We start from the raw sequence: 115,343 nt of genomic DNA on the forward strand, positions 1-115,343 counted from the left end.
ACTTGGATCTGCGTTTGGCGCAGTCGACCGAAACGACACCAAAGTGAGAGGGACCGACCGCCTCGACTCGCTGCTGAATCACCCCAGCTGGCTTGCCGATGTAACGGGCCTGATTGGATTTTGACGATTTTGACGAACGTTTCTTGGTGGCGATTGCCATATCGGAGTTCCTTGATTGAAGGGAAAGTGAATTCCTTCAATGAAAGCACTCAGAATGCGCCCCTGGTAGTTTTTTAGGCTAACTTGGGGACATACCAGGCATGGCTCTCGTATCCAATGATCGTTCAAAAATGCGTCCCTGATGAACAAACGCTCGCCAGGGACCGACAACACCATTGGCGTACCGCTTTTGCAGGGAAACGCTGGCGACCGAGAGATCCCTTGCCAAGCCAGCACCTCTGCAGAGCTCGGCTACGTTTCTCCCGGCAGTGCCAGTCTAACATTGATAATCACATCCCACAAATAAATCCTTCGATACGGGAGCCATACCTTGAAAACCTCGGGCGCTCGCTTCCGTCGGATGAGCCGAAAAAACAGGAGCTCCGACTAGTTCAACAGTCTCTCACGCGTCGGGTTACCAAGACCGCTTCGAAAACGAAAGCACGTGCCATTCGCCTAAGCAACGCACGATCAATTTCTGTCGTAGTGGACGAGGCGACGAGCTGTTGATTACCCACAAAATCGGATCCCCTGTCGGCTTGTCCGACAGGAATCCATGTTTTGTAGTTAGGAAGGCTCAAGCGTGCACCTCGCTCCCATGGCCGAGCCGACAGGGGAACGACCATCGATGCCACGGTTTTCTAATTCCAAAACGTCGCTTCCCGTGTGGCAAGCACACGGGGGAGCAAACTTGTGGGTAAAGGACAGGAGGCGACGAGTCCAAAGCCGCAGGACTCGTTGCCTCGTCCACTACTAAAACCGACACTTATTCATCGTGTGTTGCTCACGGCCCTCGGCTCACCATTGCGGGGCCAACGTCGCTAAAACGACAAACCGTGAGGTTGTCGGTGGTGACCGCTACGCTCGAACCACTGGCCAATTCCTCGCGAGGCGGCCCTGGGCCTCTTGGGGTCTGGGGCCTCTTGCGGTCGCTCAGGGCAGTTCGCGCCGGTAGCGGGGCTTGCGAGCGATCGGTAGCTCGATTTGATGCTCCTCTTGAAAACGGCGTCGCTCGACAGCGTCGGCGTAGTAGGTCAACCAGGTTTCTGTGTCGTCGACACAGCGATACTCCAGTTGGTTTCCCGTCCCATCGATCTTCTTCTCGCAACACGGCAGGATATCGCGGTAGATGAGGCGATACAGTTCACGGTCACTCAGGTGATCGGTACAGGTCAGCACGATGGACTGCGAATGCAGACGCTCAATCGTTTCGTGCAGCCTCGCTGTGAGGGAATCGTCGGCCAAGGACTCGGGGGGAGGAATGTGCAGCGGGGGGTTGAACCAATCCCGAATCGGCAGTGCTGGCGCCCGTTCCCAGGCGAGAATCGAGGACAGGTATTCGTTCTCCAGCTTCAGGGGCATGCGGGCCATCGCCGGATCGTCGATCGAATCGTCTCGATACGGTTCGAGCTCGTCGCGCAATCGAGCGTTGTCAATCATCAGATCCACTTCTTCGATCATAGGTCGACTCGCCTTACTCATATCCATCGTTTGCGTCACCTTCCCCAGTGGATCGAGCCCACTTGCGAGATGTTTTGCGTGTTCTCAGGACCAACTCAGGTTGGACGCCTACTAGGCTATCCAGACGCCGGGCATCGTCCATCGAGAATTGAGTCAAAATGGGCCGTTCGTCAAGAAAACCAGCACCCGAGCTCGGCCTGATCGTTACGAGCGGCATGCTTTTCCAACCCAGCAGCGACAATCTTTGCCTAAAACTGATCTTCGACCCATTCCCGCCAATCGTCCCATTCGTCCACGCTCGCCACCAGCTCGGGGAGAGCGGGCAAGCGAACGGTCCGCCCGAGATCAGGGCGTTCCATGTGCACCGAAAGCAGCCCGTTGATATCGATCTCGAAACCGATCTTGCGGGTAGGCGATTGCTCGCTCGGGTCGACTTCGATTCGATGTCGGCCGAGCGACTGCCATGCTTCGTCCTGGACGCCGGAGGATTCAACCAGGGCGAGGGTCAGGTGATCGTCCTTGGTCGCGCCACCGAGCTGGCGATTGGTGCGTGCCGGAGTGGGCGTCCCACGGGTGATGATGGGCAGGATTTTGCGTTTGCCCCGGGCGTCGGCGACAACAAATCCGACCGAGCGAGCCGCTCGGGACTGGGCCGGCAACACATTCTCACGGTGACCGGGCAACTCCGCCTGCAGGCACGCCACGGCGCCCTCAGCGGCGTTGGTGGCGTCGAAAAAATCGACCTGCGTCTGGTCCAACGATGAAAAGACGCGTTGCCGGATCGCGGGCAGACGCAGCAGTGGACCGTGGGCGAGACAGCGGGAGATCTCCTGGGGCTCGATGCCTGCGCGACTGCAGGCCACCGCGATGGCTTGTTGCACGGATTCCATCAGATCGCCACACGCTTCGAGCCACTGGGATCGCGACAGGGTGACCGTCTCGGTCTTGCCCTCATGGCGAATCTCAACCTTGGATTCGGGCAGCAAAAGTAGCGAGTTCATCGCTCGCTCGCCCGCCATTTGAATTTTGGTGGCATAGATTAACTGGCTGCGATTGACCGACTTGGCGGCCATCACCTGGGGCGGATTCGATAGTTGCGATTGGATTCGGTCGACCAAACGGCTCGACCAGGCCATCACGCCGCGGTGCCAGTGGCCGGACGATGCGAGTTGCTCAATGCGATTTCCTCGCCGGCGAATCACGGCAACGTCGAGGGCTTGCCCAGTCAACCCAACGTACAAAACCGTTTCATTGCTATCCTCCTCGAGGCTGTCTTCAAAGGCATGCCGAGCGATCGCAAGGCCGCGATCAATCAAACGCACCCCCGGCAGTCCCGCGAGCCGCGCAGCGGTATGGATCCCCCGCCGGTGGAGTTGGTCGTAGCAGCCAGCGACCGTGATCGCGACCGCCTCCGGCCAACTTTCGTGACGCTGCCAATTGTTGCCCAGGACACTGTCGATCGATGCGTTACGCGTCGCACCGCTTGCGCTAGAATCCTGCACGTCCGCTGGTGTTCGAACGCCGCGAAAGTTCACCAGGGTCCGGCCGACGAGATGCCGCAAACACAGAGCCGTCGTCACGACCGGTGGGCACATCCGGCCCGCGATCGGACGCAGCATGTCCTCACGGCCAAAGTACATCATCTGGCAATGCGAGACGCGATGCGGATATTTGCTTCGTAGTTCGTAGGCATCCTGCCCGAAACGCAACTCAGCGGTTTCCGAATCGCGGCGAGATTTTTCCGCCACCGCGAGGCGGAACAGGGGCTGAGGTTGATCGGGTGACCCCGCCGGCCATCCCCCGCGCACGCTCCCGCCGGGACGCCCGACCGCCGTAGCCGCATGGGTGGCACTCAAATCGATGCCGAGCACACTCAGAGCACGGGGACGGATCGGTCCGGTCGATGCGCTGAGCGCGTTGGACGTCGAACCCTCTTCGTCGATCTTTCGATGTGAGAAGTCCAGTACCCAAGCCGGTGTCGAGCGATCGTTGTCGTAGGGCGCCATGGCGCGGGCGACCTCGTCCATGGAGGCGTACCGCTCCGCAGGAGACTTGGCCAACATGCGGGCGACAATGTTCGCGAGCGTGACGTCCACATCGCGGCGATACGACATCAAGTCAGGGATCTCGCCGTGCCGATGACCATAGATCTGATCGATCATCTCGCCCGGGAAAGGCGGATGACCTACCAACAAATAAAACAGCGTCGCGCCGAGTGAATACTGGTCGCTGCGGGCATCGGCGGAGTTAGGGTCCTCCAACTGCTCGGGCGAGATGAATGCGAGGGTTCCCATCAAGGAGCGTTTCGGTGAACTCAGCAGACGCAGCGAATCGTAGGGCTCGGCGACCTCCATCGCTGCCGACGGAGCATGTGCTGAGTCACGGGACGATCCCGCCACCGGATCGTTAGGTTTCGCCTTGAGAGGCTCCGCTCCTTTTCCCTTAACAGGATCCGCCCCTTTGCGTGACTTGCTGTCCTTGGCGGGGTGCCATTGGCGGGAAAACCGAGCCAAGCCGAGGTCGAGCAGCTTGATCGTGCCCTCCCGCGAACGCATTAAATTGCTCGGTTTGACATCCCGGTGAATGATCCCGGCGGCGTGAGCATGGTGCAGGGCAAAGGCGGCTTGCCGAATGGCCGACGTCGCGTCACCGACCGACATCGGCCCCTCTTCGGCAACGATCTGCGACAGCGTTTTGCCATCGACGTATTCCATCGCGAGAAAATGAATCCCCTCGGCTTGTCCGGCATCAAACGCCGTCACGATATTCGGATGCATCAACCGCGAGGCGGCCCGGATCTCGTCATGGAAACGCTCGATCGAGCCGGTATGGTTGAGCCAACGCGAGGGCAAGACCTTTAGCGCGACGGTCCGCCCCATCGATCGATGCTCGGCGAGAAAGACTTCCCCCATCCCCCCGCGACCGAGACGCTTGCCGACCCGATAGCCGCCGACGGTTTCCGGCAAAGGAACCGAGTCGGTATCGAAAAAATCGTCCATCTCAATCGCGACCGATCCCTCACTGGACAGCAACGTGCGGGTGAACTCCTGCCGGTTCTCAGCAACCGCGAGCGGCTCGGGCTCTCTCGCAATCGTCACGTCGCTCGACGATCCGGCAGCAATCGGGGCTGCCCAATGACTGCCCCGCGAATCATCGCTGGCTCTCGAATCATCGCTGGCTCTCGAATCACCCGAATCATGTTCGCGAGGCGGCAGATCGGGATCGCGGGGGGGAACTGGCACGGTGTTTCAATCGACCCCGAATGAAGAGAAAAAAAGGATGGCATTGCATAGGATAGACTATCTCGCCATCCTTGGAACGCATCCATGGCGTCATCGTTCCCACTGTTTCGTGTGAAATCACAGGATTTCCGGGCTCCTTTCGCCGGCTGCGAGTTTCTTGGCGCCCCGCTCCTGTGACTTGGACAGGTCGTTTTCCTTCCCTGCTATATAGGTTTCTTTGCTGTGCCCAGGTCCGTTCCCCCTTCCTCCACCTCCCCCTCTGGCACTGCGGTACGGACACTGCGGATCGCGACCCGAGAGAGTCCGCTGGCGATGTGGCAGGCACGACACGTGGCGGCGGGATTGACCGCCCATGGCGTGGCCACGGAACTTGTCCCCCTCGTCAGCGGTGGCGATACGGACATGCGGCCGATCGATGGCAGTCGTCAAGTCGGTTTGTTCACCAAGCGGATCCAGCAAGCATTGGTCGACAATGAAGCCGATATCGCTGTGCACTCGCTCAAGGATCTACCCACCCAAATTGACGAGCGGTTTTCGCTCGCGGCCGTCCCGCCGCGAGAGGTCGTCACGGACTGCTTGGTTTCACCCACCGGGATCGCCCTCGCCGACCTGAGCGTCGGCGCTCGCGTCGGTACCGGCAGCACGCGGCGGATGGCGCAGCTGAAGTCGCTGCGCGATGACCTCCGCGTCGAACCGATCCGAGGAAACGTGCAAACGCGATTGTCCAAACTGGAATCCGGCGAGTTCGATGCGATCGTGCTGGCCGAAGCCGGTCTGCTGCGATTGGAAATGCACGACCTGCCTCGAACGCGTTTTTCACTCGAAGAGATGCTGCCGGCCCCCGGACAAGGGGCCCTGGGTATCGAAGTCCGTAGCGACGATGCCGAGGCCTACGCGGCCGTGAACCATCTCGACGATCAACCAACCCGATGGGCCGTCGTCGCCGAGCGAACCGTCCTGGCGGCTCTGCATGGCGGATGCTTGGCGCCAATCGCCGCGTACAGTGTCGCCCTGCCAACAGCCGATTCGCAAACGGCCCAACTCAACCTGACCGCGGTGGTGATGTCGACCGATGGGACGCAGCGTCTGGAGGAATCAGCGGTCAGCAGTTTCGAGATCGCCTCCCCACCGAGCGACGCCGCGGCCATCGAATTGGGCAGCGCTGTCGCTGAGAAACTCCGCGCCGCCGGTGCCGAAAGACTCATCCAAGCCGCCCGTTAGCATTGAAAATGCAGCCGAGTGAGGCAACGAACGATCGCAGTAGCCCGGGCGAAGCCTCGCACCTAAGAAACGAAGAAACTGGCTCACCGACTCAGCAAGAAGCTTAAAGACGCTGCGATCATGCTGCTCGCAGGTGACCGCCACGGTGCAAATTCGTTCAAACCAAGCTTGGCCATTCTCACCACAGAGCGTTTGCGTCATCCGGCGATGAATCGCAACAAACCGAATCGGTATCCGTTCACGGCCTACGGCCCTGAACGAGTGATGCCTAACGCTCTGACGCGATGTATTGTGCGCAGTCAATGGGCTGTCTTGGCAAGCTCACTGGCATCTCTAATGTGCTGGGTCTTCCCGCAGCCCTAGCAGATAGTCGAACGCATTCCTGGCACTGGTTGCTTGCCCTTCCATCCATTACCTCGGCATTTGCCCTACATGATTGGCAGTGCTCAATTCCCCGATTCAATTTTTCACCTGCCCGTCGACCACGTGGTAAATCGTCGTTGATTCCGACAGACGCATTGTTGGAGATCGGCTGAGGAACCAAGAGTTCGGTTCCGTCAGAAGTTGATCGATCGATACCACCCACCATCCGTCCTTGCCGGGGCCCTCACGTGACATGGCCCCCGTGCCGACAGTAACGTCGATCCCCAGCCGGTGGAAATCCACTTCCGAGGGAGAGTAAAGGAGGTACACGGGACGACGCTTCGGATGTTCGCGGACCCAGTGGCGAATCGCGAGCAAATCCTGGCCCCAATGAAGATTGCTATGGCTCAGATAGCGATGCCCGTTCCGCCAACCGCCAACAATCTCGCCAAAATATGCATAGCTGCGTGGGACAATCGAAACGCTACTCAGAGCGAACCAGATCAACAGTGCGACCAGCAGCTTGCGAACTTGGCTACCTGCAAACCTTATCGGATAAGCCGCCAATAGAAATACTGCCGGAAATGCGGGAAGAACATATCGTAGGTGATGGTTGAATCCAGTTTGAGAACTGACTAGTACAAAGACCGCCAGTCCCGGTAGGATCATGACAAAAATCCCGATCATTCTCCGGCGCCCCAGTCGCCTGTGCCCACAACAATTACGAATCATCAGACCGCTACCAACCGCGACGATCAACCAGAACGCAAGCGGAACTTTGACCAACCAAGCCACGGTGTAGTAGTACCACCAACCACCCTCTTTCCACTCGCCCATCAAGTAGGAACGCATTTTGCCCTCGAAGTCACGTTTTTGAACATCGATCCCGTGAGTGTATTCCGCAGGCAGCGGGACCGGAATCCAGCCTAGTAGAGTCCCGGAAAAACGATTGCCGACACGCGGATTCATTGTCGGACTTCCGTTGTCGATGCCGCTAAGTGTTTGGCTGATAAAGTCAAGGGCCCCGATCGGACGAAGCATTCCCCGGAAGTCATATACCGCGTGGACCAACAGCCAAGCAAGCAAGGCCGCTACACCAATCTGTTTCCATCGCTTCGACCAGGCGTGCCTCTTTGGAGAAACGTGGCACAATATCAAGTACATCAACAACAGTAGGGGCGGCAGCACGATCCACGTTGACTTACTTAACAACGCTGCTGCGACGCTGATCCCGAGCCACACCGCATCCCGCCCGCGACCGATCTGATACCAGCAATAGAAACTCCACGTTGCCCAAAAACCGAATACCGTCGCGCCGACGTCCGGCGTGATCGTCGCTGCGTACGCGATCACCATAGGCGAAAAGACCCACAACGTTGCGGCAAATAGACCGACGGATGGACCACCCAGTCGGCGACCGACCTTTTCAATCAGGAATGTCCCGAAAATCGCAATTGGGATCGCGCCCGTCCGCGCGATCGACATCCAATAGAAAATATCCGGTCCCTGTTGGCGAATATAAGCCAAGCCTAAAAATACCTCCGACCGAACGCCGGGCCCCTTTGGGAAAATTTCGTAATTCATACCGCCGCCGAGCAAAGCCACAGGAATGGCTGATAATAATCGAATCAGAGGTGGATTGACACGATAAGGGTGAAAGTCGCCGTACTGCAAACTAAACAACCCACTGGGTAGGTGCCCCCACTCGTCCCACCCTGGCCCCGTCCACCACGCCGTCACAAGCAGCATCGTGAGTTGAATCAACGACAAGGCGAAGAGAAAAATTCGATTCAAACGCCTACTGGGGAGCATGACATCCCTTTTGAAATGACCGATCGCAACAACATCTGAACACCGCCAATCCTAAAACCGCGAACATGGAAAGCCACACAATCCAATCACCTGCCCATGCATAAACGCTGGTCGTTCTGCAAACCGGCACCTGATAGAGCTGCATTCCACCATGACACGCTGTTGGCTCGATCCTGCACCCTCGCGGACCAAAGGCGGCCGTCAATCCGCCGAGCGAGGACCGCACGATCGACCGCCTTGCCTCGACAGCGCGTATCCGGCAGTGTGTCATTGACAAATTTTGGAAAATACCCGATTGATCGAAAGTTTCATCAAGCGAACACGTCAGGAACAGGTCGCCTTCATCGATATCGTGCAAATACGACCACGCAAAAAAAGCATCGTAGCAAACGCCGACCTTCACTCGCTGTGGTTGATGAAACCAACGCAGCAGTTCTTCTGCGAGCGCCGGTGGCGTAGCATCACGCACGGCACCTTCGGGCAGCGCGCCCAGCTGAATCAGCGACTCCGTTCCCAGCGGCTGCGACTCGACAAATGGCGCAAGACGATGCTTCGCCTCAATACCAACTATCTTGCGATCTCGTATCTCAACGACCGCATTGATCCGATCGGATCGCCTTCCCACGCTTACCCAAGCTCCCACGATGACGGCGCAGTCCTCCAGCGAGGAGGCATCCAACCAAAGTCGGTCGTTCGTTCTTGTCAAATGTAAATCCCCGTCCGCAAGCGTCAAGTGGATCATTGTCTCGGCGCCCAAAATGGTAACTTCCTCGCAATCGCCATCCTTCCGTGCCTGCACTATCAGCGACTTCAGCTCCGATTCGCTGGAACTCGACAATGGGAGCGGAACCGCTACTACGGCGGCCTGGTCTGTGACGGCATTCCGAAACGACAGCGAGTTTGACGTGACAATGGCGGTCACCACGAAGCCAATGATGCCCACGCCGATGAGCCGATCTCCTCGAGATCGCTGGCCATCTGATGCGATCACCACTCCCGTCAACAGGGAAACGCAAGCAAAGGAGAGCAACGATACTCCGCCGATGGCGGCAAGCTGAAGTCCGAATCCATCCGGCACGGTCTGGCCCAACGAACCAAACGTCAATCCACTACCGTCATAGCAGTATGCGATGGCATGTCGAAAAGTCTCGTAAAATACTATAAAGAACGGCAGAACAGTTATTACAGAACAGGATCGACCGAGCATGTGGGACATCGCGCCCATGACCCCAGCATGAAACGCGGCAAAGGCCAGTGTCAAAAGCAGCCAGATCACCCAGAGATCACCACCTTTCGATAACAGAATTCCAGCGAACAAGATGCCGTATAGAAACAGGCCTCCGAGGAATCGGCTGAGATTCGTTCCGACATGACTCCCGATAACGAAAGTGAAGTACACACCCAGTAGCGCGCCCGCAAAAAACAAAATGTCGCTACGTGACGCAATCAAACTCCAGCCCAGAAAGCCAGAACCAGCGATCACGCACAGGGCATCGAGAAAACGTCCGCCTCCACCGCGCCGCCGCGCGCTATAGATTCGATTCACCTTGATTCGTCCAAAACTGTACTTACTTTTCGGCGCGTCGGCGTTTTAGCCACTTGGACCCAAAATAGAGAAATAGCAGAAAAATGCCGCTACCGAGTAGCACCAGTCGGCGGAACCAAGGATTGCTTCTCGGCATTCCGAGTTCCCCCATCGAAAATACCTCCAACGGGGCGGGCTCGAGTTGATGCTCAAGTAAGCGACACTCAAACTCGCTTGAGTAGTCCGTATTGGATACAACCGTGTCAACCGTCTTAGTTGGAAATTCATCCTGGTTCTCGCCATAGGTTATCGACGCCTGGTTTGTTCCAGTCGTCTGACCATCTTCTGCTTGGAACTGCATTTCCCATGATTGCACCCTGTAGTCCTCCGCCGTCATAACTACATTGTATTGCTTGGTTCCATCGTCGATTCGCCGTGAGAACGAACCGATGACATGGCCAGCGTCGTCACGGTTAAACTTCAAATTACGCAATCCGGGTTGCTTATTGATCCATTGGCGAATGTATGTCTGAACTTGAACCGTGCCAATTCGATTTGCCATTGACACGAAGTATTGTCCTTTTACTTTGGCGACACCTTCATCCGGATGTCCGATGTCATAAATTGCCCCTGGATCATCGACTTTTCTCGCATTGATTTTCACAAATCCTTCCGGTCGCACAATAATACGCCTAATTTCTCCACTTGCCTCTCCATTGCTGAGGGATTGCGTATCGATACGGAAATAGCGATTGTCTCTCGCCCAGTACTCAATGAGTTTTTCCTGCGCCTCGCCGTCTATTACTTCGCGCTGACGCCAAATGAAATGGCCATTGCCGTACACTTCCTCTCGAGCGGATTGAACTTCGATAATATCGGAGTATAGACTGCGTCCGTCGGCCAGCGTGGATTGGTTCATCAGTAGCCACGAAGCTAATAGCAATGAACGAACAAGGACGCGAAGATAAGTCTCAGTATGCATCATAATAAATTAGAAAAGCGGTGCGGTGTGGCGAATCAAGGTTCCACTCCGCACCTATTGTTAAAGGCATCTATTTCCAGGGCGGATTAGGCTAACCCGCCGCCGGGCGTTGTCGCGTCACAAGGACATGCGTTCTCCTCTTTCTGAGGCGGGCAACCACATGTGTTGCCGTTGACCGTTCCAGAACAGTTCCCTGTGCATTTCCTTTCATTCAGCGTCGCTTCACGGCAACTGCCGTCGCAGCCACTGCTTCCCCACGCCCATGCGTTCGTCGTCGGCAGCAATGCCGACACTAACAACGCTAATCCCAACGTGCCTATCATTCCGGACACACGATCATTCATCTCAATCTCTCCGTCAACTTGAAAATTGCATCCACGGCGTCATGGATTCGGATGCACCAAAGCCGTCACGCCCAGCATGAGGGTGGACGTGGAATCATCAAACAGCAATTCAGCCGATTCATGCTGAATGCCCGCAGTTGGTCCAGCGACCAAATGAATTCGGATTGATTCGGTCTCTTTTGGCGCCAAGGTGAGCGGCAGATCGTCGATCGCAATGCAGCGACAAGAACCTTTTGCTCCCAACACACGAACCGATTTGTTCGATGCGTTGCGCAGTTCAAAGGCGGTCGTCGCGGTATCGCCAGGCTCGACTCGACCGGCAAACTGCTCTTGTGATTTGACCAATACAGAGCTACCGGCAAGGTAGCCGATTGCCGATCGCGGCGAGCCAAAGCCCAATACGGCCGCTGCGAGTAGAACGGGCAAGATAAACCGAGCGTAATTCGCCACCTCTCCCAACAATCCAGGCGGCATCGACGACGTTCGACTCCACCACCCACGCTGCAGAATGAGACAGACGCAAACAACGAAATCCAGCCCGATCATCGCCTGGATCGGTAGCCCAACACTCCCCAGACACTGGCATTGCGTCGCACCATGAGCCCACTGGAGCAACAGTAGCGAAGCGAATACACTGATCATGACAAGCAGCAATCGGTGAAGCGGGCCATGAGCAACGAAAGTCAGTGTTACCCACCCTAGCAAACACTCAAACACACCCCAAGCGATGACAATGCTACTCGGAGCCACCCACTGCGTTGCCAATAACATCGGTTGGCCCGCTGTCGCTTTCGCCAGTCCAGCGACCATCAGGAGGCAACCAACCGCGAGTCGTGTGATGACGTAGAACCTGCTCGCAACGGGAACGCAGTACGTCTCAGAGTGGGGCGATACAGGAGCGAACCGCCATTTTAGCAGCACGAATACGAGCCGAAAGAAGTCGGCTGACCGAATTTTCTTGCCTTCCTCAAACGAGCGAGGACGATATGAAATTTGCGACTCGACGATTGAGATTCCACGCCGAAACAACTTCGCATTCATCTCAGTGCACAGTTCGAATCCAGTGCTCGATAGATTCAGTTGCCTTAGTAGCCGTGTGGGCAACAGTTTGTAGCAGGTTAACGGATCGGAGAGCCAATACCCGTACAGTACCCACTGAACGATTGCGACCATCCGCACTGCCCAGTAGGCAACAAAGTGCCCCCCCGGCGATTTTCCCGAACTGAGGTAACGAGAACCATAGAAAACAGCATCAGGCTTTTGCCTATTATTTGATCCTAACGCGTCCGCATGAAGGGCCGCGAGATCGACCGGATCGTACTCAAGATCTGCGTCCTGGATCGCTATGAATTGCCCTGTCGCGACAGCGGTTCCATCTCGAACCGCGGTCCCTTTACCACCATTTGTGTCTCGGATAATGACACGCAAATCCAGTTCCTGGGCCAGAGATAGAACTATCGAACTTGATAGATCCGTCGAACCATCGTCGACGACGATGATTTCCGCGCCAGGCAATGATTGGCGGACCGAGACTAAAGTAGCCTTGACCGTTCCTGCTTCATTGAAGCAAGGTACGACAACTGAAAGTCCCGTTCCTGTGCGACCCCGTTCTTCATCATCTTCTGCCATGGAAACTGCGACCTCCGGCTGAGGAAAAAGCGCTAGCACCGAATAACGAAGAAGTGTAACGACAGCTAGGGGGGGGGGGGCAAGCATCAAATGGCTGTTTCGTTGTTTTTTTCTCCGCAAGGAATCGCGGGGAAACGAATCCGAGAAGAAAACGATAAAGGGTAGAGGGGCACGATGAAGTCCAAGATGCTAACGCCAAGAAGAATCCGATTGCATCACGCCCGACCAACCAACGAGCCGACCATCACACTGGCGACAGCGAGAGTGTTCTGCCAACGAGACTCTAGCCCCCGAGCAGCCTCGCGTGCAGCCGCCAATGACGCGGACCCTGCAGATGCGCCCTGACCCCCACTTCGAAAAGAACCGTCCGCTCGACCGGTGAAACCAATCCTGCGGTGAGGTGCTCGTACCCGGGGCGGCAGCGACGGGCTTCGCCAATGCGGTCGACGAGCTCGGCAATTCCCTCGCTCGGCACCGCCCAGATCACAAGGGCAGGTGAGCGACCTCCATTCTCCCGTCCATGAATTGGTTGACGAGGCAGAGAAAGGGTGTCGCGCCGGTGCAAGTGGATGCGCCAGCTTTGTGGACAATCCTCTGGCGTCGAAGCGTGAGCCTTTGGCGATCGAGCACTACGGAGCAACTCGATGAAGGACTCACGCCACGCCATCGCCTCCTCGCCGACCCACCATACTTCTCTCTCCGGGGCAGCCGCTGCGAGCGCAGGGGCAAGGGAATCGAACCGGCTCATCCGACGCCACCATCGCTGAGCTTGCGGAGCAGCCGCGAGCGACTGATCCCGAGCCGCCGCGCCGCTTCGGCCTTGTTTCCGTCGGCCGCAATCATGGCACGCTCGATCAACTTCGATTCGTACTGGCTGAGCACGTCGTCGAGTGAATCGATCTGGAAATCATGCGGCGAGACGGGCCGAGGGCCGACCGTGATTACGCCATCGCTGCTGCTGACGTGGCTGCCGGAGGATTGCGGTCGCCGGTACGAGCGAATGGCCAGAGGCAGGTGCTCGCGACCAATCCGGTCTCCCGCGACGATCTCCACAGCAAACTGGATCGCGCCCGTCAGCTCGTCCCATTCGCCGGGCCAGGGATACGACCGGAGCCAATCAATCGCCTCTCGCGATATCCGCGTCGAGCGAGCCAGCCCCGACGCGATCAGCTCGAGGTCGTCCTGACGCGCCGCCAGCGGCGGAAACTCGATCGGAAAAACCTCCATCGCGTCGGCTAGCGATTCCTCGAGCGGCACGCTCGTGTCGCCGCGGTGAGCGGTATCGCGGCGGATCCCGATCAAGCGGAGACGCTGTGGCCACGCCGCCAACCATTCGGATAATCGCGTCTGAGCGTCGACAGGCATCTCATCGAGGTGATCCAGGCACAGCGTGCCTGTCGTTTCTGCCTGTTCTCTTAGTTCCGCGATGACTGGCGCGGCGTAGACCTCGAGCAATTCCGCGTCCATCAACGACGCGTCCAGAATGACCAACGGCTCCCCCGGGGCAGAATCATGGTGGATCATCGCGGCGATCTCGGCGGCGCCGCAGCCCGGGGGCCCGATCAAACCGATGTGGCTGCGTATATTGCAGGCGAGTTCGACGCGGCCGCGGAGCCGCCGGGACGGTCGGCTCGTGCCCGCCAATAACAGATTGGCGTGCCGCTTCTGTCGCCCGCGAAACCGAGCGAGTTCCTCATCGAGCTTCGCCGACTGACGCACTCCCTGGACACCAAACCAATCCTGCCACGGGATTTCGGTATCGGCGAGGTAGTTGCCCAAGCACCCCAGGATCATGCCGGGTGGTCCGGCGGGTGGAGAATCTCCTGTCCCTTGGGCCGCCGACAGATTTTCCAACACGACGAAGTGGGCGACAGCAGTGCGAGGTTCGGCGGCTGAATTCCGGTCACCGTCGCCCGCAATTTCTAGGGGCACATGCAATCGCTGTGTCACATGACCGCGAAAAGCGTCACCCGTGCGTAGGGCTGCTCGATCGAGTATCAAGGAATCGGCGACCCTCGCTGGCAGGTCAGTCTCAATGCCCAGCCATAATCTCATGGCGGGGGAGAGATACACGATCTCTCCGGCTGAGTCGATCAACCACAGGCAAGCGGCGGTGGACTCCAATAGACGCGGCAATGTCCCCGAACGCATGCGTCGCGGGGCTCCCGCGGTCGCGGTCGGGCGAGTCGGTGAATTCAGAGCGGGGTGGCTCCTGCCAAGAGACTAGAATGTGTCGAGGATGAAGTGGTGGCCTCGATGGAAGCGGCGGTTACTGGGATAATAGTTGTGCCACTTCTTATTGTAGACCGGGATTCGCATCTCGGTGGGGTAACGGTGATACAGGCTATCACTACTCTTGAAATACTCTTGTCCCCAAAAGTTCTGGGGGTAGTACACGTAGGGGTAGTGGTAGAACCGGTTCCAGTCGACGTTGGCCGCCGAACCGCCCCACGCTCGCCCGAAGGCTTGCTGGTTGCCGTATCCGGCACCTGGACCTCCCATCGCCCCAGCTCCGCCAGCCATTCCAGGTACAGGCATCTGGGCCGACACGTTACTAGCCGTAGCAGCAGAAAAAGCGATCACGCCGCAGGCGACGGATAGTAGGATGAATCGACGAATCACGTGAAGTTTCCCGTTGAACGTTTGGAAAGTGCTCAGAAAGGAGCGACACTCCGTTTCATCGGCACATCCCCGTCGAACGGTTGAGCCCTTTCCACATGAATATCCGGCAAGACCGGATTTCCATGTGGCCATCGATCGGTCAATGGCAGAGCGAACCGGTCGCTCAACGTGATTGCGAGCGTCCTTTCTGCTTGGCTTCCTCAGCCCGCGTGCGTTTCTGAAAATACAGCTTGATCGGCACCTCGCCGAAGGGCAGGTGGTCGCGGAACCAACCCAGCAGATAGCGTTGGTAATCGTGGGTGAAGGCGTTGGGGTCGGTGCACATCAAGACGATCGTGGGCGGTTCAGTCGACACCTGCGTCGCGTAGAAGATTTTCGGTCGGCGGTTCTGATAGAGTGCCGGTGGATGCACGTCCATGGCCGCCCGCACGACCCGGTTGAGCTCGCCCGTCGATACTCGCGACTGGGCTTGCTTGTGCAACATCGCGGCATGGTTGAGCAGCGTCTTGACGTTCTTTCCCGATTGTCCGGTGATGAACGCGATCGGTGCGTACGACAACGTCGTGAACTGGTGTCGCAGGTATCGCACCCATTTTTCGGTCGGCACCTGGCCCGCATAGAGATCCCATTTGTTGACGACGAAGATGACGGGCTTGTGGTGTTCGATCACGTACCCGACGAGTTGCTTGTCGACCTTGCTCGTTTTTTCACTGGCATCAAAGAACATCAGCACCACGTCGGCGCGGCGAACGCTGCGGGCCGCCCGGTGCGAGGAGTACCACTCCAAGTCCGTGCGCACGCTCTTGCGTTTTCGCAGCCCCGGGGTATCGATGGCCGTGAAAGTTTGCCCGTCGATCTCGAAATTGACGTCGACGCTGTCGCGGGTCGTCCCGGCAACCTCGCTGACGATCATCCGGTCGGATTCCGCGAGCGTGTTGACAAACGTGCTCTTGCCCACGTTGCGGCGACCGACGATCGTCAACTTCATCGCTGATTCCGGGCGGATCGTTTCATCCTCGGGCGGTAACCGATCGACAATCACTTCCATCAAATCGTCACGACCGCGGTTCTGCAGCGTGCTGACGGGAATCAACATGCCGCGTCCGAGCGTTCGGAACTCTTCCGCATGAATCTCTTGATGGTCTTGGTCGGTCTTGTTGGCGACCAAGATCACGGGCCGCTCAACGCCCCGGAGTCGCTCGACAACCTCCGTGTCGAGCGGCATCACACCGGTCTGGACATCGACAACGAGCACGATCACGTCCGCCGACGCGATCGCCAGCTCGATCTGGCGTTTGACATCCGCCGTCAGGTCGTCGGCATCCTCCACGCCCATCCCGCCGGTGTCGACGAGTTCAAAATATCGGTCATCGGTCTCGATGAGCGTGGTCATGCGGTCGCGGGTGACGCCTTCGTAATCGTCAACAATCGCCAGGCGGCGGCGGGCCAGCCAATTGAAAAGACTGCTTTTGCCGACATTGGGTCGGCCGACGATGGCAACTTGAGGAACAGGCATTTTGAGGACCGAAAGGTCGATGTGCGGGATGCGGGCGGCGTTGGGGCGTGTCTCCCAGGCGGTCAACGTTTGGGACAATTGTTCGACACGGAACTGACATGGTAGACTCTGGCCTGCTAATTCAGAATGCCATGGCAGCACGAACATGCCGAAAACTCGATTTTGACCAACGATTTGAACGCTCCCCCCTCCACCGATGGCCCCGACCCCAGCGATTTGAGCAGCAAATTCGACTGTGCTGGCGATATTCTTGGTGCCGGAGGCGAGTTGCTCGCTCATTTGCATCGTAGCGGTCTGCGTTTTTTGCCACACGCCGGTGCCGACGCAGTGAGCCAATGGACTCAGAGGCTGGCCGCCGCTGCACCGTCCCCGGACGCCGAAACTCATGCGGATACGGCACCCTCGCCGTCCGCGGCGGCGACCGATAATCCCCCCACCTCTCCTGGGCCTGCGCCTGCGGCGACCAGCACACCTGCGGCGACCAGCACGCCTGCTCACGCCGAGCCTCCCGCCCGGCGGTTCTCGCCTGTCCCGGCTACCGTCGTCAGTTCCGCGCCCTATCCCGGTGCGCCCTTGCCTGTTGCTGAAATCGCCACCTCATTGCAAACACTCGCAACCGACGTGGCTGCCTGCACACGCTGCAAAGCACTGGCGAACTGTCGGTCGCAGACTGTCTTTGGCGAAGGCCCCCCACAACCGCGTTTCGTCTTTTTCGGCGAAGCTCCCGGAGCGGAAGAAGACAAGTCGGGACGCCCTTTTGTCGGGGCCGCCGGTCAACTGCTGACCAAAATGATCGACGCGATCCACCTCAAACGCGACGACGTTTACTTGCTCAATACCGTGAAATGCCGACCGCCGGGCAATCGGAACCCGGCTCCCGATGAGATCGCCAACTGCCGCGAATATTTCGAAACTCAACTGCAACTGCTCCGGCCGGAGTACATCGTTTGTCTCGGTGCGGTCAGCGCCCAGGCATTGTTGCAGTCGAAATTGTCGATCGGTCGATTGAGGCAAACCTTCCACCAGTACCATGACAGCAAAGTGCTGGCGATTTATCACCCCGCGTATCTCCTGCGAAATCCCGATGCCAAGCGTGCGGCCTGGGCCGATCTGCAAATGCTGATGAAGGACGCGGGGCTGAACCCTTCGTCATGAAGTTAGAGATGTTGCCCATTCGCGGTCTGAAAACTACCCTTGGGGCGTTTTCGAAATCTCTTTGACGCCCAGGTCCACGGCATGTCCGAACTGAAACGCTTATTCGCCTCGCTCGCCCAGAAAAACCGCAAGGCACTGATGCCCTTCGTCACTGCGGGTGATCCCAATATCGCCAGTACCGCGGCGGTGATCCGAGCGGCGCATCAGGCGGGTGCCGATCTCTGCGAAGTCGGCGTGCCCTACAGTGATCCGATCGCCGATGGCCCCGTGATCCAAGCCTCCTATCAACGCGCCCTCGAAGCTGGTTTTCGCCTGCAGGGTGTCTTTGATTTGGGACGTGATCTGTCAGCCGACGCGGCCATGATGCCTCGCGTCACCATGGTCAGCTATTCGATTATCTATCGTATGGGAATGGCGAAGTATGTTGAGCGGGCCAAGCAGGCCGGGTACTGCGGCGCGATCGTGCCCGACCTACTCGTCGAAGAGGCCGCACCGCTGAGTCAGGTCTGTCGGGATGCCGAGTTTGACCTCATCCAGCTCATCACCCCCACCACCACCCGCGATCGCCAACGCCGCATCGCCGACCTGACTACGGGATTCCTGTACTACGTTTCTGTAACCGGAATCACCGGGGAACGCACCGTCTTGCCGACCAACCTGGTCGACAACGTCTCCTGGCTACGCGAGCAAACCGATCTACCGGTCTGCATCGGATTCGGCATCAGCGGCCCCGAAACTGCCGCCCAGCTCGCGCCGGTCGCTGATGGCTTGATCGTGGGCTCAGCGATCGTACGCCGCATCGCCGACGCGACCCGATCTGCCCAACAAGCCGGTCAAGATCCAACCCCGGCTGCCGCCAAGATTGTCGGCGAGTTCTGCAGAGAGCTGCGCCAAGCGATCGATGAAGCAACCGTCCACGCCGCTACCTAAGCACCCCATCGTCGACCGACGAGTCCGCTGCTCGTCGCAATGAGAATAGCGGGGATTGCACCCGATAGCACCAATCGCCAACGCTCCTTCCACAGCGGCTCAGTCGCGCCGGACGTAGACGTAGTAGGCGCCGCAAATTTCACTGCCCACGTCGTCTAGGAACGTGGCCCGCATCTCGATGGGGCCAGCTGAGAGCTCGACTTGAGTTTCGAATGACTGCTGATCTGAAGCGGGTTCCAAGTCGATGACTTTCCCGGCGATCTCCAGTTTGGCCGCGGCGATGGGGAGTGACTCACCAGCGACAAAGGTACCATCGGTGACCGGGGTCTCGGGAATCTTATCGGTCAGTCGCAGGCCCGACTCCCGCGGCCAACGGCGCAGTTCGATGCGATATTGCCCGGGCTCGGCAACGCGGAGGTGCCACGTGCCATTCTTCAGGTCGCCACGACGAATCTGACGCTGCTGGTCGACAAAGACATCGAGCCATTCGCACGCCGTCAACATTGTCGGGTTCTCAGCATCGTCACCAATCACCACTCGCTGCGGTGTCATCACATCGTCCTTGACTCCGAGCCACCAGTTTTGCAAATGGGATCGCATTCGGTTGACGACCTCGGGATGCTCGGCGGCCACATTGTGATCCTGATGCGGGTCTTGATCGATGTCGTAGAGCCGGCGATTCTCGAGCAGTCGCCACTGCCGCCACAAGACCGCCGCGCCGTTTCGCTTCGGGATCGCGGGGCTGACATTGGTATACTGCACCCGAAACCCAGGCATGCGACTGTAGTTAATCACGAGCATGCGATCGTCCAATGATTCCTGCTCACCGCGAAGCACGGGCGCGAGGCTGACGCCGTCGAGTTTCTCAGGCACGTCGTTCACCCCACTAAGGTCGGCGAGCGTCGGCAAGAGATCCTGCACATGAGTCAATTCGTCGACGTCGCGTGATTGCCCCGACAGACCGCTTGGCCACCGGATGAAACACGGCACTCGGTGCCCCCCTTCCCAAAGCTGAGTCTTCTTCCCTCGCATGCCTGCGTTGAAGTAGTCTTGCCCCATCGTGCTGCCGTTGTCAGTCAGGAAGACGACAATCGTGTTCTCAAACAGATCGTGCTGCTTCAACGATGCATCCAACGCACCCACGTTGTCGTCAATGCTGGCTCCCATCGCGAGGAAGCTGACGAGCTCGGACCGTTTCTGTTCACTCAAGTGCTCGACGACTGCCGGGTTCTGCTCGATCGCTTCGCGTACCGGCCCGCGATACTTGTCCGGCACGAACCAGGGCCAGTGAGCGGCGTTGAGAGCAATATAGGTAAAGAAGGGACGATCATCTTGATCGTCGATCCACTGGGTTGCCTCTTTGAAAAAGACGTCCGTGCAGTACCCGCGATATTGCTTCCGTTCGCCATTGTGCAGATACGTGTCGGCGAAGTAGTCGTTGTCCCAGAAATCGGGGACGCTGTTGATATGCGATGAAGGAAACCACAGTGTTTCTTCAAACCCACGGTCTTGCGGACGAAACGGATAGTTGTCCCCCAGGTGCCATTTTCCAAAGATTCCTGTTCGATAGCCCGCGTCCTGGAACACGTTGGCCATCGTTTCCAAATCGTGCTTGAGCAGCGTTCGGCCGCTGCTGACGTTGATGGCGGCGTTGCGAAATGCATCCAGTCCCGTCAATAGCTGGCCCCGAGTGGGCGTGCACATCGGCGCCACATGAAAATCAGTCAACCGCACCGATTCGCTAGCGAGCCGGTCGATATTCGGCGTCTCGGTGATCGGGTTTCCATTGCAGGAAAACTCTCCGTAGCCCTGGTCATCGGTCATGATGACGATCACGTTGGGACGCTCGGGCGAGGCCGATTGCGAGGACTGCGCCGAGATCAGGACAGCGATGCTGGCAACCGCCGACGCGATTACGAGTCGAGTGAGATCGATTTGGTTCATAGCTTCACGGTTCTTAGCTTCACGGGTCATGGCTTCAGGGGGGGTTGGGAGACAAGGGCGCGCTGGATCGTCACAACTCGCGAGACGGATTTTTTGGGTAGGACGAGATAACGGTCTCTCCCGCCGGGCGCTGCTGCAAACGAGGTAAAGCCATCATCGGCAACGGTAACGCGGCCGGGTTGGCTCAGTCCAAAGTAGCCCTCATCCGGACGGACCGCATACAGGACGCTGGTCAAGTCCCAACTGGGGCGGTCGTGATCCGGCCCACAGTAGGTCAGGTAGGCTTCGGAAATCAGGTGATGTGGATGGTACTGGAAATCGCGTGCGATACTTTCGCGTGGATAGAGTGCAGCGAGGCCGATCCGAAAATCGCTCCAGACGACTGGGACGTCATCGGGCCAGTGCTGGGCGAAACGCTGCATCGCGTCGACACCGTGTTTCACATTGGCCTCAAAGTAGCGAGCGTTTCCTCGGATGGGAGCGAAGGCGCCCGCCATCACGGAGACCATCTGAACCTTTTGCGAGACGAGCTCAAGGCCCGTGAGCGGGCTGATGTCGTCGCCGGGAGTTTCGATCAAGTCCGCTAGGTTGGTCGCCAACCCGACTTGCACAATCACGACGGAATCGTCGTCGGCATCTGCCAAGACGCGTCGCAACAACTCCACGGCGTCGGGAGCGTCGTCGCTCGACATCAAGTCATGGGGGTACCGCAGCTCGCCCTCATCGCGTTTCTCAACGAGGTGCAGGTATTTGCTCTCGCGGTGCTGGGAATCGTGCGTCACTCCGATGGGGATCTCACCCCGCCCGTAGAACGTGTTGACCGCATCGACAAAGGGAGCGGTTAACGGGTTGATCTTGGAAATGGTGACAGCATCGATCACGCACTCGTGACGATCGGCCAAGGCGTGCAACATCGCTAACGCCAACGCGTCATCGACGTCGCCACTGATATCGGTATCAAAGATGATGTGGACCGGTTCGCTCGCGGAGACGGAGACGAGCGGTAGGGTGGCAAGCAGCAGTAAAATTCGCAGAGTCTTCATTTTGATTTTCCCCAATGGCTTCGGACCGCATCGAGCATAACAGCAACGACGATCACTAAGCCGGTAATGATTTGTTTGTTTGCATCGGAGACCCCGATCTGCGCAAGTCCCGTTCTGAGCACCTGAATGATCAGCACGCCAATGAAGGAGCTGATCACACTCCCACGGCCACCCATCAGACTGGTTCCCCCAATCACGCATGCCGCAATCGCTGCCAGTTCCATACCGATCGCACCGTTGGGATCCGCTGTCGACAGCCGTGATGTTTGGGCGAGACCGGCCAGACCGCACATCAAGCCGCTGATCCCGAAGACGGCGATGGAATAGGGGGCGGACCGGATACCCGACATCCGCACCGCCTCAGCGTTGGTTCCGATCGCGACGCAGTATCGGCCGAACACCGTGCGTGTCAAAACGAACTGGCCAATGATCACAGCCAACACGGCAGTCAAAAATGCGGGCGAAAGCAGGATGCCGGGCAGAGGTTGCCCGAACCATTCAACCCTGCTGCCGATGTAGACCGACTGGGAATCGGTGACCACCTTCGTCGCCCCGCGAGCCATCTCTAGCATGCCCAGAGTGACAATGAACGACGGGATGCGAAAGCCAACCGACAATGAGCCATTGATCATGCCGCCGACTCCCGATACCAACATCGCCACGCCGAGCGATGGCCAGATCGACCATCCCCGATGAGCCATCAGCACGCCCAAGACTGCCGACGAGAGCGCCAACAGGGAACCGACGGAAAGATCGATGCCGCCCACAATCAGCACCAACGTCATCCCAACGGCGAGAAACGTGAGGTCGGGGACCTGGTTGGCGATCGTTACCAGCGTCGAGGTCTGAAAGAAGTTCTCGCTACTGACGCTGAAAATAAAAATTAACAGCACCAGCACGGCGAGCAGTCCACCGTACTGGAGTAGCGATTGCGTCCAGCGGGAATTTGTCATTTCACGTACCCCGAGAAACAAGCCTGCATGATCTTTTCTTGACTCCATTGATCGCGTGGGAAGGTCGCCGCCAAACGCCCGTTGCACATCACCGCGATCGCATCACAGGTTTCGAACAGCTCTTCCAAATCACTGCTGACAATGACGGATGCCTTGCCGCTGCGAGCCAACGACTCGAGTAAACGATAGATACGTTTGCGAGCGGCAACGTCGATCCCCCGCGTCGGCTCGTCAAAGAGAAACACGTCGGCGTCGCGTACCAGCCATTTGGCGACGGCGACCTTTTGTTGGTTGCCGCCGCTGAGAGTACCAACAGCTTGATCGATGCTTTCGCAACGTGTTTCCAGATCGTCAACCCATTGCTGGGAAACGTTTTGCTCGCCGCGACGATCGATCAGCCCCCACCGTGAAAAACGTTTCCGCAGGCTGCTGAGGGTCGTATTCGTTGAGATCGGTTGCGAGAGTAGCAGTCCGTTCTGCTTGCGGTCCTCGGTGACCATCGCGATCCCGGCAGCAACCGCCTCGCTGGGGCTGCGAAATCTCCGTCCCCGTGATTCTCCCCGCAGCGCGACCTCGCCCGATGTGGCGACCTCGGCGCCGAAGATCGCCCGGAGCAGCTCAGTGCGCCCCGAGCCGACAAGTCCGGTGATTCCCAATCGCTCTCCACTACGAACATCCAACGATACCTCGCGCACCATGCCGCAATCGAGCGAACGGACGCTCAGGGCGACCTCTTCGCGTGCGTGGCTCGTGTGCGTCGACGCATCACTGCCAAGGCTCTCGCCGCTCATCCGCTCCACCATTAGATCGGTGGTCATCGATTCCGTGGCGTGCGTTGCAACGAACTTCCCATCCCGCAAAATCGTGATTCGGTCGGTCAACGCGGATACTTCATCGAGACGGTGGCTAATGTAGAGAATCCCGACCCCCGAATCACGCAGTCGTCGCAAATGTCCAAACAACTGTTCGGATTCACGCCCCGACAAGGCTGCCGTCGGTTCATCGAGAATCAACAATCGGCATTGCCGCGCCAATGCCGTGGCAATCTCGACCATCTGTTGCCGGCCCACCCCGAGAGTTTCGACGAGCGTGTGCGCCCGCACATCGTTCAAGCCGAATCGGTCGAGGACCTCGCGCGATTGCTCTTCCAACAGGCGACTGTGCAGCATTCCGGCGCGCTGGGGAAGACGCGTCAAGAAGAGGTTCTCGGCAACTGAAAGCGTGCCGATCAAGTTCAACTCTTGCTGGACGATTTCAACGCCCGCCGTTTCGGCGTGTTGTTTGGTAGGCGGGTCATAGTCGTCGCCTACCAATCGCATCGAGCCCGACGTGGGCCGGACCAATCCGCTGATGATTTTGCACAGTGTACTCTTGCCCGCTCCGTTGGCACCGAGCAAGGCATGAATCTCACCGCTGCGGACCTCGAAAGAGACATCGCGCAGCACCGTGACGCCGCCATAGCGTTTCGTGAGACCTCGAGTTTGCAACAACGGCGCAGACATCATTTCTTGGACAAACTTTCTGCCGTCACCAAATCAACAGGCGTTTCGATATCATTGCCTGCACCCTCACCATGGATCTCTTTCAACGCCGCTTCGATCCCAAAGACGGCCAATTGGTCACCATGTTGATCGGCGGTCGCCAACACCTTGCCCTCGCCAATGGCGTTCTGGATGGCCGTGATGTTATCGAAACCGACGATTTGAACGTCCCCGCTGCGCCCGGCACTCTTGACCGCAGCGATCGCCCCCAGAGCCATGGAGTCATTCGCACAAAGGATTGCGGCGATATCGGGGTGTTCGCTGAGCATCGATGAGGCGATCGTGTTTGCTTTGCTCATTTCCCATTCCGCCGACTGGCTGTCGATAATCGGGATGCCCGCCTCCTCCATGGCCGCCTCGAACCCCTTGCGTCGCTGCTGCGCATTGAATGAAGTGCGAATGCCTTCGAGGACCGCGACCTGGGGCGACGAACCGGTCAGAGATTCGGCGAGGTAGTCACCCACTTTCTTCGCACCGGCGAGATTATCCGGTCCGACGAATGGGATCGAAACCTCCTCCATCTCCAAAACGTCTTGGTCGAGTTGATTGTCGATATTGACGACCACAATGCCTGCTTGTTTGGCGCGGCGCAGGGCTGGCACGAGCGCCTTCGAATCGGCAGGCGCGATCACAATCGCATCCACTCCGCTGGCGACCATCTCTTCGACGAGCGCAACCTGGCGGCTGAGATCGCGTTCGTCCTTGATGCCATTGACGACCAATTCGTAGTCGTCGGCGTGCTCGGATTGGTGCTGTTGGGCACCTTTGGCCATTGTGGAGAAAAACTCATTGGCCAAGGACTTCATGATCAGCGCAACGCGAGGTTTCGACGACGCGGTGTCTGAATCTGCTGATGGGGAGGAGGTCGGTTTCGAACCGCAGCCGATCAGCAATGCGATCAAACAGAGACTCAAGATATTCTTCATGATTGACTTTGTAAGAGAGATTCAATGGCTTCACCGTCCGCCATACTGGCTTGGGCTCCGTGTTGAGACGCGGCCAGTGCCCCGGCAGCGTTGGCGAATCGTACGGCTTCGTACAGATCGTCTGTTTGCGACCAGCGTGTCGCCAAGGCGCCCGCGAAGGCGTCGCCCGCAGCGGTGGTGTCGACTGCGTTGACCGAAAATGCCGCGATCAAATGCGATTCGCCAGAGCGATGCAGCAGCGTGCCCTGATCGCCGAGAGTGATCGCGACGTGCTCAGCACCCATCTGTTGCAGCTGCGCGGCTGCCCGACGTGCATCGGCGACCGATTCAACGGGCTGTCCCGTTAGAACTGCAGCCTCAGATTCATTGGGGCAGAGCAAGTCAACCGCCAACAATTGAGATGGAAACTCACGCGGCGCCGGCGCCGGATCCAACACGACCCGTACCCCGGCTTTCTTGGCGATGTCTATTCCCGCCAAGACGGCGTCCATCGGGATTTCGAGTTGGACCAGAATCACATCGCTCCGCTCGATCAAGTCTTTCGACGCCATCACATCGTCGCGGGTGACCGATGCGTTGGCACCCGAAACCACCATGATGGCATTCTGGCCGCGCTGATCGACGGAGATCACTGCAAGCCCGCTGCTTTGACCCCTGCGTTGCTCGACTGCGTCACAGGAGACGTTGTGTTGGGAAAGGTTGCCGAGCAAGCGACCCGCGAACGCATCACTGCCCACCGCACCGATCATGGAAACGCTGCCACCCGCTGCTGTCGCCGCGACAGCTTGGTTGGCTCCCTTCCCACCACAGAACTCCGTGGAAGACTCCGCCAGTACCGTTTGACCGGCGATCGGCAACTCCGCGCAGCGGACGACGAGGTCCATGTTGATGGAGCCGAGAACAACGATCCGAGGCGAAGACTTCACGGGCGGAGAGGATCCTTTGCGTCAATGCAGTGAATAGCTGGCGGTAGGCTCCAGGCGAGGAGCTTCGCGCCAGATGATTTGGTAATGGACGAGCCGACGGGCTGTCGATTCGCATCGCGTGACCAATCAGCGGCGAAGTTCGCGAAAGCTTTTCGGTAGTGGACGAAGCGACGCGTCCCGAACAGCCAATCGGTCACGCAAAGCGAAAGGACTCATTGGCTCATCGACGACAATCTCACCACCGACTGCTCCTGCGCTGCTCACTCCGATACTGGAGGCTGGCTCGACAGTTGCACCAGGGCTTCTATCGCGCGGCCTTTCTGTTCTTCTCGAACAATCATATACCGATCTCGACCGTCAGCCTCTTCCGAAAACGTCGTCAGCCCATCGTCGGCAATCGTAACGCGGCCTTGCGGCGAGAGATCGAAGTAGCCACGGTCAGGACGAACCGCATACAGCACGGAGGTCAAATCCCATGTTGGACGATTGTGGGGCGGCGGGTTGTAGAGCGTATAAGCTTCAGCGAGCGGGTGATGGTCGACGTAGTTGTAGTCGTTCAAAATACTCTCGTGCGGGTACGCCAGGCTTGTTCCAATTTCATAGCCGCTCCACACGATCGGCGTCGGCCAGTCCTGACAGAGCAACTTTGCCGACGGGATGTCCTTCACGATGTTGTATTCTTTGTGATCTCGCGTGAAATCGCCTGCCATGATCGAGAGCAGACGAACCTTTTTAGAAACCAACTCGGCGCCCGACAATGGGCTGATGTCATCCGGCTTGGATTGCAACAGATTTGCGAGATTCGTCGAGAAACCGACCTGAGCGATCACCACACTGCCGTCCTTCTGGGACGCGAGTGCTTTACGCAGCACAACAACAGCATCAGGAGCGTCCTTGCCCGATTTCAGGTCGTGTGGATAGTCATGCGGCGGCGCTGCGAGCACGTTGAACTTGCCCTTGTGACTCGTCACCCCACTGCGGCAAACGCCGATGGGAATGTCGCCGCGACCGTAAAACGTGTTCACCACATCTGCGAACGGCGCCGCCAGCTCGTTGTCCTTCGTAATCGTAACGGCCAACAGATCGCATTCGCCGCGCGACTGCAGCGAGTGGATCACGCCCATCGCCAACACGTCGTCGCAATCATTGCCGAGGTCCGTATCGAAGATCAATGCAACCGGGTCTTGCGTTTCCGGTTCGGCAGCGGTTGCCGGCGAAGCCGCTAAGAAAAACAGGGTTGCCAACGAGAGAAAGAGTCGTTCTGACTTCATGATTGAACCTTCGCGATAGAGTGACGTGGAATCAGTTTGACTGGAATGGTGTGGGTGCGTTTACGAGGCTTCTTGCCGGTCCGCAGTTGCTTCAGGATGACTTCAGCCGCCGTGCGTCCCAGTCGCTCGACGTCCTGCGAGACCGTCGACAAGGGAACTCGCATGAAATCGGCGAACGGCGAATCATCGAACGTGACCACCGAGAGGTCGTCGGGCACGCTCCGGCCGAGTTCCTCCGCTGCCCGAAGTGCTCCGAAGGCGTTGGGTGTGCTGAATGCAAACAACGCCGAGATCTCGGGATGGGACGTCAATAGCTGCAGGGTGGACTCATACCCGGACTGTTCCGTGAAGTTATCACCGGCCAGCAGGGAGTCGGCAAAGGTCAACCCAGCCTCTTCCATGGTCTGACGAATGGTAGTGAGTCGTTGCTGATTGGGCAGCGTACCGGGCAGGCCCTGGAGGCAACCGATCTCGGTGTGCCCGTGATTCAAGAGCTGTTGCAGACCTCGGCGGGCCCCGCCCACGTTGTCCGACAGGACACTGGTCATCGAGGTTTCCGGAAAACACCGATCGATGACCACCAGCGGAATTCCCGCGTCATCGGCATCCATCAGATGTTGCGATTCGGTCCCGACCGGGCAGACCACCAGGGCCTCGACCCGCCGCGCCCGCAGCTCATCGACCAGTTTCGTTTCGACCGAAGTCGTTTCGCGGCTGTCCGCCAAGAGAACGGACATCCCCTGCGTCTCCGCTTGCAGCGTGACCTCGCGAGCGATCGCGGCAAAGAACGGGTTGGACACGTCCGGCACCACCACACCCATCAATCCGCTGCGCTGCGATTGCAACGAGCGAGCCAATAGGCTGGGGCGGAACCCTAATCGCTGGGCCTCTCTCTGCACATTCTCAACGGCTCGCTCGCTAATACGATACGTCTTGGCCCGTCCGTTGAGCGCCCGCGACGCTGTCGACACACTGACCCCTGCCGCTTCGGCGACTTGATGCAAGGTCACTGGCTGGTGGGACGTCAGGGTCATGAAAAACTCGGCGAAAGCAATGCACAAACGTTTGTGCAGAATATCAGGCGAGTTTCAAAATGCAACCCCCCGGGGGCCGACGGCGATCCCAAAACGGAACACCCATCACGCCGAGGTAATACTCGGCGGGCATTTCCAAAGCGACTGGCGGGGCCTCGACAGGAGCGGATGAGTCCACAACCGAACTCGCTCTCTCCGACACGCCGATCGGCCCCGTATCGCCTAGACGTCGGAATTCGTGCTCGAACCAGTCCGGGTTCGATCCCAAAAGGCGACTGCGAAGAGCACAAAAATAGCCGCCGCCATGATCGCCGGTGACAACCAAAAATCGCGCCACTGGGCCATCGTCTCGGCTAAAATCCCTGGATCAAGCGATTCGGGGAGGTGCCGCGAAAACATCTGGGTAAAGCTCTCTAAGAACGAGACCGGCTCGGGTTCCCCTCGCGCCTCAGTGAGCGCCTCGACATACTGAGGTGCCGCAGTGACCTGCTTGCCGTAGTCACCGAAGGTCAAGTTCAAGGGGATGCGTCCGAAGAGGTCACCACCCGCCATGATGCGATACCCAAAAAACATGCCCACGCCCTGAGTCAGGAACACGAGCAACCCTTGGGCCTGCCCACGAATCGCTTTCGAAGCCTTGGCATCGGTGTACATGAATCCGGTGACAAAGAAAAAGTCGTAACAGACACCGTGGATCGCCACAGCGGCCAGCAACATCCAGGTAGTCTGCTCAGCAGCTCCCCAGGCGAACAACAGATACCGCACCACCCAACAGGCCATGCCAATCAAGATCATGATCTTGACGCCGAGACGCCGAAAGAAAAACGGAATCAGCAGCATGAAGAAAATTTCCGACATCTGCCCGAGCGTCATCGTGGCTCCCGGCTCGACGAAGCCTGTCTGGTTAAGATAGGTCGCTGTCATCCCGTAGTAATACGCCAGCGGAACGCAGATCAGGGTCGAGCAGAGAGCAAAGACAAAGAAATTCCAATTGGCGAGCAATTTGAATGCATCGACCATGAACAGGCTCCGCAAATCCATTGCTTGACCTCGCAGCGGCGGCGGTGTATTCGGCAGGAAAAAACACAACACGCCCAAAGCTAACGAACTGGCTGCACCGAGCCAGAAAATATTGTACGAAGCCGACCAACCAAGCACGCCCAGGGTCAATCCGGCGACAATCCAACCGATCGTTCCCCACACACGAATCTTGGGAAATTGATCCTGGCTCGGCAAATGGGTGAAAGCAATCGTATTGCCCAGCCCGAGCGTCGGCATGTAACAGAGCAAATGCGCCAGAATCATCCACACGAGTAGCTTTCCAGCTGCATTCTCGGTCGACTGCAGCTCCAGGTAGGCCTCGGCGCTGTAGCTGCCACTGGCTCGCATTTCGGCCGCCGAATCGGCAGCGAAGGTCGACGCCGCCTCGGCAATCCCCGGAATGAATAGCATGATGACCCCGCCCAACAACATCAACGCGCCCATCACCTTTTCAGAGGCGAAGAAGCGGTCTGCCACCAAACCGAGAAAAAGAGGGGCGAAGATGGCGGCAATCGGCGCCGCCTCGTAGGCACCGCCAATGAACGCCCCGAGCAGGTGCGCATCCATCGCGGCGCTGAGCGTCGCAAACCACGACCCCCACGCAAAAAACTGCAAAAACATCATCGCCGAAAGTAAAAGCACGATCGTCGACGCCGACAGGTGCGTCAGGGGAGCATCGTCGGTAGCATCAGCATTCGGGTGAGATGTCGATGAGTCAGCCGAATCATTCGGTGATGTGGACATAGAGTGTTCACGTGGTGGGAAGGGAGAGGGGGTACCCGTCCGAAAACGACGGGGCTCGCATTGTAGCAAGTCGTCCTCGGTTGTTGGTATTCCCTCCCAGCGAACTAGGTTGAGATAGCTGCTCGGACACCACTATGCAGCTTTCTTGGCACGGATGTCGCCGTCTTCGCTTGCGGGTGAGAAGGGCAGAATTCGGATGTCTGAGTTCGACTGCTCGCTAGCTCGCTGGCGCTGGTACTCGCGCTCACGCACATACACGCGGCACACCTTCTCCATCACGCGCTGTTCGCTCGACATGTGCCTGACGACTTCGCCTGTCGCTGCGAACTCATCAATCATCGCATTGACTTTCTTCCGCTCGAGGCGGTGCTCGAGGCTGCGCAGGAGAAGGTGCCGGGGCGTCGACACCCCCGCCGAGAGCAACGGCAGCACGGCTCCGCGACGCGGCAGTGGTCGGTCACGAGCCCGTTCGGCATCTTCGGCCGTTCGTTCGAGCACCCGGGCCCATCCGGTGATGCAGAGACCGATCAATTGCGACACGCGATCGCGTGAAACGTCATCCCACGCCGCAGCCGGGTTTTTGCGAGCAGCCTTCAAATCGTAGTGCGCTAGCAGTGTGTCGCGGTATTCGTGGGCCACCCCGGAAGCAGTTAAGATGGCTTCCCCCAGCCATCCGGGCCCGTCGGAGAGCTGGAAGACCGTGCGGCTGGTGTCGGCTTGCCACTGCTTTCGCAGCGAAGCGTAGGACTTCGTCACGCTCCATTCCAGCGGTCGGTGCAGAATGCGATCGACCTTGGATTGCGAGGTATGCAGCGGCTGGATCGGGTCAGTAAAATAATGGCTGAGCACGCCGGCGGCATGGGCGGCATCGCCCCAACGATTCGTCCGCAGGTATCGCTGCAGTCGTTCGTACCATTGATGGGCCACCCGTGGGGCGCCTCCCCAATAGCCGTCATCGACATGGATGACATGATTGTGAAAATCACGAAATCGGAGATCGGGATCTTTGGCGCCCGCCAGGTACCGCGAGTGATTGCTCAGCAGATGCCTGCCCAGCCGCACGCCGGCAGCGGAGCGAATCAGGGGCAAGGCATCGAGCGCGAACCGGTGGTGCGTGCTGCGGCAATGCATCGCCCGCAGGATCGAAAGCAGCGGCGTTTGAAGTCCACGCATCCTTCTCTCACTTTCTGTATCGGCTGATCGTCAGGCGGCCCGACGGACTCTGCCGGGGCCGCGGACTCTGCCTTGCGACACGGACGACGCAACGCCATAGGCGGACGCCTGACGAGCCAAGCGTTCGCGTAGCGAGCGGCCAATACGCCCTTCGTCAAGCGAATCATAATGGGCGACCCGCTCCGTAAAGCCTTCACGGCAGAGCGGACGGAACTCACAATGCCCAGCCGGTGGCGGCACATCGCCATAGAGCGACTGCAGACGAAAGGCATGATCTTTCTCAGCAATCGCGTAGTAGAGGTCGTACATCTCGTCGGTCGAGAAGCCGGAAACGTCCAACAACGAGTCAATAGCCACGGCAGCGTCCTTGCTTGAAGCCTGTCCCGAAAGGGGTCTGACCCTCTGGAGACGAGTCATTTGAGATGGTTTTTAACAGCCTCGCCGGAGAGGGTCAGACCCCTTTTCGGATAGGCTTTCGAGGCAGTGGGCGGGGGAACAGTCTGACACCGGACCGAACCGGCCCATGCCCTGCCCCCGTTTCGACGTAAGACTGCGTTGAGTCTCGCAAACCTGATCCCGGGGCGGCAAGATGAAAAATCGCAATCCCCAAACATCAGATTGCTTAATCGGCACGGATTACCACCGGGCGGGCACGAAACGGGCTTTCTCCGAGATTTGGGGTCCCCTGGAGGGGCCTCGGCTGCCGAACTATGACAAATAGCCGGCGCGGTCAACCAAGTGGAGGACCCGACGCCAGTCCGAAGTGGTCGGACCGACGAGCTGTCGTGGTGTGGGATTGCGGCAGATTTCGTGGGTTCGAAAACTCTCGATGTTGATTAAGAGACGGCGGGGCGGCGTTTGGGCACGTCGCTCCCGCCTCTTTTTAATCTCTCTCCAACCGCTCGGCTCGGTGAGGCCGCTCGGCACTGCTGCGATCGCCACCGAACGATCCGATGCAGCCCATCTCTTAGCAGGCTGTCTCTTCGCAGCCCGTCTCTTAGCAGCCGGCGAGTTATTGAGCCGAAACGCGCAAGCGACCGGGTGGGCGGCGATACCCAGGGCCTTACGGGCCTCGGCTCAACATTGCGGCGCCAGCACCGATCAAATCGACAGTCCGCTAGGCCGCTGGGTTGAGGTAGGACGACAGCCGCTCGGCCCGCGATGGACTCTGCAGTTTCGCCACCGCTTTGGCTTCGATCTGGCGGACGCGTTCACGGGTCACCTTGAAAATGCGACCGCACTCTTCGAGCGTGTAACTGTACCCATCGACGAGACCGTACCGCAGCCGAATGATCTCTCGTTCGCGGAACGTCAGCGTCTTGAGCAACTCGTCGATCTTGTTCCGCAGCATGCCGCTGGCGGCCATCCGGACAGGGTTGTCATTCTCGTTGTCTTGCACGAACTCACCGAAGCTGCTGTCTTCGCCTTCGCCAACGGGGCGATCCAAGCTGACAGGGTGGCGACCGATATCCATCACCCGGCGCACTTCTTCAATCGCGACATCCGTCGCCTCTGCAATCTCCTCATAGGTCGGCTCGCGACGCAGCGTTTGCGTGAGCCGCTTTTGAGCCTGACGGAGTTTGCTGAGCACATCGATCATGTGCACGGGAATCCGAATCGTGCGGGCCTGATCAGCGATCGCTCGCGTGATCGCTTGGCGAATCCACCAGGTTGCGTAGGTGCTGAATTTGAATCCTCGGCGATATTCGTATTTATCCACTGCTCGCATCAGGCCCGTGTTGCCTTCCTGAATCAGATCGAGGAACGACAGCCCGCGATTGCGATACTTCTTAGCGATGGAAACAACCAAACGAAGGTTGCCTGCACTGAGCTCACGCTTTGTCGCTTCGTACTGGTCAAAGAACTTCCGCGTGCGAACCATGCGGTTGTGCAGGCTACGAGGACTCTCTTGAGTCACGAGCATCAGCTCCCGCAGTTCCTGGCGGAGATCCGCCGCTTCATCCCGGCTCAAAGCGTCGGTACCGAGTGAATCAAGACGCTCGCGGATGAAATTCATCCGTCCTGAGATCTTTTCCAATTGATGCAGCAGTGGCGTGACACGGCGGCTTCGCAGGCTCAGCTCCTCGACCATCTCGAGGCATTTGCGGCGGCGGCGCAGGAATCGCTTGCGGACTTCCGCCTTGAGCCGGGGCGAAACACTGCGGCGGACGAGCAGTTCAAAGTCCGCTTGGTTCTGCGCGATCATCGGCTCGAGTGTCCGCAGGTTATGGGGCATCCGCTGTGAAATTTGTTCCTTGGTCAACCGCTCGGTCAAGGAAACCTTGATGGTGCGGTCAAACGGCAACTCACCGCTGTGGACTTTCTGAAGCACCTCAACGGTCGCACGCAATGCGTAGTCACTTTCGAGCAAGGCACGGCGATACTGCTTACGCGTGATTTCAATCTTCTTGGCCAGCGAGATCTCTTGCTCACGGGTGAGCAGGGGAATCTCCGCCATCTGGCTCAAGTACATGCGGATGGGATCGTCGCTGGCCTTCGGCAGGTCAGCGGACGTGCCGAGCGTCGCGGTGTTGGAATCCTCGGCGTTTACCAATGCCAGCGCAGCCGCTCCACTGACGTCCTCCGCTTCCACTTCCGCCTCGAGGTCTGCTGCGTCGACGGCCGATGGTTCGAACTCCACGTCAGCGATTTGAACTTCGCTCGCAGCGACGTCACCATCGATCGCCTCGGGCAGCGTCGCGGCGGCGGCTCGAAGCGTCTGCGTGGCCGCTGCCATCCGTGCTTTCTTTTCAGTCGCTTCGATCAGAGAAATGCCACGCCGCTCCAGAGCCAGAAGAAGCGTGTTGAGTTTTTCAGGATTCACATCCTCATCGGGCAGGTATGCGTTGACCTCATCGAAGGTCAGGTAACCATCCTTGGTACCACGGGCGATGAGTTGCGTGAGGTCTTGGTCCATCAATTGCATAATTCTAACTTCGTGTTAAAAGGGTCACGCCCCATCATGGGACGCCGAGCTGGGTATGGATCGCTTAGCCGACGAGAGCGGGAACGCTCGCCGGCACCATCCAGCCCCTACTCAAAAGCGGGAGATCGAAAGGGAAAGGGAGAAAAAAAGAACAGTAAAAACCTGGGACATTGGTGAAGGAAGTGAGGGATTAACGGGGACTGTGTCGAATGCGTTCGGCATCGATGATCGCTTGCAACACGGCCATCTCTTCGTCTTCCGCAAGCGTTGCCGATTCGAGCTTGACGATCTGACGTGACTTCTCAGCTTCAAACTCGCGCTCATGAAACCGCGTCAAGATCGAGGCGTATCGCTCGTGAGGACTCTCGGTCATGCGTTCGCCACGGAGATCAATGCGTTGCTGCAAAGTGACGATTTGGCCTTTGAGAAATTCGTTCTCGATCAGCGTCAAAAGCGCCTCGGCATCGAGATCCCGCCCGTCAAAGTCGAGTTGCTGATAGGCGGACAGCAGCATTTTGGCAGTGACGGATTGCAACCAGTCGGCATCAATTGCCTCGATCGCCATAGCCGCCACTTCGGGGCTTTCCAACAGCGTCTCGAACAGCTCACGGTCCATCCCCGACAGGGCTGCTGACTGCGACGAATCCGCATCTCGAGAAGGGCTGGGTGAGCGTCTCGGCGATGCCATCGGGACCACTGAATCATCGATCCCAAACATCGCAGCGTCTTCCATTGCTGCCGACGCAAAGGGATCGTCGATCACCACGGCCGAGGTGGAATCATCGTTGGCCCGGGGCGAGCCCGTGGTTGCGGGAGACGTTTTTTGCTGCTGCTGATAACGAGCCTTCTTGGCTTCGCTCTCTTTCCGTGCAGCCCGCAGGGCTTCGAGCCTCCGCGACAATCGTTCCACCGGTAACTCAAACGTGCGGCTGATTCGCATCAACAGCTGATCGACTCGCAGCGAAGTGCGATCATCATTCTGTGGAACCTTAACCAATAATGAGAGTAGGGACTCGATCGCTGCGGTCACGCGGTGCGTGTCGCGAGTCACATCGACGCCATCGGTCAAACGCGCGATTTTATGGTCGACCGCGTCGGGTGCTGATCTCGCTAGTTCCAGGAGAGCATCCTTGGATTGCGCCGCGAGAAAATCGGCAGGGTCGGCATTGTCAGGCAGGGTGAGAATACGCAGGTCCGCCTCCGCTGTTACGAACAGGTCGAGTACTTCCTCGGCGCGCCGTCGGCCCGCATCATCGCCATCGAGGACGAGCACCACCCGCGACGCAAATCGCTTGAGCATCCGGACGTGCTGCTGCGTTAATGCGGTACCCAGCACAGCGACGGCGTTGTCCACGCCAGCCATCCGGGCGGCGATGACGTCGGTGTACCCTTCCATCACCAGCACTTCACCCGCACTGCGGATCGCATCGCGGGCCAAATCCAATCCGTATAGCTCCGACGACTTGCGGTATAGAAGCGTTTCGGGACCATTGAAGTATTTCGCCCCTGCAGTCACGCTGCCGCCCGAAGCCGAGGCAATTCGTTCGGCAATCGCGGGGATAATCCGCCCGCCTAACGAGATCACTTTGCCGTGTGCGTTGTTGATCGGAAACATCATCCGACCGCGGAAGAAATCGTAGCAACCCGTGGTAGCCGGAGTGCTACCGTTTGCCGAGGCCCGCGCATTTGTTGACGCCCGTGACTTGGCGACACCGCAGGCGACCGCAACGGCTTCAGAGTAGTTTTTGCGTTTCAACAGGTTGACGGCAAAATCCCACGAGTCGGGTGCGAAGCCGATCCGGAAGCGGCGACGTGTTTGATCGTCGATGCCACGTGAGGCGAGATAGTCCCAAGCGGCTTTTGCGTCATCGCTCTTGTGAGCTTCGAGCTGTTCGTAGTAGGCCTGTGCTACTTCCTCAATGGCTGCTGCTAACGTCGCTTTGTCGTCCGGGCTGCCTGGCTGTGTTTTGGGGCCGCGACGAAACTCGGGCAATTCAATCCCAGCCCGTTCGGCTAGCATCCGTAGGGCCGCGGGGAAATCGAGCCCTTCCCGCTGCATCACAAAACTGAAGACATCCCCGCCAATGTCACAAACCCAGCATTTCCACGACTGCCGTTCGGGATTCACCGTCATCGACGGTTTGGTGTCGTTGTGGAACGGACAACGGGTGACAAAGTTCCGACCCTGGGGGCGCAACTCGAGATCCCGGCCGATGACATCCACGATGTCCGACGCGCTGCGCACTCGCTCTTTTACGTCGAAGTCCGTCTGGAATGTCAAGCCAGCGCTCCTGCTAGTAACGTCGTCACCAAACATTTGCAGATCTCGTCTTGGCCGAGAGCTGCTTTGTTTGTTACCGACACAATTGCGGTTTGAGTGAATCGGTCGACCCGATCGATCACGAATGTAATCGTATCATCACCCGTCCTAGGTGACCGGCTCGCGGGATCAATAACAGCCAGGACAAGTATGCCGAAGCAAGCCTCCTGTGCCGCGTGACCCAAACGAAAAGCCGAGGCAAATTTCGAATTCGGTACGTCCCTGTAGCGTCGTGTCTCAACCGGGGCGGGTCATCTCCCTGTCACGCCGGTTGACCGCTTCGTTACAAGCAAGTCAATAGTTTGGGGCTGGCTCGAAAACGCGTCAATAGCAATCGGCATGGAAACTTGAGGCGAAATTGAAAAAGCCGCAAAAAACCTGCCCGAGCACGCGGGCCAACGATCGAGTGAGCCGAGACGCACAAGCTGGCTGTCGAATTGTTCGTTGCCAACGAAAGATGTCTTCGGCAGGCGGCCGACGCGTCCGCCGCCTGCGTTTATTCTGCGACGGCATTGCTCATTTCGGACGCCACCGCGATGCCTTTAAAATCCAACACGCTGGATGTACCCACGACAAACCCGGCTGGACCGCTAAATCGACAAACCGTTACGACACTCGGCTCACAATTGTGACGCCAGAATCGATCAAATCGGCCCGCCAAGACGCCTGCTCGCTAGTACGCCTTGGCAAAGACAGCCTTCTTCTCCGCAGGGCGTCCCGTCAAAAAACAGGTGCCGGGCGTCGTGTTGTCTCCTCGCGGAACACACCGGATAGTCACCTTGAGCTCCTTCAACAGCGGCTCCAACGCATCTTCGTCGGCAAAGTACGCATGAGCGAACCCGCCGTGAATTTTGTCTTCATTCTGCGTGCTGAAGAAGTCACGGAAATCCGCTTCGTTGGTGATCGTGACCGTGTTGGATTCTCGCAGGTGCAGGGCGGCGGCGAAGAGCTCGCTCTGCAGCGTCTCGAGCTTCGTGCCAATGGTCGAAACCAGCTCGCTGCGCGATATTCCAAAGCTCTTGGGCTGGTTCCGAATCCCACAAAACACGGTCCCCGCAGCGATGTCCTTGGGGCCGATCTCCAACCGAATCGGCACGCCGCGTTTGACGTGGTACCACTTCTTTTCACCGCCCCGGATATCCCGGTCGTCGATCGTGACCCGAACCGGAGCTCCCGCGTAGCTTTGCGCAGCGATCTCGTCCCGCAGCGACTGAGCTTCGGCCATCACCTCAGCACGCGAGTCCCCTTTATAGATAGGTTGGATCACAACATGGGTGGGTGCCAAACGCGGCGGCAGCACCAAGCCATCGTCGTCGCTGTGGGTCATGATCAGAGCCCCGACTAACCGGGTGCTGACGCCCCAGGAAGTGGTCCATGCGTGCTCCACGCCGCCCTTCTCGCTCTGGAACTTGATGTCTTGCGCCTTCGCAAAGTTTTGCCCCAGGAAGTGGCTCGTCCCGGCTTGGAGAGCCTTGCGGTCCTGCATCATCGCTTCGATAGAAAGCGTATCGACTGCACCGGGAAAGCGTTCCTTGGCAGTCTTGCTACCAACGATGACCGGCATCGCCATCCAGTCCTGGGCGAAATCGCGATAGACATCGACCATCTTTTCCGTTTCTGCAATCGCTTCGGCTGCCGTCGCATGGACCGTATGCCCTTCCTGCCACAAAAACTCTGCAGTCCGCAGGAACATCCGGGTCCGCATCTCCCAACGCACCACGTTGGCCCACTGGTTGATCAGGATCGGCAGGTCGCGGTAACTCTGCACCCACTTAGCGTAAGTCGCGCCAATAATCGTTTCGCTAGTCGGGCGCACAATCAGAGGCTCTTCCAGCTTCCCCGCCGGACGCAGGCCACCGTCCGGGTTGGGCTCGAGCCGGTGATGCGTCACGACCGCGCACTCTTTGGCGAAGCCCTCGACATGCTCGGCTTCCTTTTCCAGGTAGCTCATCGGGATGAACAGGGGAAAATACGCGTTTTGGTGCCCGGTGGCTTTGAACATGTCGTCCAGGGCGCGTTGAATGTTCTCCCACAACTGATAGCCCCATGGCTTGATCACCATGCATCCACGCACCGATGAGTTCTCGGCCAGGTCAGCGGCCTTAATCACCTGCTGGTACCATTCGGGATAATCGACCTCGCGGGTGGGGCTGATCGCGGTTTTTGGTGCTGGCATAGGAGTGGGGGCAAAAGGGGTGCGAGGAAGCGGGGAGATGAAGCGAGCGAAAGACTCTGGCACGCCCCTCGGCAAAGGCGTAGCCTACGGGCGAGGCCAATCACCGGAGGCGATCTGTCGATCCAACCGCGCGGTTGGATGCGGAGCCGCCGCCCCTGGGTGGGACAGCGTCACTCGGGGTGGAAATTCGATCATCCGCCCGAGCGGGAAGCCGAAAATCGGCTCGGGGCGTTCGCCCGGTTGCCACAGCAAAACCGTGGCGATTGCGAAAGCGATCTATTCCAAATCGCGAGGTGCCTAGGCACTCGCCCCAGCAGTAAGCTGGCGCTGGAACTGCTCGAACAGATAGTGGCTGTCGTGCGGTCCCGCTGCTGCTTCGGGATGGTATTGAACTGCGAAAACGTCGGCGGTGCGATGGCGAATACCTGCGATCGTATTGTCGTTGAGGTGCCGGTGGGTGACCTCAAGGCAATCCGGTAGATCTTGGTCGTCGACAGCAAAGCCGTGGTTCTGGGTCGTGATCTCGACCTTCTCAGTCGCCAGATTCAACACCGGTTGGTTGGCGCCGCGGTGGCCGAACTTCAACTTGAACGTCTTCGCCCCGCATGCCAAAGCGATCAGTTGATGGCCTAGGCAAATGCCAAACACAGGAACCTTCCCAATCAACTCGCCAATCGTTTGGTGAGCGTAGGCCAGCGGTTCGGGGTCACCGGGGCCATTGGACAGAAACACCCCATCGGGCTGAAGGTTTAAGATTTCTTCTGCGGACGTGTTGCCCGGCACGATGGTGACGCGGTTACCTCGCGAGCGAAGGTGCCGGGGGATGTTCCACTTCATGCCGAAATCCATGCAGACCACGTGCGGCCGATCGGAATCCTCGATCCCGTCGGCGTTGGATACGATTTTGGCACCCCGAGCACACTCGGTCGCGGACCATTCATCGAGTTCGGTGGTCCACTTTTCCTGCTGGTTCGGCATCACCTTTTGAACGAGGTCGCGACCAACCAAGCTCGGGGCCGCCTTTGCCTTGGCCACGAGCGAGTCATCGTCGAGGTCTTCCGTCGAGATCACGCCCTGCATCGCACCGACGCTGCGAATTCGACGCACTAGCGAGCGAGTATCGATCCCCGCCAACCCCAACACATTGTGCTCGCGAAGGTAATCGCTCAAGGATGCCTCGGAGCGGTAATTGCTCGGGATCCGGCTCTCGTTGCGGATCACAAAGCCGGCCAACGCGGTCCCGTGCCTCTCGACATCGATCGAATTGACCCCGTAATTGCCGATTTCCGGGTAGGTCATCGTGACGATCTGGCCGCAATAGCTGGGGTCGGTCAGAATTTCCTGATAACCGGTCATCGAGGTATTGAAGACAACTTCCCCCGTGACCTCGCCGCTCGCACCGAGCGATCGACCCAGGTAGACAGTACCGTCGGCGAGCGCGAGTTTTGCCGGTCGCGAGTGATTATTCGAATCAGTCATTTAGCAGGCGTTCAAGTGGGTGATGGGGAGTCAACGTCCCCAGTATCACTTTGAAAAACAATCTTTTCTAGGGGGTGAAACGAAGTCACGATAATCCGGCAGCACCTAACAGCTCGGCGACGGCATTTTCGACGAGTTTCCATTCCGATGGGCTGATCGAAGTAAGCAGAGGCATGATCGGGCCCGTCCGTGAAATGCCCGCGATCTGGACCGCGTCGTGCAGCACTCGGATCGGGTTGATGTCGTTTCGCAAGTCTTCCAATCCGCAGAATTTCTCCCGGATGGCCTCCGCCTCCTCGTATCGCTGCGCGGCGATCGCCGCGAGCATCTGCATGCTCAGGGCAGGAGCGATGCAGATACACCCCGACGTGAACCCTGCCAAGCCGAAATCTCGCATGTGAATGATCGCCGGCTGCTCACCGATGCCGCTGACGATCCGGTCCGGCCCCACCGCATCGATGATCTCACGCAGGTAGTTGTCATCGGCCGGGTCGTCACGGACGACCGCGTACTTGATCGCCGAGACCAGCCCGTCATCGACCAGTTCGCGGACCTGCTCGGGTTCCATGTACCGGTCGTGCTTGATGTACAGCACGATCGGCTTGCCGAATGCCTCGGCAAACTTTCGCGTCCCTGTCGTAATCCCGCTCGACGTCGCAATCGCCTCTTGCGGCAGCACCATGACTGTTGGGTAGTCGAATTCGCGGAGGATCGCCGCTTGATCCATCATCGTCCCGTAGGCAGGGCCGACCGAGGGGATCACCGTGGTAGCTTCGCTGGAGATCTCCGCGAGCATCTCGAGCATCTCGGCGTACTCGCTCAGTGCGATGTGATAGAGCACTGCATTGCCACCGTAGAGCAGCGTCGTGACACCACCCTGTTCGAGATACTCGACCATCCGCCGGTTCTCAGCGTGGTCGATCGCGAGGTCGCCGGTGCGTGCCAACGGAGGCACGGCGATGACCGAACGTGCCAAGAGATCGTGAGTAATCGGTTGAATGTTCATGTTAGAAAATATCCGGTTCAGGTGTGGGTTGACCATGTTGAAGAAAATCGAAGTCACAGCCGTCGTGGGCTTGTGTCACATGCTTACAGAACAGCTGCCCATAGCCACGCTCGTAGTAAACCTGGGGTGGCGTCCATGCTGCACGGCGGCGAGCAAGTTCCTCGTCATCGACGAGGAGATCGAGACGCCGCTCGTGGACGTTGAGCTGAATCGAGTCACCCGTCTGCACCAGCGCCAAGGGGCCACCGAGGTGCGATTCGGGCGAGACGTGGAGGATGCACATGCCGTAGCTCGTACCGCTCATCCGGGAATCAGAGATGCGGACGAGATCTCGCACCCCAGCCTTGAGCAATCGGTCCGGAATCGGCAGCATTCCCCACTCAGGAAATCCGGGAGCTCCGAGTGGGCCGGCGCTCCGCAGGACGATCACCGAATCGGCGGTGATCCCGAGGCCCTCGTCGTTGAGCCGCGCCTTCATGTCGGCGTAGTTCTCGAATACGACCGCCGATCCGGTGTGATCGAATAGCCGTGGATCGGCGGCGGACGGTTTGACGACGCAGCCGTGTGGCGCCAAATTTCCTCGCAGAACAAAGGTGCCGCCCTCGCGATACACAGGATTATCGAGTGAGCGAATGACATCGTCGTCGTAGACTTCCGCCTCAGCAATATTTTCGCCCAAGGTTGCCCCGCTAACCGTCAGGCAATTTGTGTCGAGCAAACTCTCAATCTGCTTCATCAATGCGGTCAAACCACCCGCGTTGTAAAAATCTTCCATCAAGAACTTCGCTCCCGATGGACGCACGTTCGCAACCACAGGCGTCAGACGGGAAAGCTCATCGAAGCGATCGAGCGTGAGCGGAACCCCCGCCCGCCGGGCCATCGCAATGATATGAATGATCGCATTGGTGGAACCACCGATCGCCAAATCCGTGATAACCGCGTTGTCAAACGAAGCTGCGGTGAGGATGCGCGAAGGCTTCAGGTCTTCCCATCCCATCTCAACAATGCGTCGGCCGTATCGGGTTGCCAGCCGAGAGTGCTCCGAGAGTACCGCCGGAACGGAGGACGCCCCCGGCAGTGACATGCCGAGCGACTCGGCCACAGCCGTCATCGTTGACGCGGTGCCCATCGTCATGCAGTGACCAGGAGACCTCGCAATGGAATCTTCGATTTGACACCAGGATTGGTCGCAGAGGTTGCCTGCCCGCCGTTCGGCCCAGTACTTCCAGGCGTCGCTGCCACTGCCGAGGGTCTCCTTTTTCCAGCGAGCGTTGAGCATCGGCCCGGCCGGGAAAAACATTGTCGGCAAGTCGGCACTGATGGCACCCATCAATAGCGCCGGAGTCGTCTTGTCGCATCCACCCATCAAGATTGCCGCGTCGATAGGATGACAGCGCAGAACCTCTTCGGTCTCCATGGCGAGCAGGTTGCGGTAAAGCATCGTCGATGGCTTCATCAACATCTCACCGAGCGACATCATCGGGACTTCGACGGGAAACCCACCGGCCTGCCAAACGCCTCGTTTGATTTCTTCCGCCCGTTCCCGCAGGTGAGAGTGGCATGTGTTAAGATCACTCCACGTGTTGAGAATCCCGATAACGGGCTTGCCCCGATAGTCGTCATCGGCAAGCCCCATCCCCTTGAGCCGTGATCGGTGCCCGAACGATCGCAGGTCGTCGGGACCAAACCAACGATGGCTGCGAAGAGTCGTGGGGTCGCGTGGCGGCGGCGGGGAAGTCGACATGGATGGATTTCAACTCAATACGTGTTTGATTCGGGGAGTGCCCCCGTTCGATTTCTTAAAACATACATGCGCAACTGATCGAATGCCCCCGCTCCTGATCCTCTTTATTGGCATGGTCGTCGTTTTAGCGGGAATCGTGGTCTTTCGTTGGCACGCGTTTTTATCGCTAATCGCAGCCGCCCTGACAATCGCGCTGCTGACCTCACCAACCACGCTCGTTCGCCACGAGATGCGGCAATCCAGCGTGGTGGTCAATGCGGAGGATCTGTCAGCAGATGCGATGACGCCTGCAGCAGTCGATAGGCACCAACTTTTCGACGGAGTTTACCAGATCATTCGCTCCCCAGCAGATGAGCGCGATGCACAAGGCTCCTCCCTGGGCCCCATCGGGACGCTCAGCATCAGCCACACGGCGGACGGCTCGTTTCACGCCGCTGCAATGGATCAGGTCTCAATCACGAGCACAGCCACACTGAAACCCGCTGATCGATTGGTTTCGAGTCGCGACTGGGCAACAATCTCCGAACGATCGCAACGCAGCGTGGGGGAACGTGTCGCGGCAGGTTTCGGCGACACATGCCGGAAGATTGGAATCCTGATTGCCATGGCCGCGATCATTGGCCACTGCTTACTACGCAGCGGTGGCGCTCAACGCATCATCGACACCGCCTGTTCTCTGATGGGTGACTCACGAACGTCAATCGGATTTGTCATCAGCGGATTCGTGCTGGCGATCCCCGTGTTCTTTGATACGGTTTTCTATTTACTCATCCCGCTGGCCAAGGCTCTCTATCGCCGGACGGGTAAGAACTATCTGCTCTATGTGATGTCCATTGTCGTCGGCGCCACCATGGCTCATTCCTTGGTCCCGCCGACGCCGGGACCCTTGCTCGTGGCGAGTGAGTTGAATCTAGATCTCGGCATCGCTTTGAAAGCGGGGCTTCTTGTGGGCGCCATCTGCGCACTCGTCGGCTACGCGTATGCCGTGATGATCAATCGCCGCTGGAGCGTCGAGCCGACCCTCGAACAGGAAGCGTTTTCAACCGATTCTGAATCGAATTCACCAACAGACACAGAATCTTCGCAGCCGCTACCGTCGCTCTGGTTCTCACTGCTGCCTGTCGTACTCCCGCTCGTGCTCCTGGCCAGCGGCGCGAATTGGCAGGCCCTCGGTGGCGGGACTTCGGAGGAGACGTCGACGCAGGTGGCTCCGTGGGTCGAGACTGCCATCGAGTTCGCCTCGGACAAAAATATAGCGTTGACGCTCTCGGCGGCCGCAGCCCTGCTGCTCCTCGCGTCGTCTCCACGGCGCGACAATGTGCCGCTCGCCAAACACGTTCAAGCTGCCCTCTCCGAAGCGGGCTCGATCATCCTGATCACTGCGGCCGGCGGCGCCCTGGGCGCAGTGATCCGGGAAACAGGCATTGCCGAGGTGCTCGTCGATGCCATGCCGGCCCATGGGTCGGGGGTGATGGTCCTATGCGTGGCCTTCTTCGTCACCGTCCTGATTCGGTTCGTGCAGGGATCGGCTACCGTCGCCATGATTACCTCGGTCGCAATTGTCGGCCCCATGGCCACAGCAATGGCGCTGCCCTTCCATCCGGTCTATCTGTTCCTCGCGATCGGCTGCGGCTCTAAACCGCTACCCTGGATGAACGATTCCGGGTTCTGGGTGATCGGCCGACTCAGCGGCATGACGCCCAAGGAAACCCTTCGGAGCTTTTCAGCCACGTTGACGGTGATGGGCTTCGCTGGATTCTTGGTGACCCTGATCGGAGCCACCCTCTGGCCGATGGTCGGTCCGGTGAACTGAACCGGATCGATAGCGCAGCGGAAAGGGTCCATCAGAAATCATTGTGGGTTTCGCTGCGGTGAGCCAAGTGTGCGGGATTTCCAAGGGTCGCCGTGGCGTCCGAAGCGTTTGGTCACTCACAATTAACTGTGGTTGCATCAAAGCGCCGGGAGAAGCGGAAGCAAGCTCCAATTGTCCGCTGGCCAGGTCAGTGCTTTCGTCTCCAAACACTCACTGCATTTTGCTTGACCCCCGAATCCAGCCCTCTCATACTCAAGCGACGCTAACCCGTGATAAGACTCTCTCGAACCGGCGATAACACTTCTCGCGACACCGAGGGAACTGAAGGTCCAATCGGCGATAATTACCCCGTTATCCGACTGACGAACCATGACAGAAACTTTACTCTTCGCTCACCGTAACGGTCGACGCATCTTAGCACTTCGGGCAGCACGGATCATTCTTATCTTCGCGGCCACCGAACTACTGCTGACTTGCATTGGCAGCGAACTAAATATTGGAGTCATCGCCCATATAGCGTTTTATGGTATCGGTTCGTTCACCCTGGCCGGGATACCTCGCAGGGTTGCATTTGACGGCAATCGCTTCTCGATCAAACTTTTTGGGGCTTGGCTCAGATGGGCGGCCAATAGTCCGCCGCAAGCAACGCTGGCCGAGCCATCGCTACCCGGCGATCTTTGTCGTGTCATACGTTGGTTTCCGCTCACTACTGGCTCGCAGCGACTGATACCAACGTTCGATCTGGTAATACGGCATGACCAACTTCGTTCCCTCAGCCACTGGGCTGCACCTGCTAGCGACTCACCTGCTGACAACAATGGCCTGCACCGGAGCCGAGCTTGCACGCTTTTTTGAAGTGGTTAGCAACGCACGATCAATTTCTGTCGTAGTGGACGAGGCGACGAGTCCAAAGCCGCAGGACTCGTCGCCTCGTCCACTACTAAAACCGACACTTATTCATCGTGTGCTGCTTAGTCAAAATTCCTGGCCCCGTGATGCCCCACGCTACCCAACTGGTATTCGCGCCTCATCTGCGTTCGAATCGTGCCGATAAATACAACGCTTCATCTGTATTCAAAGGACGCTTTCGAATGCGACACAACGAAACTCTGCTCGACATTGCTGATTGGATGACCGATCCTCCGACCGGCGGTCCTATCCAGATGTGGTCCGTTGGGGGCATTCTTGCGTCGGTCGTCACATTGTACGGACTGTCATGCTGCCTAACCCAGCGAGCAACAACGCTGAACATGACAATGAGGGGCTTCCCATCTCTGGGACGCGGCCTTTGGTTGGACATTACTGGCATTCATGCTATCACATTTGGCCTAGTCATCACGTGCGTAGGGCTATTCATCCATTTCCAATGGTTCTGGGGCAACCACAAGCGGTTGTTGCCGTTCCACGAATTCGGCAAATACACTGCTGCCTTTGGCGTCGTCGCCGCAATGCTCGCTCACGTATTCACGATGATGACGCGGACATGAACGTGGCGATGAGCCAATAAGTGCACCGAAGCACGGGTGGATTGAAAATAGGTTCATCCGACGGACGCGTGCGCAGAGCACCGCGGAAGTTTTTTTGAGGCATGGCTCTCGTATCCAATGATCGTTCAAAAATGCGTCCCTGACGAACAAACGCTCGCCAGGGACCGACAACACCATTGGCGTACCGCTTTTGCAGGGAAACGCTGGCGACCGAGATATCCCTTGCCAAGCCCGCACCTCTGCAGAGCTCGGCTCCGTTTCTCCCGGCAGCTCCAGTCGAACATCCACTATCACATCCCACAAATAAATCCTTGGATACGGGAGCCATGCCTTGAAAACCTCGGGCGCTCGCTTCCGTCGGATGAGCCTGAAAATAGGCCATGACAACGTCGTTCGCCCGTGCTGGCTAAACCGCACCGTTCTGGTATCGAAGAACTACAATCGTGCTGGTGCTCAGTAAAACAGTGCTCATGCTCGATTCGGAAATGGGCACTGATGTTCGATCCAATTCTCGACCACGATCGACTCGACGTTTGTCGTCTCTCGATTGAATCCACCACTGATGTCTTCGCCGTTTCGAAGGAATGAAACGGACTCCACCGACATGCCTTGAAAATCCCGCACACTTGGCTTACCGCAGCGAAACCCACAATAGTTCCTGATGGCACAATAGATTGAGATCGAAATGCAAGCGGATCGTCTCGATGTTGACTAAGATAGCAATCAAGCTTCGCAGCGTTTCGGAATCACCAGGTGCGTATGCTGTGAATGTCGATTGCGAGCACGAGCACCGCGATGCTGAGCACGAGCACGAAGACGACCAGAATCCGGAACCAATAGCTGCCCCGAAGGACGCGGCGCCGTTTCTCTCCAGATCATTGCGCAACGCGAGTCCTCGGTGAATCCAGCCGTTTCCCCAAACAGGACAAGTTCATGCACAGTCTTTTACGCCTGCCTACTCCTCTGCTTTGCATCACGAAACTTACGTAACTCAGGCGATCAGCCGAACCGATCCAGTTGTTTTTTCACGCCTGACATGTGGATAGATCGCAATTCGTTGCCCGACTGAAATGACTGACCGCAAACGCAATGCGAAACTCGGTTGGTGGATTAGCTCCGTCGCCATCACTTGCGTGTTGCTTCTCCGTGGTCACTATCTGCTCGGGCCATCGGTTGGGATCACGTTCGCGTTCATGACGCTCGCCATAGCCGTGATCGGATATCGTTACCTTTGCATCCAAACTCCGACACGAACCGGGGTCGTAATGTTCTCGATTTTCGCGATGACCTGCACGGCGATCATGTTTACGCCCGCGACCTTCAGTCCCGATGTCCAGCATTTCATCAACAAGTACAAAAATGACCGAACCGCTCGACGCGAATTGGCTACGTTGCTCGAAGAAAATGCAGATTACCGCGACATCAGATTCGAAACTGAACAGCTGAAGGTTGTTTTTGTCTCAATTCGTGGGACCGTGCCGAATGGTGGTGTGATCGACAGCCTTCTTGCCGATCTATCTCGTCTAGACTTCGTCCGATACTGCAGTCTTGACGGTCGTCTGACTGCCCGCGACACCGGGGCGGTTCACGAGTTTTCGGATGACCATCTTCACTTTGATACAGAAAACGATGCGGATAACCAATGACGATTTGACTTCCGTTCAGGAAGCCCGATTGATCTGCCTTTCCACTTGAGCTTTGCTTCCAGCGGCGGGCCTCGGGTGCTCTGATTCACTTGTGTTTCGGTCGTACGCACCGAATCCACTTCTTGATTCGTGAGAGTTGTGGCAAACGCAATATCCTCCGCCACCACTACCTGGGTGTGGCGACAAAGCCGGGTGCACGATCTATGTAGGGAGCATTTTGGTACGTTGCTCAGCTGGGGTCCTCACGCGACCCAGCGTCGATCTCGAGCGAGTCAAAATCGACATCGTCCAGCGGCGACAACACGGGAGAGTCTTGGACTTCGATTGACATGGGATCTCCGACCGGCGGCGATAGCGGTCGCTCAGGCTCCGAAGGCAACCCAGCGTTCTCCGCTCGCCATTGTTGGATCTCTTCTTCGGTGGCGATGCGAACCTGCAGTTTTCCTGAGTAGACGCGCACGACGCTGACCAGCGTTCCTGCATCGATCGGCAGTCCCGTGCTGATCGCATCGGTTCGGTGGCCGGCCATTTTAATCTCGCCGCTGGGATAGAGGTTCGACATGGCCGTGCCAACATGCCCGACGAATTCACTCAGCGGCGTGCCATCGTTCGTTGCAGGCTCAGGGAGCGCCGAGTCGGCTTCGAGCGTATCGCGGTTGAGCATCCGCCGACCGATCTTGGTGCTCGGCCATAGCCGGATCAGCAAAGCGATCAGAATCGGTGTCGTGATCAGATAGACGAGAGTGAGCGTCAGAGCCAGGGAGGCGCTGTAGGTATAACCGATGATGATCGAGGTGACGCCCACAACCGCTGCGGTCAACCCCAGCATCCCGCCGCTGGGGATCAAAATCTCCGCGATCGCAAGGGCATAAAAGGCGATCAGTAGCCCCACTGCATAATACGCGGGCATTATTCGTCCACCGCTTCAACGACAATGCGATTGCCGTGGACCTGGATCACCCGGATGCTTTGCCCGGGATCGATTGCCGCGCCGTCGCTGATAACGCCCACAGTTTGCTCGCCAAATTTTGCCTTGCCCGAGGGCCGCAACCGCGTCGCGGCGACCCCTGTTTGCCCTGCCAAATGATCGAAGTCAGCGACTCGCTCGAGCCGATCGAGGTCCGCCGCAGGCGCGTCCATGGCCAGCCCCGTCGCGGCAGCAGCCTGCGGCAAGAAGGCGCGCACGGCCAAAAATCCAATCACCAGTCCCCCCATGGCTCCCATCGCCAGCCAGACCCCGTGTGCCAATTGGTTGGCCTGATAACTGTTCTGGGGGATAACAAAGGTTTGGCTCATCAACACCACACCCAATACCGTCAACGCGAGCCCACCGAAACCGAAGATCCCCACCCCCGGGACCACGAAAATCTCGATCGCTAAAAACGTCAGCCCCAAGCCGAACGCTAGCAGTTCCGCCCACTCAGCCGTCCCGGCAAGAAACTTGGTCCAGAAAAAGAATGCGAAGCATAGCGCGGCCAGGAAACCAGGGATCCCGAGACCGGGGGCACTCGCTTCCGTCGACAACATCATGAACCCAAACAGGAGCAGCCCGAACGCCAGCCCATCGTGCCGCCCGATCCGCTCGACCCACCGCACCAGCCCCCGGTCTGCGAGCTGGGCGGGGACAGTCGCCAGTCCCACCGAGGCCGCAACGGCCTTGAGCGAATCCGTCGTCTCATCGACCAATCCCAATTCAATCGCCTGCTGTGCCGATAGCCCCTCGTCCAGTTCGATGAGTTGCTCGCGATTCCAGTCGGACCGACCTCCGGCCTGGGCGTCCTCGGTCTCAGCAGCCAGCTCGCTCGGCACGGCGTACCGGATCCGTCCCGTCCGGCGGTTCACATAGCGGTACACGGTGAGCGTGGGATCGAGTAGACCGCGGATCAGCACTTCGCTGCGCCCCGTTCGGTCCGCTAAAAATTGAATCAGCTCGCGTTGATCGGCTACCTCCTCGGGCGTCATGGCATCCGCTCCGCTGCCGCCGAGCTTCGCGTCGGGGTGCATAGCCAACGGTCGACACGCCAACGCGATCAACGCGGCGTCGCCCCGGGCTTCCCGGGAAACGTAGCCGGCGACGTTGCGTATCGATGCACTTGGGTCGGCGAGCGTCGCCGCCAAGGAGATGCTGCTCGCCAAGTCGCCACCTGGGGAATCGATCTCGACCAGCCACGTGTTCGTGCCTCCCGACTCCGTCGTCGCAGCGAGATTCGATAGCCAGCGATGGACGCGATCGCCCCGGATCGTGCCTGTGACTCGCAGCAACGCCCCGTCGGCATCCTCGACGGTGTCGCTCGAGGTGTTCCGCAGCTTGGCCAACCCCAAGCGATCGGCGACTTCGCCAGAGGAATCCACGATAGCCGCCGCCGCTCGAAACTCCCGCAACTGATCGGCGCTGAGCACCAATGGCTCACCCGCCGGTGAGAGGATCTCTTCCTCGACAATTGTACCCTCGCTGCGATACTTCTCGAGCTGCTCGCCGAGGACGAGCTCGGGGGCGCCGTCGGACAACCGGACGCGGGCGACCGCCTCATCGGGATTGACTAACCCAGCGACAATCTCGGGTGGTAGCAAGCCTCGCCGCTTGGCAATCGACTGGAAAATCAAGGCGGTCGTTTCGTCACCAGCAACCTCGCCGTAGGTCGCATTGCCAATCGATCCATCGGGCGACACCAGAATGGACTCGCACGCCAAAACCAGCAACACTTCGCTGCCGCGCACCGGAGTCTCCACCCACGCGATCGGCCGAATGTGTTTGAGATTCGATCCGGAAATCGCGCGGGCGAGCTTGAGCGAATCTTCGAGCGGTGTACTGCTCTCTCGCGAGACCGGCTCGCCCGATCGATCGCCCCCGCGAATGTCCTCAGCCCGGCGATCCCGGTCCGGGTGAGCGAAGTGAAGCACTACACTGACCCGCTGGCTACGGCTGGCGTCGGGTGAGCTAGGAGAGTTGCGAGCCGCCTGAGACAGTCGTGCTAGCTGTGCGCTAATCCGCTCCGTGTCCCGCCCCGTCAATGGGCTAGGGATCTCAACGAGAAAGCCTTCGGTGAGTGTCTCGGCCTCGTCCGGCGATTGAGCCATCAAGGAAACTGCTGGCTCGCCCCCTGGAACGCCCCACAGCAGCAGGCAGGCTGCCACCCACCGGCTTGCAGTTTTAATGACAAACCGGCAGCCGGCCTGGTTCCGAGGCTGCGTCGGAAGAACGGTAGAACGTGAGTGATCGAGCATACCCGTCATTATAGGCACCTGATCGATCCCTGTCGCAGCGGTTGCCTCGCATTCTCAGATCCGGTAGTGACCGCGATTCAGCCGCAGGCATCGTCGTCATGATCGACGCCTCAACTTCCGCAGTCCGCCACAGCGAGGGAGCTACCGTTGGGATCTGCTTTTTCGCTCGGGCTTGGCGAGCAAGTGGATGGGGGGCACAGTGGCAGATCCGCCATGGAAAGTGCGGCGGCCGTCGATGGTGTGGTCGAAAACGAAGGCGCCCGTTGGGATCCCTTTGCGGGGGCTGAGACGGAGAATCGCTGGGTGGCCGCACTGGTGGCAGCGAATGCGAAACCCGTGCTGATCGAGCATCGACTGGATCGCCGCTGCCAGAGCTCGGTTGTGCTCGACGGAGCCCATTGAGCGGCCCACGAGATCCTGAAGTTTCCCCTGCAAGGTCAGCCGAATCGAACGCTGGATCCGATTGACCTCCTGTTGCAGAAGCTCCAGCACCTCGGCCGCGGGCACCAGCGGCTCTGGCCCATCGGCCTGCTCCTCAGGTTTGGCGCGGGAGAGCGCGACGAGATGTTCCAGCGGTGCGTTCAAGACGGAATCCATGCGAGCGGGGTGGCAATCAACGGTAGGTAGCAAAAATTCGCCAAAACTGACTAGACATTAGGTTATACGAAATGTATAACTAGTCCAGTCCCACGTTTTATAAAACCTCCTGTGGCGAGAGCAAGCTACTTTTCATTACCGTCGCCGCTTTCGGCAGATTCTCCTGCGCTTCCCCGCGTCCTCATTCGCTCCAGATCCCCAGCCCTATGTCGGTCAATCAACAATCGGTCGAAGAAACCAAGGCCCAGATTCGAGGTTTGGTCAATGAAATCGCTGCGCTCACCAAGAGTGGCTCGACGGCATCGGAGTTTTACCCAGAGCTACTTTCGCGAATCATCACGGCTTTGGCCGCAGCCGGGGGCGCCATTTGGCTGCTTGACGAGGACAAACAGCTCCGTCTGCAGTACCAAATCAATGCCGAACCCTCGATTTTGGCGGCCGACAGCGACGACGCTACCCGACACCAGCGGCTGATCCAGCGGGCTGCCAATGCGGGGCAATCGGTATTGGTGCCTCCCTACAGCGGCACGACCGACGGCGATGCTGAGGGAAACCCGACTCGCTATCTGCTCGTTCTCGGTGCCCTCCAGCACGATGGGCAGAAGGACGGCGTGATCGAGATCTTCCAGCGTCCAGACACGGCGCCGGAAACCCAGAAGGGCTACCTGCGATTTCTGCAACAGATGTGCGAACTGGCTGCCGAGTGGCTACGCAGTCAGAAGCTGATCAAACTGGGCGACCGCCAAACGCTCTGGCAGCAAGCGGATTCATTTGCTCGGGCCGCCCACGAATCGCTGGATCTCAAAGAGACAGCTTATATCGTGGCCAATGAAGGTCGCCGTTTGATTGGTTGCGACCGGGTGAGCGTCGCGATCAAGAAGGGTCGTAAGTGCAAGGTCGAAGCGATCAGTGGTCAGGACACGATCGAAAATCGGTCCAACATCGTCTCGGCTCTGAATGTCTTGGCCACGCGGGTTGTCGCCGCAGGTGAGCCCCTGTGGCATGACGGGTCGACCGAGGATTTGCCACCGCAGATCGAGGAAGCCTTGGAAGATTACGTCGATCTGTCCTACGGCCGGAACCTGGCGGTGCTGCCGCTGCGGGCGCCCCAGCGGAAACTCGGTCAAGACAAGGAGACCGGGGCAGCGGGTGAAGTGGACCGAGACGACGCCCACCGCGGTGAGGTGATCGGTGCTCTGATCGTCGAGCAGATTGAAACGGACCTGCCGGCTGATGTGTTTCGGACCCGCTGCGATCTTGTCTACGAACACGGCACTCGCGCGATCGCGAACTCCCAAGCCCACACAAACCTGTTTTTGATGCCGTTGTGGCGAACGATTGGCCGCGCCACCTGGGTGCTCCGCGCTCGCACCCTGCCCAAAACGCTTGGGATCGTCGCGTTGATCCTGGGCTTGATCGCCGCCGGCATTTTCATCCCGCTGGATTTCGACTTGGAAGCCGAAGGGACGCTCAAACCGGAAGCCCGCCGGGAGATATTCGCGGGCATTGACGGGGAAGTCCGTGAGGTGCTCGTCGACCACAATTCAACGGTCACGCAGGGGCAACCGCTCGTACGGATGATCAACCCAGATATCGAAGTGGAGATCACCGAACTCGAAGGTCAGATCTACACAACGATGGCCGAGCTGCAGCGTGTTCGGGGCCAATTGAATCAACGCGACTCTCTCAAACGCGCCGAAAAACGAGCTCTCGAAGGCGAGGAAATCGAACTCGAAACCAAACTCGAGGCTCAACGGGCAAAGCTGACGCTCAAAAAAGAACGCGCCGATGACCTGATCGTGCGGTCACCTATCGATGGACGCGTCGTTTCCTGGGAAGTCGAGAAACTACTGCTCAATCGTCCCATCACCACGGGCCAGGTGCTGATGGAGATCGCCGATCTAGACAAGCCGATGTATCTCGAAGTCGAAATGCCTGAAAAACGAGAGGGGCACTTGGATCAATACATCCATGAAAACGACTCCAAGGAACTCGAGGTCACTTATATCCTCGCCTCCGACCCAGACCAACCGCTCACCGGCACCCTGCCGATCGACAACATTTCGCTGCGAGCTGAATCGAGTGAAGAACACGGCTCGATCATCAAGATGCGAGTCCTGCCCAACCAGGCTGAACTCCGAAAACTAGCACCGAGCCCCGGTACGAAACTAACCGCAGACGTCAAGGTTGGCCGTCGTGCCAGCGGGTTCGTGCTGCTCCACGAAGTTTACGAGTGGTTCGCCAAGTTTATTTTCTGACCGCCCGCGATTCATTGACCTCCCCTTTGTCCATTGCAGTCTACTGCCCCATTGATGCTTATGACCCGCTCTCCCATCCGAAGCCGACTCCTGATTGCGGTTTTCGTTGCTTTGACAGCGTCGCTGGCAAATACTTCGGCGCCCGCTCAGCGTCCATCCAATCCGCCCTCGCCTGGCGAAAGGGTGGTGGCCGACCGCTGTTCGGTCAAATTCATCCGCAACGTCAATATCCCCGCCGAGGTCGAAGGCAAACTGATTGAGCTGCGATTTGAAGAAGGCATGGATGTGGTCTCCGGCGACGTGCTCGCAGTTGTCGATGATACCGCTGCGAAGCTAACCGTCGAATTTAAAAAGGCTCAAGAGAAGGAGGCGATGCTCAATGCGGACAACGATGTCAATGTGCAAGATGCCAGAAACACCCGCGAACTCGCCGAAGCGGAAGCGGAATCTCACAAGAAGCTTTATGACGAACAAGCCATCCCGTACTGGGAAATGAAGAAGAAGATGCTCGAGGCAGTACGTGGGGCGTTGAAAATCGACCTGGCTGAGATGCAAAAAAAGATCGCCATGGCACAGTACGTCGGCAAACGCAACGAACGTGAGATTGCCGAATACGAACTCGAACGCCGCCAGATCCTTGCTCCGTTTGACGGATATGTCGAAAACCGCATCGGCCAACAGGGGGAATGGGTGCAACCGGGAACCCCGATCGCAACGCTCGTGCAACTCGATCGAGTCCGGGTTGAAGGCGTCGTCGATGCGCTGGCATTCCCTGGCCGCGTGCGAGCCGGTTTGCCCGTCACCGTTCAGGTCTTCACATCGAGCAACCGACAGGCCCCCATCGTTGTCGAGGGAAAGATCGGCTTCGTCGGCAGCGAATTGGATCTCAGCCACCGGGTGCGAATCTGGGTCGATATCGAAAATCGCAAAGACTCCAGTGACGCCTGGATGATCAAACCTGGAATGGATGCCGAAATCATCTTTGAATAGCAATCGCTGAGACGCGCGGTACCAAAAACATTCTCCTCATTGAACCCATTTCTTCATGCCCACTCTTGCGGAATCACTGGTAAGCAGTTCGTCACGTGCGCTGACGGTGCGCCGACGTCCTGACTTGACCGCGAGCCGGCACCAATACCAAGGCCAAGGCTATTGGGTGATGAAGGAACCCGTGGGACTGCAGTACTTCCGCTTCCACGACGAGGAGTACTTCATTCTCAACATGCTCGATGGGCATGTCAGTCTCCAGCAGATCAAGGACGGATTCGAACAGCGTTTCGCTCCCCAGAAAATCACTTTCGGCGATTTGCAGCAGTTTATCGGCATGCTGCACCGCAGCGGATTGGTGATCAGCAACTCACCCGGCCAAGGCAAATCGCTACGCGAACGAGGACGGACCAAGAAGAACAAAGAACTCCTCGGCAAGATGTCCAATGTGTTTGCCGTGCGGTTTCGGGGCATTGACCCCGAACGAATTCTCAATCGAATGCTGCCGATCGCGGGATGGATCTTTACGGTCCCCGCATTGATATTCTTTGCCTGTTTGCTGCTGGCCGCTGCCTTATTGCTCGCGACGCAGTACCAGACGGTCTACGCGAAACTACCGACGTTCCATCAATTCTTTGCCGCTGATCGCTGGATCATTTTGGCGGCAACGATGGCGATCGTGAAAGTCATCCACGAATTCGGCCACGGGCTCAGTTGTAAAAAATTCGGCGGGGAGTGCCACGAGATCGGCTTCATGCTGCTCGTCTTCACGCCTTGCCTGTACTGCAACGTATCCGACTCATGGATGTTGCCCAATAAATGGAAGCGTATATGGATCGGTGCTGGAGGGATTTATGTCGAAATGATTCTGGCATCGATCGCGGCTTTTGTCTGGTTCTTCAGCGAATCGGGCACCACGATCAATGACCTCTGCTTGAACATGATGTTCCTCAACGTGGTCAGCACCGTGCTCGTCAACGGCAACCCGTTGTTGCGATTCGACGGTTACTACATCTTGATGGATTATCTTGAGATTCCCAACCTGCGTCAAAAGAGTACAGAGGTGCTCAAACGCTGGTTCCAAGAGACTTGCTTGGGATTGGAATTGCAAGACGATCCATTTTTGCCTCAGCGCAACCGGTTCATGTTCGGCATGTTCACGATATGCAGTGTGATCTACCGCTGGGTCGTCGTGTTCTCGATCGTGTGGTTTGTGATGCAGGTGCTCGAACCGTATGGTTTGCAGGCACTTGGGCGAATTCTCGCTGTGATTGGGTTTTCGGGACTCGTTGCCCAACCCATGATCCAAACTTGGAAATTCATCCGTACTCCTGGGAGACTCGCAAAAGTGAAACGTGGCCCCCTCCTGACCTCGCTCGCCGTGGCCGGTGTCGTGATCGCTGCGGTTTGTTACATCCCGCTTCCTCATCATATCGACGCCGCCTTTGAAATTCGTCCGAGCCGCGCCGGCACCGTCTACGCTGGCACTGTCGGCCGCATTGTCGAGACCGTCCCGGTGGGCACACGCGTGACCAAGGGACAACCCATCGCAGTTCTCGACGATCCCGAGCTGACGATCCGGTTGGCTGACCTGCACGGCGAAGAACGATTCGCATCGGTGCAGTTGGAAAACCTGAAGCTGCGTGCCCGAGAAGAAATGGCAGTCGTTGCCCAGATCGAAACGCAAAAAGAAATGCTGCAGTCGATTCGGTCGCTCCAAGCCAAAACGCAAGAGGAAGTGGACCGCTTAACGATCCGTGCCAAACAGGACGGATTCATCCTGCCGCCGCCGGAACGGCCGAGCAATGACCCTGGCGATGGTCGCTTGCCGGGATGGACCGGTACGCCGCTCCAGGAAGTCAATCGCGGCGCGCTGTTGACGGCGGATGACATGATCTGCGAAATCGGGGCTCCCGACGGATTCGAAGCTGTATTGATTATCGATCAGGGCGACCGTCAACTCGTCCGTGAAGATCAATCCGTTGACTTGAAACTCGACTCCCTCCGGCTGAAGACGTTCCATGGCAGTATTGAGGAGATATCCAAGAACCCGATGGATGCCGCCAGCACGTCCATGTCCAGTCAAACGGGCGGCGATTTGCAGACTGAAATTGACCCCGCGACAGGACAAGTCAAACCAAGGAGCGTGTCCTACCAAGCCCGTGTGCCCCTGGACACTTCCGATATGTTGTTGCGACCAGGCTACCGGGGTGCAGCGAAAGTACATGTCGATCCGATGTCACTTGGTCAACGCTTATGGCGCGTGATTATCAAAACATTCAACTTTGATTTTTAGGGAACTTTTAATCATTACTCTTTGTCGAACTACAAACGCTCATCAACCCGTCTTCGGACGAGTTTGAGATTCCACCTGAACCGCCGGCGCGCTGCGAGTTCGGGGGAATTCATACGAATGAAACGAAACGCGTCACTTCCATAACCTTTCCCTTTCTCACCTTTTGGAGAATTTTTAGATGGCAGACGACAACAAGAACGAATCGGAAGAAAACGAAGCGGCAACCGCAACAGCAACCGCCGAGTCGAGTTCGCCAGCAGCGAAGGCTCAAACGCCTCCGCAACAACCGGTTCAAGTTCAAGTCGAAGATCAGAACGCCCTGGCAACCTATGCAAACTTTTGCCGCGTCACCGGATCACCTGAAGAACTGATCATCGATTTCGGTCTCAACCCACAACCAATTGGTGTGCCCAAGGAGCCGATCCAAGTCAAACAACGGATCATCGTTAACTTCTTCACCGCCAAACGTTTGTTGGCCGCACTGCAAATGTCAGTCGCCCGTCACGAATCCGTCTTCGGCGTGCTCGAGACCGACATCAACAAACGCGTACGTCCCGGCCTGCAACAACAACAGCAGCCGAAGTCGTAGTGCCGCTCAACACCTGAGCTATCACAACGCACGAAAAAACCACCCGGCTAACAGGCAGGGTGGTTTTTTTTGGTTTCATGGAAACGACAGATATCGCTAGAACTCAAGACAAAGGCTCATCCGACGGAAGCGTGCGCCCGAGGTTTTCAAGGCATGGCTCCCGTATCCAAGGATTTATTTGTGGGATGTGATTATCAATGTTAGACTGGCACTGCCGGGAGAAACGGAGCCGAGCTCCGCAGAGGTGCTGGCTTGGCAAGGGATATCTCGGTCGCCAGCGTTTCCCTGCAAAAGCGGTACGCCAATGGTGCTGTCGGTCCCTGGCGAGCGTTTGTTCATCAGGGACGCATTTTTGAACGATCATTGGATACGAGAGCCATGCCTCAAAAAACCTTCCGCTGTGCTCTGCGCACGCTTCCGTCGGATGAACCAAAACAAACGCATGACACGCGGCGATTGGGAATCGTCAACGCAGTTCAATGCCGAGGGGAAGCGACTCACCGAAAATAGCGGCCTGTTCCTCATGGTCGAACTGGCCGCCCTCTTCGACGAGCCGCAAGAAATGAGCAGGAGCTTGGATTATGCGAAGCTCTCTGAGCACTCGTTCGCGAGTGTCCTCATCGACGTCGCGAAAGCGATCATGGCAGCGACGTGCGATCTGAGTCAGCGCCAAAGCCGCCGCTTTATCGATTTGCTCGGACAGTCCCGACTCACTGGATTTCTCCTGGGCAGAGGTTTGCAATGCTGGTGAGGCGAGAATACGAGTGAGAAATCCAGTCGCCTGACTCGAACCGATGACCAAGTTGAGCGGACCGTAGGTCGGGATACGCGTCGCCAAACGGCCGATCACCCATAGCAACACGGGGTACAGCGGACGCAACTTCTTACGTTCGAGTTGAGCCAACGCGGCACGCGTCCACAGCCTCTTTTCATCGACGCTGAGGTGTTCGAGTGATCCCACCAAACGCCATCCCTCACGCGTTTCGGCCGCCTCGATACGTGTGCTGCTGCCCGCCCCACCGACCAAGGTCTTTCGTAGCACACTGGAGAGTTGCGATTGCTGACCGGCGGTCAGCCCACCTGCGATCCGCCGCCACAGGATCAAGGTTTCGGCTCGTGTTTGGGCGTCGTCGTGTGCGATCTTGCCAAACAACAGACGCCACGTCTGAGCCGTCCGCCAGTCATCGACGGCGACACCGTACCCGGGACGCAGCGAATACCCCAATAGGTTCAGCCAACGTGATTCATGGGCAGGGGAACGCCGACGCGCTGGCTCCACCGCCATCAACGATTCCCAGATGCCACGCAACAACACCGGCGGCCAGTTGGCCCGGCTGATCTCGAGCGAGGACTGCAGCCGTTTGACGAGCTTGGATGGTTTCTCTGTTGCACTCCCAAAGACGGCGTTGATCTCCTGCTGACACGCCAACAGAGTGTCTTCATCGACTATCCCCGAGGCTTCACCGCCCCCGTGATGAGCTTCGCGATCGGTCTCCAGCGTGGCCCGGATATCAAACTCGAGTTTCCACCGCCTGGCGCGTCCCGAGGTTGGTCTCGACCTCTCCTCCGCGGCGGTGTCTTCGACGCAGTACACACCGATGGTTCCGATTTCAGAGAGCTGTGTTTCGATCACAATCTTCATGGTCGATTGATCGCGTTTTTTACGATTTTGCAGCGCCGTATGGATCGGCGGCAGGGGCGTCATCTCCTTTTCGTCAATCGCGACCACCTCGCCCACGCGGTCCGCCAATCGCGTGCTGCTGGCCCACAACGGAAAGCTCACTGGCACACCCACGCGCAGTTCCATTGGCAGCGAGTCGATGCGGTAGCTCTGGCCGGGCTGAGCATCGGCTGGGATCACGCAGACCGCGCGCGGAGGGGTTTGAGAGATCTGCATGAAATAGGTTCGCGCCAAATTGGCCGCGATCCGGACACCCTCGCCACGACGGACGCGGGCATAGTACGCGGCTCCCTGGGCGACCGCCAAGTCGAGCCTCGGCGATTGCAGGGCTTCGGGTTTCCAATCCTCCTGCTCGCCCGCGAACCAAGCCGCCAGACATCCGAGCACCCGAGACTGGATCGACGAAGAACGCAGCACACCACCGTTGAACAGGACGAGGTCTACCCGATCCGAGTCGCCGCCACCCTCATCGATTCCGGTCGTCCGGTGCATCCGCAGAAACTCCGCCAAATGCTTGGTGATCGCGGGGTCGGCGGCATAAGGAAGACCGAGTTCTTGAAACCCACTCTGCCCGCTCAGAACGGTTGACTCCAATTCCACGTCGGGAAAAAAACCTTCCAAAATCACCCGGTCGATTTCAGCGGCGGTGACCGTCAGTGAAAGCGAGTCGCCGATTAGGGAAGAGCCTTCACCGGCGAGGTGGACCGTGGTTTCGGCCGGGCGATCCGGCGAGAGCATCAACTCTTTGACACGTCGGGCGTCAGCAATCAACTGTTGCCACCGGCGAGCGGGCAGCGGTTCGTCCAATTTCGCTTCGACTGCCTTGGCGATGGCCAAGTCAAGATTATCGCCGCCGAGAATCAGATGCTTGCCGACTGCGACTCGATGAAACTGCACCGCGCCGGCGGCTGGATCGCCGGGCGCCGGATCCGTTTGCCCAGCATCCTCGAGTAGCTCGTTAGATGATTGGGCGCGCGAATCAGCGGGACGAACCCGAATCAAAGTCAAGTCGGTGGTACCGCCACCGATGTCACACACGAGTATCAACTGGCCCACACGAACGCGTTGAGTCCAGTCGTCACCATGCCGATCCAACCATGCGTAGAACGCCGCTTGCGGTTCTTCGATCAATTGGATCCGCGGTAGACCAGCCTTGCCTGCCGCGGCTACTGTCAATTCCCGAGCGACTTCATCGAACGAGGCAGGCAGAGTGACGACCACGTCTTGCTCAGCCATCGGGTGTTCAGGGAAGACGTCGTCCCAGGCGGCCCGCAGGTGTCCGAGGTAGGCAGCCGACGCCGCCATCGGCGATCGTCTTTCCACATCCGCATCCCCATGCCAGGGCAATAGGTCTGCTGTGCGATCGACACCTTCGTGTGATAGCCAGCTCTTGGCCGATGCGATCAAACGGCCCGGCTGCGATGTGCCCGCGGCGCGGGCGTACTGACCCACCCGAACATTTGGCGGATCGATGAGAAACTCCGCCAGTCCTCGGTTGGCTTTCGCGGCCTCAGCCGCAGCCGTTTCCGTCTCTGTTAATGTGTAATGAAACGACGGCAAGGTGCTGCGAGATTCGATCGTATCAACATCGACCCACTGGGCAACCGAGAAGACCTCGACGGACCTCTGGTCGCTCTCGGTGTCGACGAAGGCGACCACACAATTGGTTGTGCCCAGGTCGATTCCGATGCAGTATCGCGGCGGTATGGCATCAGGTGAGTCAGAAACGGATGGATTAGCCGGATCGGTCATGGAGTGAGCGTATTGGTGGTGTTGGCGGACAGCAACCGACGTCTCCAATGCTCGCGCGACATCGCATCACCGCGCATCCGCGACGCCACGCGTCAGGAATCACTGGCTGCATCGATTCAGTAGAAAAGCCTACGCAACATGACGCTCAAAGGCTAGAAGACTAGGCATCGCCGAGGCATTCGCTCAGCACCCGGCCTTCGGATCGGGCGATCGGCCTGCCAATCGGAGTGTCGTATTCATGAGCTGGATCCAACCCCAGGGCGGAATGGATCGTCGCGTGGATGTCAGCGATTTCCACGGGGGCCGCCACGTGACCGTCGGGTCCCGTGGCGTCGGTCGCCGCGGAGGTGGCCCCGTGGACGTAGCCTCGCCGAAATCGTCCACCGGCCAACAGCGTACTGAACCCATGCGGCCAATGATCGCGACCACCGGCCGGATTGATTTGAGGCGTGCGTCCAAACTCGCCCCCACAGACCACCAAAGTCGATTCGAGAAGTCCACGCTGTTGCAAACGCGTTAGCAACGCTGCCAACGCAGGGTCGAGTTGCTCACAGGCCGAAGACTGCAACGCATGATTGTTCACGTGAGTGTCCCAGCCACCCAAGGTGACCTCCACGCAGCGGACGCCCACCTCGATCAACCGTGCCGCCGCCAAACAGCCACGTCCAAACGGGTTGTCGCCGAACGCATCTCGGGTGACAGCCGATTCTTGAGCTACTTCGAACGCCGATAGCTGATCACTCGACATCATTCGCCGCGCCGCTTCCGTGCTCGCCATCTGCAGGGTGCGATTGGATTGCAAATCGACAAGGCGTCGGCGGGCGAACTGCTTTTCGAGAATCTCACTAAGATCGTCGAGTCGGCGTCGATATCGTTCCTCGTCGACTCGCGGCCGCACGTCCGGGACCGACGAGAGCGGGTCACCGGTTTTAAAAGCATCGAATCGAGCGCCAAGAAAACCACCTCGTGCTGGCGATCCACCCGGCAGGATCGAGATATGCCGGGGGATGTCGGCCCCCGCATCATCGGCATCACACAACACCGCACCGACAGAAGGATGGATCAACGTCGGATCCGGACGATATCCCGTCTTGATATTGTAGATGGCACGCTCATGGTCGCCCTCCTTGCCGACGACGCTGCGAATCAACGTCGTCAAGTGCATCTGTTCGGCCACGCGAGGCAGAGTATCGGCGATCGACACGCCCTTTAAACTGGATTGAATCGCCCGCGTGTCGCCACCTGACGATTGATCTGGATGAGGGTCGAAGGTTTCCAACTGGCTCGGGCCGCCTTCGAGCCACAGCAAGATCACGCTGAGCGGCGGTTTACCTGGATCAGGCTCCTGCTCGGCTGCGATCGCCAGACGCCGCGCCAATGTCGGCAGCATCCATCCGCCCGTGCCGCCGAGGAAGAGTCGGCGCGAAAAATGCAACCGAGGATTGCATATCCGTGGAATGGTTTCGTTCATGATGGGTTCCTATTGAGTAACCTCTTCAATCAATCAGTGATTCCAAGCCATCTCACTGCTATTGAGCAGTACCCAGACCAAATCCACAATCGCTGCTCGACGTATCTCGGCATCGGTAATCCGGGCGGCAAAATGCTCGCTCTCCAATTCCGTCGGATATCGATTCAAATTTGCTAGATACAATGATTCAACGACGGCTGCTTCGTCCGCAGCAAACAATCCCACGTGAGCCGAAGTGTTCAGGACTGGGTTCCAACTCGACGTTTCACTGGTCAGCTTCCCATTGAGTAACACGAGTCGCTGTGGAATGGTAGCGGTTTCTCGCTCAAACTCATCTTCGCCGAGATCCCCGTAGCGAGTGAGAAAGTCGTTGCGGCTTCCAAACTGCTGCAGCTGCAGCAACAACGACGACTCGCGGTCGAGCGTCTTGACTCGTCCAGCTTGAATCACCGCCCCGGCAACTTGCTCGGCGCGGAGACGCGTGATCGGGAACGCTGCCATCGCTTGTTCGTGACGCGCTGTGATCTCGAACGCTCCTTCACCCGATGGCGATTGACTGTCCACTCGAAACGCGGGGCTGTCGGTGATCAATCGGATCAAGTGCCGCATGTCGTAGCCAGAATCGATGAAAGCGTGCGAGAGCGTCAGGATCATCGGGTGAGGGGACTCATCGAGCGGAAGGTCATCGACCGAAGCTGATGGCGGACCGCCAAATAACAATGTCCAAACGCGGACGACGAACGCGCGAGAGAACTGAAGGTTTTCGGGATGCGTGATCCATTGGGCCAGTCGCTTTCGATCGTTCGCCTCACTGTTTGGTAACAGGTCTCGGCGAAAGGGAACCTCCGGTGCTACCTCCTCTTCTTCCGTTTCGTAAAGATATTGGTAGTGGTACTTTGCCTGCGAATTACGGATGCCTTGCAAGCCCTTGGCTTTGGCGGCAGTGAAAAATGCCGCGAGCCCATGGAAATCCTGCTGCGTCCCGCCTCGAAAATCACCTTCGCCCCCCATCCATGTCGGGTCGCCCATCGACACATTGCCGAGAAAGTCATCGTGACACTCAACGCAATCGATTCGCAGGCCAAGAAAAGCGCGGCAGGTGCGTGCCGCCAAACGGATGGGATCGGGTTGTTCGTCGCCACTGTCAAATGTCACGGTATAAAAATTAACTTCCGGCCGATCGGTCCATAAACCTTCGGCGGTGATCAGTTGTCGCACCAGAGCATCGTATGGCCTCTGGCTGGCGATTTGGTCTGATAACCAAGTGCGAAAGCGACGGCGTCGGTAGACGAGAAAGGGCCCCTCATCCGCCCCAACATAAAATCGCGTGAAGCGTTCGGCCCAGTAGTCGTGGAAACGAGGATCTCTCAACAGGGCGTCGCGGTGTCGCTGGATCCGTTCGTCCTCTGGGACGCGTTCGAGTAGTCGGACTTCTTCCAATGACATCCCCGAACCGACCAACGCGAGTGAGAGGCGGCGGCAGACCGTTAACCAATCCGCGGGCGGAGCTGCCTCCAATCCCGCCGCAGCAATCTGATCCTTCCACTGACGGCTCAAGGCAAACTGCACAGTCTCAGAGCCGCTGCCGGCCGCCTCGCGAGGCGAAGCGGTCCCGGACACCTGGCCGGGCAAATCCAGGTCGTCGATCGCGCCGGTGGCAGACGTTCGCTGGACCGCCCCAGGGCGAGAAACCTCTGCGTCCCGCCGAGCGGGCTCAGGACTCATCCCCGTGGTTAGAAATGCGAACGTGCCCAGCATCAAGACGATCAGTATCCCAACCTTCCCAAACGACTGCAGGCGATCCCGCATGGACGCCCGGCCAGTGGCGAGAGGAGTGTCAGTCGTCGGCGGCGTATCCATTGCAAACTCCGTCGGTTCTCGTTGGCTCGAGACAATCGTCCTTCGTGCACTGGTCGCCTCGCCAGCGGACACGTCAATTCTCCGCAGGGCCTGCCTGGCACGATCTCTCCCCAGTATAGGGATTTCGCTAGCCCACATGTCAGATTTTTTTCCCGGTGCTTTCCCGAGACAGTGGCAGCGAGTTTGCGATCGGTCGCGCGTTGGGTATCATTCGTGCACCAAAACCCGATCTTGCTAGATCATTCTGGTTTTCCTCTGTTTTTTTGCCTTGCGGGCAATGAGCGAATCCCATCCGAGCTGCCTCCCTGATTGAGTCAACGTGACCTCCACTCCCCCGACCGACTATTTCTTTGATGCCTACAACCGTGATGAGATCGCCTACGGGACCGATCCCTCCGCATGTCTGGCAGCCTATTTGAAACAAACCGCAGGCGGTGGCCCCGCTCGACGTCGTGCGATTGACCTCGGAGCGGGGGCGGGCCGTGATACTCTGGCGCTCGCAGCAGCCGGCTACGAGGTCGAATCCGTCGATCTCAGCGAGCGGGGTTTGGCAAGGATCGAGGAACGGGCGAGCGAGCGCGACCTTGGCGACCGGGTGCGAACTCGCCTAGCCGATGTCCGCCAAGTCGACTTTCCCGCTGGTCATTACGATGCCGTGATCGCCACCACCGTGCTCGATCATATCCCTGCCAAAGACGCCGAATTGGTCTGGCAACGGATGTGCGACTCCCTCAACGCTACCGGGATGCTTTACGTCCATGTGCACACGACGGAGGATCCTGGCAGCGACCAGTCCCCCGGCAATGCCAGCCCAGAGCCTGTCAGTGAAACAGCGGGAGCCGTGGTCAACTACTTCCGGCCCAATCAATTGGCCGCATTGGCAGTGCGTGAATCGTCAAAGTTGAGAATTTTGCGGTACGAGGAACGATTGGAGTGGGATTACACCCATGGCCCGGAGCATCAACATGGTAAAGCCATCCTGCTGGCCGTGCGCAGCGGATTCCACCCGCCCTGGTTCGGACAACCCGCTGCGTTCCCCAGACACGAATCGTAGCGATCTGCCGGGGCTCGAGTGCCCACGACCAGCCACCACCTCAGCGGCGCCCCACACCAGTAGCGTCGCCTTGCAGCGAGATTTTCACTCGGCCTGCACTGCGATTGTTTCGATGAGCACGTTGGACGTCGAGCCTACGAACGCAGCCGCCGCACGGCACCGGTGCTCAACCGACGCGACGCGATGCGGGCGATGCCGACGAGTGCACCGGAAGCGGCGCCCCAAAGCATTGCTTCCTTCCAGGCGACTTCCCGAGAGGCCGGGTTTTTTGGTGGATCGCGGTCAAGTGTCGTCCGCCAAGTGGTCTCCAGCAGTTCGCGGGCAACGAAGGTGGCGCCGACGGCGGCCGCTAATGCGATTACCGATTCCGTCGTGCTGATTCCTGCATTCCGCTCGTCGGGCTGCCCTACTCCCGAACGTTCGCTCACGTCATCGCGGATTCGTTCGTACCTATCTTGGATCGTATCAAGCATCTTTTCGTCTCTCCCGTTCGGTGTCGGTGAAGTCAACGTCAGTGAAACATCCTGCAATCTTCATGCCACGCCGGCTGACGATGGGGCAGTTGGTTTCCATTTGAGGTACATTCTCACGCGTCCGAGAGGGCTGGCATCCCGTTTGCCCGCAATGTCGACGCTGCAGCCCACCCCGCGACACCTCCGATCGAGTACCACCCGTAATATCCATCCGGAATCGCAAGAGAGTGAAATCATGACGGACATTTACATTGCGATCGCTGTGATGTCGCTCGTGTGTTGTCTCGCGGCCACGTTCACCTCCCGCTATGCGTACACCTCCAAGGGCCAACTCGTGATGCTGTGCATGGCGTGTAGTGTCCTTGCGGCGGTGTACTTTCAGTTCTACGGATCGGGCCAGTTGATGTGGGCGAGGTTGGTACCGCTGTCCGCAGCAATCATTTACACAAACTTGGCTGCCGTCTTCGCGGCGCTTGCAGCCGGTTGGGCGTGGAGGTTACCGAAAATCCCAGCGTGGCGACGAGCCATCATGGTGGCGCTGCTGGGAGCGATGTCGCTCGCCGCAATCATTTGGCCGCTACTCTCGATCGCGCTCCGGCCGCCACCTCAAGGCGGCGAGGAATGGGAAGACGGTGTGGCCATGCAGACATCGTGGGCGACGTGCAGCCCAGCGGCTGCCGCCACACTGCTCAGTGCGGAGGGCATCGAGGTGGATGAGAGTGACCTGGTGCCACTCTGCCTGACCGACTCCAGCGGAACGCCGACGCTCGGCCTCTACCGAGGCATTAAACTCATGGCTCAGCGCAATAACCGCCGCGTGGAAGTTCTCGACGAGAGTCTGGAACAGCTGATCGCCAAAGACGATTGGCCCGTATTACTCGCTGTCGAACTGCCCTACGGAGTCGATGACCGTCGATACGCCGATCAATGGGGCTGGATCCCAGGAATGGGACATTCGGTCGTCGCGGTAGGCACAACCGCAGACGGAGGCGTCCTGATCGCCGACCCCTCGGTGGGACTCGAACGCTGGACCGCCGACGACCTGCAAATCCTCTGGCACGGCAAAGGCATGCGACTGCATTGAGCAATCGCCAACGCATATTCTAATTTCAAAACGTTGCTTCCCCTGTGGCAAGCAAACGGAGGAGCAGTGTCCCACGAAGCGATGTCATCCAGCTTCGCCGGAACGTCTGCTAGCGTGCTTCCTTATTGAGCGGCTCGTCGACCACAAGGGCGGCGGGGAAGTCGGCGGCGTGGTCGCCATCTTTTTCTTCCCAGCGTTTGTTCTGCGAACCGCCGGCAGGCCGGTTCATGGGAATGTCCATCCCGCCGGCTTCGCCGAGCATTTCATAGAGCCGACGCTCCATCTTCTTGGCAACGGGCCGGAAACGAGGATCGGCAATCAGATTGTGATGCTCACCCGGGTCGGCCTGCAGGTCATAGAGTTCATCGACGTCCCATAACCCGTAGTAGCTGATGTATTTGTACTGGTCGCCGCGAAGTGCGAACTGCGTCGGTGTTTGGGGGAAGTTCTTTTCCCAGTAGTAAACGTAGAGAAAGGAATCTCGCCATTTGGCAGCGGGGTGATTGGGCAGATCGAGAAAGCTCTTTCCGTCCATGTAATCTGGCGTTTGCAAGCCCGCGGCGTGCATGATCGTGGGACCGATGTCGATATTGCCGATCATCGACTCGACCACCGTGCCACCTTCGTAGAGGTCGGGGCACTGCATCGTCATCGGGACTCGCATGGAGGCGTCGTAGGACACTCGCTTGTCGATCAAGCCATGTTCGCCCCACATGAAGCCATTGTCGCCCATGTAGATCACGAGAGTGGAGTCGTAGAGGCCCATCTCTTTGAGTTGGTCCAATACCCGGCCGACACTGTCATCGACACCCAACAGCGTTTCACAATAGCGCCGATAGAGGTAGTCGATCCCTTTGTCGCTGTGGTAGGGGAAATCGATTCCGTGCCAGCTATTGCGTTGATCGCGGACCCAGCGTGGAGCGTTGTTCTCAGCCGTCACGCCTTCACCACGCGAGAGGAAGCTAAGATCCTTGTCGGCGTACTTACCTTTGTCTCGATCCGCGGGAGTGAAATCGGAATGGACCGCTTTGTGGGACAGGTACAGGAAGAACGGTTTCTCTGAGTTCTGTTGCTCCTTCATCCAGTCGACTGCATAATCCGTCAGCTCGTCGGTGATGTATCCCTTCTGCTTAACACGTTCGCCGTCAACATTGAGCGTGTAGTCGGGGTTGGGCGGCCAGTAATGTCCTTGACCGCGAAAGCTGACCCAGTGATCAAAACCCGGCCGCGGGTTGTCATGGCTGCCGCCCATATGCCACTTCCCGACAAAGGCTGTGGCATAGCCGGATTGCTGTAGGTACTCAGGAAAGAACTTGGTGCCTTCAGGAACCAGCCGATTGTTATCAATGACCCGGTGCTTGTGCGTATAGAGGCCCGTCAGAATCGACGCGCGACTCGGCGAGCACAAAGACGTTGTCACAAACGCGTTTTTTAAGTGCACTCCGTTGGACGCCAAAGAATCCAAATGCGGCGTCTCGAGGAACGGATGGTCCATGAACTCCATCGTGTTGTAACTATGGTCGTCGGCCAGGATGAAGACGATGTTTGGGCGATCGCTTGACTCTGCTTTAAGTGACGGTGTATAAAGGGTTTGTGCGAAGAGTGCTGTGCAAGCCGATATGGCGAGTGTAGTTATTCTGTGTAGCAAATGACGTGGGAATTCTCGGCGGCAATCGAGAGTTCCCGATTGATGCGTCGACTTGGCAAGGAACTTGAACATGTTGAATCCCCTTCTTCGGATGGTGGATGCTGCTTGGACGTTGCGTCAGCAGTGTCGCCAACGTAAACGTGGTCCACCGCGGATAACTGCTGCGCATAAAAAAACCAAGGGACCACGGTCGGCAAACCGTATGTCGATCCCTTGGCGGCAAGGAACCGAACTCGGTTCCCAGCCATAGTGTCTTCTCTCTCATTTCATAAGTCAATTCCCGGCGGCAACCGGGACAACCCTAAAAGGTCAGTTTCAGATGGCAAGGAATCGAAAATCACGTCGCCAGCAGCACGGATCTGCGTGGCACTGGAAACAAACGGATTGCTGGTACTTCACGCCGCAAGGAACGAAGAAGAGGGAAGCCCTCTTCGACGAGAACGGGGAACGGATTCGCGGCAAGGACAGCAAGGAGGCAGCTCAGTTGGCGCTGGCTCGGATCAAGCTGACCGACGAATTGACGCCAACGGTATCATCTTCGTCCAAAGACTGGACCGTCGCTCAAGTCTGCGAAATCTATCTGGCGGATCTGACGAACACGGCGTCACCGGAGTGGGTGACACTGAGCAAGTCTTGGCTGAACGAGTTTTGTGGTTACTGTGGTGCGCTGACAGTGCCGGAACTGAAGAAAAAGCATCTTCGGACTTGGCTTCAGAAGCATAAGACTTGGAACAACAACACTCAGCGGAACGTGATCGCCTGTATCAAGGCGGCTTTCAACTTTTGCTGCAAGTTTGACGATCTCGATGTCAACCCAATCGCAAGCTATCAGAAGCCTGCGGCTACGGCTCGGGTGACATCGTTCAGTCCCGAGGAGGAAGAACGGATCTATGCGGCGACCAATGAAGCGCACGCTCTGTTTTTGAAGTGTTGCATCCTCACCGGGGCTCGTCCGTACGCCGAAATGGCGGTTGTAACCGCCGACCATGTCGTTGAAACGCCTCATGGCATGTTCTATTTGTTGAAAGCACGCACGGACGACGGTAGGCACGGGCACAAGGCGGCGAAGAAGACGGGGAAGGACCGCCGAATCATGCTTTGTGATGAGATGGAGACGATCACTCGGCAGTTGATGTTGACTGCTCCGAAGGGTTCAGGGATTCCATTGGTCCGCACCAAGCATGGAAGGCAATGGAAACGGTGTAATGGCGTGCAACACTTCTGTGAACTGAAGAAGAAGCTGAAGTTGCCAGTGGATCGCGTCACTTACACGTGTCGGCACACGTTTGCGAAGCGAACTTTGTCGGGTTATTACACCGGGAACCCGGTTTCGATCGAAGTGCTTGCCGGATTGATGGGCAACACGCCGAAGGTTTGTTGGGATCACTACGCTCAATGGGCCGACGACTACAACGATCCGCTTTGGGCGGCCCTGGGCAAGACAAAGAAGAAGCGTAAAGCGAGCTAAGGTGAAGGCGTTTTTGTGACATATTGCGTGATGGTTTCCGGCTAGCTTTCGGGTTCGCGAGCCATGTCGTGAATTGTGCAAATGCCGATTGAGATACGGCATAGGTAGTGACGACGAGATGGCAAACGAGCCTGAATTTAGGAGTCGTCGAAGGCTTTACCTGCCAAGAAGAAGCCCGGTTCAGTTTGACTGAACCGGGCTTTCTACGGTCGCTGGATTGCCGTCCATGGACCATGCCGCCAAGGATTGGTTGGTCGCTCCGGGCCGTCAGATGTCAGGACGACCAAGCGATGCTGTGATATGTTTCAGCGTTCTTTTCGGTTTCGGGGGTTGGCGATTTCGTTTCGGGCTTGGATACACACGCATCAGATCGAGTAAGCGATCAACCTCCCGCTCGGATATTTTGATCCTGCCTTGGCCCCGCCTTCCGCCCTGGAAGTACTCAATCGTCACTGGTTCTCCGCGAATTTGAAATTCTCCCGTGTCGGATTGGCCAAGCCAGTCGTACAACGTCAACACAGCGATCCCGAGACGCTCGGCGGCGGCGGCGGAGCACAATAGTGTCGACCTAGTTGGCACTGGATTTCGCTGAACGGACGTGATGCGGGAGATAACGTGTCCGACAGTATCCACACAGTCATTCCGCTATCGTTCCGCTAACCAGAATTGCAAAAAACACCGAAAATGCACTGAAAAACGTCATAACTGGAAGCGGGATCTCTTTTCGATTGGCTAAGATACGTACTCAGTTGGCACTCGCGTTGAGGCCCCACTGCACGTAGACACATGGAGGTAGTGTGATGAGTGATCCGATGAACCAGCCAAAGGCACCCTCTGACGCCGCGATCACGAAGTTCCAAGAGGCTGAGTTGCGGATTCGCAACCCGACGATAGCGATTAAACTTTGGGGTGAGTTTTTTTCCGAGGAGGAGCAGAAGCGCCTCGGCGGCAATCTCGAAACCGCCTATGCCAATGGTGTGGTCGCGATGTGGACGCAGTTGCATGGTGGCACTTATGTCCGTGCTGTGATTGAAATTGCGTTTCGATTCAATTTTCTAACACCGCAGTCTCGTGAATGGTTGTTGCTGGAGACCGGCGAGTTGCTAAATGCCGATGCCGCGTACGACGATGCCATCTTGAAAAACAAGCTGGTGCTTAATTCCTTGACACGCGAGGTTCATTGGAAAAGAAAGCTGATCGACGGTCCCTGGTCTCATGAAGCGAAGTGGTCGTTCGTCTGGGAACTGGCAAAACACGCGAAAGTGGGGCTTCCAGTCGATAGCACGACGTTCGGAGAGCGAAAAAGCGCCGACTATGTTTCGAAAGTTAAATCGGAACTCACCAATTTAGTCGGATTCCCCATCGACCTTGCCGACGCCATCCGAGTCATAGCAAAGGGAACTCAGAAATTGATGATCGATCCGTCACAGATTCGCTTGTTTGAGCATCATGTTGGCGGCGAGATTCGCGAATGGACGCCATGACCTGAATTAAAGGCGATTTGGTGTCACTATCATATGAGGAAGCACGGTTAGCTATCGGCTAGTCCTCAGTCGATCTATTCGGGTTCGTTTGCGCTCCGTTATTGACGGAGCTTTTTTCATGCGCAAGCCGGAGAGATTGGATCCATCCCGAATTCTGGTCAGCCGAACGATGTCGGAATGCTCGTTCTTAGTTTGGGCTTTTCAATTATCTGCCGAGATTCGGGCACAACGTTCGACTGGCTTAGGTGGATCCTACTCGTGGGAGGTTCAATCATGAACTCTAACATTCCTAGCATCGGTGCTGCTAATGACAAACTCACCCGCAACGCTAACATGTGGTGGTCAAAAATGGCCGCCATCCATAACCTTGACTTAATGGATTTCGATCCTGAGGCGACACTTGAAACGCGAATTGCATGGGCGATCGCCAAAGGGTATGAGATCGGCACGATTTATTCCCGGTTCAGTACGAAACTGCAGCACTCGACGGACGATCAAGTTCGTGAGAACATTCAGTGGGCCGCCAAGAATCGCATCTACGTCCCACCGGAACTGATCTCGGTCGATGAAGGCGTCAAAGGAAAGCGAACACAGCGTGCTGGGCTCGACCGAACGAAGGCGATACTTCGCGAGCGACTGGCAAGAGTGCTTCTGGTTTACAAGGCAAGTCGCCTGTTTCGGCAAGCGGGGAAAGGATACCAGTTCATCAACGAGGAAGTCGTCGAAGAAGGCCTGCGAGCGGTCAGTGTCTCGCAGGGTATCGACACGCATGATCGGAAGACGTGGAAGTTGCAATTGCAAATCCACGGGATCATGGACGACATGTTGCTGGATGCCATCGCGGACCACGTCCGCGCCGGATTGACCGGTTTGTTTTTGAACAATTGGACTACGGGAGCCATCGGAATTGGGTATCGCCGCAAGGAAATTCCTGGTGCACCGTTGACCAACCGTGAAAGGCCGCGAACGATGCCAGAGGTCGATCTGGAAGCTGCGGAGCTCATCCGTGAACATGCGCAGCTCTTACTTAACGGGATGTCGATTCGTGAGGGCGTTCGTCGCTGGAACGCCGCTGGCGGACCGATTGATCCGCGAGCGACGAGTGGAAAGCTCAACTACGCTTGTTATCGACGTCTCTTCACGAACGTACGATTGATCGGTAAATGGGAATTCGGTCGTCGGAGAAATCAGTTTTCCACGAAGCTTGACAACGTCAAGCAGGTCGAGCAGCCCGATGATGAGGTCACAACCCGCCAGTGCGAAGAACTTCGTATCTTGGACGACGAGACCTTTGAGAAGCTTCGTGTCATGTTCGACAGCAAGAAGACCGGTCCGCGCGGCCCACACAAACCAAGAAAGCTGAAACTGTGGGATCTGACGACAGAGCTCTTCTACTGCGAGAGTTGCAGTACACCAGACTCGCTCGTACGGTTTTACCAAACCGGCGCACAGGGAGCAGGGATGCAATGCAAGAACGGCGACCAGTGTAAGTGCAAGTCATCCATTCGGCGACAGGAAGCAGTCGAGGCCGTGTGCCATGTACTGACCAAATCGATTTCGCGAGATGCGGAATTGATTGAATCGGTGGTTTTGAAAAGTCAAGATCTCGATTCGCAAGCGGATCACGGTCTCGATGATGAACTTGCTCGCGCTCGCCGGCAATTGGCAGTTCTTGGAAATCGCGTCACCGATCTCTTCGAGATGTCCGGCGAGGGTACCGAGGCCGACCGCAAAGAAACGAAGACGCGGCTTCGCGCGGCGAAGTCCGAACGCTATGCGAGGCAAAGTGACGTTAGACGTCTGCAGGCCCGAATCGACGGCGAGACGAATACCCTGACAGTTGACGAAATTCGAGCACGGCTTTCGGAGATCTCAACCCTACTTTCGGATGCGGCCGCTGGCGATCTTGGAGAGGATGCTGTTTACCAAGCACTTGGCGTTTTCCGGTCTCTTACCGGTGGACAGATCATGGTGAGTGTCGAACGGCGAGCGAATCGGAAGCGAACCAATGTTCGCGGCACCTTTCAACTTCGATTGCTCGACAGTTTCGATCACTCGTTGAGTGAAGTTGAAAGTCAATCGTCAGCTTCCATCACGCTCTGGCTACGGAAACCGCCACGTTTGGACGCTATCGCCGAGCGGGTTCATGAACTCATTGATATCGAGAGCATGAGCCATCGCGAAACGGCGAAACAGCTTCGGCAAGAGGGCCACAACGTCAACTCTGGCAACGTTTGGTACAGCTACCGGCGTTGGTATGAGATGAACGAGCTTGAGCCGCCAGCCGTTCCGTACAACAACGGCAAGAAGCGACGGTCTGCTTAACGTTCTGTCGCCTCCGAATCAAAACCACCAACGCTTCGCCTTCGGACGAGGCGTTTTTCTTGCGCTAACACGCAAGCCCACATTCTTACTAAGGAACGTGATGCCCAGTCCTATCCAAACCAAGGAGAAACCAAAACTTGATGATCCCGAACGTGAGCAAATTGTTACCAATCTCGCTCAGCTAATCGTGCAGGCGCACCGTCTCGATCAATCGACTTGCGAGTCTACCGAACAACCATCAGATAAAGCGTCAAGCTGAAGTTCATATCTAAAAGGGGCCTACAACACGATGGTTGTCATGGCTCTCCAGGCCCACTCAATCCACCCACTCAACTCAAAGGAGGTGCCCGCTGGCACACATCATTCTCACTCTCATGTCTGTTGTCCTACTACTGCTCGCCGTCGCGTTCGCCAAAGAGCGTCGACTGCGAATGGCACTGCAGCAAATCCTTAAAAGTCTCGTTCAACGATGGAGGTCGGATGAACCTGAATCAGATTTTGCTCCCATTCACGATGATGATCGTGACGCTTTCGATAGCCGGGTGCCAAGAAAGTAGTGACACTCGTCTCGTTGAAATGTCGGAGCGACACGAGCTCCGGCAAGCCGAGCAAACCCAACAGGCCAACCAGCTTCACCGAGAGGTCACTGCCATGCAGCGTGAGGTACAAGCTGAACGCACCAATATCGGACAGCAACGAGATCTACTCGAAGCGGATCGCCGCTCAATCGCATCCGAGCGCCGCTACGATTCGCTGACCGCGGCAGCCGTCATCAATATTGGACTTTGGCTCGCCTGCCTGTTGCCTCTCGTGATTGCGTGGCTCGTGCTTCGCCAACCGCAATCTTCCGCCGACGACCAGGCGATCATCGATGTGATGTTGGAAGATTTGGTCGCGGATACGCCACGATTGCTTTCCCAAAGGCCGAAAGCATCATCAAACTCGCCACGCATCCGCGTTGCATCGTCACCCGGTGACGAACCTACCTGATCCATTTAGCACCAACAAAAGGAGACTACATTGTCACACATCGTCACGATCACGACCGAGATTCGTGATCCAAACGCACTGCGAACTTCGTGTCGCAAGCTTGGTCTTGATGATCCCATTCATCAGACCATCAAACTATTTTCCGCGGAAGCAACGGGACACTGCGTCCAGCTCCCACGCTGGCGATACCCCGTCGTCTGCGATACCGACAGCGGCACTGTTCACTACGACAACTACGGAGGTCATTGGGGTGAACAGGCTCAACTGGACAAGCTGATCCAGCGGTATGCGGTTGAAAAATCGGTTTTGGAAGCTCGCAAGCAGGGGCACTTCGTGACTGAACAATCACTGGCTGACGGATCGATCAAGCTCACCGTCCAAGTTGGAGGTGCCAGTTGAAAACGTTCAACATTGTCATCTCTCCGACCGGTGCGACCAAGATCGAAACGTTTGGCTTTACTGGCGGTGAATGCCGCGAAGCCACTCAATTCCTCGAAACCGCGCTGGGCAAACGACAGTCCGAAAGACTCACAACCGAATTCTATTCGGCTCAGTCCAGCGCCAACACGGAAACACAAACGGAGAGATAATCGACAGATCTATCGAAAACTTGAATGATGCGAAAACCGAAACAGCAGATCGCGTTGGTCTGCTGTTGGTCGTCGAGGGCATGAATGACATCGAGTTTTTGCGTCGCATCAGCTTGATGCTTCATGCCACCGACTGTCAGCTGCCAAATTTGGCGGAGATGGAGCAGCGGGGTGAACTCATTTTCGTTCCATTCGGGGGCGGTCACGTTCGAGCGTGGATTAATCGTTTTGCCCCGCTCGGTCGTCCCGAATTCCATCTTTACGATCACGAGCTGCCTCCCGAGACCGGTCTCCGCAGGCAAGCTGCAGAGTCGGTCAATGATCGTGAAGGATGCAAGGCGGTCATCACCCGGAAACGGTGTCTTGAAAACTACCTGCATCCAAGCGCGATTTTTGCGGCGGGACAGATCATCGTGCAATTTGACGACTTCGATTGTGTCGCGGAACTAACCGCCCGCGAACTCTATCGCCAGCATCCTGGCGAGACCGCATGGCTACTGCAGGCCAAACGTTCGCAAAGCCGAATGGCGAATCGAGCGAAACGTTGGCTCAACACAGTTGCCGTTGAACACATGACGCCCAGCTTGCTGGCCGAGCGTGACCCAGACGGAGAAATCACGTCTTGGATGTTGGCGATCAATGACCTGCTGGCATCCTGAATTTCACTCTAAAACAAGGAGAATCTATGAAACTATCCGATCGATTGGAGGAATTGGTGAAAGCCTGTTTCACCGGCATCTGGATCGAAAGTCACGAGCATGACGACGCGTTACTCGAAATCAGCCAGCTTTGTCGTGAGCACGAGTGGCGGCTCGTGAACTGGGATATCGATCAGGGTTTGCGAGTGAGCGGAAGTCCGCTCGGTGATGATGGGTCAAATGATCCTTTGTCCGCAATTCGCTCGATGCGTTCATTCGCTGGCGATGACACGCCGTCGATCGTCGTATTGACGAATTTCCATCGCTTCCTCAGTTCCGCCGAAATCATGCAGGCGTTGGCGCGTCAGATCGTTGACGGCAAGTCAACTCGTACGATCTTCGTCATCCTATCGCCGGTGGTCCAGATCCCAACGGAACTCGAAAAACTATTCATAGTCATCGACCATCCGTTGCCCACGCGTGAACAACTCAAAGAGATCGCCGAGGGCATCGCGACTGAAGAAGGTGAACTCCCCGGCGCCGAACGACTCGAAACCGTGCTCGATGCGGCGATGGGGCTGACTCGATTGGAAGCCGAGAATGCCTTCGGATTGAGTCTGGTTCGTGATTCGGCGATCCTGCCGGAATCGGTCTGGGAACTGAAGGCAAGCATGCTCAAAAAGTCTGGCCTGCTGCAACTCTACAAGAGCAGCGACGACTTCACATCGCTGGGTGGGCTGGACAGTTTGAAGGCATTCTGCAAACGGTCGTTGCTTCAGCATGGGCGTGATAACCCATTGAAGCGCCCTCGCGGCGTGCTGCTGTTGGGTGTTCCCGGCACAGGCAAGTCAGCATTCGCCAAAGCACTTGGCAAAGAGACTGGACGTCCCACTCTGATCCTGGACGTCGGGGCATTGATGGGCAGTCTTGTGGGGCAGACAGAGCAAAACGTTCGGCGTGCACTGCAAATCGCGGACGCCATGGCTCCCTGCATTCTGTTCATCGACGAGATCGAAAAGGCTCTGAGCGGGGCGGCGGGTTCGGGGCAAAATGATTCGGGCGTGTCGTCTCGCATGCTGGGCACGTTGCTCAGCTGGATGAACGATCACACCTCGAACGTCTACCTGATTGCGACCTGCAACGATATCACGCGGATGCCTCCCGAACTCTCGCGTGCTGAGCGGTTCGACGGGATCGTGTTCCTCGATCTGCCGCAGCGTGACCAGAAAGACCGCATCTGGAACCAATATACCGCCATGTTTGGACTTGAACCTGAGCAAAAGCGTCCGGCGGATGAAAAATGGACCGGGGCGGAAATTCGTGCTTGTTGCCGGTTATCAGCGTTGCTTGATATTCCGCTCTCGCAAGCAGGGCTGAATGTAGTTCCCGTAGCCGTCACGGCAACCGAATCGGTGGACCGTTTGCGCCAATGGGCGAGCGGTCGTTGCCTGGATGCGGAGAAGTCTGGGATTTACCAGCACGATGCCAAGCCTCAATCGCGGCGCCGGGTGTCGCGTGCCAATCCGTCTCAGAACTGAGGCGATGGGACGCGCTCACTGAAAAACCTACTCTAACCAAGGAGAATCCATGAGCACCATGCTCGAAGATCCTGTGACCCAGAATCATTCATCACACGGAACTCGGCTGCAAGCCGAAACGACCGCCGTGCGATTGCACATCCGCTGGCCTGGTACTCGCAAGAGTCTCAGTCGCGACCAGAAACAACAAGCTGCTGGCGCATTCGACGCCGATAGCCGCACACTCTCAGCAGCGAAACGCCTGTTCGATACTTCGCATCCGTCATTCCGCGCCGTCTCGGCGATCAAAACGAAGGCGGGTGCGTTGTGGAAAGGCATGACGCTGCCGTACATCGAGCCGGGAGTCCGGCTGTTGCGCCGGGGTGACGTTTCAGAGTTCGATGATCGCATGATCATCATCCAAGCGGATCTGAGCGAAGCCGTTGACGAACTCGACCGCTGTTTCGCGGAACTCGTCGATCAAGCCCGCACGCAACTCGGGAACTTGTTCGATTCGGCTGACTACCCCGTCTCCGTTTCGGATCTGTTCGCGATTACTTGGGATTTCCCCTCCGTCACACCGCCGGCGTATCTGCGAACGGTGAATCCTGAGCTGTACGAGCAGGAATGCCAACGCGTGCAGGCGAAGTTCGCTGAAGCGGTTGAACTGGCTGAGCAAACCTTTGCCGAGGAACTGTCGCAGTTGGTCGGACATTTGGCCGAGCGATTGTCGGGTTCGGTGGACGGCAAACCGAAAGTCTTTCGCGATTCCGCGATTTCCAATTTGAACGAGTTTTTCGAGCGTTTCCAGCATCTCAGCATTGGCAGTAACGACGACCTCGATCAACTGGTTGAAAATGCACGACAAGTCGTCAGCGGTGTCGACCCACGAGACTTGCGTGATCGCGCGTCGTTGCGTGATCGAATGGCACGATCACTGACGGATGTCGAAACGAGTCTCGATGAACTCATGACGGATCGCCCACGCCGAAACATCATTCGGGGCCCGCGGTGAGTGCCATCGAACTGGTCGTGACCGCCAACGGTGAGACTCGAATGGTCTTCGACGACCGCGTTGATCTTCGCTCGATGGGGTGCATCTCCATCCGGCGCGGCTCGCATGTTGAGCCAACATCCGGCGGTCAATGGACCTCCGATCTCTCTCCCGTCGCTGGTCCAACTCTCGGACCGTTTGACAAACGCAGCGAAGCCCTGGCGGCAGAAGTCACTTGGCTTCATCGGAACTGGTTAGTCCGCTCGCCGGAATAACCGTTCTTTCACATCTCCCTTTACCAAAGCCCCGTTCGTCTGACGCAAGTCAGGTGTGCGGGGCTTTTTTCGTTTCCCCCCTCCTTAAGGAAATATTCCGATGAACCAGAACGACCTTAATCGTGCCGTGGCTCGTGCCACTGGCGAAACCATCTCCGCAGTCAAACGACTCGGCTTCATGATCGCTAACCCCAGCGACCTGATTGACGACCCGACCGATCCCGTGCACGGCGGTCGAGTTATCGACTGGGACGACTTCGAGTTCCTTCAAGATGAGCCCGATGAAAATAGCTTCGTTTTGGAAGCCGCAATCGGCTGATGCGATGAAGCCTCATCGCTATCAGCCCCCACTCTTCGTAGCGAAACGCCGCCGCTGTCCCGTTCGTGGACAGCGGCGGCTTCGCTTTCCCAAACGTAAAACGTTTACCCGACACCCACAACTAAAGAGCACCAAGCATGAAAGTTCTTCTCATTTCCAATGACGCCGGTGGATACGCCCATCACGTCGAAGCTCCCGACAACACGACGGTTCAGCAAATGTTCGAGCGGCATGTCGGCGCGTTTCACGCTGAAAGCTATCTCATCCGTGTCAATCGCCAACCCGCGGCGGCCGATCAACTGCTGCGAGACGGCGACCGGGTCTCGTTCACACCACAGAAAATCGAAGGCGCTGCCTGACTTCTGCTTTCATTCGCCCCAACTGAGTGTTTCCACCGAGGAATGCAATGAAAAACGAAATCAAACAAGACTATCGAGCTGCCGTTGAAATGATGCAGTCCCTGCAGCACATGAGTGACGCAACGTCGATGTCGCATTTCGATGACTCGATCGAGCAATGCAAACGTTGGCAGCGACGACTCGAAATGGCGACCCAGCGTAACTGGCCCACCGCCGCAAGAGACGCTAGTGATCGACTTCATGGCGCGCTCGACATCCTTCGAATGCGGGCGACTCACTCCATCGACAACCTAAAACGGCAATCTCGATCTCACATCGAACCCACCGCAACGTTGATCTTCCAAGAGATCCAAGCGTTGCGTGGCGAATTCGACGCGGTGACGATTGAGCGATCAATTCAGCGACTGACGGTGACGACGTCGAGCATTGTCCTCGACGGAGTCCTGCTGGGAAGCTTCGAAATTCGCTTGAATTGGAAGTATATCAAAGAATCGTCTCCGTTCGATGTGATCGCGCTCGAGCCTAACGAGCCGGCCAGCGGCGAGGGTGTGACGCATCCCCACGTCCAAAGCGATTCGCTGTGCGAGGGTGAGGGATCTGACGCGATTCGTCGCGCCCTGGATGAAGGTCGTTTGTATGACTTCTTCTGCATCGTCGATCAGATTCTGCGGACTTACAACTCGGGTTCTGCCTACGTTCAACTGGATGATTGGAATGGAGTCAACTGCCGATCCTGCGGCGACACCGTCGATTCCGACCAAGCACTCGCTTGTTCCAACTGCGAAACCGAACTGTGCATGGAATGCAGCACGTGCTGCGATTCATGCTGCGAACGGTACTGCGAAGAATGCGCCTCGTCCTGCGAAAGCTGCGGCGACGATGCGTGCAAAATGTGCCTGAAGTCGTGCGACGACTGCGGCGAAAGTTTCTGTCCCTCCTGCCTCTATGAAGGAACCTGTGATGATTGCCTCAACAACGAAAATGCAGAAAATGCAAAAGACGAACCGGAGCAACCGTGTCCTGCGGTTCAGCCCGTTTGCGTTGGCAAAGCTAGTGTACCTGCGTGACATCGGGCCCACCGAAATCGGCGGTTTTGGAATTTCCAATGCCGATGACCTGTTGCTGATCGAAGACATTCAGTTGGTCCGACAAACCTGCTCGGTCACCTCCGTCGAGTTCGACGACGCCAGCGTTGCCGACTTCTTTGACAGCCAAGTCGATGCCGGGCGCCAACCAGAGCAATTCGCGCGAGTCTGGGTCCACACGCACCCCGGCGCCTCACCCTCACCGAGTCAAACCGATGAGGAAACGTTCAGTCGCTGTTTCGGCGGCGTGGATTGGTGCGTCATGCACATTCTGGCGGAGGAGGGCAACACCTATACCCGCGCCCGCTTCAACGTAGGCCCTGGAACGGATCGTCGACTGCGCTGCCGGACGGTACTGGATTGTGAGTTCCCAGCCACAGATCACGAAAAATGGTTCGAGGAGTACTGTGAAAATGTCACGGTCTTTGACCCATTCGCATCGCGACGCTCCGCCATCGATCTGTATGACGATGCCGACTGGTGGCAGCAGCCTCCCACGGCCGCCGATTTGTGGAGCGACCGGTTGTTCGAGGTTGGCCGATGACCACCGAAACATCCAACCGGTTCGCCCGTCAGAGCGACTTGGTCCCAACGGACCGCCTCACCCAAGTCACCGCAACGGTGATCGGCGTGGGCGCGATCGGTCGCCAAGTCGCGCTGCAACTAGCAGCCATCGGCGCGCCCCGCATCCAGTTGATCGACTTCGATCATGTCGACTTGTCGAACACAACGACGCAGGGCTATCGAAAGCACGAAATCGGCTGGAGTAAACCGTTTGCATGCGGTGAAGCGATCAGTGAACTCGATCCAGCCATCGAGGTCACTCGCATCGAAGACCGCTTCCGACCACGGCAATCCATTGGCAACGCAGTTTTCTGCTGTGTCGATTCGATCACGGCCCGCTCAGCGATTTGGAAATCAGTCCAAGGTCGAGCAGCCTTCTGGGCCGACGGCAGAATGCTGGGCGAGGTGATTCGCATACTGGCTGCCGATGACCCACCGTCATCACAGCACTACGCAACCACCTTGTTCGCCGCCTCGGAAGCTCAGCAAGGAACCTGCACTTCACGCAGCACGATCTACGCCGCCAGCATCGCTGCGGGAATAATGGTTCACCAGTTCACACGCTGGCTCCGCAACATCCCGCTCGATTCGGACACGACGGTCAACCTTTTAGCCGGCGAGTGGAATCTCGCTAAAATAGCCCCGAATTGACGCCGAACTCGATAGAATATCGCTGGGCCGCCCGCCAAGGCGGCCCAGCTTGATTCTTTTTTTTAGCTATTAGTCATCCCCAATCCAACCAATCGCTTTGGCCAGAACGTTTCCCAGTCGTGTCTTCAAAGTCTTGCGGTGTCGGCCACTGGCACACCATCAATCAACGCCGAGCGGCTTCTTCGTCGCTCCACGCCGCAACTACATTGGGACGCGACCGCAGAATCAAGTGGAATCGATTGGCCAAAATCGTGAACGTTAGCAGACCGATGCCGAAGCTCACCACAAGTTACGGCAAATACTCCTCAAATTAGACCCTACGGTGATCGGAGTTCTTTCCAGAAACCTCGCCATCTCCCATCAATGAGCCGCGTCTGCAATTGCGATTATTCAGGTGACCGACCGCCACCTCACTCGGATCAGCGACTTCGCTACGTGCCAACGGAGCCATCTCGCACCTCCGCAAACAACCAAGCATTTTGCTCACTCACTTCGATCAGAACCACTCTGCAGGTGATGCAGCCACACCCCCCCGGCAGCAAGCTCGGTCCCCTCGCTTCTCCCTTGCAAAACGTTGTCCGAAGCAGATCGAGATCATTCCGGCGAGCGTCGAAGTGATTCAGCACGACCGCGTGAAGTACGCCTGCCGTGCTTGCGGGGAGAACGTTGTCGTTGCGTTCAAGCCGCCGCAGCCGATCGAGAAAGGCTTACCCGGTCCAGGACTCTGTGCGCACGTAACCCTCTCGAAGTTCGGTGACCACACGCCACTTTATCGCCTCGAAGATATCTTCCTGCGAACCGGGCTTGAGATTCGTCGCAGCACGCTGTGTGGTTGGCTTATCAAGTTGGCTGAGTTGTCGCGTCCGTTGGTGATACGAATGAAATACTTGGTGCTTCAGTCGCGAGTCATCCACACCGACGACACTTCGATCAAGATGCTCGAGCCAGGGGCGGGTATCGCTCGCGAAGCAAAGTTCTGGCCTTACCTTGGCGACTGGTTGCATCCTTATGCGGTTTACGATTTTACCATCGATCGAAAGCGTGATGGGCCGTTGAATTTTCTCGAGGGTTTCCAAGGATACCTTCAAGCCGATTTGTATTTAGGATACGACTGCATCTACGCGGGTGGACGCGTGCGCGAAGTGGCGTGTTGGATACATGCGCGGCGTTACTGGCACCAAGCGATTGATAATGATGAGGTGCTTGCGAACACGGCGTTATCGTTCATCGCTCGATTGTCACAGATCGAAGGGCAACTGCGTGAAACTTATCCGCGAACCAGCTTGCAAGGTCAGCGCGACTTCGAGGCGGTGGCAGCGGCTCGTCAGTAGCATTCGCTTCCGATTCTGAACCAGTTCAAATCGTGGATGGATCGCGAATTGGAAACTGGCCGCGTGCTTCCCAAGAGTGTGATCCGACAAGCGTCTACGTACACGCTCAACCAATGGTCAGCGTTATGTCGTTACACCGAGGAAGGCTATCTAACGTTTGAGAACAACGCTGCCGAAAGGCTTGTTAAGAACCCGGCCATTGGTCGGAAGAATTATCTATTTGTCGGCGGGAAGCGTGGTGGGCAAGATGCGGCGGTATTCTACTCGTTGGTCAGCAGTGCGAAGGCCAACGGCGTCGAACCGTTCGCCTGGCTTCGCGACGTGTTCGATAAGTTACCCTACCACCGCAGCGGCCAGGCATTCGCGCAGGCATCTGCCGGCCATCGGGTCACCAGCGAGGAACTGGACGAGTTGCTACCGGACCGATGGCTGCAGTCGCATCCCGATCACGCATGGACGATGGACAATATCCGCCGCAAAGAACGGCACGCGAAAGAAAAGAACCGCCGCCGAAAACGCCGCCGTTAGAAGCACGCCAACCACCGCCGTTCACCGAACGCTCACCGCTAGGCGACACAAAGCGATTGATGCCGGCGGCGATGAAGAGCAGCGAGAGCGATGCGACACCAAGTCTCTCCAACCAGAGGTTCATACTTCTGTGTTCAACGCGAGGGCTGTCGCGATCGCATCATGTAGCGACCGAATCTGAGGAATTGCTTCTTGATCCAACACTGGACGTTCGTATTGGCTTTCAACGATGTGATACGCGACAGCTCGTTTGCTGGGGATACCTAAATCATGTGCTTTGCACCATTGCTCGAGATTGCGCGGACGATTGGGACGTGCAACGTCCTTCTCCGTGATTGTTTTGGTGCATCCTGATCGCGTTAGTTCCTCGTTGATCGCCGCCACATACGATGTCGCTGGAACATAGTCCTCGATGACTGTCTCTTCGCCCTCGATAACGGGAAGCGAAAGCATCATCGAAGGAGAAACGCCAGCGTCAGCAATCTTCCCTCTCATTTTACGCCCCGCTTTATCGCCATCCGTCAGGTAGGCGGTTCGAGATGATTCCTTGTCAAGAATCGCAATCTCGGCACCGGTTGCGCTGGATAGACCGGGAACGACCTGGAAGCCAAGATGTTCAACATTCAGACCGGCCTTCAGCAGTTCTGGAACCAGAATTAGATCTGCCGCACCTTCTGCGATGACGGCGTATCGCATCGGCAGGAAAGCAAGCGTTTGGGCACCCATCGAAAATAGCAACGGTGAAAAACCTGGCCTCGATGAGTCCCAGAAATGATTTTCGACCTTGCTGTACGGATCCTCGGCAGCGATCATCCGAATTCCCGACCCCAAGTTCTCTGGCAGACATCCAATCGAGTGAGTCGTGTAAATGACTTTGGATGCCAAGTCCTGTCTCGCAAGCACTTGCACAAGATCGGCTTGGGCATCGTAGTGAAGACGACTTTCCGCTTCGTCGATTAGCAAAATTGGTTTGCAAACCGACGTTGGCTGTCGAGCCAAGAAGAGTAGCAATGCGACGAACTGCCGAAGCCCGTCGCTTCGCTCGACAACCTTCACATACTCACCTTCCTCCGAACGAAGCAGAATCTGAAAACGGTAACCATCCAGTTCTAGACTGATCGACAACTTGGACTGGGTCCACGATTGATGAAGACTATCCGTGATGCGGCCCTGGGCGCGCTCGAGAAGAGTTCGCACTTTCCCTCGATCATCGTTTTTCTGAGCGTCGTAAAGAGATTTCAGGTCGAGTTCAGTCGCGTGCGCAAGGTTCTTCAGTGCCACGGGAATCTTCTCACGAAGTATATTCTTCTTCCGATCCTCTTCGCGAAAGTAGCCGTCCAAATCGTATTCCGACTTTAGGTTTCGATCTTCCGCCGAGAAGAACAGGAACTTTGGCTGGCGTTTAGAAAGCAAAGCTCCGACTTGGTCGGTTGGTGAATCCCCCGATTCATAAGCATGCAAGTCTTCAAGCAGAACACGCAGCGAATCGGCCTCGTCTTCAATCAAGTCAATTGTCTCGCGAATCGCTTCGACTGTAGCCTTAGGCAAGTCGCTTTCATCGTTTTCCAGCGCCGAAGATAATTTACGAAAACAACATATAAGTTCTGATTGATCGGCCGGTTCGTCATCAACTAGATCGACATCGTCAGTCTGTTCGGTTTGTTTCAAACGTTCTACGATTTCACGCACTGATTTGTCACGTAACTCTCGCGAACGCTTAGGCCACGGAGCGAGTGAGAAATACGTTTTTCCGCTCTTTCGTTTGGCAATTCCATACCAGCGGACAGACTTCGCTTCCGGGACGTGGGCTATGGCGGCACGGTCTCCATCATCCAACGCGAATGTCCATTCTGCGACGGTATCGCTATCGGCAATTTCAACGCCACGACTGATCTCCTGTGACCCGCCCTTAGCAACGAACGGGTCACGATGATTGAAATGCAACAGACACTTCAGAAGCGATGTCTTCCCGGCTTCATTTGGGCCGACGATCGCGACCAACTTCTCGTTGACGTTGATCTTGGCAAGTTCAGCGAATCGTTTGTAGCCAGTCATCTCGAACCAAACTAATCTCATGATGTCCTCAACAAAATTTCAAATGACAGGCTGTTCATGCCACGGTTGCAAAAAGATTTTTTCTCACTAAACGCAGGAACCATTCCAGCGACTCACGACCAGTCCTGCGACTCCAAACGCGCTTTCCGCGTTTCCCAGTCGGGTAGGATGCGGGTCAGTGTTCGGTAGAACTTGGGGCTGTGGTCGTGGATTTTTAGGTGGCATAGTTCGTGGATGATGACGTAGTCGATGCAGTGGATTGGTGCGCGGATCAGGTCGAGATTGAGCGTGATGTTGCCAGCCTTTGTGCAACTGCCCCAACGCCGTGTCATCTGGCGAATGGATATTTTGGGAGGTGATTTCAGTTTGAGTGATTTGCACTTTGGTAGGCACAACGCTAATCGTCGCGCGAACGTCGCGTCGGCATGCTGGCGATACCAGTCGATGACGAGCTTTTTCGTCGCGTCGTGATCGGAGGTGTCTGATTGTCCGACTTGCAGGAACTTGCCGGATAACTTGGCCGAGTGCTCGGCTGACTTCGTGACTCTTAGGCGATATTGACGACCGAGGTAGCGGTGTGTTTCTCCGCTGGTGTATTCGCGGGCAGGTTGCGTGGGTTGGTAACGCTCGAAGTACCTCCACTGCTTCGCGATCCATGCGGACTTCGCTTCGACTCGATTCAGAACCGCTTCTCGAGACCGATGCTCAGGAGCCAAGACCGCCAGCCGCATTTCAGGATGGACATGAATCGTCAATTGCGATCGTGGCTGGAATTCGATCTTGAACGGAATGTCGAGCCGGCCGTACTTCAATAAGTAACCACCATCGGGCTGTCCATTCTCGATTGTGGTTACCACCGACATCAGGCGTACCTCCGACGTGCAATGTCGAGGCATTTCTCCAAGATCATGTCGATCTCGTCGAACGATAGGTCCAGCCCTGTGCCCTCAAGTTCATGGAGGTAATCCTCGATCGCGGTTTGCATCTGGTTTTGCACGTCGGGATTGTTCGTCCAGTTCACAATGCGATGAGTCTTGACGATGTCGTCGATCCGCAACGCTGCCTCCGCGCCGATGGTTGGCAAATCGAGATCGCCGCCCGAGTGCGACTGAAAAACTTCTTTCACCACGCCGTACAACGCGCCGGCGACCTCGTGCCCTCGCAATTCGCTTGGCAAGTTGTCGCCGCTGCGGGTACGGATCTTCTCGGCGATGTCTTGGACTTGGTTCAAGTACTCGATGTCGGCGAGCCGTTTCTGCTGGAAAGCTGCGATCGCATCTTCGAGCATCTTGGAGAACTTGACATAGAACGCGGGGTCGTCATCCATACGTTCATTGATCGTACGTTTGGTCCGGTGCGCGATCGTGTCGGCTTTCGATCCGGCACTCTTGCCTTCCAGTTGCTCCAGTTCCTTCTCGAACGCTTCCCGATCGAAGATGTTGACCAGCGACGTCATCTTTTTCACTTCACCGGTCGCGACGTGGGTATCGATCAGCTTTTGTATCTTCTCTTCGTACTCTTTGAAGTCGACGACTTCGGCGTAGCGGTGCCGGACCGAAGATCGCAGGTTCATGAAGAACTTCAGGTCTTTGCGATAGCGGTCGACCTTGGCGTCCGGTGTTTCCTCCATGAACGCCAGGGAACCGAGTGCCATCGACAGCGACCTGGCGAAATCACGCAGCGCGTCATAGAACTGGTCTCGCAACTCCTGGTCGGCCAGCTTCCGCTCGTACAGTTCCTCGTCCTGCTTGTTCGTGATGTCCTGGAACAGGTTTAGCAGTTCCGTGTGCCGGCGAGGCAGCTTCTCGATCTCGACGGCCACGTTGGTCATCGCCGCTTCCAATTCCTCCTGGTCCGCCTCTTCCAACTCGCGATAGAACTCAAACGCTTTCTGCAAATTCGACAGCACGCCGCGGTAGTCGATGATGTAGCCGAAGTCTTTCCCCTCACATAAACGGTTCACGCGAGCGATTGCTTGCAACAACGTGTGATCCTTAAGCGACCGAGTCAGGTAGAGCACCGTGTTGCGCGGCGCGTCAAACCCCGTCAGCAACTTATCGACCACGATGATGATCTCAGGGTCGTCGCCGGCCTTGAAACCGTTGATGACGTTCTTGTTGTACTGATCCTCGCTACCGTGCTTGTTCATCATCTTCCGCCAGAATTTTTGAATCTCTGGCAGATCGTCTTCGTCGATTTCAACCTCTTCATTACCCTCGCGGTCATCCGGCCCCGATATCAGCACCTCTGACGAAACCATACCGAACTCTTCCAAGAACCGCTGGTACATCAATGCCGTCTTCTTGTCCTGCGTGACAAGTTGAGCCTTGTACTTGGTGCCTTGCCAGTTGTCGCGGTAGTGAAGACTGATATCGAGAGCGATCTCACGAACCTTCTGCTCCGCCTTGTTCAACTGGTCCGTCGTCGAAAACTTCTTCTTCAAGTCCGCTTTCTGCTCTTTCGACAGATTCGTCGTGATGATCTCGAACCAGCGGTCGATCGTTTCGCGGTCGACACGTTGCTCGACATCGCGGGCCTCGTACAAAAGTGGCACAACGGCTTTGTCATCGACGGCGTCGCGGATCGAGTATGTCGGCTGGATCAAGCCGCCGAATTTGTTGATCGTGTCCTTTTCCTTCTTGCGAACGGGCGTGCCCGTGAAGCCAATGAAGCAACCACGCGGCATCGCTTTCCGCATCTTGGCGTGCATCGTCTTGTACTGCCCGCGGTGGCTTTCGTCGACCAACACGAAGATGTTGTCGCTTTCATTGCGAAGTTTGCCACGAGTCACTGCGTTATCGAACTTGTCGATCACCGTCGTGATCACGCGGCCGACCGAGCCCTGCATCAGCGAAGCCAAGTCTTTGCCGCTGGCCGCCTGCTGCGGTTGCATGTCACAGTGGGTGAACGTCTTGTAAATCTGGTCGTCCAGGTCGACGCGATCCGTCACCAGCACGATCTTGTATTGGGGCAACCGCAGTCGGGCGATCTCTTTCGCCAGCATCACCATCGTCAGCGACTTGCCCGACCCCTGTGTGTGCCAGACGACGCCGCCCTTGCGAGCACCGTTGTCGTCCCGCTGCTCGATTCGGCCCAGCGTGTTCTTCACAGTGAAGTACTGCTGGTATCGGGCTACCTTCTTTTCGCCAGCGTCAAAGACGGTGAACGAGTACGCCAAGTCCAGCAGTCGTTCGGGGCGACACAGGCAATACAACGCTCGGTCTTGGTCCGTGATCGCACGCGGGCCGGTGAAGTAGGCTGCCTGATCTTCGCTGACATAGGTGAACCGATCCATCAGCCAACGCGTGTCCGCCATCTTTTTGGGCGGCTTTGACATGATCTTGGCCAACGGTTTGTCGACGTTCTCTTTCCACACCGACCAGAACTTTGCCGGCGTTCCCGTCGTCCCATAGCTCGCGCGGTTTTTCGAGATACCGACCAATAGCTGGGTGAATAAGAACAAATGCGGGATTTCATCATCGCGTTGATTGCGAAGATGCTGCGAGACCGCCCCGGACAGCGAATCATCTTTGTCTGGGCGTTTGCATTCGATCACGCACAGCGGTATTCCGTTAACGAACAACACGATGTCGGGCCGGCGCGTTTCGTGGCTGGCCGTTCGCTCAACCACGAATTCTTCCGTGACGTGAAAGACATTGTTTTTTTGCCAGGTCTCCGGATTCCAGTCGATGTAGCTGAGCGGGAAGCTTTTCGTGTCCCCGGCGATCGTCTGCGGCAGACTCTTGCCCAGCACGAGCAAGTCATAAATCTTCTCGTTGGTCCGCACCAAGCCGTCATAGACAACATCCTTCAGCGCCAGGATCGCCGAGTGGATATTCGTTTCGCTGAACGGATGCGTTTCGCCTTTGAACTCGATCTGGTTCAATTTCTTCAGTTGGCTGACCAACACCGTGTCCAGCAAGACGCTCGACAGCTTGCCGCCGCGAGCTGCCACCGCTTCCTCGGGCGATAGGTATTTCCAACCGAGTTGCTGCAATAACTGAAGCGCCGGAATCTGCGAGATGTGATCTTCCTTGAACGAAGGCAGTGCATCGTTCATGGCGAATCCTCCGATTCAAATTCCGCTTCGATCTCTTCGATACTCGGCAAACTTCCTTTGAGTGGCTCGGGCAACGATTCCACTAATTTCGTTTGCCATTCGGCCACGCCAATCGGTTTGTTGATATCGCGCAGGGCATATTCGGCTTTGATGCGTTCCTTTGATTTGCAAAGGATCAGACCGATGGTGGGCTGGTCGCTGGGATGCCGCATCAGGTCATCAACAGCTGAGAGGTAGTAGTTCATCTGCCCCGCATCGGCTGGCGTGAACTTCTTCATCTTCAAGTCGATGACGACGAAGCATCGCAGCTTCAGATGATAAAACAGCAAATCCAGAAAGTCGTCTTCGTCGCCAACCGAGATCGGCACTTGCCGCCCAACAAATGCGAAGCCAGCACCGAGTTCGAGCAGGAATCGTTGAACATGGTCGGTGAGTCCCTGTTCGAGATCCCGCTCGACAGCGTCCTCACGAAGCGTCAGGAAATCGAACAGGTATGGATCCTTCAGTGACTCTTGGGCCAGGTCCGACTGCGGCGGAGGTAGGGTCGCGACAAAGTTGGTGATTGCCTTGCCTTGACGCTGGTACAGACCGCTTTCAATCTGAACGGTCAGTACCGCCCGGCTCCAACCGTGCTCAAGAGTTTTCACAGCATACCAGTGACGCTGTACGGGATCTTTGACCCTTTCGAGGAGCAGGATGTTGTGGGACCACGGGATTTCTGCCACTGCCGGTGGCAGTTTCAGCGTTTCCAATTCTGCCACAGCCTGTGGCAGATTCTCACTTACCGACGAATAGGCTAGGAAAAACGCTCGCATCCGCCAGATATTCCGAGCCGAAAAACCGCTCACGTCCGGGAAAGCGGCGCGTAAATCCTTCGATAGCCTGTCCACAACACTTCGCCCCCAGCCAACGTTCTGCTGCCGCTGAGCGATTTGGCATCCGATATCCCAGTAGAGCTGGATCAGTTCGCGGTTGACCGACAGCATCGCCTTGGTTTGCGACCGCCGCACTCGCGCTTTGAGTGACTCAAATACTTCCGCGTAATCGTCGGGAATGGCGATGCCACCTTTCTTCTTGGCCATCACGCGGCCCCCTTGGGGAGTTTGACGCGAGTCTTGCCGGTCAGCAGTTGCTGCATCAGGCCCTTCTTTTGCTGTTTGAGCAGCGCAACCTTTCGCTCCAACACATCCAGTTCACTGTCGCAGCACTGCATCGCTTCGGCAATCTGTTGCTGCAACTTGAGCGGCGGCAACGGCAAAGCGATTGTGGCGAAGTCTTTGAAGTACAGTCGCAAACGATCTTTAGTCAGGCCGTGCGAGTAGTCCTGAAACTTCTTCACGACGCGAGGCATCTTGAACCAATACGATGCAAACGCAGGATCGACTTTGCCGCGAGGTCGAATCACGACATAGGCCGGACTGACCAAACCAGCTTCTGTCGCCAGCCCCGAGGCGCCCTGCCACATCCGCATCATGTTGTACGCGATGTCGCCTTCTTCGATTAGCAAGTGCTGTTCGGGTCCGAGGGTGGTTTCGCTCTTGCGATCGAGTGAGTCGCGCCGTACCAGTCCAGCGTTCATTGTGACGGAGAAGGTCGGTAACCCCGACCGGCCTTTGGTTTTTCGGTTCTTGAACAGCTCGCCAAGTTTGGCCGCAGCGGTCCCCTTTTGTCCACTGTCAATCAGCTCCTGAATTAGCTCCCGCTTATAGATAAGTTTGGATTCAATCAGCTGCTCGGAGAGCTCAATTGAATGATCCCATGCCATAAAGATCTTGATTAGAAGCTGCTGCTCGATGCGAGAGGGTGTAGGAATCTTAAATGATCGAATCTGCTCAAAATTTAATCCCTCACGGTTCCCGCCGGCCTGACTTTCATAGATGAGCCGCTTCCCAAGCCTCGAATTAAAAACGGTCATCAAGTAGTAGGGCTCGACATGTTCGTTTGCTCTTAAGATACAAACATGCTGATTCACATTTGCCTCGCCACAAGAGACTGGCACAACGGCAGAGCGACCAATCGAAGCACCGGTGATATTCAAAAGCACGTCACCTGGCCGAACTATCGAACCGCCCATCTGTGAATGCATCTCACGTGAGATATATGCAACATCAGAAAAATCTAAACGGCCCACGAGCACATTCTGACTCCGGATAAAAGTAACTCCATTCTCTAAATATGCCTCTCGGCCTCCCTTGGGCGTGACTCCACTGCCAACTTTGGTTGTCAAGTCGCCCACTCGCATTGCCCTCCAAACGCTAGGCATGAGTCGTTGCGTCATAGCCCCAACTCCTTCAAATATCCCGTCATTTCCTTCTGTACTGCAGCCAACTCCTTCTCCAGCCCATCAATCTCTTTCTGCACTGCTCGCACGTCGACCTCTTCTTCTTCCTCGAACGTGTCGACGTAGCGTGGGATGTTCAGGTTGAAATCGTTTTCCTCAATCTCAGCAAAGTCGGCAACGTAGGCGTACTTGTCGACGCTCTTTCGCCTCTTGTACGTCTTTACAATCTTGGCGATATGGTCTTCGCCCAAGTACGAACGGTTCTTGGCGTCGACGAATTCGCGGCTGGCGTCGATGAACATCACGTTGCGTTTTTTCTTGTCCTTACGGAACACCAGAATCGCAGCCGGGATGCCTGTGCCGAAGAACAAACCGGCCGGCAAGCCGACGACAACATCCAGCAGGTTTTCGTCAACCAATTTCTGTCGAATCAATCCCTCGCTGCCACCACGAAACAACACCCCGTGCGGCACGATCACGCCGACGCGGCCTTCACCGGCGAGCGCCGTTTCGATCATGTGTGTGATGAACGCGAAGTCGCCCTTGCTCTTGGGCGGAATGCCACGCCAGAACCGTTTGTACTGGTCCGTGTCCGCCGTTTCGGCTCCCCATTTGTCCAGCGAGAATGGCGGATTGGCGACAACGACGTTGAACTTCATCAACTGGTCATCTTCGACCAATCGCGGGTTCGTGATCGTGTCACACCATTCGATCCGCGCACTGTCCATTTCGTGCAAGAACATGTTCATCCGCGACAATGCCCAAGTGCTGCCGTTGGACTCCTGCCCGAACAACGAAAAGTTGCGACTCGGCGAACCGTCCGCTTCTTGAATCTCTTTTGCAGTCCGAATTAACAGCGAACCACTGCCACAAGCCGGATCGCAAATCGTGTCACCGGGCTGCGGATCGACCAACTTGGCCAGCAACATCGACACTTCCTTGGGCGTGTAAAACTCACCGGCTTTCTTCCCCGCCCCTGCCGCGAACTTCTCGATCAGGTACTCGTAACAATCCCCGATCACATCACGGTTGCTCAGGTGCGACGGCCGCAGATCCAACGGCCGCGCGTCGCTGCCATAAAAATCCTCCAGCAGATTCTTCAACCGCCGGTTGCGATCTTTCGTCTGCCCCAACGCCGCTTCGGAGTTGAAATCAATGTTTCGGAAAACGTTTTCGAGCTTCGCCTTGTTGGCATCTTCGATTTTCTGCAGCGCCTTGTTGATCCGGTCCCCGATGTCAGCCGCCTCGCGGTTCTCGTACAGCGTGTCGAAGTCACACTTCGGCGGTAACGCAAACCGCTCTCGAGCCAGCGCTCGCTCGATTCGCTTTTTTTCACCCTTGTACTTCTTGGTGTACTCGTCGCGTTTATCCTTCCACAGGTCGGTCAGGTACTTCAGGAACAACATCGTCAGGATGTAGTTCTTGTATTCCGACGGATCGACGGCCCCGCGAAACGAATCGCAAGCTTTCCAGACGATCGAGTTGATCTCGTCTTGAGTGAATTCTTTGCTCATGGCGCCTTGTATGTCTTCCGAAGTTGCTCGGCGTGTTTTGATTGTTGATTAAGTTTTTGGTCCCGGCCGAAAGTTAGTCGTCGGCCCCACGAGCCGCCGCCCGCAGCAATGCCGACCGCCGGTCTCTCAGCTTCTGCATCAGTGTTCGTTCTCGATTCATCAAAGCGTCAATCGCAGCGATGCGATCTTGTGTTTCCACGTCAGGCACGTCGATCGAAAGTTCGGTCAAATTGCCTTTAGTGATTTGTGGCACAGCCGTACCCGACGACACCGAGTCGATGAGAGCCTGGAACCGATCTTGGTTGATCGCCCAAGCCAGATACCCGGACCGAACCCGCACGTCTTTGGCACGAAGCACCATGAAGTAACCAGCCGGCACGATGTTGTCGTGGTCCACCGCATCAAACAAAAATGCATACCGCCGGGCACCGCGTGCCAGAAACACAACGTCGCCAGCCGACAGTGCGTGGTTTGACAAATTCGGAATCTCCATCGGCGTCAACGCTTCCGGATCGAACCGACCATCTTCATCCACATCACGAATCTGCAGCACCAACGCATTGCCACCGGGTTCCTCCTGAACCCGGCCACGAAAGTGATAGCCCATCCGAACTTCGGTAATATCGCTGATTAAGTGCTGCATGAGGAACTAGTCTGCCTTGCGAATGACAGACACAATCTCCTCGGCGATTTCTTCAACCGTATGAGTGGCGGTGCTTCTTGCCAGCTTGTCCGCAATGGACGGGCTGTACTCGATCACTTCCTTTTTGGTGATTTCGTGCCAAATCGGAAGCAGTACCTGATCGCCCGAGACGGCCTTAGTGACGATTCCATCTAACTCGTAATTGGTCCACCCCTTGCCGAAAAAACTCCGGGACAAGACCACGACGCCGAAACGACTGCGAGCCAAGCCTTGGTCAATTTTCCGACGCAAGCTATCGCCGATACCAAGCTCAAACTCGTCGAACCAAACGCGAAGCCCGCCTTCCTTGAGCGCTTCAGCCAAAGGACGAACAACCGAGTCCTTGCCTTCACTCGCATGAGAAATGAAGACGTCGAACTCCAGCTCTTCGATGGTTCCGTCATCTGCCGGTGCGGGTGTGCGAACGAGACTCGGAATAGATCCCAATGGGGCTTCGTTAATTGTTGGCAGAGGGCGCGTTGGTCGAATCGTACGAATCGAACTGCTGACCCGGCCGCCTAGGCCTTGCATATCGACAGCGACATGCCAATGCCCATTGTTGGGTACGGGAAGCCGAACTGGCGACTTCGTTGCACGACCGCCATGATACGAATGACGCCGTCCATTTTTGTAGCTTTGGAAGTTTGACGAATCGAGAAGTCGGACATTTGCTGAATTTCCCTTCAGCGTGACTTCAACAATGTCGCCTCTTTGGCGGTGACCGAGATCGTAATGAGTGAAGTTCATTTCTACTTGCCCTCCGCAGCGAAACGCTCAATGTTCTGGATGTAGAGGTGCATCGGGTGCTGGCTGGCTCGCTCCTTTAGGTTGAAACGATCGAAGGGACTGCCGAGCGGACCACCGTACTGTTGCTCCCCTTGACTACCGTCGTCATGGAGGATGTCTTGGAGCTCTCGATACTCGTCCTCAGTCAACTGCTCGGGGTCGGGCGGCATTTCACCAGACGGTCCGCGCGGTGCCTCGCTGTCGCCGGTTTTTTGTTCCCCGAAGACTTGAATGACTTCGCCGCGACCATTGACGACCGGCTTGGCCATCATCTGCACTCCACCGCTGCGGACAAGTAGACCGTTTGAAAACTGCATCACGCTTCCACCGCTGTAGTACCGCGGAACCTTGAACGGAATGTACGGTGGCAGCGACGCAACAATGTCTTGCTCGTTGATCACTCGCAGAATCTTAGATCCGAGGCCTTGATTCAGATTTTCAGTAAAGGCTTTGTCGCCGACACGCGGTTGGCCAAACGTCACGACCCCAGTAACTGGCACTTGCAAGCGATCGAGTTCCGCCAAGCAAATCGTCGCCATCGCGCCGCCAAGCGAATGGCCCGTGATCCAAATGTGACGCGGCTTACGGCGTCTGATCTCATAATGAATGCCACCAAGTAGGGCGTTGGTCGCCAGATAGAAACCGCGATGGACGTTGCCAACCGGCGACGCCTCCGTCTCGTAGTCCAAGTCCGTCCAGACATCGGCGAGCTGAGAAATGTCCGTACCGCGAAACGCGATCACTAAAACGCGGCTGCCTTGGTCCCACCCGCTAATGACATGGTGGTTGTCGACCGTCGCAAATGACGCAAGCGACAGATCAAATAGACGCAATCGGTTTTGCACGGTTGGAAAGCTGTCTTCATAGGCGAGGAAGCTAAGCTCCGCCATCAACCGAACCACCTTCCAATCGGGTTCAGACTCCGAACGAAAAGGCTGGGTGGTTTGTAAGATTGAGTTTTCGGGAAGCGGAAAATTTGCGCCCCCAAACGCTCCGCGAGAGACATCGTCACCGGGTGCCGGAAGAAACCCCTGCCCGGCAACGGTTGTGGCGAGGCTCGCTATAACCAGCAGCATCAGGTGCACTAAACGAGAATTCATTGAATCGACTCCTATCATGCGTGGCACTGACGACCGCGCTAGACCAAACGAAAAGCGGCAAACAGAGTTGCTGCCGCCACGGTCGTCCTTGACCAGCGGGTTTTGGGAGTCAGAATGGTGTTATCAATAGGTCATCCGGGCTCCCCGCCCGCATGAACGCAGACGGCTTCGTGTTCAAGCACGGAGCCGTTTTTCATGCGCTCATGACATCCATTGCGAGAAATCTAGTGAATACCCCAAGCCGACACAACCCCACAGCAAAAATATTGCTGCACTTTCCAGCGATCGCTAAAAAGTGTGATAACCAGTAGTATTTTGTTTTCACTATTTGCCATCCAGCCATTCATTCAGATGATTGGATCAACTTTGGGTGAGGATTTGAAGCAAAATGAAAAGTGCTCACATTGTGTGCGCATGTTCATGTGTCGTAATTCGCTAGCGAGCTGTGGGTCCACCGTTGCTGATGAGAATATTGCGAAGGCCCTGGACCAATTGCTCCAGTATGTCCGCCAGGCGGACCACTTCTCCGGGCCGAATGATCAACCGTTGCCCGGCACGAAAGTCCTGTCGCCGCTTTTTTCGACGTACTTCTGGTCGACGATGCCCTGGCGATGCCCGATTTTGTGACGGCGTTGAACCATGATCTTGAGGAAGTCCAATTGCCCTGACGCAAGTATGTCGTCATAGCCGCTGTGTGTTGCGTCTCGCCATTTATTGGAGGCATCGTCGACGCGCTGGAACAAGTTGGTGTCCACTTTGAAAGTGGAAGCTGTTGGCAGTTCCGCGAACATTGCCTCGGTTACACGCTGCATCGCCGTCACGAGGTTTTCGACTTGGTCTTCCAGGATTTGATCGACGACATTGGCGGCAACGTCGACATCGTGTTTAGCTCCCAGTGCCGCCGCGATGACATCAAGTGATTCGACGCACTTGCGCGTTGTGGTGAGTGTTTGATCGAAGTCTTGAATGACCGAGTTGGGCCGCACGCCGGACAGAAGTATCCGTTGCCAATAGTGGAATAGCGACATCGGCACTGCGGACATCGAAAATCCTGTCGAAGGATCTCGTAGGCCGCCGGCGGCAGAACAATCTTCCGCGGACTCGGTCGATGCTCAACGGACATCGTAATGCCAAATAGGCCAGTTGAAATTTTCGTCGGGCGGGTTTGCCGAGCCGCCCGCCCGAGTGCCTTGTTAAGCTGATTAGCCGCGTATGCCTGCGCGGTCTCGGCGATGTATTCCTGTTGCCAATCAGTGTTGAACTCGGTCGGTTCATGACGCCCTCCACACTTTGGGCAATACGCCTGTTCCTCTGGGACTTTGTCTCGCCAGTCGACGAACTGGACCTTGAACACGCTGCCGCACGTCTCGCGCGGGCATGTTCGGTCAAGATATCCTTTTTCGTCAATCGGAATGTCAATTGAAACTTCGATACCACCTGGGCGATTCATCTCCAGTCGCTGAATCTCGCGGACAAGTTTGTCGAACATGTTAGGATTCCGTGTCGATGTGGGGCGACGAGTTGTGAAGCCAGTGCGGACGCTATAAATACGAGCCATGCTATTGTCTGGTTGCGGCCCGATGAGCGAAAGATGCGTCTGAAGCCATGGGCAAAAGAAATCCCGCCCGTGCTCTCGGTCCGCAACAACGAGACGACAGATGCCTTATTGTCGGTGAACCATGCTTGCGTTCCTGAATGCCCCGCCGAAGCCATCTTTTACGAAGACGACGAAGGGTTCATTGAGCTCAATGCAACGAAAGCCGCCGAGTGCCCATCAGCTCACGATTGATACTGGTTACCCAAGCAACCGCTTCATCGCCGCGGCGACACCCAGGGTGCCCTCGGTCATACTAGCGGGCTGGCAAAAAGAAGGATGTGAACGCTACTCACTCGCCATCAAAATATCGCCGGAGCCCTTTCGGTCGATGTAGTTGATCATTTGCTGAAGTGCCGCAGGCAAGTCGACGGATCCGCCCATTGGTCGTAGAAGTCGTTGTTGATGTCTTTGTATCGCTGTTCTGAAAAGCTCTTTTGCTTCGATCGCTATGTCTTGCTGAGGGTCAAGAAAATCGAAGTCGAACATTCGTCGTCGAAGCATGTAAACAATAATCAGACTTGCCCAACGGAAAGGGTAACCTCCACCGCCACGGTCCATTCCACGCTCAAAGATCCCCAAACACGATTGGATGACACGTTCGCATTTTTGGCTGTCGATGCTTTGAGTTGCGTCGGTCCGGTAACGGAGCACTTGTGAGATAGCTTTTAGTTCGTTTGCACCTGGTGAAACCGATCGACCATTTGCGAAAAAGACGAAGTCGAAGAGCGTCGCGATGTTGGATGGCGCACGCATTGCCAACCCCGACGTGTGCAGTACTGCTTGCCGGTCTCGAAAGCGATTACCAAGATTCGCTGCGAGCCAGTCGTCGAACTCTTTATTTTCGACAGAAAGGTAGCCCAAGGCTCGAACCACGGTAGTGACCGAGGCGGATTGCAGATGCTTCGATGATTGCCAGAACTTCAGCAGCGAGGCACCAAGGACATCTAGGGTTGCTTGATCGAATGGTGCCTTAAAGTCGGAACCAATTGCGGTCGCATCGAAAGGAGTTTGTGACTGGTCTTTGGCGAGCAAGCGATCCTTGAGGTGCGTGATGGACCAATCATCCTTTATGATGGAATCAACTGGTTCATCTCTCACGCGGCGGATTATCTTTTGGGCCGTTGGGATCGCGGCCCGCCACTTCGCGTGACTCCATCTTCGCGGGAAAAGCTCTGGGTAGGCTCTCGGCTGCATTTTCAGGAATGTTGCCTTGTCGACGGACTTGCCTTCGTGGTCGAGAACGGGCTGCATCCGATCCCAGTTTGCCAAGATCGAACGTGACGGGATGGATCCCTGGGCAACGGTCACAAGCCGAAGCTTGGCGTTGCCTTGTGCTGGCGTTGCAGAAACATTCAGGGTTGCTGCGAGGCGTTGTTCCGCTGGGCGATCGAGCGTGACTTGAAGTTCACGGACTCCGGGGTATTCGTCGTGGGCGACCACGAGTTTGATGCTGGTCGCACCGCGGCGTAGTGCGAGTCCTTCGATCGGATTAGGCAGTTCCCATTGCTGACCGCCTGGAACAAATTGATCACTGCCGCCCAGCAGGCTCAGCCAATCGTACTGGTGGTTTCGATCCACGAAGAGTTCCAAGTCTGGCAAAGTGTCGAGATAGCTTGTCCTTCTTTCGGCTCGGTCTCGTGCGAAAATAGAGGCCCCCCTCGCAAGCAAATCTTCGCCAGCGACTCCGGCTGCAACGACCGGGACGTTTGCGGTGCCATTCTCGGTTATTCGTCGGAACTGTTGATTGACATCTGGTCCAGCTGCGACCGCGTCGGCGAAATCACCAACGAAGATGGCTGAAACGGGTGAGTCGATGGTTGCGAGGTGCTTGGCCAACGCCCCGTCCACTTGAAGGCGCGATCGTTGATCGATGGTCCATCCTGTCACCCGATCGAGAAGATTCTGGTGGCCATCGGCTAGACCATTCGAGAATGTTTGGTTCTTTGCGATGAAACACTGCTTCCACGCCGATTCGATATTCGCTTCGTCACAACTCGTTACGTCATTCCAACCGAAGCCGTGGATATTCCAATCGCTGACAATAGGTCGTTGACGAGCGGGCACCCATCGAGTGCCGTGCTTGTCTTCGTACGGAACTAAATGGATGGTGCAACAATTGACTCGCCCCCAGTCCGCATGGACGACTGGCAACGCAAGACTACCGCTGGGTTGTAATTTTGGGTCGGGGAGTGATTCCTGGTGATCATCTAGCCATGCCAATGCCGCGGCCACTGGCAACCAAAGCAACGCGGCATCGACGCCGGATGTTAAACAGACGTCGATGAGCTTTTGCTGTTCACGCTGCTTGAAGTCGTTGGGAATGACGATTGCATTGGACCGCCCTCGGGCATTCCGCTGGGCGAAGGCAGAAACCGTAGTTACGATCGCGTCGAGCGAATGAAGTTCTCGCGTTTCTCCATCCACTTTCCACGACCAAACCCGGTCTTCGATTCGCCCCGTCCATGCCGCCGCCAATGGGAATCGACCACTGCCACAGTCGCTTCCAATCTTCGCCTCGGGGGGCCACATTTCTGCTGATCCACGTGGATGCGGCGGCCAGCAGTAATCCAGACGCAGTGGTTCCCCTGCCCAGCGGCTTAGCAGTACCGACGCAGCCGTGTGATCCGGTGACCGGTGTTTGGAGATCGCAGGGAGTTTTCGATCGAGTGGCATGCCGAGGGTCGACCAATGCATCGAACCAACGCTGACGCCCCACGCGTATTCTTGAGCAACTTCTTCGCTCATGATCCGCACCATTGTTGATGCATGGTATCCAGTGCGTGCGGTTGTTCGATCAACGGGAGCGGAACAGCGACGCGTTGGGCAGAAGCTTCTGCGTTCTGAATGCTTTGCAAGAGAACGGTGACTTGGTCATCGGCGAGTCCGAGTGACAACGATGTGCATCGCGCTTTTCCGTCTTCCCAAACGACGATACTGGTTCCCCCGCCTGCATGATCATCCACGCTCGACAACTGCCCAGCTGAATCAGTCGGGCCGATGTAGAAGCTACGATCGGGCGAGATTCTCCAAATCGGTGGCGGAGCGGCCCAGTCGAAAAACGTTCCCCGCAAAGGTATCTCGCGTATCCGAAGGTCAAAACGATGCGCCGTTTTACGTTGCGTGCGATCGACGCACGAGCGACTTGCAGAATTCATCCATGCGACCGTCAGCATATCCATGAATGCCTCGTGTCGCCAAATCCAGAGGTGCTGGCGACGGCGTTGTTGACGGATGACTTCCATGTACGATCGCCAAACCTGTTTGTACCGGGTTTCGTGTAAAAGCACATAGTTCGGCTTAGGAAGACTCGGGAGTCCCGACACTTCGCGAAGGTGAGGCAACGATTCGAGACGGCGGCAAAGTTTGAGGAAATCGGCCGTCATCCGGATCCAGGGATGCTTCGGGAAACGTGCCTGGTGCTGTCGCAGGTAATTGCTCGCCAGTTTGCTACAGCGTTTCAGTAGGTCGAAGACGACTCGGTTTTCTAGCGTATCAACACTCTCAAAACGCTGAACAGCCAGAACGGCACGGCGGTGTCCCGATTTTTCCGCGAGTGTGTTTCCCGGTTGGCGAGTCAACCAACGCACACATGTGGAATCGAGCTCGCGCAGACGATTGATCGGTTCCATTGCCCTGCGTCGTTGCAAAACTCGCTTGGGGTGCTGGGTCACATCCGTGAGGACCGAAGGCAACCGCCTGGCCAGCCGAACGATCAAGGCGCTAGGCGGCCGATTCGGCTTCACCGCGTGACGCCACTTGCAAACCACGCGACCGACACTGCGTATCGCCACTCGACTTGGGTTCCCCTCCCAAGCAACGGCGCGATCTCTTGGGCCGTCATAGATCTCATCAACGAACTGGGCAAATTGCTCTAACGCATCAAGGATTGGCGATTCTTCCGGCGCGATGTCGCTGGATTCAATGACGGCTTCTTGCACGCTACACCTCGCTCCGGTCAATCCCCGACCATTGGAAGTAATCGTCCTGGCTGCACTCGTTGATTTTGTTTTGCAAGACGTCGTCATCGACCTCATTCAAGATCTTGTTGATCGTCGCAATTGCCTTTTGAACATTCGGGTCTTGCGGGTTGAGTCCCATCAACTTAGGAAGAATCTTCTGTTCGATTTGATCCGCGATCACGAAGTCCAATTTCCTGTCGATATCGGGGTAGTTGGCGGCATACTCCAAAATCGAATGCGCCACCCGATAGGCGAACGGACGATTGACCGCATCCATGGCGTGACGCATCTCGCCGACCCAACCAAGCAGTCTCGTTCGCTCGTCGTCTGCTAAACTATCGGCCGACTGACACCAACCTTGCCAAATCTCACGGGTCAACCTCGGACGCGTCTCCATAATGCGACCGTTTCGTTGTGACGCCGGTACCGGAACAATCGAGTTGGGGCTTCCAAATCGCAAGACGTTCGCTCGGTCGATCACCTTGTCCGACAGTGCCTGTGTTGTTTCATCCTCGTTCATCGTCCCGACAAATAGAACGTTCTTGTCAACGAAAAGCTGCATGGGCGGATCGCCACTTCGACGCCCACCGACATCCAAGGGTATCTCGGCGAGCTTGCGATTGGCTGCGTCATGAGATTTGATGCCGCGACGCGTTTCGAGTCGGCTGAGAAACTCACTGAAATAGTATTCGATGCGTGCTAGGTTCATTTCATCGAGAAGAACGAGTAGCATCTGCTTCGGTAAACGACTCTTTTGGTAGTCTTTCGGGGCGTTCCAACCACGTCCCGTCTCTTCGCCGAAGGGATCCATCTGAATCAACGCTCGAGTCAGGTCGGTTGGGCGAAACCGGCGTTCGAGATAATCGTAGAAGCCAAAGAGGTCTTGCGGGCTGTCCCAACGCGGTTGAACGGCGACGTTCAAAAAATTCATTCCGGTGGCTTCGGCATATCGCCGCGGCAGTTCGCTTTTTCCGGTCCCGCTCACCCCGGCGAGTGTCACGAGCGGCGAGCTGTCGGTCGTCTTGAGCGAAGTGTGGAATGCGTACAAGGTGCGATTGTCAAATTTAAGACCAAGCAACCGTAGGCTGCCTGCGAGGTCTTCTAGACATTCCTGTTCACCCCGTCCATCACCCGTCGTCGCTTGATACGCTGGCAACACCGGTTGCCAGATTTCGTTGTCTTCGGGTTTCGTCACACCGTCGTGCGCAGCGACCGAGGAGGAGAGAGTGTCGAACATCGACTGCATGGTTGGAATTTGAGCACTCAGTGCATTCGACTTCGACTCCAGTTTCTCGACTTCGCTTTTGAGCTTGCGTCGTTCGCCTTCGAGATCGGATTGCTGCTTTTTCAGATCGTCCAGTGACTTCGATAGCCGCTTCGCTTCATCCTCCGATTGTGCCTTTTGGCGTTTCAACTCGTCGAGCTTAGATTCGAGTGAATCAGCATCTTGCTTCGCAGCCTTCTTCTGTTGTTCCAGTTGCGCAAGATCCTTGGCAACGGATCTCGCCTTGTCTGCTTGCGTTTCAAGTTCGGCGAGTTGACCTTTGAGTTCGCGTTCTTTGCTGCCAAGCCCATCGAGATTCTCTCGCAGCGTTTTCAATTGGCTGTCGAAGTTCGCTTGTTCTTGATTTCGGTTTGCGATCTCTTTTCCTAAATCGCTGACTTCGCGTTCCAATCCGTCTCGCTCGTGTCGGAGCGCTGCTAACTCGGTTTCCAATCGGTTGCGAAGCTCACTTGCCGCTCGACTCAGCCGATCAGCTTCCTCGGTGGCTTCTTTCTTGGCAGCTTCCAGCTTGACAATATCGTCTCTGAGCCGATTCGCCTTTTCAACTTCGATTTCGAGATTCGCTAGGTCCTTTCTCAGCTCAGCGGCCTTCGCATCAAGCTCATCCACCTGAGACTTGCGGTTAGCAATTTCGCCTTCTAAGCCAGACTTTTGCTCGATTAAGCTTGCGAGCTGTGTTTGGGTGGTCTCCAGTTCGTTTTGAACTCGTGCAACTTCTTTTTTGTCTTCTTCGAGTCGAGCGATCTCTTCTTTCGCATCTTCCATCCATTGTCGCTGGTTCGCTGCGGCTTCGATCGTTTGCTGGGCATCGAACACGTTGTCCTTTAGCTCGCCGTATTCCTCTCGGAGTTCTTCGAGTTGCACCTTTAAGTTGGCCAGGCGTGTTGCATCGGGGAGTCGCTGTTCACGTTCCCAAAACCGCATCGCTTGACGGCGGTGATGACCATACGACAAGAGTGCGACCAATGCACCAATCAACGTAACGGCAAGTGCGAGCGCAACAGAAACAATCGACCAAAAGTTCGGATCGGTCATGGCTGCTCACCGCTTGTCTCTGCCGCTGGCTCGGTAACGGATGGATCGGTACTAGGTGGCTCGGCCACGGACGACTCGATGACGGGGACTTGGATCTGGCTGACCGCCTTGCGGACCTCCGTTGCTTTGGCCGCCATCTCTTGAATCGTTGCAGCGGCCGTTTCTGAGATTTTCGACAACGACTCCGAGGCGTCGGTTGCAGCCGCACTGAGCGTTGTCGTCATTGTTGCCATCTGCTGGGCAAGTTGCTGTTCTCTCTTTCTCAAGTCGGCCAGTTGGGTCTCGGCCGCCTTCACATTGGCCTGAACGTTCGCAAGATCCTGATCGCTCTGATCGCGAGTCGCGTTTTGATCGTCGACTTGTTTCTTGAGTACAGCCAGCGCATTGGTCGCCTTCGCGACGGCGGCGGTTTGGCGTCGCAGTTCTTCGGCGGTCGTCTCCAATTCTTTCGCTGTTTGAGAAGACTTCTCCTGTTGCAACTTAAACTCCGCGACACTGGCAAGTTTCTTTTGCAAGAAGGTATCGAACTGGCTGACACGTGCTTCCATCGCTGCAAGCTCAGCTTCGCTTTTGCTTATAAGCTTCTCTTGCGTTTCGACTTCCGCTTCCGCTTTTGCCGATTCGGCTTCCAATGCTGCCAACGCGGTTTTAATTCGTTTGCCCCGCTCAATCAGTTGGTCATTCAATGACTCAGTCTGCGTCTGCGTTGCTTCGGCTGTCTTGACAGCGAGTAACACGGATTGCTGTTGTTCGGTGACGTCCGCGAGCTTCGTCTTGGCGAGGTCAACTTTATTCTGCAATCCCTCCCTCGCATCTTGTAACGATTGCAGCGTCTTGGCCTGGGAGGTCGTTGTCTCGACTAGCTGGTCACGTTGTTTTTGCAACGAATCAATCGTGCCTTGAAGAAGCGCGGACTGCTCCCGCAATTGATCGACGTTCTGACCAGCTTGCTGCTCGATGCTGTTCCAGGTGTCGATCGCTTCTTGTCGATTCTTGTTCGCCGATTCCCAGGCCGAGACCTTGGCTTGGAAATCCGATTCTTGACCGCCGGCCTCCAGCAGGCCAAGTAGCGACCATGTTTGAAGTGACAAGGCGATGACAGCGCCCGTGCCAATGAGCCATGGCCACAGGTTCGACGGAAGTTCCGGGCGGACGTTATCCGACAAATTCTGGTCAGCCGGCGTCGGCGTTTGCCCAGACGCTGGAGAACTGGACGCCGGATAATTGGCAGGAGGATAGTTCTCCCCAGGGTAACTGGACTGGCTCGGCGGGTCGGGATAGGCGGTCATGAGATAGCGGCGGCGAAATACGTATAAAAACTCCGGTTTTAGCCGTCAATAGCGGCCCAGAGCCGCCATTGTAATTGCCGTCTCATCGAGGGATAGGCTTCGAGCCTGTCATCAGGAACGCCTTGGCTTTGTTTCCTACGCTGCGGAACCGCCCTCGATGGTTTGCCTGATCTTTTCAACGCAGCGGTCCATGTCCTCGCGAAGTTCGTAGACCCAGAACCGAAGGATGGTCCATCCGCCAGCGATCAAGGCTTGGTCTCGGCGAATGTCTTCCGAAACACGGTTGCCGCTTCCGCTGCGATGATAGGTCTCGCCATCGACCTCCACGTCCAGCTTCATCCTTTCGGTAAACAAAGCGAAATCGAGATACCGACCGCTGGCGGGATATTGCTGGTGATACTCGAGACCGGCTTTCGTCATCGCGTCGGCCAACGCAGGTTCCCACACTGGCCCCACTAGGTCGATGCGATATCCAGCGGTGATAGACTTCGATTTCTCCACTGTTTCCCGATCACAAAATTCGGCCAGTGTGCGAATGTGCCGGATGTCGCAGTTTCTGGCCCACGTCGAGTCTCCAAAGACATGAAGCAAATGTTTGGCCCGGCTAACGGCTACGTTAAAGCGGTTGGGGCCGCCCGCAAGAAAACGAGTGGAACCCTCAGTCAATTTTTCACCGCCAACCAAGCTGAACAAAACCGTGTCCCGCTCATCACCCTGAAATCCATCGGCCGTGTCAACCAACAACCGAGACGTGACCACGAAGTCATGTGGGATGGCTTGGTAAATGGCATCGCGAAGCCGATTGGCCTGCTGGCGAAATGGCGTGACTACGCCAAGCGATCCTTGGTAGCCACTCTCTTGCAACCGTTTGACCTCGTCACAGATCTTCAATATCTGCTGGTGGCTGATCGCACCGCCACCCGGCGCAGGCTTGCTATCGTCGGCAACGTCGGTCCATTGAATTCCCTGCTTACCCGTGTCCTCGGTCAAGACGGTCCAAGAACCCTTGTAGAACGTCTCGCTGCAGTACGCAGCGATCGAAGGGTGACACCGGTGGTGCTGACGCAGCGACACTCGCGACCCAACCTTGGGTGAAGTGTTCGCCAAATGGAACATTGATGAAGTTCGGTAGCTGAATCGCTCTAACTCGATGTCATCAACACCGAATTGGCGGCGAAGGTGCCGATCAGTCGCCGATGACAAACTTGTAACGTGCGACAACTGCATCGGGTCGCCAACAATCATCGCCCTCTTGGCTCGAAACATCAACGGAATGACCGAAGCAATATCACACTGCGACGCCTCATCAATCACCAACAGCTCAAAAACGGCGGGCTGCAAGTTGATGTCGCGGCGGATTGAAAGATTGGTGGTGGCGGCCAACGGAAAATGTTTCAAGAACACAGGAAATGCTTTTCGCATCGCCTCGGACCAGCGTCGATGATCGGCTTCGGTATCGAGACCGCTGCGATTTTCAATCGTTGCCAAGATGTTCGCGAGTAGACTTCGTTCTTCGTCGGTGATCTCTGATCCGCTTTGCCGAGCGAGTTCCAAGAACGATTCAGCCGACAGCTTAGCAACCTCGCAAGCGGCTTCGTACTCGCGACGACACGCTTCATCTGTTGCGGGCAATTGATCGAGCTGATCACGCAAGTCCTGAACCAGGCAAGCCGCCGAACTCGCGTCCGCGATGGGCTTCCAAAACTGAAGGACTTGGCGGGCAAATAAAACGGCCTCCGGCGTGATGTCTCGACTCATGCCGGGAAGCTTGCCCGATTTGTCAAACACCCGTTTCATTTCGCCATCGATGGATGCAGCCGTTATTAAGCCACTTTGCAAACGTTTCTTTTTCAGGAAACGGTGCCAAAGCCACCGAATCGACCACCGAAACGGTTCTGGGTCGAGAAGCCGTTTGATCGCAGTTTCGATTCTAGTTGTGTCCGGCAACTCGGTATGGCCAAGGATAGCAGTGTCGCGGTGCGGAGCCGGTACCTGTTGAATTGCCTCATCGAGGTCAAAGGATCGCTTGCGAAGTGTCTCACGCAATTCTCCGACTTGCGAAACGACTTCAGACGCCTCGGCGTGAACGAGAATACGTCTCGCGAGCGCATCGCGGACGTTATCGAGGTGGTCACGGTCGCCAGTCAGATCGCTCGAAACAAGTTGCCCAATGGCTGCTTGCATTGACGTGTCGGCGGGCGCGCCCCAAGGCCGGGCGAGCCGAAGCATGATCGGCCACGGTTCGGTGATCGCGTTGACGCGCGGAACCACCGCTTCGAGTGCTTGGTGATTCCGACTTGCCACCAACGCACTTCGATTTAGTAACGCTTGCTGTGCAAGCACAGCCGCAACGACACGAGATTTCCCCGTGCCCGGCGGCCCCACCACGATCGAAAGATCATGCACCGCTGCCGCACAAGACGCGACCATTTGTTCGTGATTGAGTTTCAGTACTTGAGCACCAACAACTTCGGGCGAATGATTGGAATGATTCTCCTGTTCGCCGTTGGATTGTTTTGGGCTGGCCGGCTGATGTGGAAAGAAATGCCTCAATGCACTCTGGTCAAGCTGGTCGTCCGGAGTCTCGTTGGCAAGCTTCAAAAGTTCACGATACAGACCGCCCGTGAACTTCCATTTCTTCGGAATAATCAACCCTGCTCGGTTGTAGATGCCGTCCTTCTGCAAGCTCGCCAAACTCGGTGAAGATGAGATTCTGTTTGGATCAAGTGTTTCAACCTGCCAGTCTGGATAAAAATGATTTAGCAGCCTCGCGCACTCACTCCACGTCGTCGAGTTGATACCATCATCGCTTGCCGAGTCGACACCACACAATTCCAAGAAGGTGCGTCGCTCGTCGACGTTCTTGAGCCTTCGTTCCAGCCAGCCCTCATTGATTCGCACAGGACCGACTGATTCCAGTTCGAGGTCTGTGCCACGAAGCTGTGTTCGACACGGAAGCACAAAGACTGGCGAAACGAAATCAACGTCCTTCTCCTCTTGCGTATTTCGCCAGCGGTACCTTTGCAACGGATACCCGACAAAGACGTAATCGTCTTCAGTTACCTTCCGAACCCACTTATGCCACGACTCCCGAGTTCGGATCTGCAACTGCGATGCATTGGGCAAAGCTCCATCCATGCACACAATCGTTTCAAATTCATCCGCCGCAGTGGCCGTGATCGACGACCGCTGATCCAAGCGAACGCATTCAGCGTAATAATCGCAAAGACGCCGAAACGTCGACCAACGCGATCCAGTTCGATTGATGCGGCGGGAATCGCGGTTTGCTGCATTCCTCTCAGGTTGATCCCGCTGATCAGCACGTCGTGGGACGTCTATTGAGGTGGTTGGTTGCCGGGCAACTTCGGGCAAGCTCGCAGGAATGGTTGGACTGACGGCGGCCGTCACGTTGCCACCCAGAACCGCACGCGAATTGGCGGCCAACCACTTGCCACCTCGGAATGTGACTTGGCCTTTTACCTGGAGGTCCAACAGGCATTGATTGACTTCACTCGGCCGAACTCTTAGTGACCTCGCCAGTTCCCTCGCCGTCATTCCAACAGAACGCCCGCTCAATCGTCGCAGAACTTGCTGCCCGTCTACCGATGAGTTTTCGTTCGTCACTTTGCGTGGCTGTTCCCCGTAAGATCATGTCATTTTCATTAATTCTACCGCAGACCCAGCAGACTTGGCAGCATAGGTTTGACTCACCAGCGAAAAACGCCCGCAGTGGATTGCTCCGCTGCGGGCGTTTGGAATTTCAACATCGTGTTGCGACTACAGCAAGTTCACGACGCGGTCGGCGAGGCCTTTCTCGCCGAGCACGATGTTCATGTTGCCGGCTAAAGCGATCTTTTCGAGTACTTCCAACTCTCGGAGTCGCATCAGCGTTGGGTTGTCGGCCAATAGCTTTGCCGTATTGGCTTGGCTACGCATGGCCGCCGTTTCTTCGCGACGTGAGATCAAGTTGGCTTCGGCCGCTTTCTTAGCTTCGGTCACCTTGTTCATCAGGTCCTTCATGTCGCCTGGTAGGATCACATCGCGGATACCCACCGACGCGACTTCCAGACCCAACGATGATGCTCGGTCGCGGATGCTTGCTTCGAGTTCCTCAACCAAATCATCCTTGCCGGCCAAGAATGCATCCAAATCCCGAGCACCAATCGCACCTCGCAACGCCAACTGCGTTTCGCGGTACAACGATTGACGCACATCGGTCGATGCGCTGATGGCGCGACGAGCGTCCTTCACCACATAGGTGATGATGGCGTTCATTCGCAGCGTCACCTTGTCGGCCGTCATGATTTCCTGACCACTGACATCGACTTGTGATTCTCGCAAGTCGAGTTCAACGACACGAGCGTCGGCAGCGTCCTTCCAGAACGCGTACAGACCGGGTGCCAACTCGTCGGCAAAACGTCCGTCCAGGAACAGAACGCCGACATGATCACGCTGGACCTTGCAGACGTCCAAGAACCGAACGGCATCGCTGCCGCGAACGATCGACGCAAGGTCCTTGTGTTGCAAACGAGCGTCCTCGATCGTCACGACTTCGACTCGCACATCGCGGACGCCGATCCAGTAGGCGTATAGCCCAGGACCGAGCACGCGACTGAATCGACCGTCGATCCACACGAGTGCCCGCTGGTCGTCCTTCAAGTCGACGACTTCCGCCTTGCCGGCAAGAACACCCGACTTCACGATCACGTCGAGCTGTTCGCTGTCGATCCAAGGATCACGCTTGCTGGCCACGTCTACGCGGACCTTGCCGAATCGTGTGAACATAAAGTGCTTTCCAGGAGCGACCAATCCCACGAACTCACCATCGCGGAACTTCAGACCGACTTCGTAGCTGCGAATGTGAATCTTCTTGAACATGATGAAGTCGAACTCCTACCTAAGACAGCGAGCATGATTGCCGGCTCGCTCGCGGCGTTTTGTATAGTTTTGATTGCGAGAAGGAGGCCTTTGGGCAGACGATTGTTCGCCCGAATCACACAAAACGTTCGCGGAAGTTCACTCAGGCCATTCGGTCGTGAACGGCGTCAGCTGAATCGGACCGTACGACACCGCGTCATCCAAAGATAACGCAGAGCTCGCAACGATCGTTTTCAGCATGTTCTGTTCACGCCCCGACAGTCCGTCTGTGAACCTGCAAGGCGACGTTCGATGTTGCCGACGACAGCGGTTGAGCATTCACTCGCCCATCGTCACCGGCCGATTCAGCGAGGCAACCGAATGCCCGCCAGCTTCAATTGGGACACTCTCGTGTCCAGAGCCTCGGTGATTAGCCAAGGCGGCTTTGCGTGACGGGAGTCGAACCCGTGACCGTCAGAGTTGCAATCTGATGCTCTACCCACTTCGACCGATGTTCGTTTTAGAACCCGTCCACGGAACACGGAGCATCAAACGCCCGAAAGCGTGAAAGCCCGCGCCGCCGGAACCCCACCAGTCGATCGCAAGTATGGAGACCATCCATAGCCACCAAGGGTTCGCGATACGCCACGATTGATTCTCGAACAAGAAAACGCCCGCGGAAGATTGCTCCACCGCGGGCATTTTGCGTTTGATTAGCTAGGCGACGACTTTCGTGACGACACCCGATCCGACGGTTTTGCCGCCTTCTCGAATGGCGAAGTGGTCGCCGTCGCTGATGGCGATCGGTTGCTTCAAGGCGATGCTCAAGCGAACGCCGTCACCGGGCATCGCCATCTGCACGCCGTCCATCACCGATGCACTGCCGGTCACGTTCGTGGTTCGGAAGAAAAACTGAGGTGCATAGCCGTCAAAGAACGGCGTGTGGCGGCCTCCTTCTTCTTTCTTCAACACGTAGACTTCCGCCTCGAAGTTTCGATGCGGAGTCACGCTGCCGGCTTTCGCCAAGACTTGTCCCTTCGCAATCGCCGTGTGCGTGGTCTTGCGAAGCAACACGCCGACGTTGTCACCGGCATTGCCAGCTTCCAACATGTCGCCGAACGATTCGACTTGCGTGATCACGTCACTTCCGATCTCACTAGACAAACCAACGATCTCAATCCGGTCACCTGCTCGCACAACGCCTTGCTCGATCTTGCCCGTCACGACCGTGCCGCGGCCGGCGATCGAGTAGACGTTCTCAATCGGCATCAAGAACGGCTTGTCGATCAATCGCAACGGATCGGGAATCGAACTGTCGAGTGTATCAAGCAGTTGCTCGATGCACGCGATCGTTTCGGGGTTGGTGGGATCGTCATGAGCTTGCTTCGCGGATCCGCGAATGAGGGGAACCTCGTCGCCGGGGTATCCGTACTCGCTGAGCAGTTCACGCAAGTCCATTTCGACCAAGTCCAGCAATTCAGCGTCCTCGACCAGGTCGCACTTGTTCATGAACACGACCAAGTGCGGTACGCCAACCTGACGAGCCAACAGCAAGTGTTCGCGAGTTTGCGGCATCGGACCATCGGCAGCCGACACCAACAACACCGCGCCGTCCATCTGGGCGGCACCAGTGATCATGTTCTTGATGTAGTCGGCATGACCGGGACAGTCGATGTGGGCGTATCGACGGCCGGCGGTTTCGTACTTCACGTGCGAGGCGATCACGGTAACGGTCTTGTTCTTGTCGCGAACAATGCCCCCCTTGGCGATCGACTCGTAAGACTTGTACTTAGCCAGACCCTTTTCGGCTTGAACACGCAGGATCGCGGACGTTAGTGTCGTCTTGCCGTGGTCGATGTGACCGATCGTGCCAACGTTGACCGATGTCTTTTGCGTCATTTCGTTTTGAAACATAGCTCGCAAACTCCTTTTTCAAAGGAAGCGTTTCGCACCGATCGCCAGCGGTGGAGGTGAGCAGCCTCCATCGCCTTTTCGCTCGCATGAGCGCCAAATGACCGGGAACGAAGAAACAGTAAAATGCCATCAATCGAAAACCAATCATCCACAAAAAAAAGCCCGCCAAGTATTTCACCGGGCGGGCTTTGTGGATCGTTTCGGAATCAACCTTCACTCACGACACACCATCCCCGCCTCGCCCTCGAAGGACGAGTCGATTGTTGAAGCTGTGAATGAAGTGAAAGTGGTCATCTTGTTTTCCAGAATTGACGGACTGGTGCAAAGACACTTTGCTGCCGGCGAGGTTCGCTTGATTCGATCGTTCTAGTCCGACGTTGAACCACTATCGGAACTGACCGGATAGATAACGGGATCGGGCAGCTTCTCGGAATAGTGCTCACCGGGGTGGCCTGGCGAGAGATTGTCGGGGGCGGAGTAGCCAGGCGGAACGTAGATACGGATGGTCCGGCAGCAGCCGCCGCCAAACGTGAATCGAGGGATAGGCTTCGATAACGGGCGGCTTTTCGCGGACCGGCGGCCACGGGAAATCCTCGGGCCACCCTTCGGGACGTGAGCCGAGATCATCACTCGATCCGCCGTCGTCGGTCGGACTGCCTTCGGGAATGTTCGGTAACTCAGGATCGCCACGTCGTATCGGCTTACACCGAGATCACAGTGAGAATGATGGTCGCCCGGCTACAAAAACTGTTTACTAAGATGCAGGTTCAGCACTCTACTGGACCGGGCTTTTCTACGCTCAAACCGCCACAAATGCGGGATCGAGTCCTTCGCCTGTGAGCCACGAAATGGGCTCAAACAAACTCTACACGATGGAAATAATGGGTTCCCATCAAAGGCATATCGGAAGCCACTCTCGTAACTCGTTACCTTGCAATGGTTTGCGGAATTCACTTTGAAAGTTGAATTCAAGTTAGTGGTGTCTTCGACTAACACGGATTCAATCTTTGAAAGAATTTGGAAAGGTTTCGGTCCTCGGAACCGAGGGCTACAGGTTCGAATCCTGTCGTGTACTCCTTCTGACTCATGACATGCTCCGTCATGAGTCGCCAAGTCCTGACTATTTAAGGACTCATGAACGTAGCGAAGCAGGCCAATACCAGCATCCTTTTGGTGGCTTCATTTCGGTATCCGACTCCAATGCTCCGCGAACGAAGCCGCTGCCGATGAATCCGGCGCCGCCGGTAACAAGACTCGTTTTCATTCGTTCTTCAGTAGTGGATCTTACTGGCTGCTCTTGATGGTGCTCCTTTAGCTTTTATCCAGTCGGTTTTTCTGCATCGTCACAATGTCGCCGCGTCGACTGTAAACTCGTTGATGGTGAAACCTGCTGGATCATCCGCCCCTGACTGTCATAGCTGTATGTCCATAAGTCGTAGTGGGGCCCACTCGCACCCGCTCCAGACGCCGGAATTGTGTGATAATTCCGCATTGAGGAGACGAGACAACCATCTGTATACTGCCAGCTGGTCCAACGGGTGAACGAGGCCTGTGAGAATGTATCGGTCGGCTGCAAGCGACCCGAGGTTGATCCGCGAGGCACTTGGATCTGTTCCAGAATATTCCCGCGTGCGTCCCGCTGCTGGATGTTGACCGGGTTGATCAGCGTGTAGGCGTAAGCGGGGCCGATTCCGGTGGCGTAGCCGCTGGCGGTCCAGGTCGCGTGCTCGGCATCTTTGTAAATGGTCCAGTCGGCGCGGCGCACTACAGTGGCCACGCCTCCGATGTCGATGGTGTGAACAGGGCCTAGTTGCTGGGTGGTTCGTCCCCGAGAGTCGATCTCGTAATCGAAGATCAAGTGCTTGCCACCACGGTTCGGCGTGCTCCAGCCCGACGGCACGCCAGAGAGCAATGAGGTGTTCGCATCATCGATTTGCTGAAGAATCGTCCCGAACACCTCGTCGTAAATCATGAGTGTGATGAGGCCGCAGACGTCGATCGCCCACGTGACGTTTCGCTTTTCGTCGTGAATCTGCTGTTGAAAATCTGTCTTCGCAGCGACGTTGACTACTCGACTCGAAGTTAGAGAACTGCTCGATGGCGACGAACCCGCTGGGCGGCCGCCCGAAGAAGCGTTGGAGTGCGCAGAATTACCAGTGCCAGCGTTGTCACGCATAGATTGCTTCCTTCCGTCACGTGGAAAAGTTGTGAATGAGCACCATTGTTGCGCCACGAGGAGGCAACGTCAACCGATAAGACGCGAGCAGGGTCGTACCCAGTCCACGAAAGGCGTGAAAGATCAGCGGTGGAATTCGAGCTTGATAGCTTGGTCGGTAGCCCAACGTAAACGAGCGCGGTCGCCGTATCTCACGCTTTCAACCGGGGGCTATACCATTTTAAAATTCAATTTCGTGATAACGATTCAGCCAACCCCGATCAGCAACATCCGCTTCGCTGGAAACGAGAGTGAGGTGAGCGTTCAACCGGTGGCCGATCACCCCAATTGAGACAGGTAGCATTCGTAGATCACGTTGAAAACATAGTCCATCGCAATGGCCAGTAGTCCGTCTCGTCCTCTTCGCATGCATCGCTAAAGTTGCGGAGCGGACGGATGACTCGAGACCCACTTTGTTCACCGAGCCACGCTTGCCACCATGAGAAGGTGGAATTGCTGATGATGAA

84 protein-coding genes, 1 tRNA gene and 1 pseudogene (1 of these 86 running past the window's edge) are annotated in these 115,343 nt (G+C 56.9%); 33 read left to right on the plus strand and 53 right to left on the minus strand.

Features of this window, described 5'->3' with window-relative positions:
• Nucleotides 1–1,092 precede the first annotated feature (1,092 nt).
• Nucleotides 1,093–1,641: a hypothetical protein gene (locus tag CA85_RS19570; RefSeq protein WP_146393052.1), complete on the minus strand. Its 549-nt coding sequence runs from the start codon at nucleotides 1,639–1,641 to the stop codon at nucleotides 1,093–1,095.
• 227 nt (nucleotides 1,642–1,868) lie between these two features.
• Nucleotides 1,869–4,862 carry a protein kinase domain-containing protein gene (locus tag CA85_RS19575; protein ID WP_246112990.1) on the minus strand — a complete coding sequence of 998 codons (2,994 nt, stop codon included), beginning with the start codon at nucleotides 4,860–4,862 and terminating at the stop codon, nucleotides 1,869–1,871.
• A 279-nt stretch (nucleotides 4,863–5,141) separates the two neighbouring features.
• Here CA85_RS19575 and hemC point away from each other — a divergent pair, with 279 nt between their 5' ends.
• Nucleotides 5,142–6,083: a hydroxymethylbilane synthase gene (gene hemC, locus CA85_RS19580; RefSeq protein ID WP_261344720.1), complete on the plus strand. Its 942-nt coding sequence runs from the start codon at nucleotides 5,142–5,144 to the stop codon at nucleotides 6,081–6,083.
• Nucleotides 6,084–6,542: 459 nt separating this feature from the next.
• Here the strand turns inward: hemC and CA85_RS19585 are convergent, their stop codons facing one another.
• The 7 genes from CA85_RS19585 to der form a co-directional block, all read right to left on the minus strand.
• Nucleotides 6,543–8,258 carry a glycosyltransferase family 39 protein gene (locus tag CA85_RS19585; protein WP_146393053.1) on the minus strand — a complete coding sequence of 572 codons (1,716 nt, stop codon included), beginning with the start codon at nucleotides 8,256–8,258 and terminating at the stop codon, nucleotides 6,543–6,545.
• A complete protein-coding gene (locus CA85_RS19590; RefSeq protein ID WP_146393054.1) occupies nucleotides 8,245–9,804 on the minus strand; it encodes a hypothetical protein in 1,560 nt (519 codons plus the stop codon). The genes CA85_RS19585 and CA85_RS19590 overlap by 14 nt, the downstream gene beginning before the upstream one ends.
• Before the next feature lie 22 nt (nucleotides 9,805–9,826).
• The gene (locus CA85_RS19595; protein WP_146393055.1) at nucleotides 9,827–10,702 is read right to left on the minus strand and encodes a hypothetical protein; all 876 of its coding nucleotides are present in this window, start codon (nucleotides 10,700–10,702) and stop codon (nucleotides 9,827–9,829) included.
• A 446-nt stretch (nucleotides 10,703–11,148) separates the two neighbouring features.
• On the minus strand, nucleotides 11,149–12,738 hold the full coding sequence (locus CA85_RS19600) for a glycosyltransferase (RefSeq protein WP_186775068.1): 1,590 nt from the start codon (nucleotides 12,736–12,738) through the stop codon (nucleotides 11,149–11,151).
• A gap of 744 nt (nucleotides 12,739–13,482) precedes the next feature.
• The gene (locus tag CA85_RS19605) at nucleotides 13,483–14,889 is read right to left on the minus strand and encodes a helix-turn-helix domain-containing protein (RefSeq protein ID WP_146393057.1); all 1,407 of its coding nucleotides are present in this window, start codon (nucleotides 14,887–14,889) and stop codon (nucleotides 13,483–13,485) included.
• Nucleotides 14,890–14,961: 72 nt separating this feature from the next.
• On the minus strand, nucleotides 14,962–15,360 hold the full coding sequence (locus CA85_RS19610; RefSeq protein ID WP_146393058.1) for a calmodulin-binding protein: 399 nt from the start codon (nucleotides 15,358–15,360) through the stop codon (nucleotides 14,962–14,964).
• 163 nt (nucleotides 15,361–15,523) lie between these two features.
• Nucleotides 15,524–16,876, minus strand: a complete 1,353-nt coding sequence (der, locus tag CA85_RS19615) for a ribosome biogenesis GTPase Der (RefSeq protein WP_146393131.1) — start codon at nucleotides 16,874–16,876, stop codon at nucleotides 15,524–15,526.
• A gap of 174 nt (nucleotides 16,877–17,050) precedes the next feature.
• Here der and CA85_RS19620 point away from each other — a divergent pair, with 174 nt between their 5' ends.
• Both CA85_RS19620 and trpA read left to right on the plus strand, forming a co-directional pair.
• Nucleotides 17,051–18,031: a uracil-DNA glycosylase gene (locus CA85_RS19620; RefSeq protein ID WP_246112991.1), complete on the plus strand. Its 981-nt coding sequence runs from the start codon at nucleotides 17,051–17,053 to the stop codon at nucleotides 18,029–18,031.
• Between the two features lie 81 nt (nucleotides 18,032–18,112).
• Nucleotides 18,113–18,961, plus strand: coding sequence for a tryptophan synthase subunit alpha (gene trpA / locus CA85_RS19625; RefSeq protein WP_146393060.1), 849 nt, complete (start codon nucleotides 18,113–18,115; stop codon nucleotides 18,959–18,961).
• A gap of 99 nt (nucleotides 18,962–19,060) precedes the next feature.
• On the opposite strand, the gene CA85_RS19630 is transcribed toward trpA, so the two are convergent.
• From CA85_RS19630 to proS, 14 genes are all read right to left on the minus strand, one after another.
• Nucleotides 19,061–20,905, minus strand: coding sequence for an arylsulfatase (locus tag CA85_RS19630; RefSeq protein ID WP_146393132.1), 1,845 nt, complete (start codon nucleotides 20,903–20,905; stop codon nucleotides 19,061–19,063).
• Nucleotides 20,906–20,931: 26 nt separating this feature from the next.
• Nucleotides 20,932–21,954, minus strand: a complete 1,023-nt coding sequence (locus CA85_RS19635; RefSeq protein WP_391564911.1) for a nucleoside hydrolase — start codon at nucleotides 21,952–21,954, stop codon at nucleotides 20,932–20,934.
• Nucleotides 21,945–22,901 (minus strand): ABC transporter permease, encoded by a 957-nt coding sequence (locus CA85_RS19640; RefSeq protein ID WP_146393062.1) that lies wholly within the window; start codon nucleotides 22,899–22,901, stop codon nucleotides 21,945–21,947. The genes CA85_RS19635 and CA85_RS19640 overlap by 10 nt, the downstream gene beginning before the upstream one ends.
• Entirely contained in the window at nucleotides 22,898–24,406 is a 1,509-nt protein-coding gene (locus tag CA85_RS19645) for a sugar ABC transporter ATP-binding protein (protein WP_146393063.1), read from the minus strand. Before CA85_RS19645 ends, CA85_RS19640 begins: the two co-directional genes overlap by 4 nt.
• Entirely contained in the window at nucleotides 24,403–25,368 is a 966-nt protein-coding gene (locus CA85_RS19650) for a sugar ABC transporter substrate-binding protein (RefSeq protein ID WP_146393064.1), read from the minus strand. The genes CA85_RS19645 and CA85_RS19650 overlap by 4 nt, the downstream gene beginning before the upstream one ends.
• Entirely contained in the window at nucleotides 25,365–26,294 is a 930-nt protein-coding gene (rbsK, locus tag CA85_RS19655; RefSeq protein WP_246112992.1) for a ribokinase, read from the minus strand. Before rbsK ends, CA85_RS19650 begins: the two co-directional genes overlap by 4 nt.
• A gap of 260 nt (nucleotides 26,295–26,554) precedes the next feature.
• On the minus strand, nucleotides 26,555–27,565 hold the full coding sequence (locus tag CA85_RS19660; protein WP_146393065.1) for a nucleoside hydrolase: 1,011 nt from the start codon (nucleotides 27,563–27,565) through the stop codon (nucleotides 26,555–26,557).
• Complete coding sequence (locus CA85_RS19665; RefSeq protein WP_146393066.1) at nucleotides 27,562–28,599, minus strand: LacI family DNA-binding transcriptional regulator; 1,038 nt, start codon at nucleotides 28,597–28,599, stop codon at nucleotides 27,562–27,564. The genes CA85_RS19660 and CA85_RS19665 overlap by 4 nt, the downstream gene beginning before the upstream one ends.
• A gap of 222 nt (nucleotides 28,600–28,821) precedes the next feature.
• A complete protein-coding gene (locus CA85_RS19670) occupies nucleotides 28,822–30,384 on the minus strand; it encodes an MFS transporter (protein ID WP_146393067.1) in 1,563 nt (520 codons plus the stop codon).
• A 132-nt stretch (nucleotides 30,385–30,516) separates the two neighbouring features.
• Nucleotides 30,517–31,557 carry a zinc dependent phospholipase C family protein gene (locus CA85_RS19675; protein WP_146393068.1) on the minus strand — a complete coding sequence of 347 codons (1,041 nt, stop codon included), beginning with the start codon at nucleotides 31,555–31,557 and terminating at the stop codon, nucleotides 30,517–30,519.
• Nucleotides 31,558–31,587: 30 nt separating this feature from the next.
• Complete coding sequence (locus CA85_RS19680; protein WP_146393069.1) at nucleotides 31,588–31,914, minus strand: hypothetical protein; 327 nt, start codon at nucleotides 31,912–31,914, stop codon at nucleotides 31,588–31,590.
• 760 nt (nucleotides 31,915–32,674) lie between these two features.
• A complete protein-coding gene (locus CA85_RS19685) occupies nucleotides 32,675–34,483 on the minus strand; it encodes a sigma-70 family RNA polymerase sigma factor (protein WP_146393070.1) in 1,809 nt (602 codons plus the stop codon).
• A gap of 190 nt (nucleotides 34,484–34,673) precedes the next feature.
• Complete coding sequence (gene dnaG, locus CA85_RS19690) at nucleotides 34,674–36,800, minus strand: DNA primase (protein WP_146393071.1); 2,127 nt, start codon at nucleotides 36,798–36,800, stop codon at nucleotides 34,674–34,676.
• 676 nt (nucleotides 36,801–37,476) lie between these two features.
• Nucleotides 37,477–38,979 carry a proline--tRNA ligase gene (gene proS, locus CA85_RS19695; protein WP_146393072.1) on the minus strand — a complete coding sequence of 501 codons (1,503 nt, stop codon included), beginning with the start codon at nucleotides 38,977–38,979 and terminating at the stop codon, nucleotides 37,477–37,479.
• 37 nt (nucleotides 38,980–39,016) lie between these two features.
• Here proS and CA85_RS19700 point away from each other — a divergent pair, with 37 nt between their 5' ends.
• Nucleotides 39,017–39,280 carry a hypothetical protein gene (locus tag CA85_RS19700; RefSeq protein WP_146393073.1) on the plus strand — a complete coding sequence of 88 codons (264 nt, stop codon included), beginning with the start codon at nucleotides 39,017–39,019 and terminating at the stop codon, nucleotides 39,278–39,280.
• On the opposite strand, the gene carA is transcribed toward CA85_RS19700, so the two are convergent.
• The 3 genes from carA to araD all read right to left on the minus strand — a co-directional run bounded on the left by carA (nucleotide 39,277) and on the right by araD (nucleotide 43,208).
• Nucleotides 39,277–40,458 carry a glutamine-hydrolyzing carbamoyl-phosphate synthase small subunit gene (gene carA, locus CA85_RS19705; protein WP_146393074.1) on the minus strand — a complete coding sequence of 394 codons (1,182 nt, stop codon included), beginning with the start codon at nucleotides 40,456–40,458 and terminating at the stop codon, nucleotides 39,277–39,279. The genes CA85_RS19700 and carA overlap by 4 nt on opposite strands.
• 85 nt (nucleotides 40,459–40,543) lie before the next feature.
• A complete protein-coding gene (locus CA85_RS19710; protein WP_146393075.1) occupies nucleotides 40,544–41,464 on the minus strand; it encodes a dihydrodipicolinate synthase family protein in 921 nt (306 codons plus the stop codon).
• Between the two features lies 1 nt (nucleotide 41,465).
• Nucleotides 41,466–43,208: an L-arabinonate dehydratase gene (gene araD, locus CA85_RS19715; RefSeq protein ID WP_146393076.1), complete on the minus strand. Its 1,743-nt coding sequence runs from the start codon at nucleotides 43,206–43,208 to the stop codon at nucleotides 41,466–41,468.
• Nucleotides 43,209–43,290: 82 nt separating this feature from the next.
• Between araD and CA85_RS19720 the strand changes: the two genes are divergently transcribed.
• Nucleotides 43,291–45,021, plus strand: a complete 1,731-nt coding sequence (locus CA85_RS19720) for a GntP family permease (RefSeq protein ID WP_186775069.1) — start codon at nucleotides 43,291–43,293, stop codon at nucleotides 45,019–45,021.
• Between the two features lie 2,770 nt (nucleotides 45,022–47,791).
• A complete protein-coding gene (locus tag CA85_RS25100; protein WP_186775070.1) occupies nucleotides 47,792–48,154 on the plus strand; it encodes a hypothetical protein in 363 nt (120 codons plus the stop codon).
• Between the two features lie 229 nt (nucleotides 48,155–48,383).
• Here the strand turns inward: CA85_RS25100 and CA85_RS19740 are convergent, their stop codons facing one another.
• The 3 genes from CA85_RS19740 to CA85_RS19750 form a co-directional block, all read right to left on the minus strand.
• On the minus strand, nucleotides 48,384–49,064 hold the full coding sequence (locus CA85_RS19740; RefSeq protein ID WP_146393081.1) for an NfeD family protein: 681 nt from the start codon (nucleotides 49,062–49,064) through the stop codon (nucleotides 48,384–48,386).
• Nucleotides 49,064–51,232, minus strand: a complete 2,169-nt coding sequence (locus CA85_RS19745) for an NfeD family protein (protein WP_246112994.1) — start codon at nucleotides 51,230–51,232, stop codon at nucleotides 49,064–49,066. The genes CA85_RS19740 and CA85_RS19745 overlap by 1 nt, the downstream gene beginning before the upstream one ends.
• 288 nt (nucleotides 51,233–51,520) lie before the next feature.
• Nucleotides 51,521–51,964 carry a hypothetical protein gene (locus tag CA85_RS19750; RefSeq protein ID WP_246112995.1) on the minus strand — a complete coding sequence of 148 codons (444 nt, stop codon included), beginning with the start codon at nucleotides 51,962–51,964 and terminating at the stop codon, nucleotides 51,521–51,523.
• A gap of 218 nt (nucleotides 51,965–52,182) precedes the next feature.
• Here CA85_RS19750 and CA85_RS19755 point away from each other — a divergent pair, with 218 nt between their 5' ends.
• From CA85_RS19755 to CA85_RS19770, 4 genes are all read left to right on the plus strand, one after another.
• The gene (locus CA85_RS19755; RefSeq protein WP_146393082.1) at nucleotides 52,183–54,234 is read left to right on the plus strand and encodes an HlyD family efflux transporter periplasmic adaptor subunit; all 2,052 of its coding nucleotides are present in this window, start codon (nucleotides 52,183–52,185) and stop codon (nucleotides 54,232–54,234) included.
• A 60-nt stretch (nucleotides 54,235–54,294) separates the two neighbouring features.
• Nucleotides 54,295–55,224 carry an efflux RND transporter periplasmic adaptor subunit gene (locus tag CA85_RS19760; RefSeq protein ID WP_186775071.1) on the plus strand — a complete coding sequence of 310 codons (930 nt, stop codon included), beginning with the start codon at nucleotides 54,295–54,297 and terminating at the stop codon, nucleotides 55,222–55,224.
• 55 nt (nucleotides 55,225–55,279) lie between these two features.
• On the plus strand, nucleotides 55,280–57,517 hold the full coding sequence (locus CA85_RS19765) for an HlyD family efflux transporter periplasmic adaptor subunit (RefSeq protein ID WP_315852725.1): 2,238 nt from the start codon (nucleotides 55,280–55,282) through the stop codon (nucleotides 57,515–57,517).
• A gap of 178 nt (nucleotides 57,518–57,695) precedes the next feature.
• Nucleotides 57,696–58,106 (plus strand): DUF3467 domain-containing protein, encoded by a 411-nt coding sequence (locus CA85_RS19770; RefSeq protein WP_146393083.1) that lies wholly within the window; start codon nucleotides 57,696–57,698, stop codon nucleotides 58,104–58,106.
• A 466-nt stretch (nucleotides 58,107–58,572) separates the two neighbouring features.
• Here CA85_RS19770 and CA85_RS19775 read toward each other — a convergent pair whose 3' ends face one another.
• The 3 genes from CA85_RS19775 to CA85_RS19785 all read right to left on the minus strand — a co-directional run bounded on the left by CA85_RS19775 (nucleotide 58,573) and on the right by CA85_RS19785 (nucleotide 64,870).
• Nucleotides 58,573–61,539, minus strand: a complete 2,967-nt coding sequence (locus CA85_RS19775) for a hsp70 family protein (protein ID WP_146393084.1) — start codon at nucleotides 61,537–61,539, stop codon at nucleotides 58,573–58,575.
• Nucleotides 61,540–61,699: 160 nt separating this feature from the next.
• Nucleotides 61,700–63,010 carry a DUF1501 domain-containing protein gene (locus CA85_RS19780; protein WP_146393085.1) on the minus strand — a complete coding sequence of 437 codons (1,311 nt, stop codon included), beginning with the start codon at nucleotides 63,008–63,010 and terminating at the stop codon, nucleotides 61,700–61,702.
• A gap of 33 nt (nucleotides 63,011–63,043) precedes the next feature.
• A complete protein-coding gene (locus CA85_RS19785) occupies nucleotides 63,044–64,870 on the minus strand; it encodes a DUF1549 domain-containing protein (protein ID WP_146393086.1) in 1,827 nt (608 codons plus the stop codon).
• A gap of 319 nt (nucleotides 64,871–65,189) precedes the next feature.
• On the opposite strand from CA85_RS19785, the gene CA85_RS19790 reads away from it, so the two are divergent.
• On the plus strand, nucleotides 65,190–65,924 hold the full coding sequence (locus tag CA85_RS19790; RefSeq protein ID WP_146393087.1) for a class I SAM-dependent methyltransferase: 735 nt from the start codon (nucleotides 65,190–65,192) through the stop codon (nucleotides 65,922–65,924).
• A 134-nt stretch (nucleotides 65,925–66,058) separates the two neighbouring features.
• Here CA85_RS19790 and CA85_RS19795 read toward each other — a convergent pair whose 3' ends face one another.
• On the minus strand, nucleotides 66,059–66,397 hold the full coding sequence (locus CA85_RS19795; protein WP_146393088.1) for a DUF4235 domain-containing protein: 339 nt from the start codon (nucleotides 66,395–66,397) through the stop codon (nucleotides 66,059–66,061).
• Nucleotides 66,398–66,632: 235 nt separating this feature from the next.
• On the opposite strand from CA85_RS19795, the gene CA85_RS19800 reads away from it, so the two are divergent.
• Entirely contained in the window at nucleotides 66,633–67,481 is an 849-nt protein-coding gene (locus CA85_RS19800) for a cysteine peptidase family C39 domain-containing protein (RefSeq protein ID WP_146393089.1), read from the plus strand.
• Nucleotides 67,482–67,590: 109 nt separating this feature from the next.
• On the opposite strand, the gene CA85_RS19805 is transcribed toward CA85_RS19800, so the two are convergent.
• Entirely contained in the window at nucleotides 67,591–69,201 is a 1,611-nt protein-coding gene (locus tag CA85_RS19805; protein WP_146393090.1) for a sulfatase family protein, read from the minus strand.
• 247 nt (nucleotides 69,202–69,448) lie between these two features.
• On the opposite strand from CA85_RS19805, the gene CA85_RS19810 reads away from it, so the two are divergent.
• The 18 genes and pseudogenes from CA85_RS19810 (at nucleotide 69,449) to CA85_RS25825 (ending at nucleotide 84,247) form a co-directional block, all read left to right on the plus strand.
• Nucleotides 69,449–70,597 (plus strand): tyrosine-type recombinase/integrase, encoded by a 1,149-nt coding sequence (locus tag CA85_RS19810; RefSeq protein WP_146393091.1) that lies wholly within the window; start codon nucleotides 69,449–69,451, stop codon nucleotides 70,595–70,597.
• 414 nt (nucleotides 70,598–71,011) lie between these two features.
• Nucleotides 71,012–71,158 carry a hypothetical protein gene (locus CA85_RS25105; protein WP_186775072.1) on the plus strand — a complete coding sequence of 49 codons (147 nt, stop codon included), beginning with the start codon at nucleotides 71,012–71,014 and terminating at the stop codon, nucleotides 71,156–71,158.
• Nucleotides 71,159–71,397: 239 nt separating this feature from the next.
• Complete coding sequence (locus tag CA85_RS19820) at nucleotides 71,398–72,081, plus strand: hypothetical protein (protein ID WP_146393092.1); 684 nt, start codon at nucleotides 71,398–71,400, stop codon at nucleotides 72,079–72,081.
• A 273-nt stretch (nucleotides 72,082–72,354) separates the two neighbouring features.
• Entirely contained in the window at nucleotides 72,355–74,406 is a 2,052-nt protein-coding gene (locus tag CA85_RS19825; RefSeq protein WP_146393093.1) for a recombinase family protein, read from the plus strand.
• A gap of 480 nt (nucleotides 74,407–74,886) precedes the next feature.
• On the plus strand, nucleotides 74,887–75,396 hold the full coding sequence (locus tag CA85_RS19830) for a hypothetical protein (RefSeq protein ID WP_146393094.1): 510 nt from the start codon (nucleotides 74,887–74,889) through the stop codon (nucleotides 75,394–75,396).
• Nucleotides 75,397–75,426: 30 nt separating this feature from the next.
• Nucleotides 75,427–75,795: a DUF1257 domain-containing protein gene (locus CA85_RS19835; RefSeq protein ID WP_146393095.1), complete on the plus strand. Its 369-nt coding sequence runs from the start codon at nucleotides 75,427–75,429 to the stop codon at nucleotides 75,793–75,795.
• Nucleotides 75,792–75,986 carry a DUF2997 domain-containing protein gene (locus CA85_RS19840; protein ID WP_146393096.1) on the plus strand — a complete coding sequence of 65 codons (195 nt, stop codon included), beginning with the start codon at nucleotides 75,792–75,794 and terminating at the stop codon, nucleotides 75,984–75,986. The genes CA85_RS19835 and CA85_RS19840 overlap by 4 nt, the downstream gene beginning before the upstream one ends.
• Before the next feature lie 20 nt (nucleotides 75,987–76,006).
• Complete coding sequence (locus CA85_RS19845) at nucleotides 76,007–76,645, plus strand: ATP-dependent endonuclease (RefSeq protein WP_246112996.1); 639 nt, start codon at nucleotides 76,007–76,009, stop codon at nucleotides 76,643–76,645.
• Nucleotides 76,646–76,671: 26 nt separating this feature from the next.
• Nucleotides 76,672–78,162, plus strand: a complete 1,491-nt coding sequence (locus CA85_RS19850) for an AAA family ATPase (protein WP_146393097.1) — start codon at nucleotides 76,672–76,674, stop codon at nucleotides 78,160–78,162.
• A 49-nt stretch (nucleotides 78,163–78,211) separates the two neighbouring features.
• A complete protein-coding gene (locus tag CA85_RS19855) occupies nucleotides 78,212–79,156 on the plus strand; it encodes a hypothetical protein (protein WP_146393098.1) in 945 nt (314 codons plus the stop codon).
• Nucleotides 79,153–79,410: a hypothetical protein gene (locus CA85_RS19860; RefSeq protein WP_391564910.1), complete on the plus strand. Its 258-nt coding sequence runs from the start codon at nucleotides 79,153–79,155 to the stop codon at nucleotides 79,408–79,410. Before CA85_RS19855 ends, CA85_RS19860 begins: the two co-directional genes overlap by 4 nt.
• A gap of 100 nt (nucleotides 79,411–79,510) precedes the next feature.
• Nucleotides 79,511–79,729, plus strand: a complete 219-nt coding sequence (locus tag CA85_RS19865) for a hypothetical protein (RefSeq protein WP_146393099.1) — start codon at nucleotides 79,511–79,513, stop codon at nucleotides 79,727–79,729.
• 137 nt (nucleotides 79,730–79,866) lie between these two features.
• Nucleotides 79,867–80,088: a MoaD/ThiS family protein gene (locus CA85_RS19870; protein ID WP_146393100.1), complete on the plus strand. Its 222-nt coding sequence runs from the start codon at nucleotides 79,867–79,869 to the stop codon at nucleotides 80,086–80,088.
• Nucleotides 80,089–80,135: 47 nt separating this feature from the next.
• Nucleotides 80,136–81,155, plus strand: coding sequence for a hypothetical protein (locus CA85_RS19875; protein WP_146393101.1), 1,020 nt, complete (start codon nucleotides 80,136–80,138; stop codon nucleotides 81,153–81,155).
• Entirely contained in the window at nucleotides 81,079–81,717 is a 639-nt protein-coding gene (locus CA85_RS19880; RefSeq protein ID WP_246112997.1) for a Mov34/MPN/PAD-1 family protein, read from the plus strand. The genes CA85_RS19875 and CA85_RS19880 overlap by 77 nt, the downstream gene beginning before the upstream one ends.
• On the plus strand, nucleotides 81,714–82,388 hold the full coding sequence (locus tag CA85_RS19885) for a ThiF family adenylyltransferase (protein WP_146393103.1): 675 nt from the start codon (nucleotides 81,714–81,716) through the stop codon (nucleotides 82,386–82,388). The genes CA85_RS19880 and CA85_RS19885 overlap by 4 nt, the downstream gene beginning before the upstream one ends.
• A 479-nt stretch (nucleotides 82,389–82,867) precedes the next feature.
• Nucleotides 82,868–83,953: pseudogene (gene tnpC, locus CA85_RS19890) on the plus strand (IS66 family transposase); the annotation flags it as partial.
• 33 nt (nucleotides 83,954–83,986) lie between these two features.
• Nucleotides 83,987–84,247 (plus strand): transposase domain-containing protein, encoded by a 261-nt coding sequence (locus tag CA85_RS25825; protein ID WP_246113004.1) that lies wholly within the window; start codon nucleotides 83,987–83,989, stop codon nucleotides 84,245–84,247.
• A 120-nt stretch (nucleotides 84,248–84,367) separates the two neighbouring features.
• On the opposite strand, the gene CA85_RS19900 is transcribed toward CA85_RS25825, so the two are convergent.
• The 10 genes from CA85_RS19900 to CA85_RS19945 all read right to left on the minus strand — a co-directional run bounded on the left by CA85_RS19900 (nucleotide 84,368) and on the right by CA85_RS19945 (nucleotide 97,768).
• On the minus strand, nucleotides 84,368–86,323 hold the full coding sequence (locus CA85_RS19900; RefSeq protein ID WP_146393106.1) for an AAA family ATPase: 1,956 nt from the start codon (nucleotides 86,321–86,323) through the stop codon (nucleotides 84,368–84,370).
• A gap of 92 nt (nucleotides 86,324–86,415) precedes the next feature.
• Nucleotides 86,416–87,198: a M48 family metallopeptidase gene (locus CA85_RS19905; protein ID WP_146393107.1), complete on the minus strand. Its 783-nt coding sequence runs from the start codon at nucleotides 87,196–87,198 to the stop codon at nucleotides 86,416–86,418.
• Nucleotides 87,165–90,362: a type I restriction endonuclease subunit R gene (locus CA85_RS19910; protein ID WP_146393108.1), complete on the minus strand. Its 3,198-nt coding sequence runs from the start codon at nucleotides 90,360–90,362 to the stop codon at nucleotides 87,165–87,167. The genes CA85_RS19905 and CA85_RS19910 overlap by 34 nt, the downstream gene beginning before the upstream one ends.
• Nucleotides 90,359–91,444, minus strand: a complete 1,086-nt coding sequence (locus CA85_RS19915) for a PDDEXK nuclease domain-containing protein (protein ID WP_146393109.1) — start codon at nucleotides 91,442–91,444, stop codon at nucleotides 90,359–90,361. The genes CA85_RS19910 and CA85_RS19915 overlap by 4 nt, the downstream gene beginning before the upstream one ends.
• Nucleotides 91,444–92,640, minus strand: coding sequence for a restriction endonuclease subunit S (locus tag CA85_RS19920; protein WP_146393110.1), 1,197 nt, complete (start codon nucleotides 92,638–92,640; stop codon nucleotides 91,444–91,446). The genes CA85_RS19915 and CA85_RS19920 overlap by 1 nt, the downstream gene beginning before the upstream one ends.
• Complete coding sequence (locus CA85_RS19925; RefSeq protein ID WP_146393111.1) at nucleotides 92,637–94,157, minus strand: type I restriction-modification system subunit M; 1,521 nt, start codon at nucleotides 94,155–94,157, stop codon at nucleotides 92,637–92,639. Before CA85_RS19925 ends, CA85_RS19920 begins: the two co-directional genes overlap by 4 nt.
• Before the next feature lie 73 nt (nucleotides 94,158–94,230).
• Nucleotides 94,231–94,800 carry a restriction endonuclease subunit S gene (locus CA85_RS19930; RefSeq protein ID WP_146393112.1) on the minus strand — a complete coding sequence of 190 codons (570 nt, stop codon included), beginning with the start codon at nucleotides 94,798–94,800 and terminating at the stop codon, nucleotides 94,231–94,233.
• A 6-nt stretch (nucleotides 94,801–94,806) separates the two neighbouring features.
• Nucleotides 94,807–95,586 carry a DUF1883 domain-containing protein gene (locus tag CA85_RS25980; RefSeq protein ID WP_146393113.1) on the minus strand — a complete coding sequence of 260 codons (780 nt, stop codon included), beginning with the start codon at nucleotides 95,584–95,586 and terminating at the stop codon, nucleotides 94,807–94,809.
• A gap of 2 nt (nucleotides 95,587–95,588) precedes the next feature.
• Nucleotides 95,589–96,725 carry a lipase family protein gene (locus CA85_RS19940; protein WP_186775075.1) on the minus strand — a complete coding sequence of 379 codons (1,137 nt, stop codon included), beginning with the start codon at nucleotides 96,723–96,725 and terminating at the stop codon, nucleotides 95,589–95,591.
• Between the two features lie 539 nt (nucleotides 96,726–97,264).
• Nucleotides 97,265–97,768, minus strand: a complete 504-nt coding sequence (locus tag CA85_RS19945) for a hypothetical protein (protein WP_146393115.1) — start codon at nucleotides 97,766–97,768, stop codon at nucleotides 97,265–97,267.
• A 548-nt stretch (nucleotides 97,769–98,316) separates the two neighbouring features.
• Between CA85_RS19945 and CA85_RS25450 the strand changes: the two genes are divergently transcribed.
• Nucleotides 98,317–98,514 (plus strand): hypothetical protein, encoded by a 198-nt coding sequence (locus tag CA85_RS25450; RefSeq protein ID WP_222435484.1) that lies wholly within the window; start codon nucleotides 98,317–98,319, stop codon nucleotides 98,512–98,514.
• Between the two features lie 93 nt (nucleotides 98,515–98,607).
• Here the strand turns inward: CA85_RS25450 and CA85_RS19955 are convergent, their stop codons facing one another.
• From CA85_RS19955 to tuf, 7 genes are all read right to left on the minus strand, one after another.
• Complete coding sequence (locus CA85_RS19955; protein WP_146393116.1) at nucleotides 98,608–101,067, minus strand: hypothetical protein; 2,460 nt, start codon at nucleotides 101,065–101,067, stop codon at nucleotides 98,608–98,610.
• Complete coding sequence (locus CA85_RS19960; RefSeq protein WP_186775076.1) at nucleotides 101,064–102,260, minus strand: DUF2357 domain-containing protein; 1,197 nt, start codon at nucleotides 102,258–102,260, stop codon at nucleotides 101,064–101,066. The genes CA85_RS19955 and CA85_RS19960 overlap by 4 nt, the downstream gene beginning before the upstream one ends.
• 1 nt (nucleotide 102,261) lies before the next feature.
• The gene (locus tag CA85_RS19965; protein WP_146393118.1) at nucleotides 102,262–104,601 is read right to left on the minus strand and encodes an AAA family ATPase; all 2,340 of its coding nucleotides are present in this window, start codon (nucleotides 104,599–104,601) and stop codon (nucleotides 102,262–102,264) included.
• Nucleotides 104,598–105,890: a coiled-coil domain-containing protein gene (locus CA85_RS19970; protein WP_146393119.1), complete on the minus strand. Its 1,293-nt coding sequence runs from the start codon at nucleotides 105,888–105,890 to the stop codon at nucleotides 104,598–104,600. The genes CA85_RS19965 and CA85_RS19970 overlap by 4 nt, the downstream gene beginning before the upstream one ends.
• Before the next feature lie 135 nt (nucleotides 105,891–106,025).
• A complete protein-coding gene (locus CA85_RS19975; RefSeq protein ID WP_146393120.1) occupies nucleotides 106,026–109,514 on the minus strand; it encodes an AAA domain-containing protein in 3,489 nt (1,162 codons plus the stop codon).
• A gap of 153 nt (nucleotides 109,515–109,667) precedes the next feature.
• Nucleotides 109,668–110,768, minus strand: coding sequence for a slipin family protein (locus tag CA85_RS19980; protein WP_146393121.1), 1,101 nt, complete (start codon nucleotides 110,766–110,768; stop codon nucleotides 109,668–109,670).
• 696 nt (nucleotides 110,769–111,464) lie between these two features.
• The gene (gene tuf / locus CA85_RS19985; protein ID WP_146393122.1) at nucleotides 111,465–112,661 is read right to left on the minus strand and encodes an elongation factor Tu; all 1,197 of its coding nucleotides are present in this window, start codon (nucleotides 112,659–112,661) and stop codon (nucleotides 111,465–111,467) included.
• Nucleotides 112,662–112,758: 97 nt separating this feature from the next.
• On the opposite strand from tuf, the gene CA85_RS19990 reads away from it, so the two are divergent.
• Together CA85_RS19990 and CA85_RS25110 are read left to right on the plus strand one after the other, a co-directional pair.
• Nucleotides 112,759–113,031: a hypothetical protein gene (locus CA85_RS19990; protein WP_146393123.1), complete on the plus strand. Its 273-nt coding sequence runs from the start codon at nucleotides 112,759–112,761 to the stop codon at nucleotides 113,029–113,031.
• Between the two features lie 622 nt (nucleotides 113,032–113,653).
• Nucleotides 113,654–113,734, plus strand: a tRNA-Arg gene (locus CA85_RS25110).
• 245 nt (nucleotides 113,735–113,979) lie between these two features.
• Here the strand turns inward: CA85_RS25110 and CA85_RS19995 are convergent.
• Together CA85_RS19995 and CA85_RS20000 are read right to left on the minus strand one after the other, a co-directional pair.
• Nucleotides 113,980–114,837 carry a hypothetical protein gene (locus tag CA85_RS19995; protein WP_146393124.1) on the minus strand — a complete coding sequence of 286 codons (858 nt, stop codon included), beginning with the start codon at nucleotides 114,835–114,837 and terminating at the stop codon, nucleotides 113,980–113,982.
• Between the two features lie 350 nt (nucleotides 114,838–115,187).
• Nucleotides 115,188–115,343, minus strand: the 3' portion of a protein-coding gene (locus tag CA85_RS20000; protein ID WP_146393125.1) for an alpha-1,2-fucosyltransferase. Its footprint extends 585 nt past the window's final position; only the last 156 of its 741 coding nucleotides appear in the window; its start codon lies beyond the right edge, outside the window — the gene reads right to left on this strand; it ends in the stop codon at nucleotides 115,188–115,190.

The organism is Allorhodopirellula solitaria, assembly GCF_007859855.1.
Classification (GTDB): domain Bacteria; phylum Planctomycetota; class Planctomycetia; order Pirellulales; family Pirellulaceae; genus Rhodopirellula; species Rhodopirellula solitaria.

Bases quoted from the DNA above. Each gene is read 5' to 3' on its own strand.
- CA85_RS19570 (WP_146393052.1), bottom strand. From the start codon at position 1,641: ATGAGTAAGGCGAGTCGACCTATGATCGAAGAAGTGGATCTGATGATT.
- CA85_RS19585 (WP_146393053.1), bottom strand. From the start codon at position 8,258: ATGCTCCCCAGTAGGCGTTTGAATCGAATTTTTCTCTTCGCCTTGTCG.
- CA85_RS19595 (WP_146393055.1), bottom strand. From the start codon at position 10,702: ATGAACCAATCCACGCTGGCCGACGGACGCAGTCTATACTCCGATATT.
- CA85_RS19600 (WP_186775068.1), bottom strand. From the start codon at position 12,738: ATGGCAGAAGATGATGAAGAACGGGGTCGCACAGGAACGGGACTTTCA.
- CA85_RS19605 (WP_146393057.1), bottom strand. From the start codon at position 14,889: ATGCGTTCGGGGACATTGCCGCGTCTATTGGAGTCCACCGCCGCTTGC.
- der (WP_146393131.1), bottom strand. From the start codon at position 16,876: ATGCCTGTTCCTCAAGTTGCCATCGTCGGCCGACCCAATGTCGGCAAA.
- trpA (WP_146393060.1), top strand. From the start codon at position 18,113: ATGTCCGAACTGAAACGCTTATTCGCCTCGCTCGCCCAGAAAAACCGC.
- CA85_RS19630 (WP_146393132.1), bottom strand. From the start codon at position 20,905: ATGAACCAAATCGATCTCACTCGACTCGTAATCGCGTCGGCGGTTGCC.
- CA85_RS19640 (WP_146393062.1), bottom strand. From the start codon at position 22,901: ATGACAAATTCCCGCTGGACGCAATCGCTACTCCAGTACGGTGGACTG.
- CA85_RS19645 (WP_146393063.1), bottom strand. From the start codon at position 24,406: ATGATGTCTGCGCCGTTGTTGCAAACTCGAGGTCTCACGAAACGCTAT.
- CA85_RS19650 (WP_146393064.1), bottom strand. From the start codon at position 25,368: ATGAAGAATATCTTGAGTCTCTGTTTGATCGCATTGCTGATCGGCTGC.
- CA85_RS19660 (WP_146393065.1), bottom strand. From the start codon at position 27,565: ATGAAGTCAGAACGACTCTTTCTCTCGTTGGCAACCCTGTTTTTCTTA.
- CA85_RS19665 (WP_146393066.1), bottom strand. From the start codon at position 28,599: ATGACCCTGACGTCCCACCAGCCAGTGACCTTGCATCAAGTCGCCGAA.
- CA85_RS19670 (WP_146393067.1), bottom strand. From the start codon at position 30,384: ATGTCCACATCACCGAATGATTCGGCTGACTCATCGACATCTCACCCG.
- CA85_RS19675 (WP_146393068.1), bottom strand. From the start codon at position 31,557: ATGCGTGGACTTCAAACGCCGCTGCTTTCGATCCTGCGGGCGATGCAT.
- CA85_RS19685 (WP_146393070.1), bottom strand. From the start codon at position 34,483: ATGCAATTGATGGACCAAGACCTCACGCAACTCATCGCCCGTGGTACC.
- dnaG (WP_146393071.1), bottom strand. From the start codon at position 36,800: ATGTTTGGTGACGACGTTACTAGCAGGAGCGCTGGCTTGACATTCCAG.
- proS (WP_146393072.1), bottom strand. From the start codon at position 38,979: ATGCCAGCACCAAAAACCGCGATCAGCCCCACCCGCGAGGTCGATTAT.
- CA85_RS19700 (WP_146393073.1), top strand. From the start codon at position 39,017: ATGAAGCGAGCGAAAGACTCTGGCACGCCCCTCGGCAAAGGCGTAGCC.
- carA (WP_146393074.1), bottom strand. From the start codon at position 40,458: ATGACTGATTCGAATAATCACTCGCGACCGGCAAAACTCGCGCTCGCC.
- CA85_RS19710 (WP_146393075.1), bottom strand. From the start codon at position 41,464: ATGAACATTCAACCGATTACTCACGATCTCTTGGCACGTTCGGTCATC.
- araD (WP_146393076.1), bottom strand. From the start codon at position 43,208: ATGTCGACTTCCCCGCCGCCGCCACGCGACCCCACGACTCTTCGCAGC.
- CA85_RS19720 (WP_186775069.1), top strand. From the start codon at position 43,291: ATGCCCCCGCTCCTGATCCTCTTTATTGGCATGGTCGTCGTTTTAGCG.
- CA85_RS25100 (WP_186775070.1), top strand. From the start codon at position 47,792: ATGACCTGCACGGCGATCATGTTTACGCCCGCGACCTTCAGTCCCGAT.
- CA85_RS19740 (WP_146393081.1), bottom strand. From the start codon at position 49,064: ATGCCCGCGTATTATGCAGTGGGGCTACTGATCGCCTTTTATGCCCTT.
- CA85_RS19745 (WP_246112994.1), bottom strand. From the start codon at position 51,232: ATGGCTCAATCGCCGGACGAGGCCGAGACACTCACCGAAGGCTTTCTC.
- CA85_RS19755 (WP_146393082.1), top strand. From the start codon at position 52,183: ATGTCGGTCAATCAACAATCGGTCGAAGAAACCAAGGCCCAGATTCGA.
- CA85_RS19760 (WP_186775071.1), top strand. From the start codon at position 54,295: ATGACCCGCTCTCCCATCCGAAGCCGACTCCTGATTGCGGTTTTCGTT.
- CA85_RS19765 (WP_315852725.1), top strand. From the start codon at position 55,280: ATGCCCACTCTTGCGGAATCACTGGTAAGCAGTTCGTCACGTGCGCTG.
- CA85_RS19770 (WP_146393083.1), top strand. From the start codon at position 57,696: ATGGCAGACGACAACAAGAACGAATCGGAAGAAAACGAAGCGGCAACC.
- CA85_RS19775 (WP_146393084.1), bottom strand. From the start codon at position 61,539: ATGACCGATCCGGCTAATCCATCCGTTTCTGACTCACCTGATGCCATA.
- CA85_RS19780 (WP_146393085.1), bottom strand. From the start codon at position 63,010: ATGAACGAAACCATTCCACGGATATGCAATCCTCGGTTGCATTTTTCG.
- CA85_RS19785 (WP_146393086.1), bottom strand. From the start codon at position 64,870: ATGGATACGCCGCCGACGACTGACACTCCTCTCGCCACTGGCCGGGCG.
- CA85_RS19795 (WP_146393088.1), bottom strand. From the start codon at position 66,397: ATGCTTGATACGATCCAAGATAGGTACGAACGAATCCGCGATGACGTG.
- CA85_RS19800 (WP_146393089.1), top strand. From the start codon at position 66,633: ATGACGGACATTTACATTGCGATCGCTGTGATGTCGCTCGTGTGTTGT.
- CA85_RS19805 (WP_146393090.1), bottom strand. From the start codon at position 69,201: ATGTTCAAGTTCCTTGCCAAGTCGACGCATCAATCGGGAACTCTCGAT.
- CA85_RS19810 (WP_146393091.1), top strand. From the start codon at position 69,449: ATGGCAAGGAATCGAAAATCACGTCGCCAGCAGCACGGATCTGCGTGG.
- CA85_RS19820 (WP_146393092.1), top strand. From the start codon at position 71,398: ATGAGTGATCCGATGAACCAGCCAAAGGCACCCTCTGACGCCGCGATC.
- CA85_RS19825 (WP_146393093.1), top strand. From the start codon at position 72,355: ATGAACTCTAACATTCCTAGCATCGGTGCTGCTAATGACAAACTCACC.
- CA85_RS19830 (WP_146393094.1), top strand. From the start codon at position 74,887: ATGAACCTGAATCAGATTTTGCTCCCATTCACGATGATGATCGTGACG.
- CA85_RS19850 (WP_146393097.1), top strand. From the start codon at position 76,672: ATGAAACTATCCGATCGATTGGAGGAATTGGTGAAAGCCTGTTTCACC.
- CA85_RS19855 (WP_146393098.1), top strand. From the start codon at position 78,212: ATGAGCACCATGCTCGAAGATCCTGTGACCCAGAATCATTCATCACAC.
- CA85_RS19865 (WP_146393099.1), top strand. From the start codon at position 79,511: ATGAACCAGAACGACCTTAATCGTGCCGTGGCTCGTGCCACTGGCGAA.
- CA85_RS19870 (WP_146393100.1), top strand. From the start codon at position 79,867: ATGAAAGTTCTTCTCATTTCCAATGACGCCGGTGGATACGCCCATCAC.
- CA85_RS19875 (WP_146393101.1), top strand. From the start codon at position 80,136: ATGAAAAACGAAATCAAACAAGACTATCGAGCTGCCGTTGAAATGATG.
- CA85_RS19880 (WP_246112997.1), top strand. From the start codon at position 81,079: ATGCAAAAGACGAACCGGAGCAACCGTGTCCTGCGGTTCAGCCCGTTT.
- CA85_RS19885 (WP_146393103.1), top strand. From the start codon at position 81,714: ATGACCACCGAAACATCCAACCGGTTCGCCCGTCAGAGCGACTTGGTC.
- CA85_RS19900 (WP_146393106.1), bottom strand. From the start codon at position 86,323: ATGAGATTAGTTTGGTTCGAGATGACTGGCTACAAACGATTCGCTGAA.
- CA85_RS19905 (WP_146393107.1), bottom strand. From the start codon at position 87,198: ATGCCTCGACATTGCACGTCGGAGGTACGCCTGATGTCGGTGGTAACC.
- CA85_RS19910 (WP_146393108.1), bottom strand. From the start codon at position 90,362: ATGAACGATGCACTGCCTTCGTTCAAGGAAGATCACATCTCGCAGATT.
- CA85_RS19915 (WP_146393109.1), bottom strand. From the start codon at position 91,444: ATGGCCAAGAAGAAAGGTGGCATCGCCATTCCCGACGATTACGCGGAA.
- CA85_RS19920 (WP_146393110.1), bottom strand. From the start codon at position 92,640: ATGACGCAACGACTCATGCCTAGCGTTTGGAGGGCAATGCGAGTGGGC.
- CA85_RS19925 (WP_146393111.1), bottom strand. From the start codon at position 94,157: ATGAGCAAAGAATTCACTCAAGACGAGATCAACTCGATCGTCTGGAAA.
- CA85_RS19930 (WP_146393112.1), bottom strand. From the start codon at position 94,800: ATGCAGCACTTAATCAGCGATATTACCGAAGTTCGGATGGGCTATCAC.
- CA85_RS25980 (WP_146393113.1), bottom strand. From the start codon at position 95,586: ATGAACTTCACTCATTACGATCTCGGTCACCGCCAAAGAGGCGACATT.
- CA85_RS19940 (WP_186775075.1), bottom strand. From the start codon at position 96,725: ATGAATTCTCGTTTAGTGCACCTGATGCTGCTGGTTATAGCGAGCCTC.
- CA85_RS19945 (WP_146393115.1), bottom strand. From the start codon at position 97,768: ATGTCCGCAGTGCCGATGTCGCTATTCCACTATTGGCAACGGATACTT.
- CA85_RS25450 (WP_222435484.1), top strand. From the start codon at position 98,317: ATGCGTCTGAAGCCATGGGCAAAAGAAATCCCGCCCGTGCTCTCGGTC.
- CA85_RS19955 (WP_146393116.1), bottom strand. From the start codon at position 101,067: ATGAGCGAAGAAGTTGCTCAAGAATACGCGTGGGGCGTCAGCGTTGGT.
- CA85_RS19965 (WP_146393118.1), bottom strand. From the start codon at position 104,601: ATGACCGATCCGAACTTTTGGTCGATTGTTTCTGTTGCGCTCGCACTT.
- CA85_RS19970 (WP_146393119.1), bottom strand. From the start codon at position 105,890: ATGACCGCCTATCCCGACCCGCCGAGCCAGTCCAGTTACCCTGGGGAG.
- CA85_RS19980 (WP_146393121.1), bottom strand. From the start codon at position 110,768: ATGTTCAAGAAGATTCACATTCGCAGCTACGAAGTCGGTCTGAAGTTC.
- tuf (WP_146393122.1), bottom strand. From the start codon at position 112,661: ATGTTTCAAAACGAAATGACGCAAAAGACATCGGTCAACGTTGGCACG.
- CA85_RS19990 (WP_146393123.1), top strand. From the start codon at position 112,759: ATGACCGGGAACGAAGAAACAGTAAAATGCCATCAATCGAAAACCAAT.
- CA85_RS19995 (WP_146393124.1), bottom strand. From the start codon at position 114,837: ATGCGTGACAACGCTGGCACTGGTAATTCTGCGCACTCCAACGCTTCT.